Origin of the sequence: Nonomuraea sp. NPDC050536 (assembly GCF_044457685.1) — a bacterium.
In the GTDB taxonomy this organism is placed as follows: domain Bacteria; phylum Actinomycetota; class Actinomycetes; order Streptosporangiales; family Streptosporangiaceae; genus Nonomuraea.
The window spans coordinates 1-108742 of sequence record NZ_JBITHD010000029.1 but is presented as its reverse complement, the minus strand read 5'-3'; the positions used below and the strand labels follow the sequence as shown (position 1 = coordinate 108742).

General features: G+C 69.5%; 128 protein-coding genes. 75 read left to right on the top strand and 53 right to left on the bottom strand.

Features of this window, described 5'->3' with window-relative positions; all coding sequences use genetic code 11:
• Window positions 1-937 precede the first annotated feature (937 nt).
• Complete coding sequence (locus tag ACIBHX_RS47105) at window positions 938-1312, bottom strand: hypothetical protein (RefSeq protein ID WP_397074906.1); 375 nt, start codon at window positions 1310-1312, stop codon at window positions 938-940.
• Window positions 1313-1569: 257 nt separating this feature from the next.
• Between ACIBHX_RS47105 and ACIBHX_RS47100 the strand changes: the two genes are divergently transcribed.
• From ACIBHX_RS47100 to ACIBHX_RS47030, 15 genes are all read left to right on the top strand, one after another.
• Complete coding sequence (locus ACIBHX_RS47100) at window positions 1570-1968, top strand: DUF6573 family protein (protein ID WP_397074904.1); 399 nt, start codon at window positions 1570-1572, stop codon at window positions 1966-1968.
• A gap of 44 nt (window positions 1969-2012) precedes the next feature.
• Entirely contained in the window at window positions 2013-2234 is a 222-nt protein-coding gene (locus tag ACIBHX_RS47095; RefSeq protein WP_397074902.1) for a hypothetical protein, read from the top strand.
• A 149-nt stretch (window positions 2235-2383) separates the two neighbouring features.
• Window positions 2384-3040 (top strand): ArdC-like ssDNA-binding domain-containing protein, encoded by a 657-nt coding sequence (locus ACIBHX_RS47090; protein WP_397074900.1) that lies wholly within the window; start codon window positions 2384-2386, stop codon window positions 3038-3040.
• An 86-nt stretch (window positions 3041-3126) separates the two neighbouring features.
• Window positions 3127-3501 carry a hypothetical protein gene (locus ACIBHX_RS47085; RefSeq protein WP_397074898.1) on the top strand — a complete coding sequence of 125 codons (375 nt, stop codon included), beginning with the start codon at window positions 3127-3129 and terminating at the stop codon, window positions 3499-3501.
• A gap of 29 nt (window positions 3502-3530) precedes the next feature.
• Window positions 3531-4127: a hypothetical protein gene (locus ACIBHX_RS47080; protein WP_397074896.1), complete on the top strand. Its 597-nt coding sequence runs from the start codon at window positions 3531-3533 to the stop codon at window positions 4125-4127.
• A gap of 47 nt (window positions 4128-4174) precedes the next feature.
• Window positions 4175-4630: a hypothetical protein gene (locus ACIBHX_RS47075; RefSeq protein WP_397074894.1), complete on the top strand. Its 456-nt coding sequence runs from the start codon at window positions 4175-4177 to the stop codon at window positions 4628-4630.
• A gap of 151 nt (window positions 4631-4781) precedes the next feature.
• The gene (locus ACIBHX_RS47070; RefSeq protein ID WP_397074893.1) at window positions 4782-5270 is read left to right on the top strand and encodes a hypothetical protein; all 489 of its coding nucleotides are present in this window, start codon (window positions 4782-4784) and stop codon (window positions 5268-5270) included.
• Between the two features lie 107 nt (window positions 5271-5377).
• Window positions 5378-5830, top strand: a complete 453-nt coding sequence (locus ACIBHX_RS47065; RefSeq protein ID WP_397074891.1) for a hypothetical protein — start codon at window positions 5378-5380, stop codon at window positions 5828-5830.
• A 408-nt stretch (window positions 5831-6238) separates the two neighbouring features.
• On the top strand, window positions 6239-6466 hold the full coding sequence (locus ACIBHX_RS47060; protein WP_397074889.1) for a hypothetical protein: 228 nt from the start codon (window positions 6239-6241) through the stop codon (window positions 6464-6466).
• Between the two features lie 156 nt (window positions 6467-6622).
• Window positions 6623-7504 (top strand): hypothetical protein, encoded by an 882-nt coding sequence (locus tag ACIBHX_RS47055; RefSeq protein WP_397074887.1) that lies wholly within the window; start codon window positions 6623-6625, stop codon window positions 7502-7504.
• Between the two features lie 71 nt (window positions 7505-7575).
• Window positions 7576-8019 (top strand): hypothetical protein, encoded by a 444-nt coding sequence (locus tag ACIBHX_RS47050; RefSeq protein ID WP_397074885.1) that lies wholly within the window; start codon window positions 7576-7578, stop codon window positions 8017-8019.
• Between the two features lie 201 nt (window positions 8020-8220).
• Window positions 8221-9006 (top strand): DUF4326 domain-containing protein, encoded by a 786-nt coding sequence (locus tag ACIBHX_RS47045; RefSeq protein ID WP_397074884.1) that lies wholly within the window; start codon window positions 8221-8223, stop codon window positions 9004-9006.
• A 130-nt stretch (window positions 9007-9136) separates the two neighbouring features.
• Complete coding sequence (locus tag ACIBHX_RS47040) at window positions 9137-9577, top strand: hypothetical protein (RefSeq protein WP_397074882.1); 441 nt, start codon at window positions 9137-9139, stop codon at window positions 9575-9577.
• Complete coding sequence (locus ACIBHX_RS47035; protein ID WP_397074880.1) at window positions 9567-9785, top strand: hypothetical protein; 219 nt, start codon at window positions 9567-9569, stop codon at window positions 9783-9785. Before ACIBHX_RS47040 ends, ACIBHX_RS47035 begins: the two co-directional genes overlap by 11 nt.
• Window positions 9786-9939: 154 nt before the next feature.
• Window positions 9940-10077 (top strand): hypothetical protein, encoded by a 138-nt coding sequence (locus tag ACIBHX_RS47030; protein ID WP_397074878.1) that lies wholly within the window; start codon window positions 9940-9942, stop codon window positions 10075-10077.
• Between the two features lie 153 nt (window positions 10078-10230).
• Here the strand turns inward: ACIBHX_RS47030 and ACIBHX_RS47025 are convergent, their stop codons facing one another.
• Window positions 10231-10458, bottom strand: a complete 228-nt coding sequence (locus tag ACIBHX_RS47025) for a helix-turn-helix transcriptional regulator (RefSeq protein WP_397074876.1) — start codon at window positions 10456-10458, stop codon at window positions 10231-10233.
• Between the two features lie 104 nt (window positions 10459-10562).
• On the opposite strand from ACIBHX_RS47025, the gene ACIBHX_RS47020 reads away from it, so the two are divergent.
• From ACIBHX_RS47020 to ACIBHX_RS46980, 9 genes are all read left to right on the top strand, one after another.
• Entirely contained in the window at window positions 10563-11783 is a 1221-nt protein-coding gene (locus ACIBHX_RS47020; protein WP_397074874.1) for an AAA family ATPase, read from the top strand.
• A 55-nt stretch (window positions 11784-11838) separates the two neighbouring features.
• On the top strand, window positions 11839-13458 hold the full coding sequence (locus ACIBHX_RS47015) for a VWA domain-containing protein (protein WP_397074872.1): 1620 nt from the start codon (window positions 11839-11841) through the stop codon (window positions 13456-13458).
• Between the two features lie 100 nt (window positions 13459-13558).
• On the top strand, window positions 13559-14599 hold the full coding sequence (locus tag ACIBHX_RS47010) for a DUF6744 family protein (protein WP_397074870.1): 1041 nt from the start codon (window positions 13559-13561) through the stop codon (window positions 14597-14599).
• A gap of 62 nt (window positions 14600-14661) precedes the next feature.
• On the top strand, window positions 14662-14898 hold the full coding sequence (locus tag ACIBHX_RS47005; RefSeq protein WP_397074869.1) for a hypothetical protein: 237 nt from the start codon (window positions 14662-14664) through the stop codon (window positions 14896-14898).
• Between the two features lie 8 nt (window positions 14899-14906).
• Entirely contained in the window at window positions 14907-15563 is a 657-nt protein-coding gene (locus ACIBHX_RS47000) for an NUDIX domain-containing protein (protein WP_397074867.1), read from the top strand.
• A gap of 53 nt (window positions 15564-15616) precedes the next feature.
• Window positions 15617-16072 (top strand): hypothetical protein, encoded by a 456-nt coding sequence (locus ACIBHX_RS46995; RefSeq protein ID WP_397074865.1) that lies wholly within the window; start codon window positions 15617-15619, stop codon window positions 16070-16072.
• Window positions 16073-16161: 89 nt separating this feature from the next.
• Complete coding sequence (locus ACIBHX_RS46990) at window positions 16162-16794, top strand: hypothetical protein (RefSeq protein WP_397074864.1); 633 nt, start codon at window positions 16162-16164, stop codon at window positions 16792-16794.
• A 44-nt stretch (window positions 16795-16838) separates the two neighbouring features.
• On the top strand, window positions 16839-17072 hold the full coding sequence (locus ACIBHX_RS46985) for a hypothetical protein (protein WP_397074862.1): 234 nt from the start codon (window positions 16839-16841) through the stop codon (window positions 17070-17072).
• Entirely contained in the window at window positions 17072-17302 is a 231-nt protein-coding gene (locus ACIBHX_RS46980; protein WP_397074861.1) for a hypothetical protein, read from the top strand. The genes ACIBHX_RS46985 and ACIBHX_RS46980 overlap by 1 nt, the downstream gene beginning before the upstream one ends.
• Window positions 17303-17421: 119 nt before the next feature.
• On the opposite strand, the gene ligD is transcribed toward ACIBHX_RS46980, so the two are convergent.
• Both ligD and ACIBHX_RS46970 read right to left on the bottom strand, forming a co-directional pair.
• Window positions 17422-18429, bottom strand: a complete 1008-nt coding sequence (ligD, locus tag ACIBHX_RS46975; RefSeq protein ID WP_397074859.1) for a non-homologous end-joining DNA ligase — start codon at window positions 18427-18429, stop codon at window positions 17422-17424.
• Window positions 18430-18475: 46 nt separating this feature from the next.
• Window positions 18476-18691 (bottom strand): hypothetical protein, encoded by a 216-nt coding sequence (locus ACIBHX_RS46970; protein ID WP_397074857.1) that lies wholly within the window; start codon window positions 18689-18691, stop codon window positions 18476-18478.
• A gap of 272 nt (window positions 18692-18963) precedes the next feature.
• Here ACIBHX_RS46970 and ACIBHX_RS46965 point away from each other — a divergent pair, with 272 nt between their 5' ends.
• The 5 genes from ACIBHX_RS46965 (at window position 18964) to ACIBHX_RS46945 (ending at window position 23199) form a co-directional block, all read left to right on the top strand.
• Entirely contained in the window at window positions 18964-19851 is an 888-nt protein-coding gene (locus ACIBHX_RS46965) for a hypothetical protein (protein ID WP_397074856.1), read from the top strand.
• A 343-nt stretch (window positions 19852-20194) separates the two neighbouring features.
• Window positions 20195-22099, top strand: coding sequence for a hypothetical protein (locus tag ACIBHX_RS46960; RefSeq protein WP_397074854.1), 1905 nt, complete (start codon window positions 20195-20197; stop codon window positions 22097-22099).
• A gap of 101 nt (window positions 22100-22200) precedes the next feature.
• Window positions 22201-22407 carry a hypothetical protein gene (locus ACIBHX_RS46955; RefSeq protein ID WP_397074852.1) on the top strand — a complete coding sequence of 69 codons (207 nt, stop codon included), beginning with the start codon at window positions 22201-22203 and terminating at the stop codon, window positions 22405-22407.
• A gap of 70 nt (window positions 22408-22477) precedes the next feature.
• A complete protein-coding gene (locus ACIBHX_RS46950; protein ID WP_397074850.1) occupies window positions 22478-22828 on the top strand; it encodes a hypothetical protein in 351 nt (116 codons plus the stop codon).
• A complete protein-coding gene (locus ACIBHX_RS46945; RefSeq protein WP_397074849.1) occupies window positions 22825-23199 on the top strand; it encodes a hypothetical protein in 375 nt (124 codons plus the stop codon). Before ACIBHX_RS46950 ends, ACIBHX_RS46945 begins: the two co-directional genes overlap by 4 nt.
• A 48-nt stretch (window positions 23200-23247) precedes the next feature.
• On the opposite strand, the gene ACIBHX_RS46940 is transcribed toward ACIBHX_RS46945, so the two are convergent.
• On the bottom strand, window positions 23248-24414 hold the full coding sequence (locus tag ACIBHX_RS46940) for a hypothetical protein (RefSeq protein WP_397074847.1): 1167 nt from the start codon (window positions 24412-24414) through the stop codon (window positions 23248-23250).
• Window positions 24415-24537: 123 nt separating this feature from the next.
• Between ACIBHX_RS46940 and ACIBHX_RS46935 the strand changes: the two genes are divergently transcribed.
• Window positions 24538-25848 carry a tyrosine-type recombinase/integrase gene (locus tag ACIBHX_RS46935; RefSeq protein WP_397074845.1) on the top strand — a complete coding sequence of 437 codons (1311 nt, stop codon included), beginning with the start codon at window positions 24538-24540 and terminating at the stop codon, window positions 25846-25848.
• A 16-nt stretch (window positions 25849-25864) separates the two neighbouring features.
• Here the strand turns inward: ACIBHX_RS46935 and ACIBHX_RS46930 are convergent, their stop codons facing one another.
• The 4 genes from ACIBHX_RS46930 to ACIBHX_RS46915 all read right to left on the bottom strand — a co-directional run bounded on the left by ACIBHX_RS46930 (window position 25865) and on the right by ACIBHX_RS46915 (window position 28383).
• Window positions 25865-26716, bottom strand: coding sequence for a hypothetical protein (locus tag ACIBHX_RS46930; protein WP_397074843.1), 852 nt, complete (start codon window positions 26714-26716; stop codon window positions 25865-25867).
• Between the two features lie 94 nt (window positions 26717-26810).
• Entirely contained in the window at window positions 26811-27020 is a 210-nt protein-coding gene (locus ACIBHX_RS46925; protein WP_397074841.1) for a hypothetical protein, read from the bottom strand.
• Between the two features lie 50 nt (window positions 27021-27070).
• Window positions 27071-27700, bottom strand: coding sequence for a hypothetical protein (locus tag ACIBHX_RS46920; protein ID WP_397074839.1), 630 nt, complete (start codon window positions 27698-27700; stop codon window positions 27071-27073).
• Window positions 27697-28383, bottom strand: a complete 687-nt coding sequence (locus ACIBHX_RS46915; RefSeq protein WP_397074838.1) for a hypothetical protein — start codon at window positions 28381-28383, stop codon at window positions 27697-27699. Before ACIBHX_RS46915 ends, ACIBHX_RS46920 begins: the two co-directional genes overlap by 4 nt.
• 30 nt (window positions 28384-28413) lie before the next feature.
• On the opposite strand from ACIBHX_RS46915, the gene ACIBHX_RS46910 reads away from it, so the two are divergent.
• Window positions 28414-29595 (top strand): cytochrome P450, encoded by a 1182-nt coding sequence (locus ACIBHX_RS46910; RefSeq protein WP_397074836.1) that lies wholly within the window; start codon window positions 28414-28416, stop codon window positions 29593-29595.
• A gap of 58 nt (window positions 29596-29653) precedes the next feature.
• On the opposite strand, the gene ACIBHX_RS46905 is transcribed toward ACIBHX_RS46910, so the two are convergent.
• Together ACIBHX_RS46905 and ACIBHX_RS46900 are read right to left on the bottom strand one after the other, a co-directional pair.
• Window positions 29654-30280 (bottom strand): hypothetical protein, encoded by a 627-nt coding sequence (locus ACIBHX_RS46905; protein ID WP_397074834.1) that lies wholly within the window; start codon window positions 30278-30280, stop codon window positions 29654-29656.
• A 20-nt stretch (window positions 30281-30300) separates the two neighbouring features.
• The gene (locus ACIBHX_RS46900) at window positions 30301-30900 is read right to left on the bottom strand and encodes a hypothetical protein (protein ID WP_397074832.1); all 600 of its coding nucleotides are present in this window, start codon (window positions 30898-30900) and stop codon (window positions 30301-30303) included.
• A 242-nt stretch (window positions 30901-31142) separates the two neighbouring features.
• Between ACIBHX_RS46900 and ACIBHX_RS46895 the strand changes: the two genes are divergently transcribed.
• Window positions 31143-31568 carry a GntR family transcriptional regulator gene (locus tag ACIBHX_RS46895; protein WP_397074830.1) on the top strand — a complete coding sequence of 142 codons (426 nt, stop codon included), beginning with the start codon at window positions 31143-31145 and terminating at the stop codon, window positions 31566-31568.
• Between the two features lie 286 nt (window positions 31569-31854).
• Window positions 31855-32232 (top strand): hypothetical protein, encoded by a 378-nt coding sequence (locus tag ACIBHX_RS46890; protein ID WP_397074829.1) that lies wholly within the window; start codon window positions 31855-31857, stop codon window positions 32230-32232.
• 173 nt (window positions 32233-32405) lie between these two features.
• Here the strand turns inward: ACIBHX_RS46890 and ACIBHX_RS46885 are convergent, their stop codons facing one another.
• The 9 genes from ACIBHX_RS46885 to ACIBHX_RS46845 all read right to left on the bottom strand — a co-directional run bounded on the left by ACIBHX_RS46885 (window position 32406) and on the right by ACIBHX_RS46845 (window position 40660).
• Complete coding sequence (locus tag ACIBHX_RS46885) at window positions 32406-33053, bottom strand: histidine phosphatase family protein (RefSeq protein ID WP_397074827.1); 648 nt, start codon at window positions 33051-33053, stop codon at window positions 32406-32408.
• 7 nt (window positions 33054-33060) lie between these two features.
• Entirely contained in the window at window positions 33061-33732 is a 672-nt protein-coding gene (locus tag ACIBHX_RS46880) for an HAD family hydrolase (RefSeq protein WP_397074825.1), read from the bottom strand.
• Entirely contained in the window at window positions 33729-34202 is a 474-nt protein-coding gene (locus ACIBHX_RS46875) for an NUDIX hydrolase (RefSeq protein WP_397074824.1), read from the bottom strand. Before ACIBHX_RS46875 ends, ACIBHX_RS46880 begins: the two co-directional genes overlap by 4 nt.
• Window positions 34199-35476 (bottom strand): FAD-dependent oxidoreductase, encoded by a 1278-nt coding sequence (locus tag ACIBHX_RS46870; RefSeq protein WP_397074822.1) that lies wholly within the window; start codon window positions 35474-35476, stop codon window positions 34199-34201. The genes ACIBHX_RS46875 and ACIBHX_RS46870 overlap by 4 nt, the downstream gene beginning before the upstream one ends.
• A 94-nt stretch (window positions 35477-35570) precedes the next feature.
• Window positions 35571-36647: a glycosyltransferase gene (locus ACIBHX_RS46865; RefSeq protein ID WP_397074820.1), complete on the bottom strand. Its 1077-nt coding sequence runs from the start codon at window positions 36645-36647 to the stop codon at window positions 35571-35573.
• Window positions 36648-36652: 5 nt separating this feature from the next.
• On the bottom strand, window positions 36653-37810 hold the full coding sequence (locus ACIBHX_RS46860) for a glycosyltransferase family 4 protein (RefSeq protein WP_397074818.1): 1158 nt from the start codon (window positions 37808-37810) through the stop codon (window positions 36653-36655).
• On the bottom strand, window positions 37810-38712 hold the full coding sequence (locus ACIBHX_RS46855) for a phosphotransferase (protein ID WP_397074816.1): 903 nt from the start codon (window positions 38710-38712) through the stop codon (window positions 37810-37812). Before ACIBHX_RS46855 ends, ACIBHX_RS46860 begins: the two co-directional genes overlap by 1 nt.
• Window positions 38709-39638, bottom strand: a complete 930-nt coding sequence (locus tag ACIBHX_RS46850) for a glycosyltransferase family 2 protein (protein WP_397074814.1) — start codon at window positions 39636-39638, stop codon at window positions 38709-38711. The genes ACIBHX_RS46855 and ACIBHX_RS46850 overlap by 4 nt, the downstream gene beginning before the upstream one ends.
• The gene (locus ACIBHX_RS46845) at window positions 39635-40660 is read right to left on the bottom strand and encodes a hypothetical protein (RefSeq protein WP_397074812.1); all 1026 of its coding nucleotides are present in this window, start codon (window positions 40658-40660) and stop codon (window positions 39635-39637) included. The genes ACIBHX_RS46850 and ACIBHX_RS46845 overlap by 4 nt, the downstream gene beginning before the upstream one ends.
• Window positions 40661-40856: 196 nt before the next feature.
• Here ACIBHX_RS46845 and ACIBHX_RS46840 point away from each other — a divergent pair, with 196 nt between their 5' ends.
• Window positions 40857-42209, top strand: coding sequence for a multiprotein-bridging factor 1 family protein (locus ACIBHX_RS46840; protein ID WP_397074810.1), 1353 nt, complete (start codon window positions 40857-40859; stop codon window positions 42207-42209).
• 377 nt (window positions 42210-42586) lie between these two features.
• On the opposite strand, the gene ACIBHX_RS46835 is transcribed toward ACIBHX_RS46840, so the two are convergent.
• The 9 genes from ACIBHX_RS46835 to ACIBHX_RS46795 all read right to left on the bottom strand — a co-directional run bounded on the left by ACIBHX_RS46835 (window position 42587) and on the right by ACIBHX_RS46795 (window position 50672).
• Complete coding sequence (locus tag ACIBHX_RS46835; protein WP_397074809.1) at window positions 42587-42955, bottom strand: hypothetical protein; 369 nt, start codon at window positions 42953-42955, stop codon at window positions 42587-42589.
• A gap of 19 nt (window positions 42956-42974) precedes the next feature.
• Entirely contained in the window at window positions 42975-43172 is a 198-nt protein-coding gene (locus tag ACIBHX_RS46830; RefSeq protein WP_397074807.1) for a hypothetical protein, read from the bottom strand.
• A gap of 23 nt (window positions 43173-43195) precedes the next feature.
• Entirely contained in the window at window positions 43196-43681 is a 486-nt protein-coding gene (locus tag ACIBHX_RS46825) for a J domain-containing protein (RefSeq protein ID WP_397074806.1), read from the bottom strand.
• A gap of 2 nt (window positions 43682-43683) precedes the next feature.
• Window positions 43684-45471, bottom strand: coding sequence for a hypothetical protein (locus ACIBHX_RS46820; RefSeq protein ID WP_397074804.1), 1788 nt, complete (start codon window positions 45469-45471; stop codon window positions 43684-43686).
• Between the two features lie 95 nt (window positions 45472-45566).
• The gene (locus ACIBHX_RS46815; protein WP_397074802.1) at window positions 45567-46304 is read right to left on the bottom strand and encodes a hypothetical protein; all 738 of its coding nucleotides are present in this window, start codon (window positions 46302-46304) and stop codon (window positions 45567-45569) included.
• Window positions 46301-46618, bottom strand: coding sequence for a hypothetical protein (locus ACIBHX_RS46810; protein ID WP_397074800.1), 318 nt, complete (start codon window positions 46616-46618; stop codon window positions 46301-46303). The genes ACIBHX_RS46815 and ACIBHX_RS46810 overlap by 4 nt, the downstream gene beginning before the upstream one ends.
• A gap of 116 nt (window positions 46619-46734) precedes the next feature.
• Window positions 46735-47343: a hypothetical protein gene (locus ACIBHX_RS46805; protein WP_397074798.1), complete on the bottom strand. Its 609-nt coding sequence runs from the start codon at window positions 47341-47343 to the stop codon at window positions 46735-46737.
• A gap of 99 nt (window positions 47344-47442) precedes the next feature.
• On the bottom strand, window positions 47443-48927 hold the full coding sequence (locus tag ACIBHX_RS46800) for a hypothetical protein (protein ID WP_397074796.1): 1485 nt from the start codon (window positions 48925-48927) through the stop codon (window positions 47443-47445).
• 50 nt (window positions 48928-48977) lie between these two features.
• Window positions 48978-50672 (bottom strand): hypothetical protein, encoded by a 1695-nt coding sequence (locus tag ACIBHX_RS46795; RefSeq protein WP_397074794.1) that lies wholly within the window; start codon window positions 50670-50672, stop codon window positions 48978-48980.
• A gap of 30 nt (window positions 50673-50702) precedes the next feature.
• Here ACIBHX_RS46795 and ACIBHX_RS46790 point away from each other — a divergent pair, with 30 nt between their 5' ends.
• A complete protein-coding gene (locus ACIBHX_RS46790; protein ID WP_397074792.1) occupies window positions 50703-50933 on the top strand; it encodes a hypothetical protein in 231 nt (76 codons plus the stop codon).
• Between the two features lie 15 nt (window positions 50934-50948).
• On the opposite strand, the gene ACIBHX_RS46785 is transcribed toward ACIBHX_RS46790, so the two are convergent.
• The 14 genes from ACIBHX_RS46785 to ACIBHX_RS46720 form a co-directional block, all read right to left on the bottom strand.
• A complete protein-coding gene (locus ACIBHX_RS46785) occupies window positions 50949-51632 on the bottom strand; it encodes a class I SAM-dependent methyltransferase (protein ID WP_397074790.1) in 684 nt (227 codons plus the stop codon).
• Complete coding sequence (locus ACIBHX_RS46780; protein ID WP_397074788.1) at window positions 51622-52473, bottom strand: MFS transporter; 852 nt, start codon at window positions 52471-52473, stop codon at window positions 51622-51624. Before ACIBHX_RS46780 ends, ACIBHX_RS46785 begins: the two co-directional genes overlap by 11 nt.
• Complete coding sequence (locus ACIBHX_RS46775) at window positions 52470-52985, bottom strand: DMT family transporter (RefSeq protein ID WP_397074786.1); 516 nt, start codon at window positions 52983-52985, stop codon at window positions 52470-52472. The genes ACIBHX_RS46780 and ACIBHX_RS46775 overlap by 4 nt, the downstream gene beginning before the upstream one ends.
• Before the next feature lie 5 nt (window positions 52986-52990).
• Window positions 52991-54061 (bottom strand): hypothetical protein, encoded by a 1071-nt coding sequence (locus ACIBHX_RS46770; protein WP_397074784.1) that lies wholly within the window; start codon window positions 54059-54061, stop codon window positions 52991-52993.
• A gap of 98 nt (window positions 54062-54159) precedes the next feature.
• Window positions 54160-54402: a hypothetical protein gene (locus ACIBHX_RS46765; RefSeq protein ID WP_397074782.1), complete on the bottom strand. Its 243-nt coding sequence runs from the start codon at window positions 54400-54402 to the stop codon at window positions 54160-54162.
• A gap of 24 nt (window positions 54403-54426) precedes the next feature.
• Window positions 54427-56040, bottom strand: a complete 1614-nt coding sequence (locus tag ACIBHX_RS46760) for an MFS transporter (protein WP_397074780.1) — start codon at window positions 56038-56040, stop codon at window positions 54427-54429.
• 78 nt (window positions 56041-56118) lie between these two features.
• Complete coding sequence (locus ACIBHX_RS46755) at window positions 56119-56787, bottom strand: isochorismatase family protein (RefSeq protein WP_397074778.1); 669 nt, start codon at window positions 56785-56787, stop codon at window positions 56119-56121.
• 29 nt (window positions 56788-56816) lie between these two features.
• A complete protein-coding gene (locus ACIBHX_RS46750) occupies window positions 56817-58043 on the bottom strand; it encodes an isochorismate synthase MenF (RefSeq protein ID WP_397074776.1) in 1227 nt (408 codons plus the stop codon).
• A 39-nt stretch (window positions 58044-58082) separates the two neighbouring features.
• A complete protein-coding gene (locus tag ACIBHX_RS46745; protein ID WP_397074774.1) occupies window positions 58083-58865 on the bottom strand; it encodes an SDR family NAD(P)-dependent oxidoreductase in 783 nt (260 codons plus the stop codon).
• Window positions 58862-59494: a hypothetical protein gene (locus tag ACIBHX_RS46740; protein WP_397074772.1), complete on the bottom strand. Its 633-nt coding sequence runs from the start codon at window positions 59492-59494 to the stop codon at window positions 58862-58864. The genes ACIBHX_RS46745 and ACIBHX_RS46740 overlap by 4 nt, the downstream gene beginning before the upstream one ends.
• A complete protein-coding gene (locus tag ACIBHX_RS46735; RefSeq protein WP_397074770.1) occupies window positions 59484-60566 on the bottom strand; it encodes a DMT family transporter in 1083 nt (360 codons plus the stop codon). Before ACIBHX_RS46735 ends, ACIBHX_RS46740 begins: the two co-directional genes overlap by 11 nt.
• Complete coding sequence (locus tag ACIBHX_RS46730) at window positions 60563-61747, bottom strand: hypothetical protein (protein WP_397074768.1); 1185 nt, start codon at window positions 61745-61747, stop codon at window positions 60563-60565. Before ACIBHX_RS46730 ends, ACIBHX_RS46735 begins: the two co-directional genes overlap by 4 nt.
• 104 nt (window positions 61748-61851) lie before the next feature.
• Window positions 61852-62058 (bottom strand): hypothetical protein, encoded by a 207-nt coding sequence (locus ACIBHX_RS46725; RefSeq protein WP_397074766.1) that lies wholly within the window; start codon window positions 62056-62058, stop codon window positions 61852-61854.
• A gap of 2 nt (window positions 62059-62060) precedes the next feature.
• Window positions 62061-63098: an MBL fold metallo-hydrolase gene (locus ACIBHX_RS46720; RefSeq protein ID WP_397074765.1), complete on the bottom strand. Its 1038-nt coding sequence runs from the start codon at window positions 63096-63098 to the stop codon at window positions 62061-62063.
• Window positions 63099-63421: 323 nt separating this feature from the next.
• Here ACIBHX_RS46720 and ACIBHX_RS46715 point away from each other — a divergent pair, with 323 nt between their 5' ends.
• From ACIBHX_RS46715 to ACIBHX_RS46700, 4 genes are all read left to right on the top strand, one after another.
• Entirely contained in the window at window positions 63422-64357 is a 936-nt protein-coding gene (locus ACIBHX_RS46715; protein ID WP_397074763.1) for a helix-turn-helix domain-containing protein, read from the top strand.
• A gap of 430 nt (window positions 64358-64787) precedes the next feature.
• On the top strand, window positions 64788-65117 hold the full coding sequence (locus ACIBHX_RS46710; protein WP_397074761.1) for a hypothetical protein: 330 nt from the start codon (window positions 64788-64790) through the stop codon (window positions 65115-65117).
• A 13-nt stretch (window positions 65118-65130) separates the two neighbouring features.
• Window positions 65131-65757 carry a hypothetical protein gene (locus ACIBHX_RS46705; protein WP_397074759.1) on the top strand — a complete coding sequence of 209 codons (627 nt, stop codon included), beginning with the start codon at window positions 65131-65133 and terminating at the stop codon, window positions 65755-65757.
• Window positions 65758-65762: 5 nt separating this feature from the next.
• Complete coding sequence (locus ACIBHX_RS46700) at window positions 65763-67025, top strand: hypothetical protein (protein ID WP_397074757.1); 1263 nt, start codon at window positions 65763-65765, stop codon at window positions 67023-67025.
• Window positions 67026-67049: 24 nt separating this feature from the next.
• Here ACIBHX_RS46700 and ACIBHX_RS46695 read toward each other — a convergent pair whose 3' ends face one another.
• Window positions 67050-68153, bottom strand: a complete 1104-nt coding sequence (locus ACIBHX_RS46695) for a cytochrome P450 (RefSeq protein ID WP_397074756.1) — start codon at window positions 68151-68153, stop codon at window positions 67050-67052.
• Between the two features lie 148 nt (window positions 68154-68301).
• A complete protein-coding gene (locus ACIBHX_RS46690) occupies window positions 68302-68955 on the bottom strand; it encodes a hypothetical protein (RefSeq protein WP_397074754.1) in 654 nt (217 codons plus the stop codon).
• 400 nt (window positions 68956-69355) lie between these two features.
• Here ACIBHX_RS46690 and ACIBHX_RS46685 point away from each other — a divergent pair, with 400 nt between their 5' ends.
• From ACIBHX_RS46685 to ACIBHX_RS46675, 3 genes are read left to right on the top strand one after another with little or no spacing between them, the layout of a single operon-like run.
• Window positions 69356-70129: an SDR family NAD(P)-dependent oxidoreductase gene (locus tag ACIBHX_RS46685; RefSeq protein WP_397074752.1), complete on the top strand. Its 774-nt coding sequence runs from the start codon at window positions 69356-69358 to the stop codon at window positions 70127-70129.
• 48 nt (window positions 70130-70177) lie between these two features.
• Window positions 70178-70972 (top strand): hypothetical protein, encoded by a 795-nt coding sequence (locus ACIBHX_RS46680; RefSeq protein WP_397074750.1) that lies wholly within the window; start codon window positions 70178-70180, stop codon window positions 70970-70972.
• Window positions 70973-70989: 17 nt separating this feature from the next.
• Window positions 70990-71793 (top strand): SAM-dependent methyltransferase, encoded by an 804-nt coding sequence (locus tag ACIBHX_RS46675; protein ID WP_397074749.1) that lies wholly within the window; start codon window positions 70990-70992, stop codon window positions 71791-71793.
• Between the two features lie 629 nt (window positions 71794-72422).
• On the opposite strand, the gene ACIBHX_RS46670 is transcribed toward ACIBHX_RS46675, so the two are convergent.
• From ACIBHX_RS46670 to ACIBHX_RS46655, 4 genes are all read right to left on the bottom strand, one after another.
• Complete coding sequence (locus ACIBHX_RS46670) at window positions 72423-72941, bottom strand: hypothetical protein (RefSeq protein ID WP_397074747.1); 519 nt, start codon at window positions 72939-72941, stop codon at window positions 72423-72425.
• Window positions 72942-72946: 5 nt separating this feature from the next.
• A complete protein-coding gene (locus tag ACIBHX_RS46665) occupies window positions 72947-73657 on the bottom strand; it encodes a ParA family protein (RefSeq protein ID WP_397074745.1) in 711 nt (236 codons plus the stop codon).
• 233 nt (window positions 73658-73890) lie between these two features.
• Entirely contained in the window at window positions 73891-75108 is a 1218-nt protein-coding gene (locus ACIBHX_RS46660) for a helix-turn-helix domain-containing protein (RefSeq protein WP_397074743.1), read from the bottom strand.
• A 1-nt stretch (window position 75109) separates the two neighbouring features.
• The gene (locus tag ACIBHX_RS46655; protein WP_397074742.1) at window positions 75110-75421 is read right to left on the bottom strand and encodes a putative quinol monooxygenase; all 312 of its coding nucleotides are present in this window, start codon (window positions 75419-75421) and stop codon (window positions 75110-75112) included.
• Between the two features lie 278 nt (window positions 75422-75699).
• On the opposite strand from ACIBHX_RS46655, the gene ACIBHX_RS46650 reads away from it, so the two are divergent.
• The 28 genes from ACIBHX_RS46650 (at window position 75700) to ACIBHX_RS46515 (ending at window position 100378) form a co-directional block, all read left to right on the top strand.
• Window positions 75700-75939, top strand: a complete 240-nt coding sequence (locus ACIBHX_RS46650; RefSeq protein WP_397074740.1) for a helix-turn-helix domain-containing protein — start codon at window positions 75700-75702, stop codon at window positions 75937-75939.
• The gene (locus ACIBHX_RS46645; RefSeq protein ID WP_397074738.1) at window positions 75936-76358 is read left to right on the top strand and encodes an SsgA family sporulation/cell division regulator; all 423 of its coding nucleotides are present in this window, start codon (window positions 75936-75938) and stop codon (window positions 76356-76358) included. Before ACIBHX_RS46650 ends, ACIBHX_RS46645 begins: the two co-directional genes overlap by 4 nt.
• Window positions 76355-76651 (top strand): hypothetical protein, encoded by a 297-nt coding sequence (locus ACIBHX_RS46640; RefSeq protein ID WP_397074736.1) that lies wholly within the window; start codon window positions 76355-76357, stop codon window positions 76649-76651. The genes ACIBHX_RS46645 and ACIBHX_RS46640 overlap by 4 nt, the downstream gene beginning before the upstream one ends.
• Window positions 76648-77061, top strand: coding sequence for an ATP-binding protein (locus ACIBHX_RS46635; protein WP_397074734.1), 414 nt, complete (start codon window positions 76648-76650; stop codon window positions 77059-77061). Before ACIBHX_RS46640 ends, ACIBHX_RS46635 begins: the two co-directional genes overlap by 4 nt.
• Complete coding sequence (locus ACIBHX_RS46630; RefSeq protein WP_397074732.1) at window positions 77058-78728, top strand: DUF2637 domain-containing protein; 1671 nt, start codon at window positions 77058-77060, stop codon at window positions 78726-78728. The genes ACIBHX_RS46635 and ACIBHX_RS46630 overlap by 4 nt, the downstream gene beginning before the upstream one ends.
• 217 nt (window positions 78729-78945) lie before the next feature.
• The gene (locus tag ACIBHX_RS46625; RefSeq protein WP_397074730.1) at window positions 78946-79206 is read left to right on the top strand and encodes a hypothetical protein; all 261 of its coding nucleotides are present in this window, start codon (window positions 78946-78948) and stop codon (window positions 79204-79206) included.
• Window positions 79206-79562 (top strand): hypothetical protein, encoded by a 357-nt coding sequence (locus tag ACIBHX_RS46620; RefSeq protein ID WP_397074728.1) that lies wholly within the window; start codon window positions 79206-79208, stop codon window positions 79560-79562. The genes ACIBHX_RS46625 and ACIBHX_RS46620 overlap by 1 nt, the downstream gene beginning before the upstream one ends.
• A gap of 5 nt (window positions 79563-79567) precedes the next feature.
• Window positions 79568-79948 (top strand): hypothetical protein, encoded by a 381-nt coding sequence (locus tag ACIBHX_RS46615; RefSeq protein ID WP_397074726.1) that lies wholly within the window; start codon window positions 79568-79570, stop codon window positions 79946-79948.
• A 6-nt stretch (window positions 79949-79954) separates the two neighbouring features.
• Window positions 79955-82171 (top strand): hypothetical protein, encoded by a 2217-nt coding sequence (locus ACIBHX_RS46610; protein WP_397074724.1) that lies wholly within the window; start codon window positions 79955-79957, stop codon window positions 82169-82171.
• 232 nt (window positions 82172-82403) lie between these two features.
• Window positions 82404-83177 (top strand): hypothetical protein, encoded by a 774-nt coding sequence (locus tag ACIBHX_RS46605; protein WP_397074722.1) that lies wholly within the window; start codon window positions 82404-82406, stop codon window positions 83175-83177.
• Window positions 83178-83396: 219 nt separating this feature from the next.
• Window positions 83397-85625, top strand: a complete 2229-nt coding sequence (locus ACIBHX_RS46600) for a DNA translocase FtsK (protein WP_397074720.1) — start codon at window positions 83397-83399, stop codon at window positions 85623-85625.
• A gap of 39 nt (window positions 85626-85664) precedes the next feature.
• The gene (locus ACIBHX_RS46595; RefSeq protein ID WP_397074718.1) at window positions 85665-86762 is read left to right on the top strand and encodes a hypothetical protein; all 1098 of its coding nucleotides are present in this window, start codon (window positions 85665-85667) and stop codon (window positions 86760-86762) included.
• Window positions 86763-86858: 96 nt separating this feature from the next.
• The gene (locus ACIBHX_RS46590) at window positions 86859-87515 is read left to right on the top strand and encodes a hypothetical protein (protein WP_397074716.1); all 657 of its coding nucleotides are present in this window, start codon (window positions 86859-86861) and stop codon (window positions 87513-87515) included.
• Window positions 87516-87531: 16 nt separating this feature from the next.
• Window positions 87532-88650: a ParB/RepB/Spo0J family partition protein gene (locus ACIBHX_RS46585; RefSeq protein WP_397074714.1), complete on the top strand. Its 1119-nt coding sequence runs from the start codon at window positions 87532-87534 to the stop codon at window positions 88648-88650.
• Window positions 88647-89312, top strand: a complete 666-nt coding sequence (locus ACIBHX_RS46580) for an RNA polymerase sigma factor (RefSeq protein WP_397074712.1) — start codon at window positions 88647-88649, stop codon at window positions 89310-89312. The genes ACIBHX_RS46585 and ACIBHX_RS46580 overlap by 4 nt, the downstream gene beginning before the upstream one ends.
• On the top strand, window positions 89309-89800 hold the full coding sequence (locus tag ACIBHX_RS46575; RefSeq protein WP_397074711.1) for a hypothetical protein: 492 nt from the start codon (window positions 89309-89311) through the stop codon (window positions 89798-89800). The genes ACIBHX_RS46580 and ACIBHX_RS46575 overlap by 4 nt, the downstream gene beginning before the upstream one ends.
• On the top strand, window positions 89793-90296 hold the full coding sequence (locus ACIBHX_RS46570) for a hypothetical protein (RefSeq protein WP_397074710.1): 504 nt from the start codon (window positions 89793-89795) through the stop codon (window positions 90294-90296). Before ACIBHX_RS46575 ends, ACIBHX_RS46570 begins: the two co-directional genes overlap by 8 nt.
• Window positions 90296-90721, top strand: a complete 426-nt coding sequence (locus ACIBHX_RS46565) for an RRQRL motif-containing zinc-binding protein (protein ID WP_397074708.1) — start codon at window positions 90296-90298, stop codon at window positions 90719-90721. Before ACIBHX_RS46570 ends, ACIBHX_RS46565 begins: the two co-directional genes overlap by 1 nt.
• Complete coding sequence (locus ACIBHX_RS46560) at window positions 90721-91158, top strand: hypothetical protein (protein ID WP_397074707.1); 438 nt, start codon at window positions 90721-90723, stop codon at window positions 91156-91158. Before ACIBHX_RS46565 ends, ACIBHX_RS46560 begins: the two co-directional genes overlap by 1 nt.
• A gap of 14 nt (window positions 91159-91172) precedes the next feature.
• Window positions 91173-92102, top strand: coding sequence for an NUDIX domain-containing protein (locus tag ACIBHX_RS46555; protein WP_397074705.1), 930 nt, complete (start codon window positions 91173-91175; stop codon window positions 92100-92102).
• A gap of 26 nt (window positions 92103-92128) precedes the next feature.
• Window positions 92129-92959 (top strand): NUDIX domain-containing protein, encoded by an 831-nt coding sequence (locus ACIBHX_RS46550; RefSeq protein ID WP_397074704.1) that lies wholly within the window; start codon window positions 92129-92131, stop codon window positions 92957-92959.
• Window positions 92960-92969: 10 nt separating this feature from the next.
• Entirely contained in the window at window positions 92970-93122 is a 153-nt protein-coding gene (locus ACIBHX_RS46545; RefSeq protein WP_397074702.1) for a hypothetical protein, read from the top strand.
• A gap of 101 nt (window positions 93123-93223) precedes the next feature.
• Window positions 93224-93637, top strand: coding sequence for a hypothetical protein (locus tag ACIBHX_RS46540; RefSeq protein ID WP_397074701.1), 414 nt, complete (start codon window positions 93224-93226; stop codon window positions 93635-93637).
• Window positions 93638-94611: 974 nt separating this feature from the next.
• Complete coding sequence (locus tag ACIBHX_RS46535; protein ID WP_397074700.1) at window positions 94612-95817, top strand: hypothetical protein; 1206 nt, start codon at window positions 94612-94614, stop codon at window positions 95815-95817.
• Between the two features lie 295 nt (window positions 95818-96112).
• Window positions 96113-96982, top strand: coding sequence for a hypothetical protein (locus ACIBHX_RS46530; RefSeq protein WP_397074698.1), 870 nt, complete (start codon window positions 96113-96115; stop codon window positions 96980-96982).
• 213 nt (window positions 96983-97195) lie between these two features.
• Window positions 97196-97453 carry a hypothetical protein gene (locus ACIBHX_RS46525; RefSeq protein WP_397074696.1) on the top strand — a complete coding sequence of 86 codons (258 nt, stop codon included), beginning with the start codon at window positions 97196-97198 and terminating at the stop codon, window positions 97451-97453.
• A 221-nt stretch (window positions 97454-97674) separates the two neighbouring features.
• Window positions 97675-98964, top strand: coding sequence for a helix-turn-helix domain-containing protein (locus ACIBHX_RS46520; RefSeq protein WP_397074695.1), 1290 nt, complete (start codon window positions 97675-97677; stop codon window positions 98962-98964).
• A gap of 352 nt (window positions 98965-99316) precedes the next feature.
• Entirely contained in the window at window positions 99317-100378 is a 1062-nt protein-coding gene (locus tag ACIBHX_RS46515) for a hypothetical protein (protein ID WP_397074693.1), read from the top strand.
• Window positions 100379-100443: 65 nt separating this feature from the next.
• Here the strand turns inward: ACIBHX_RS46515 and ACIBHX_RS46510 are convergent, their stop codons facing one another.
• Both ACIBHX_RS46510 and ACIBHX_RS46505 read right to left on the bottom strand, forming a co-directional pair.
• Complete coding sequence (locus ACIBHX_RS46510; protein WP_397074692.1) at window positions 100444-100656, bottom strand: hypothetical protein; 213 nt, start codon at window positions 100654-100656, stop codon at window positions 100444-100446.
• 75 nt (window positions 100657-100731) lie between these two features.
• Complete coding sequence (locus tag ACIBHX_RS46505; RefSeq protein WP_397074690.1) at window positions 100732-101334, bottom strand: hypothetical protein; 603 nt, start codon at window positions 101332-101334, stop codon at window positions 100732-100734.
• 296 nt (window positions 101335-101630) lie between these two features.
• Here ACIBHX_RS46505 and ACIBHX_RS46500 point away from each other — a divergent pair, with 296 nt between their 5' ends.
• The 4 genes from ACIBHX_RS46500 (at window position 101631) to ACIBHX_RS46485 (ending at window position 103647) form a co-directional block, all read left to right on the top strand.
• Complete coding sequence (locus tag ACIBHX_RS46500) at window positions 101631-101846, top strand: hypothetical protein (RefSeq protein ID WP_397074688.1); 216 nt, start codon at window positions 101631-101633, stop codon at window positions 101844-101846.
• Between the two features lie 299 nt (window positions 101847-102145).
• Complete coding sequence (locus ACIBHX_RS46495; RefSeq protein WP_397074687.1) at window positions 102146-102325, top strand: hypothetical protein; 180 nt, start codon at window positions 102146-102148, stop codon at window positions 102323-102325.
• Window positions 102326-102392: 67 nt separating this feature from the next.
• Window positions 102393-102794: a hypothetical protein gene (locus tag ACIBHX_RS46490; RefSeq protein ID WP_397074686.1), complete on the top strand. Its 402-nt coding sequence runs from the start codon at window positions 102393-102395 to the stop codon at window positions 102792-102794.
• Between the two features lie 7 nt (window positions 102795-102801).
• Window positions 102802-103647, top strand: a complete 846-nt coding sequence (locus tag ACIBHX_RS46485; RefSeq protein WP_397074684.1) for a hypothetical protein — start codon at window positions 102802-102804, stop codon at window positions 103645-103647.
• Window positions 103648-103878: 231 nt separating this feature from the next.
• Here ACIBHX_RS46485 and ACIBHX_RS46480 read toward each other — a convergent pair whose 3' ends face one another.
• Together ACIBHX_RS46480 and ACIBHX_RS46475 are read right to left on the bottom strand one after the other, a co-directional pair.
• Window positions 103879-105249 (bottom strand): hypothetical protein, encoded by a 1371-nt coding sequence (locus tag ACIBHX_RS46480; RefSeq protein WP_397074683.1) that lies wholly within the window; start codon window positions 105247-105249, stop codon window positions 103879-103881.
• Between the two features lie 401 nt (window positions 105250-105650).
• Window positions 105651-105893: a hypothetical protein gene (locus ACIBHX_RS46475; RefSeq protein ID WP_397074681.1), complete on the bottom strand. Its 243-nt coding sequence runs from the start codon at window positions 105891-105893 to the stop codon at window positions 105651-105653.
• 118 nt (window positions 105894-106011) lie between these two features.
• Here ACIBHX_RS46475 and ACIBHX_RS46470 point away from each other — a divergent pair, with 118 nt between their 5' ends.
• On the top strand, window positions 106012-108330 hold the full coding sequence (locus tag ACIBHX_RS46470) for a helicase-associated domain-containing protein (protein ID WP_397074680.1): 2319 nt from the start codon (window positions 106012-106014) through the stop codon (window positions 108328-108330).
• Window positions 108331-108742: the final 412 nt, after the last annotated feature.

Sequence of the window (108742 nt, the reverse complement as noted above, 5' to 3'; positions counted from 1 at the left end):
CACCCCCAACCCCCCCCCCCCCCCCCGGCGCCAACCCCCCTGTTTGGGGTCCCCCCCCCGCCCAACCACCCACCGGGAAGGAAGCGGAAGCGATCTCTTTCTTCTTTTCTCTGGTCGAGAGAGAGGAGGAGGGGGCCCTCAGTGACTTCGGGCCGGGCCCCTTCCCCCTCTCTCACACTCTCTCCCCCATCCCCGGGCCCTGGGCCGTACGGGGTTGCTGGCCGCACACAGCGTGACCGCCGTACCTGATCCAGGCGGCGCGCCGTAGGCAGCTGGCCGCCGCCGGCCACGGAGCCGAAGGCGGGGCGGTGTTGGTGGTTGCCCATCGCTCGGGTGATTCCCGCCCTTCGGGGGCTTCCGGCACGTTCGGGTCGGGCGCCGGCGCGGGGATGTTCCCGGGGTTTTCGCGAAGGGCTGTCGGCCCAACGGGCCGAGGCCGGGGGCGCTGCCCCCTGCACCCCCGCTCCTCGCCGGAGAGGCAGGCTCCGGGATGGCCGCAGGCTTCGGGCCGTGTCAAGCTGCTCCGCCGTACGGGGTGCCGTCCGGGCTTGGAGTGGTCATCCCGTCGCCTGCCCCAAGGGGTAGTGCGGTGGGGGTGGGCATCAAGCCTCGCCCTTCGGGCGACCGCAAGCGGCAAGGGCTTGACACCCACCCCCACCGCACTAATCGAGGATCAGGCGACGGGATGACCACTCCAAGGCCCGAACTCTGTGGAAAGGGGGGCGGAGCCCCCATCCACCACGATCAACGGGCTACAATCGGGAAACTCCTTCAGGGAGTTTTCAACCTGCTGGGACCGGCGAGGCTTGCCATCAAGAACCCGTTGGGGTTCCGCCTCACCGGTCCCATTGCTGTGTACGGGGCGACGGCCTAGATCTCAAGATCGAAGAACGTGGACGGGCGGCCGCCCCGGGAGACTCCGGGGCGGCCGCTGACCTCAGTTGTCGAACTGAAGTCTTGGTTCCACGACGGCCGCCAGGCTCGAGAGCCGTCCCAGGGTGTAGGCCAGAGCGTCCACCTGGTACGGGAGCGGCCCCGTCTCGCTCGCGACTGTGATGAGTTCGAAGCCGGTAAGCCACTCCAAGAGCAGCCTGTCCAGCATCGACGCGGTGGGGGCGTCCAGGGGAAGATCCCTGATCGCTATCCGTGCCCGCTCGATCGCGACGACGGCGACCACGGCGTCGAATTCGTCGACATCGACGGGCGGAAGGGCGATCGGAATCGGCAGCCACGAAAGCAGCTTGCCGATCAGGACGTAACCCCCCAGCAGAATCTCACCCAGCTCCTCGAGCGGGTCGTGGTTGTTGTCCACGTGTTCGTTCTCCTCTCTTGAGTTTTCAACCTGCCTGTCGGTTCGGGGTTGCCACCCCCTTGCCGACATCTCCATTATGCCATTAATCCTTGCGATCTATCAAGAGTTTTTGGATGTTAGAACGACCAATACTCCCAGCTCAGGGCCGCTTTTTAGGTAGACGATCAACCTAAGATCAGGTATTCTGTTGCATAGAAAGAGGGCGGGCCGGACACCCGCCCCCGGACCACCCGCGAAGATCGAAAGGACACAGCCACATGTCGCGATTCAGCTCCGGCCCCCGCTCTCGCGCAGACCTGGTTGCTTCCGGCGAGCTCATCGAGGCCCCCGCGAGCCTGGTTGCCGAAGCCGGTATCCGGTACCCCGTCGCCCTCACCCGTGCGGCCTGGGAAGACGCAGTGGCCTGGACGGACGCCGACAACGACCGCAAAGGCACCATCCAGGATGAGACGGGCCGCCTTTGGGATGTGCTGTGGATGTCCCGCATCCCGTTGACGTGGACCAACCCCTACGACCGCGACGGCGTCACGGTCGCCCTGTATCGCACCCCGCGCCCTGGTCGCGCCCGCAAGCCTCGCCGCGTGAGCCTGCATGCCGTCATCGGCTGGGATTACGGGCGGCCTGTCGTCACCGTCGGTCTCCCCGGCGAACTCTGACCCCCACGAATCCGGCCGCCATCCCCCACGCCGAGGAGATCGACATGTCAGAATCCCGTCACCACCGTGCCGAAAGCCTGCTAGGCCGCCTGGTCGGTATCACTGTCCTGTCCTTCCTTGTCTGGTGGGGCCTGAGCAGTACCACCACGTTGTCGGAGGCTGCTTGCTACTGGCTGTCCGGCTCGGTCGCAGGTGCGTTCATCGGCCCTGTGATCACTACCGCCCGCCGCAAGCTGGCCGCGCTGATCGCCCCCGGGAACCCGTGAGGTCCCGCCGCTAAAGAGCAAAACCCCTGGTCGCAGCAGCAATGTAGGTTTACATACAATCCAAAATCGGGTATTCTGTTGAACAGAAAGGGGGGCGGGCCGGACACCCGCCTCCGCACCACCCGCGAAGATCGAAAGGACACGGCCACATGCCGCGTTACACCCCCGCCAGCCTGACCGCCGTAGGCGAGAGCGCCGCCCAGGAGATGACCCCCGAACTGCTGGCCAGCCTGGCTCGAGCGATGCGAAGCCTCGACGATCGGCACTCGCTGCGAAACCGGTTCCTGATGTGGGCCCAGAACCACGACGTGCGCCAGGTCGGCACGTTCAAGTTTTGGCGCGAGCGCGGCCGGCGCGTTCGGCGGGGGGAGCAGGGGCTGGCCATCCTCGCTCCGATCACCCGCACCAAGGACGACCAGGACGTGAGCAGAGAGGCCGGCCAGCCGACGCACGGTGCGGATGTTGCCACCTCGGAGGCCGCCCGCCGGCTGCGCGCCTGCAAGGTCATGTACGTGTGGGACGTCTCCCAGACGGAGCCGATCGAGGCCTGCACGGAGTGCGGAGCGGCGGCGGGAGAGGAGTGCTGCTCCTGCACCAGCAACCAGGACGAGGGCGGCCCCGTCTCGGCCGGGCTGTCGCCCGAGGAACTGGCCGAACTGGTGAACGACTTCATGCCCGCCCCCGCCCCCGCCCCCGCCCCCGCCGAGGCCGGGCACGCGGGCCCGCGCCGAGCCGCCGGACAGGACGAGGCCGATGAGGCCGACGAGGCCGAAGATGCCGAGCTGATCGCCGAGCTCCTGGCATGAGTCCACGCCCGGGCCCCGCCCCCACGGGCGGAGCCCGGGCAACCCTGCCAGCCCTCGACCGGCATCAAACCCCCGAAGGATGACCCATGCAGCAGCCCGACGCCTTGATCTCGACCCAGGACGGTCACGCCATCGCCCGGTGCAAGGCCTGCGGCCGTACCGGCCGCCTTGAGTTCACCATCACCACCACGACGCGGGCATATCTCGGCAGGCCCAGCAGCACGCAAACCGTCGAGCTCAACGGGCGCACCGCCTACATCAGCGCCCAACAGCCTCTTGACCGGCTGCTGTACCGCGAGGCCGCCCACGACTGCCCGCCCCGCCAGCTCACCGTCAACCGGGTGCGCGGGCTCTACGTGGCCGACAAGCCATGTAGCCCCCGCTGTATGGGAGCCGCCGGCCCGAACTGTGAGTGCTCCTGCAGCGGCAAGAACCACGGCGGCAGCTACTCCGCCTGGTAGGCACGGCCCGCCCGAGAACGGAATCCGCGATGTACGACCGCACCAAGCTTGATGCCGCCAGCCGATACGCCGAAAGGATCGCGCAGCACCTCGGGCAGGGATACACCGTCGAAGACTTCACGCACGGCACATATCGGATTCAGCGAGGTCACGAAGACCTCTTCGTGCAGTTCGGCGGATGGCGCAATGACCACCGCATCCGCATCACGGGCAGTTACCCCGACGGCTACCAAAAAGTGCTGTGGTCGCTGCCACAGGTGACGATCACATGCGCGATCAGCCGGGGACCCCGCGCCGTGGCCGACGACATCCGCCGCCGCCTGCTGCCGGACTACCGTCAGCGCCTGGACCAGGCCCTACAGGCCATCGCCGACCACGTGGCCGACCTCGACCGCCAGCGCCAGACAGTGGAGATGGTGGCGAACGCACTCCCCGCCGATGCCCGCTCCTACCCGTCGGGTGATGACTGGACGGTCACCACGTCCTACACCCGCGACGGCGTGAACGCACATTTCCGCATCACCAACAGCCGGTTGAGCGTGATCGAGATCAAGGTACATACGCCCGAGCACGCCCGCCGTATCGCGGAACTCATCACCCAACTTGCCACGCCCGCGCAGCCCTGACCCCAGGCGCGCCGAGCACGCGAGCACCTCTGAGAAAGGACCTCACCATGCGCGAACTGACCTATGTCTCCGTTGGAAGCTGGTGTTCCTCCACCATCACCCACTACGACGCCAAGGGACGTATTGACGGCGTCGCCATCCGCGCCCACCGGCCCGACCCGTCCGAGCCGCATGCCAGCATCTACCACGCGATTCACGGCCTGGTCGTCGACGACGAGGCGACCGCGCGAGCCGTGGCGGCCGAGTGCGGCATCTTGGCAATCTGGGTAGACCCGCGCGGCACGGAAGTAGACGTAGAGATCACCCCGCGATGGGTCGTGCGCGTGACCCTCACCCGCGCCGATCCCCGCCCCTGCAAGTTCCGCACCACCATCGCCATACACCTGCGTTACCAGGTCGTGCGCCGCGCCATCGCCACGCTGCCCACCCACAACGACATCCGACGGGCGGTAGCGGCCGCAACCGGGTTCGACACCTCTCCCGCGCCGATCCGTCCCGCGTAGCTGACCCCGCAAAGCCTTAAAGCCCCTGGTCACAGCAATCACACGGTTTACATCCGTCCCAAAATCGGGTATTCTGTTGGACAGAAAGAGAGGGCGGGCCGGACACCCGCCCCTCAACCCGCCACCCGCGAAGATCGGAAAGGCCCGGCACATGTCGCCGTTTCAGCCGTATCGAGTCGAAGCTTCCACCACGACAGGTCCCCGCGAAGTCCTCATCAGCGAGGAGGCCCAGAATGCGGCTGACACCGCAATATGGGCCCTCATCCTGGATCGGGAAGGGGTCGAGGGCATGAAGCGGCTCATGATCCGCAATCTGACCGAGTTGTCACGCCTGGTTGGTGGACTCGGATCGCGTCATCGCGCCGCTGACCTCGCCAAGCGAGTCAGCCGCTGGAATCTCGACACAGGGACGCACAAGCGCTTCGCCAACATCCGTCCATGTCGCAGCATCATGGACATTCCCCAAGCGGGCTCTTGCGAATGGTGTGGCCGTCAAGCAGGCCCCGGCCACTACGCCCACGCCTGTTACACCCAGGCGCGTGATCACCTTCTGGCCGCCTCTCGCAGGAGCGGCGAACGCATGAGTCAGGAAGCAGTGGAGATGCTCTACCGCCTCCGCGAGGCGGCTTCTATCACCTGACCGAACCAGCTCATCGCCCTGGTCGCCAGCGACCACGAGGGCGACACAAAGAGGGGGCGGGCCGGACACCCGCCCCCAACCACCCGCGAAGATCAAAAGAGGAAGCCGTGAAAGACGACATCAACCGCCGCCGCGTCGAAGACGCCATCGAGAACCTGGGGCAGTACGCCCGCTCTCGCGGCTTCGACAGCCACACCAGCGACGAGGTAGACCGACGCTCCGGCCTGCTAAAGATCGCGATCGAGATGATTCGCGACACAGCACACGCCCTGGCCGCGCTCGGTATCGACCCCACCGACGCGCTGGTCACCGCCTATGAGGCGTATACCCAAGACGAAACGGTGCAGCTGGAGCGGCATCTCCGTAACCATCAGGGCGGAGACAGCACCACAACCCGCGTCATGCTGACCTTCCTCGCCGACGACCTCGAGATCTGGGCCGAGGCCGCCGAGGCGGCGAACCGCCTGAGCGACCCCGTGCTGAAGGAGCGCGCCAACAGGGCCGCCCGAAGCGTCGTGAAGAGCTCCAGTCGACTGGCTGATCATCTCGCCACACGATGAACCGGAGGTGAGAAGACCGCGCAGGCTGGGAACGCCGTCAGCTCCAACGTCCCACAGTGGATCGGGCGCGTGGTGGCCGAAGCCATCTGCCGCTGATCGGGAGGGAACTTCGAGCGTGAGACCTCGGGTCAGCCTCTGCTGGGCGCCGAGGTCTCACCGAGGCCCTAGACACAATGCGGCGGCCGATGAACCGTCGTATGGCCGAGCCAGACGACGGTCGGACACACCGGCCGCCAAGATGACCCACCCGCGAAGGTAGGGGCACGCGGTCAGGGTAACAGCTATCAACAGCCCCGAAGAAAATCCCAGCTCAAAGTCGTATTTCGTGGCCCAATCAACAGAATCGGGTATTTTGTTGAATAGAACAAGGTGGAACGAACAACCAGACCCCGCGCCGAGGAGGCCGAGATGACCGCCACGATCGAGACCAACGCCACCACCTCCCGCTACATCGAGGGCGAGTACTTCGTCGTGGTCGACGTCTTCACGACCTCCAAGCCGTTCAAGTGGCTGCGGGAAGAGGTCCTGTGGCACGGCCAGGGCGTCACCTACGCCGAGGCGCAGCAGAAGGCCGACGAATACCGCGCCCACGAGACCCCGAGCCGTCGCGTCTGCATGTACCAGGCGCGCACCTGACCGCGCCCTGCCCCCGCCGGCGCGGCGCGCAGGCGGGGTGCCGGGGCAAACGAGCCCCGGCACCCCGTATTGACGCGGCACTGCCCCGCGGTACGGCGGCCTCGAAACCCCTCTCGGCCCGGACAGCCGAACCACCCGCGAAATCTGGAGCACACGATGCACCAACTACCGCTCGACCTGCCTGAGCTGTTCCCCGCGTCGCCGTGGTGTCAGCGACGGAGCCCCGGCAGGCGCCACTCCTGGCGCCACCGCAACGAAGGAGGGTTCGACCCGCGTCACTACGGCGTGAGCGGCATCCCAGAGCTCGAGGCCAGAAGGTTCATCGAAGAGCGCCACTACTCGGGCACCTATCCCGCCGCGCGCCTGCGCTATGGGCTGTTCGACCTGCAGCGCCAGGCCCCGGAGCTGGTCGGTGCCGCAGTGTTGTCCATCCCCGCCAGCAAGAGCGTCCTGACCAACGTCTTTCCCCAGCTCGAACCCTACGACGAATCCCTCGAGCTTGGCCGGTTCGTCCTCGACGATGCGGTCCCAGGCAACGGAGAGACATGGTTTCTGGCGGAGGTCCTGCGGTTGGCCGGCGCCGTCGGCGTGCGCGGCCTGGTGAGCTTCGCGGACCCTCTGCCGCGAACCACGCTGGACGGCCGCATCATCTTCCCGGGCCACCGCGGTGCCATCTACCAGGCGGCCAGCGCCGAGTATCTCGGCCGCGGGACGCCCCGCACTCTGACTCTCCTCCCGAACGGGATGGTCCTGCACCCGCGGGCCATGTCAAAGATCCGGAACCAGGAGCAAGGCCGGGCATACGCCGAGCGTCTTCTGGTCGCCCACGGCGCGAGTCTCATGAACAGCGGGGATGATCCCCGCCGGTGGCTGGAGGAGGCGTTGACGGCGGCCAACACTCGCCGCCTGTGGCACCCGGGAAATCACCGGTACGCGTTGCGTGCTGGCACCCGCGCCCAGCGTCGGCGAGTGCGCATCCCGATCGTGCGTCAGCCCTACCCCAAGGACGTGGCCATCCGTACCCGAGGCAAGAGATGACGCCGCCTTCCCCGCCATCCGGAGGCTTCGGAACCCCCTGGCTACCCAGCGAAACAGCGATAGGAGCTCACATGGCAAGGTCCAGAGTCGAGACGCGGGACACCCCACAGGCACCCGCCCGGATCGAAGACTGTCGTCCCGATCCGCTGGAAAGCATCGCCGATCTTCGGTGCAGCATGGTCGATGGCTACACCAGCGAAACGGTCAACTCCGCCCTTGGGCGCATAACCGCCGCGTCCGGTCGCTTCCTGGTATGCGTTTGGGACTACGTCGACGCGTTCGGTACCGGCGGAAACTCGCAGTTCTACGTCCAAGAGGCCGAAGGATTGTTGCGCGAGCTCGTCGGCGACCTGTGGCCGTGGCTCAACGGCGACCCGGACGCCCCCGAGACCACGTCCCCCGGAACCCCTGACAGCTGGATCGGAGAAATCGCGGAGGTCACCACGGAGGATCTTCGCTTTACCGACGGCTTCCACAACTACGCCCGCCGGAACGACCCAGACGATCCCGCATAAGCCGGGTTTCAACCAGATGCGCTGTCTGCCTGCCCCTCCCAGACCGGGGGCAGGCAGAGGGGCCGCGCCAATCAGAACTCTTCGAGGAGAACAGATGATGAGCTTCCGCACAGGCCAGAACAGGCTCGCGAGGTTCGTTACCTCCGACCAGCTTGATTGCTTGATCAAGACTGCGAACGCCGAGGCCGAGGAGTAGCCGCCATGAGTCGACGCGTACGTGTTGAGGGAGACCTCTTTCACGGCCACATTCCGGCCGGAGCGATCTACATCGGGCGAGCCTGCCCCGGACTGCCCCGCAGTCGCTATCACAATCCCTTCCCCGTGAAGAAGTACGGGCGATCTGGGGCGCTGGAGCGATTCCGGAGATACGTGGACGAGCACCCTGAGCTGGTCGAGATGGCACGGCGCGAACTGGCCGGCTACGACCTTGCGTGCTGGTGCGGCCTCAAGGACGCCTGTCACGGCGACACCTGGCTCGACGTACTGGCCGTCACCCCGAACGCTGTAGCCGGAGAGTCGACGACAATGAGGCAGGTGACCCGCGTGACACTGGCCCAGTGGGCTAAGAAGGTTGGCCGTGCCGAAACCGCGGTCCGCAATCACCTGCGGACGCAACCCGGCTTCCCGATGCCGAAGGGGACGAAGCCGCGCACGGGAAAAGGGAAGCCCTTCGAGGAGTACGACGAGGCCGAGCTCGATGCCTTTCTCAGCCAATGGGAGAGCGAGCACGCGCCCCCTCGCTACGAGGTGCCTGGCGACCCGGACGCCTACCGCACGCTAGGAGCAATCGCGCGCCTCATCGGTCTCGACGGCAAGAGCCTCACCCAACAGCGCGACACATTCGACGAACGCGCCGACCACCAGGATCGCGGCCAGCGTCGGACGTACCGCGTGGGTGACGTGATCGCCCTCCTCAACGAGCGTCGCGGCCGCGGGATGGCCATGAATCCGGCCGTCGACCGGCGCCGCCGCGAGGCCGGGGCATGAGCAGATTCCCGGCAAAGCAGGAGCAAGCGGCGCGCCGGTAGGCATGGGCGGCCGTCGGCGTAGCCGGATCCGGCCGAGACCGAGATCTGCAATCATTGCTACTTGTCAAGGTTTTTGGCATGCTGGAGACGTGAAAACCGTGGACGACCAGCACACAAGTATCGTCGCTGCAGCGCAACAGGTTGCCGCTGCACTCGGCATGACTCCTGCCGAATTGGACGATGTGGTTCGCGAGCTGGCCCCACCCGGCCGCCGTGCGGAGCCCACTCCAGCGCTACTGCTGGCCGCGCTCGGCGAGATCGTCAACCGCGCGCCCGACCAACGCGACCTCGTCGGCGCCGTCGAGGTGGCCAAGATCCTGGATGTGTCACGCCAGCGCGTGCACCAGCTGGCAGAGCGGCCCGACTTCCCGAGGCCGCGCTATGAACTGGCGGCAGGCAAGCTGTGGGCACGGGCCGACATTATCGCCTACAAGGCGAAATGGCCCCGACGTGTCGGCCGCCCCCGCAAGACGAGCGAACCGACAGAACCCAAGCAGAACACGAGAAAGGCGGAGACACGTGACCACTGAAGTGCGAGTAGTCCTGACCATCGGGGATCAGGCCGAGTTGATCACACCCCTTCATTCCGCCGCTGCCCCGCTGCGCATCTCCGCAGTGAAGGTCGCCAACGAAGCCGGCCTACCGGTCAACGAACTGCCGGGTCGGCGTTTCGCTGTCCGAAGCCTGACCGCCGATTCAGCGGACGGCTTCACCTTGCTCAACGACCCACGGCTCTGAACCCGAAGGGTCCTGTCATCCGGGAAATGGTCTTTCCTGAGGTGGCATGGGGCAGAGAGGCCGGCCCATCCATGGAGCAGGTGGACTCCCCCGGTTTCGGCGGCCCGTTGGCGATCAACGGGGGGCACCGCTGGATGCGCTGCAATGCAAGCCGATGCCGCCCAATGCCGCGGGCCGCGGTGTCCGCTACTTCCGCACCGGTGACGTGATCGACGTGTTCAACGCTCGTCGCGGCTCCGGCATCGCCCTCGCCCCCACCACCGACGCCCGCCGGCGCCACCCCGCCACCTGACGCCCGGCCAGCCCAGCAGGCCCGGATCCAGGCCAGCGCTCCAACGCAACGCCCCCGCCTCTGACGAAAGCGCACGTTTTCGTCAGAGGCGGGGGCGTCAGTCGTTTCGTAGCTCTCGTGCGACAGGCACCGCCGGACCCATGTATGCCGACGCTAGACCGAAGGGGGCGCCTCGGGTGTTGAGGCTCGCTGCCCAGCGCGCCACCCATGTCCACGGCGCGAGGCCAGCCACTTATTGATCGTCTCCTCGCGCCACAGCGGCGTACGGCCGACGTGCTCGTCAGGCTCCGGCAGGTCACCGCGGACCTTGTACTTATGCACGGTCTCGCGCTCGATGCCCAAGAGTTCGGCCAGTTTCAACGGGTCGTAGTACCCCTTCATGCAGCTCAAAATACGTTGTCCTGCTGATATTGACAAGGGGTGTCGCCGCGTACTACGTTGTCCATATCAGCAGGACAACGTGTGAGGGACGCGAAGGAGCGCAGATGATCGACACGATGAGCACCAGCACCAAGGCCAGCGACCCGGCTGCCACGGCGACGGCCCTGCGGACGATCACCGAGGAGCTGTCCGACCGCTTCTACGAGCGCACCACCGTGGTGACCGCCCTCATGTGCGCGGTGCTCGCCGGGCAGCACAGCCTGCTGCTGGGCCCGCCCGGAACCGCCAAGTCCGAGCTTGCGCGCGACCTGACCGGCCGCTTCACCGGAGCCCGCTACTGGGAGATCCTGCTCAGCAAGTTCACCGACCCCAAGCGCATGTTCGGCCCCATCGACGTGGCCGCCCTGACCCAGGGCACCTACACGCAGATCTTCGACGGCCGCGCCACCCAGGCCGACATCGCCTTCATCGACGAGATCTTCAAGTGCTCGGCCGGCGCCCTGAACGAGACCCTGGCACTGCTGAACGAACGGCTCTACCACCCCGAGAACGGCGGCGCGCCGATCGGCTGCCCGCTGCTCAGCGCCATCACCGCCAGCAACGAACTGGGCGAGTCGGAGGAGACCTCCGCCATCTATGACCGGCTGCTGGTGCGCCTGGAGGTCGGCTACCTGACCGACCCCAGCAACTTCGCCGCCCTGATCCGCTCGGCCGTCGCCGCGCCCGCCCCGGCCGCCGTCACCACGGTCGACCTGGCCGACCTGCGGCACGCGGTCACCGCCGCGGTGCCCGCGATCGGTGTGCCCGACGCGATCGTGGACGCGATCTGCCAGCTGCGCGCCCAGCTGCGCCGCAGCGAGCTCATCGCCAGCGACCGCCGTTGGAAGGCCGCCGTCCGCCTGCTGCAGGCCCACGCCTTCCTGTCCGGCCGCAACGAGATCGACGAGCAGGACCTCCAGGTGCTCACCCACGTGCTGTGGGACTCCCCCACCGAGCGGCCCGCCATCGAGCGCGCCGTCCTGCAGCTGGTCAACCCCGACGACCTCAAGGCCCTCGACCTGTCCGACGCCATCGACGAGCTGGCGGCAACGCTCGACTCCATGGCAGGCCAGTCCAAGGAGAGCCTGGCGGACTGGGCGATCAAGGAGGCCAACGGCAAGCTCGGCAAGGCGGGCAAGGAGCTGGAGGAGCTGCGCCGCGACGCCGTGGCCGCCGGCCGCTCCACCGCCACCATCGACCGGATCATCGGCCTTCAGCGCGCCGTCTACGGCCGGATCATGGTCGAGGCCCTGGGGTTGAACCCCAGCATGGTCAACCAGCCCTGACCCTCCAACCCCGACACCCCACCTCCAAACCAAACAGCCGAGACGGAGGGACATCATGGGCACGCTGGCCACACTGAAGGACCTGGCCACCAAGGCCGGCCGCTGGCTGGGACTGGCCACCAAGCCCGCCCTGCACACCCAGGCCATCGACTTCGACAAGTTCGACGAGATGGAATGGCGCCACGTGGAGGAGTCCGCGGCCGCCCTGCGCGAGCTGACCGACGACCTGTCCGCCCAGCACGACTACGCCACCGACCTGGTGCGGGATGTGTGGACCGGCGCCTACAAGAGCAACCCGCAGGTGCGGCCGCGTGAGCAGATGGACCCCTCCCGCGCCGTCAACCACCAGGTCATCTCCACCCTGCTGGCCACCCCCGAATGGGGTGAGCTACGCCGCGAGACCGTCGGCGACGCCTACGCCGCGGCGATGGCCGTGCTCGCCCAGTCCGCGCCGCTGCGCCGGATGCTCGAGCAGACCCGCGAGGCCCAGCAGGCCGCCCAGGAGCTGGCCGAGCTGCGCCAGCAGCAGGCCGCAGCCGCCCAGCAGATCGCGGCTTCGCTGGCGGCCGCCGAAGCCGCCGCCCAGCAGAACCCGGACTCCGACGAGCCCGGCGCGGTCCCCGCGCCCGAGGCCGACGACGTCGAGCAGGCCATCGCCGCGGCGGCCGCCCTCGACGACGCCGTCGACCAGGCCGACGCGGCCGCCCGCGCCACGCTGGCCAAGGCCGGCCCCGCCGTCCGGTCGGCCATGCGCCAGGCCGCCCGGCAGGCCGCCGAGCAGGCTCGCGAGGAAAGCGCCCTGATGGCCGCCTGGGGCGTCGAGCCCGGCCAGCTCCAGCGGATGGACTTCGAGACCCGCCGCCAGCTGGCCGAGAAGCTGCGCGGCTCCTGCCTCGGCAACTTCGCCGACCTGATCGGCCGCTTCCGACAGATGGCCCGCGGCGAGCGCGCCCACAAGACCGAGCACGCCACGGGCGAACTGGTCGGGATCACTCTCGGCGACGACCTGGGCAAGCTCATCCCCTCCGAGCTGGCCAGCCTCGGCGTCCCCGCCCTGCGCGCCGTGTTCGCCGCTCGGCTGGCCGAAGGCCGCCTGATGACCTACCAGACCCGCGGCGAGGAGCACACCGGCAAAGGCGCCATCATCGCCCTGATCGACACCTCCTATTCCATGACCAACAAGCACGACGGCATCACCCGCGAGGCCTGGGCCAAGGCCGCCGCCCTGGCGCTGCTGGACCAGGCCCGCCAGGCCCGCCGCCCCTTCGCGGGCATCCTGTTCTCCGACGAGGACATTGAGCCGAAGGTGTTCGAGTTCCCCGGCGACCGGCCCCCCGCCCTGGCACAGGTGCTGGAGTTCGCCGAGACCTTCCTCGGAGGTGGCACCGACTTCGCCACCCCGCTGGACGTGGCCGCCGAGCTGCTGCAGCACCAGTACAACGCCGCCGGCGCCCAGCGCGGCGACATCGTGATCATCACCGACGGCGAAAGCGGCATCACCGAGGAGTGGATGCGCAGCTGGCTCGAGCGCAAGGCCCGGCTCGACTTCCGGGTCTTCGGCATCGCCGTCGCCCACGAGCCCGGCGACGTCCTGGACGCCCTGACCGACAACCTGCGGACCGTCACCGACCTGACCGACGTCGACGGCACCCGCGACATATTCCGCGCCATCTGACCCCGGCTCCCTCGAGGGGATCGCCGCTCGAGGGAGCCACCATCACCCCCGTCTGGCAAAAACGCACGTTTTCGCAACCAGGATGGAAGAGGCTGATCATATGAGTTCGCAGGCCCGCGCCGGATTCGATGGCTACACCGAGTCTCTGGAGCAGAGCGGCACCCCGCTGCTGGGCCACCTGGTGCTCTACAGCGTCTACGACGGCAAGGTCACCCTGGACAATCTGACCACCTGGTTTCGCGAGCTCGACCTTGACCTGTCGTTCCTGCCGCAGCCGATCCGCCCCATGGACGTGTTCGAGCGCCTCACCGGCGCCCGGGGGCTGAAGGCGAAGTACTACCTTGACGACCCCGCCGCAGGCACCGACGGGCGCCGCCGGCGCCGGCGGAGCAACGGCAACGCCCGCGAGGCCCTGCTCATGATCCGGAATGTGCGCCGCGACGACACCGGCATCGTGCGCCATCTGGTGCGCGAGGTCCGCGACGAGGGCAGCAAGCGCCTGGACTACGACACCCGGCTGGCCGTCATCGCTTTCGAGCGCGACAAGGCGCCCACGTCCGCGGTCGGCGCCGGCGCGCTGAAGGTTACCCCCGACTACGCCGCCATCGCCGAACTGCCCGAGCTCGAGCAGGCCCGCGTCCACCAGCTCCTGGACGAGCTGACCGACACCTATCGCCAAAACTGCGCGTTCCTGACCGCCGACCAGATGCGCCGCGTGGTGCGCGACTACCTCGATGCCTTGAACGCCATCCGCGTCCGCGCCAGCGGAGGCGTCTACTTCGTCGCCCAGCCGCACGTCACCACCGTGCGCGCCCTGCGCACCCTGGTCGGCCGCATGGGCGAGGACAGCGGCATGGACTGCATTCCGCTGCCCAATCAGGAAGAGATGCGCGAGATGGTCATCAAGGCCTTCACCACCCGCGCCAAGGACGAGCTGGAGGAGCTCGCCCAGGACCTCGCCGCCGCCCGGCGCGAGAGCCAGACGACGGCCGACATTCAGAAGCTCTACAAGCGCTTCCAGAGCCTGCAGGAATCCGCCGCCGCCCACTCCGAGCTGCTGTCCTCCAGCCTCGATGACACCGCCAACGCCATGAATCTGGTCCAGGCCCAGCTTCTCAGCCTGCTCGCCCAGGCCGAATAGGGACTTTGATCGGGCCCGGCGACCCCGGGCCCCTCCACCGTGCAAGAGGAATGATCCTCACCATGAATCTGCTGGGCCGCTTGCGCCGCCGTGCCATCACCCCGGACTCGTCGGCCTTACGCCAGATCCCGATCACCGCGGCCGCGATCCGCACGCACACCCAGCAGAGCGGCTCGTACGGCGGGCTGTCAGCGGCCATGCACGCCAGCAGAGCCACCACGCAGCGGTGCTGCGACGCGGTCACCCGCATCGCGCCGAAGATCGACGAACGGGCCACCACCCTCCCCAACGCGGACTAGGAGCAGTTATGAACAGGACATACACGCACCCCGACGTGTTCGATCGTGGCGTCAGGGAGGGATGGGCGGAGCCAGAGACCGATCCCGCCAGGATCGACTGGGATGCGCGCCAGGCGGCCGCGGCGATCCCGTTCCAGGTGGTCGACGGGCGTCCCGTCAACCCGTGCCACGACACGGGGATCACCCATGGTCGCAACGAGCTGGGCCACTGGGGTGAACAGCTGTGCGCCGACGCGGTCGTGATCGGTATCGCGCACGACGGGACCAGGCGGCTGGTCATGGTTGAGCGCGCGGACGGCCACGGGTGGGCGCTGCCCGGCGGGTATGTCGACGCCGGCGAAGAGCCCGTCCGCGCCGCGGTCCGTGAGCTGGCGGAAGAGACCGGCCTGGAGCTGGACGGTGCGGTCTGGCAGGCGCTTCAGCCGCGTTATGTTTCCGACCCGCGCGCGAGCAACGAGTCCTGGATGGTCACCGTGCCCGTCGTGACCACCATCCGCGCCGCCCCAGGCGCCGACCTACCCAGGCCTGTGGGCGCCGACGATGCCCGACGTGCCGCCTGGGTGCAGGTGGACACATACGCCAAGCTCGTCTCCGCCCTGCAGACCACCTACCGCGGGCACGTCTTCGCTGCCCACCAGCACCTGTTGCAAGACCTGCTTGGGTGAGCAGGTCAGCCCACCCAAGGCCCCTCAACCGTGCAGAAGGGACTGATCCTCACATGAATCCGATGCGCCGTTTGCGCCGCCGCTCAGTCACCCCGGACTCACCCGCGATACGCCAGATCCCGATCACCGAGAACGCCGAACTCGAGATCATCCGCATCTGCAGCATCGCCCTCAGCGACTACACCCTGGCCACAGAAGGAATCACGAGTCAGGCGACCCGCGGAGGCGTCGTCATCCACGCCCCGAGGAGCCTGACCTCCGTGCGCCCAACTGGCCAAGCCATGGCGGCCGCCCTGCGCTCGGTGGGCTATGTGGTTCGTGAGGACTTCAACCACGTCGGGAATCTTGACTCCGACACTGTCGTCGTGACCGGCTGGGACCCCCAGCACTACATCGGTACGGATCTGACCGTAGACCGGATCGATGACCAGATCGACCACCTGCTTGCCCTTCGCCGTGAGCTCCTGGACGCGCAGTCCGCCAGGACAAACCTGAGCCCTGAGGACTGAACCCCAGATCGCCCAGGAGCGGGTCTGCCTGGCCAAGGACCATCTCGGGAGACTCGAAGATGCATTCGATTCGCCGCTATGGTGGGGATGTGCAGGACCCACCGTCCGTCGGCCTGCCGGCGCTGAACAGCGCGGGCTTCCTGCTGGCGTACCTGGTTGACGAGCAGGGAAACGAGGTCAAGGCACTGGTCTCCTGGCAGGAGGAGGTCATGACGTGGTCGAAGGACGGCGGGTTCAAGTCCCGCAGAGCCTGGTTCGACATCGCCGACGTGCGCTGTATCCCCAGCCAGGACTACAGCCCCAGCCGCGTCCGACGGGTCACGAGCGAGGAAGAGGCCAGCGCCCCCACGCCAGCGGAGGCGATCGCGCCGGAGGGCTGGCCGCTGGAAGTCAAGCCGCCCCAAGCTGAGGATTGGCCGGCCTCGGCCGCAGCGTGGCTGTTGGACGCCATCCCCTCCGGCTATCGGGCGTATCCAGCGCTCAGGGAGTACCCGCTGCTGCTGGCGTGGATGGCCACCCGGCACGTCGCGCACGAGCTGGAGGCAGTGCGGCAGAGCTACCGCGGCGCGGCCGTCGACCTCAAGGGACACCTCCAGCCACACGCCGTCGAGGCCGTCCTCAACGTCCACAGCGACCGAGGCGGCCGGCTGAAGCAGCTGCAGCAGCAGGTCACTGTGGTGACGCAGGCGCTGCTCCGGGGAGACTCTCGCCCCATAGATTAGATATGCGTCCGGGAAGGCATCTGGGGGTTCGGTAGACTGCCCTGGTGACCGAGCAGGCCCTCCCCCCAGGCGATGAACACGAGATCATCCGGCATCACGGTGATCTCGCCGTGGTGGTGCCCCTGGGTGAGTACCGGAAGCTCAAGTTCACGTACGACTGGCACAACAGCTCCGGCCGGGTGAGCACGAACCCGGAGGAGTTCTTGCTGGTGTCAGGGCTGACGGCTGAGGAGCAGCAGGTGCTGCGCGAGCGCTACGGTCTGCCCGGCTCTGCTTGATGTCCTACCACGTGGAGTGGGAACGGCTCGCCCGGCAGGCCTACGACCAGATCCCCGCTGACCAGCGCCTGTCTGTGGCCGACGCGATCATCCGGCTGATGATCCACGGCATCCCCGATGACGCCGAACCCGGTGAGGACGGGCGCTGGACCCTGGCTGCAGGCGGCTACATCCTGGTGTTCATCGAGTCCGAGTTCGACATCTACCTCGTCGCGATCGAGCGCGCCTGACGGCCCTTGCGGGGCCTGGAGCTCGGCCGCCAACTCACCCGCAAGCCCGGAATCCCCGGGTAGGCCTCGACGAAAACGCACGTTTTTGCGCTGCCCCGCCTCGGCCCGCTGGCAGCGCCTCAGCTTGCTGTGGCTGCGCCGGAACCGCCGCCGTCAGCCCATTGCGCCGTCGACACCTCGTACGGGGCTTGGTCGCTGCGTACCCCGCGCCATGCCGGATGGCGGAGCCGGCCGCCGGCGGTGACATCCGCATAGGCCACCTCACCCACCAGCACGGGCTCCACCCAGTGCGCGTGGCGGGCGTGCTCACGCGGAACGTGCGCGAACGGGCAGGCCTGGCGCTCCAGCGGGGCGAGTTCGGCGCGCAGGTCGGCGAGCATCCGCTCGGTGAAGCCGGAGCCGACGTGGCCCGCGTACACCAGGCGCAACTCCGCATCGTAGGCGCCGACGAGTAGAGAACCGATGGCATCGCGCCGGCGGCCGCCGCCGGGTGTCCAACCGCCGACGACGACCGCCACGGTGCTGATGTTCTTGACCTTGGTCCAGTCGGCGGAGCGGCGGCCCGGCCGGTAGGGCGAGGTCCGTCGCTTGCACACCACACCCTCGAGCCCGAGCTGCATGCTGGCCTGGAGCGCGCGCTCGGGCTGGCCGGGAAACTCGACCGGTACCTGCCACCGGTAGCCGGGCCGGACGATGTCCTTGAGCAAGGCACGTCGGTCGTCGTACGGCATGCGGACCGCCGGGGCCGCGTTGACGTGGAGCACGTCGAAGGCCATGTAGGTGACCGGCACCTGGCTCACCAGCTCGGCGATGCGCGCCTGCCGTCGCAGATGCATCCGCGGCTGCAGTGAGGAAAACGACGGCTGTCCGTCGGCATCGAAGGCGATGATTTCTCCGTCCAGCACGACATCGTGTCCACCGACCGCCCCGGCCAGCGCATACAACTCCGGATAGGCCAGCGTGATGTCCCGCCTGTTGCGGGAGACGAGCCGCAGCGCCTGGTCCTCGACGTAGGCCAGGGCGCGGACCCCGTCCCACTTCATCTCCACCGCCCAGTCGTCCTCATGGTCACCGGAGGGCAGAGGGCCGGCCTGGGCGAGCATGGGCGCGTAGTACGGCAGCGCCATGCCGCTGGCCTACCCGCCCGGGTTCCCGCTACGGCCAAGAACGGGTCTACGGCTGGTCAGAGACCAGCGTCAGCCGCCGCCGCTCGACGTACTCCAGCTCGGCAAGGTCCACCTTGAAACGGGCGACGAACTCCTCGACCGAGGAGCAGTAGCCCAGGTGGTAGCGGCGATGACAGCTGCGGCGGGACACGCTCAGCAGCGGGCGATGGTCCAGGACGATCGCCTTGACCTCCATGCCGTCCGGCCCGCGCATCACACCCACAACACGAAACGTACACAACGCCCATCGCTGCTCATATCTCACCCGTGCGGGTGGTGGTCGTCAGCGGTCTGCCGCTCCCAGGCTGGCGAACGGCCCGCTCGCGGTGCCGCCGCGATCTCGGAATCTCTCCGGAATGTCTGCCGCCTCCAGCACACTGGATCCCCAGATCCACGATGTCCAGCCCGGAGTACCCAGGAGACCTGATGCCGGTTAGTCTCGAGGACCTCCTTGCCCGGCATTCAGCGGCGCGGGCACGAGTCATCGACGACCACATGTTCACCGTCGACGTCGGCGGGCCCCGTCCGGCAACGTTCCGCCTGCAGTTGTTCACCGCGCCGGACACTCGACCAGTCGCCGTGGCCACCCAGACCGACAGCGAGGGACCGTCCCTGGTCAACAGGGCAGAAACGTACGTAACCGCGGTCTGGGAGCGGCACCTGACGCACGAGGCCGAACCACCTCTCTGGGTCCAGCGGCAACTGCTTACCCTCAAGGACTTCGACCAGCGCTTCGAGCTGGTCACTTTCGCCTGTGTCGGCCCCTTCCAACTGGAGGGGCCGACATGGGACCGTCTCACAGACCACCAGCTGACCCGGCTCGTCGGCGCCCGCGTCGATTCCGAGCGCGGAGACGGCTACATCCCCCGCGCACCTGAGCCGGAGGATGAACCGCGTTACCGCACCATGTGGACGGTACGGCTGCCGCGCCCTCACCCATTCCGGGAACCGGAGTGCATGCCTCAGGGCATTAGCTGGCCTCGCCGCCTGCTGCGCCAGCTCGCCCCGCGCCGGCAGGCGCGCACGTGCTGCTGGTATCACGGCGGTGATTGGCACAGGGTCAGCGCCACTGCGATCCGGCTGGTTCGCGTGGCCAAGCGAGCAGGCGTGCCCGCCGCCGAGATCCCTGCCCACGTACTCGATAACGCCGAGACCGAAGGGATGCTGGGCTGGGAACTCCAGGCTCTGCAGGCGCTCATCCTGTCTGGTGATGGCATCCAACTCAGCGGCCGCTTCGGCACCGGCTACGTCAATGGACAGCACAAGAGCCAGGCCATGCTCGATGCAGGTGTCCGCCGAACTGTCGTGATCGACTGGGTCGAAGTCCACTCTCCACCCCGAACCAACATCGGGGATGATCGCGGTGCGGAGGCACGCAGCTAATGCTCTGCCTCGCGGCCGGGTCGCGGGTTCCATGAACGGTGACAGGCCCTGTTCAGCCGCTTCCAAACGCACGGTCCTGGAGGGGTAGAACGGGGCGGTGTCCATCATGTATAGATCCCTGCGCGGACCCGCAACGCTCAACCTCCACGAGGTCGGCCCTCTACCTCGTTGCGATCGAGCGTGCCTGAGCCTCTGTCCGGGCTTCCCCTCGCAGCGCCATGTCTGACCGTCAGCCTGGCGGGGAGGTGACAAGAACGTGCGTTTTTAGCCGCATCAGCCTTGAACGGGACGACAGCTTCAGGTTCTGCCCTTCCGGCATTAGGCAAAGCCGCACACTAGATCAATGCGTGATCCAAACTCCCCCCGGTTTGCCTCCCACACTGCAGCAGACGAACTGCGCGAAGCGCTGGGATGGCATGAAGCCCGGCCGTGGTGGAGCGATCGCGATGTCGTGGACGCCGTAGCAGCCAGCGAGGAAGTCGCCGGCTGGCTCAACGATCGGCGGCCGTACAGCAAGAAGTACCACCAAGGCCCGTGGACGGAAGCGATCGAGGACTTCACCAGCGCAGTGACCCGGCTCGGCCCTGCCGTCCAAGCCATGCTGCAACCACAGCTACGCAAGGCTCAAACCGCCCTGACCGGATTCCCCGGGACAGCGCCAGCCCCGGACCGTGAGCCGGCGAAGGCGGCCATGACCGCGCTGCGCCAACGGTGGTCCGAACCGTTGGTTCTTGAAGCGGCCTGGCATGATCTGCTCGCCGCCTGCCGCGACGATGAGTCCCGGTTCGACATCATCGCTGCCCGCCGCGATCTGTTCTGGCGGCTGGCTGGCTTCACAGACTGGCACCCACGGGAGCTAAGCGGCGAACTGTGCTCGGTGCTGGACGGCTCCACTTTCGATGTGACCTTGGCCCAGGTGAAGCTGGGCGACATCGAAGAGCCCCCAGGCGATCAATGGGGACAGCGGGAGGAGTTGTCCGAGCTCACGGATGAGGAGATCTTGGAGCTGTGCCGTCGCCTGCTGTTCCTGGAGCCCACGCCCTCGCACCACGTGATCTGGCTGACCTTCACCAATGCCGCCTCGCCGTTGACCAGCAAGGAGATCGGCCCCGTCACCCTGTTTGACGGGCCATGGCTGCGCGCACGCCTGAATGACGGATCCCCGCGGCTGCTACAGGGACTTCCCGCTGAGCTGAGCCACCCCGACAGCGACGTGAGTGCCCAGGACGTGCTGGAGGGGAAGGACGTCGTCTTGGCCCGAGTCGATCTGGGCAAAGGAGTATTCGCAGACCCCGCCCAGACCGCCCGGGAGCGCCTTCACGCCCTGGTGGGCCTGGCTCGGTTCCGGACCGGTAGCACCGAATGGACTCCGGTCGACGGATATCGGCACGCGATCGACGGAGTGATGGTGGGATTTCAGGTGTTTCGCCTGCCCGGCTCCCGGCGCCGCCGGCCATACGACGACCCCGTGGGGCGCATGCTGGCTGAGCTCACCCCCAAGCTGTGGGACAAGCTGGCCCAGGCCGACAAGGAACTGCGCGAGACGGTCGGGGCGGTGCAATGGTGGCAGGAGGCCCAGCAACAGCAGTCGCTGGCGGCTCTCGTCCTGAACGTGCGCGTCATCGAGCTGACCGCCACCCGCGTCTGCACCCTGCCCTGGACCAGCTATCTGGACACCTACCTGGCCTCAGCCTGGATTCGCGCCACCATCATCAACCAGCTGTTCGACGTGGTGAGCGAAGCCGTGGCCGATCCCGAGGGCAAGGCGGCCGGCTCTCAGGCCGAGCTGCGCTCTATCCGCAAGGAGATCGAAACCCCAGACGCACCCGGGGTCGTAGGCTTCGGCGGCCTGGCCGCCGTCCAGGCGCTCCCCCGGCTTATTGGGTTGTACCCCGTGCACAGCCTGTGTGGTCGCAGACTGCGCCAGCTTGCGGAGCGCCTGGCCTCGCCGGCCACCCTCGCCGACTGGGCCAAGGAGATCGGCAATCGGTGGAAAACGGCACGCGCGCGTCTACGCCGTTCCCGTAACGCCATCGCTCACGGCGGGCCCGTGATCGGCGACGTCACCATCACCCTTGACCACCTCAGCCGGTATCTGTCCGCCTGGTCACTGTCGCTGTTCCTGGACAGCTCGAGCACAGCAGGCGAGCTGGACGACCCTCACGAGACATTTCGTAAGGAGTCGGACGCGTGGCTGCAAGGCCTCCGAACTGCACCTGGCGTGCTCCAAGCCCTGTTTCCGGAATGATCTTGTGTGCTAACGGACCTTGACACCATACGATTAACGATCATGAACGGCCGCCCGGCAAACACCATCCCGGCGCACCAGCGCGGTGAAACAATCGCCGCATGAGCCTCGAAGTCGCCCACTTCAGGTACGCCGGAGTCCGCTACAGCGGCTGGCGTCTGCGCGCCGACCAGTACGCCATCTTCGACGGCGGCACCGAGATCACCGGATTCAGGTATGCACCGTACGAGGCCAGCGCCGGGTTCGTGATGTCGCCCTCGCGGAAACCATCGAGTCCGTCATCCCCTGCTGACCGCGACGACCGCTAGCGCGCTCGACACCGAGAGGACCAGTCCAATGGATTCGCGTCGCGACGAGATCGAACGTAACAGGGCAGCCATGCTCATGCCAGCGACCAAGCGGCTCATGGACGCGCACGACGAGCTGTTCATCCTGGCGAGCGCCTGCCTCCAGGAAGCGGCCGGCGTCACCACGATCAGACTGCCCGTCACCGGCGACTACTTTGGCGCGCTCCACCAGCTCGAAACTGCCATCGCCAATCGCATCGTCTTCGCCGTCCGCGACGCAGTCCGGCAGTACCAGAGCCTGTTCGACCTCACCGGCGACATGGCCCCAGGCGCTACAGACCGCGAAATCGCGCTCGTGAACGGTGTCGCAGCCCTCCGCGAACAACTGGCCGAGGTGGACGAGGCCCGCGCCCAGGTCGACGCCGAGAGGACCAGCCCGTGACCACCCTCGCCGAACGGCTGCGAGCCGGAGCACACGACCACGAACCCCACAGGCAAGCCGCCATCGAACTCCTCATCGGCGACACCCACAGCGCCTGGCTCGACAACGAGACGTTCACAGACATGTGCGTCTACGACAACGATGACGCCGCGTACATCAACTGGCGGGCCGCACGCGACGCCTTCGACAACGGCGCGTTCGACATGTGCAGCTCGAGCGAGCGCGCCATCCTCGACTTCGCCATCGCGCTCGGCGAGGACCGTTACAGGTTCAACTACATGAACGACCGGCAGGCCGAGCTACTCGCCGTCGCCGCCATCCGGGCCATCGATCCAAAGGTGCCCGCAGGCCTCGGCATCGAGACGACCTGACCACGGCCAGCTCGAGGCGCGCTTTCCCATCCCCGAGAACAACCGCTCCTAGTCATCGTGATCTGCGGGGGCGGCTCGAAGCGCGGAAAGTTCGTCGTCAGCGGTCTGGGCGCGTTGTTCGGCGGCTGCGGCGCGTTCGCGTTGGGCGGCGAGGTCGAGGCGGACACTCTCCAGCTCGGCCTCCATACGGCTGAGCAGGTGCGCTGAGGCCTTGGCGTCGCCCTGCGCGGCCACCAGGTCGAGCCGGGCGCGCTCAGCGGTGGCGAGGGCGTCGGCTTCCCGGCGCTCGGCGCTCTCGGCCCGGATCTGCGCCTGCGTGCTCTCGTGCTGGGCGGTCTCCAGCGCATGCTGCAGTGCTTGCAGGCGCTGCTCGGCTGCGGCGGCCGCGGCCTGCGCCGCCGTACGCGCAGTCTCCAGCTGCCCGCGGACATCGGTGAGCTCGGCCTGCGTCTGCTCCAGCCTGGTGGTGCGCTCGGCCAGGGCGGCGCGCAGCGCGATCAGCTCATCGTGGGCCTCGGCCAGTTTCTGAGTCGTCTCGGCGTGCGCGGCCTGGAGGTGGTCGCGGGCGCGCACCGCGGCATCGCGCTCGGCCTCGGCGGCGCCGCGGTCGCGATCGTGCCGGGCGGTCTGCTTCCACGCCTCTTCGACGTCGCGCTTGGCCTCGGCGATCTGGCGGCGGGCGTCGCGTTCGGTGCGCCGGGCGGCCTCCTTGACGGTGGCTGCCTCGGCGTCGGCCTGGTCGGCGCGGCGCTCGGCGAGCTCGGCGCGGGTGTCGGCCTCGGCCTTCTCGTCGAGCGCGACCGCCTCCCGCTCGCGGGCGGCGGCCGCCTCCTGCCGCGCCTCGGCCACCTCGCCGGCCAGGGCGGCGCGCAGCCCCCCGGCCACGGTCTCCAGCTGTTCGACCAGCGGGCCGAGCACGGCATCGGCCTGCTCCAGGCGCACCTCGCCGGAGTCGCGGGCGGCCTGGGCGGCGGCGTTCTTCCGCTCGCGGTTGAAGCGCACCCGGTGGTCGTCGGAGCAGTCGCGGGCGTCGGACCGTTTGCCGGGCGGGATCGCGCCGCCGCAGTACCGGCAGGGCCGTCCGCCGGCGGCGCGGGTGCGCTGCGCGCGCTGCGCGGCCTCCTCCGCCGTCACGAGCCCTGCAACCGGCGCCGGGCCGTACGGCGTCATCGCCTCCGCGCTGCCCGCTCCGGAGTGGTCCACACGCTCACTCATGCAAGCGACCCTAACATAGTCGTATCCGATCCGTATCCGATCCGTTCAAACAGATCGGATACGGATCTATGAAATCAAGAGATGCATCACACAATTCCAGTTATGTGAGATACCCTGGTGATCATGGCTCAGGGACGCTCCGCCGCGCAGGACGACGACCGCGAGAGACCCGGCGACGGCGTGCTGACGCCCACCGCGCTACTGCGTCCCGGCGCGCTCGCCCGTGGCGTGGCGACCGGACCGTCCGGCTCCGCGCCCGCGCCCGGGGCGCCGCCACTGCCCGCGCCGCTGCTGGTATCGGTGGGCGACATCCCGGGGCTGCGGCCGCGCCGTCGCCGCGGCGACGGCGGGGAGGTGCCCGGCGCCGACGTCGACCTGGTCGACGCCCTCCCCCGCGACAGCACGACCGGCAGCTGGCCGACGGTGGCCGCCTGGCTGCGGGCCGGCAAGACCGCCGCCACCCGCCGCGCCCGGCTGACCGACCTGGCGGCCTTCCTGCGCTGGCTGCAGCACGCCCGGCCAGGCCGCGGGCTGTGGCAGGTGACCGAGGACGACCTGGTCGCCTACGCCGACGAGGTAGGCACCGGCTCCGGCGCGGCCGCGCTCCTGCACCGCGGGCCGCTCGGCGCCGCCACGGTGGCCCGGCACCTGTCCAGCCTGTCGTCGCTGTACACCTACGCGGTGCGCCGCCACCCCGCCGTGGCCATCAACCCCGCCACCCACGTGACCCGACCCGAGGTGCCCAAGATCGGCACCACGCCCGCGCTCCCCCTGACCGAGGCCGCCGCGCTGCTGCGCGGCGCCCAGGCGATCGCCGCGCGCTACCCGGCCGACGCCGCCGCCGTCGCGCTGCTGGTCAACCTCGGGCTCCGCGCCGCCGAACTGGAGGGCCTGACCGTCGGCCGCCTGGGCCGCGACGCCGGGCACCCGGTGATTCGGTTCCGGCTCAAGGGCGGCCGGCACCTCCGCCTCCCCCTGGCCGAGCCGGTGGTCGCCCTGGTACAGCCGCTGACCCGCGGCCGCGCCGCCGCCGACCTGCTCCTCACCCGTGACGACGGCCGCCCGTTCGACCGGTGGCGGCAGCAGACCGCGCTGCGCCGCGCCGCCCGCGCCGCCGGCCTGAGGGCCGATCGGATCACCCCGCACATGCTGCGCGCCACCGCCGCCACCCTGCTGCTGGACGCCGACGTGCCCGTCGATGCGGTCCAGGAGCTCCTCGGCCACACCTCCCCGGTCACCACCCAGCGGTATGACCGCGGCCAGGCGCAGCTGGACGGCCACGCCGCCTACCGGCTGACCGCCCTGCTCACCCAATCCGCCACCGCCGACTCCCCCGCCCCGGCCGACGCCCGCGACACGGCCACACTCGATCTCGCCCGGGCACCGGGACGCGCGGGTCCCGGACCCCACCCGGGCACTCCCCAGCCCGCATGACCCGCCGTGCGCAACATCATGTTGACGGTTCCGAGCGGTGGCCACGCTGAAGCAACCGGCCGTAGAGCTGCGACGCTCCTTGACGTGTCAGCCCGCCCTGCGCCTGGCCCAGCACCTCCCACGGCACGCCCGCGGCGCGCGCCGCGCGCACCGCGTCGGCAAGGTCAGCATCGAGCTCCGCCGAGACCCGACGACGATGCTCAGCAGCCAGGGTGACCAGGGCGAGCGCGACCTCGGCGTCAGGCTCCGGGTCGGCTTGGGCAAGGCGAAGGGCTTCGCCCAGATCAAGGGGGACAAGGCTCCAATGCCAGGCTTGAGCGGCCTCACCGATGGCATACCGGGCGGTGATCAACTCCAGCGCCGCGTTGACATCGGTCGGTGCTTCGATGGGGGTGGGCAACAGCCAGGAGATCCCGCCGTTCTCCAGGACGAGTTCGGCCATGCGGATGTCGCTGACGCTCTTCCACTTGTCATCCCGCGAGGCGTCCATCAGCCGCTGCGCCATCACCTGCGCGCGCTCGTCCACCGGACGGTCTGGATAGTCGGTCTCGTTCACCACCAACCCGACGAGGGACAGCAGTCGCCAGGCGATCCGCTCATCGCTCGGCAACTGACCCTTGCGCGCCATCCGGATGAGCTGGACGGCCACCGCGCGATCCTGCGGGCTTCTCGACAGCTCAAACAGTTCGGGGTCCAAGTCTGCAGGGGCGAGTTCCTTGACCGCTGTCTTCATACGGGATTGGACCGGACCGTCGATCCACTCCAGGCGCCATTGCGTGCTGTCATAGACGGCTTCGACCTGCACCTCGAACCGCGCGGACAGAGCGGCCGCCAAGTGGCGAACAGCGTTGCTTCGGTTGGTCGCCACAGAAGGGCCTCCATGGTCCACTTGGTGCGCAACATTTTGTTGACAGGCTCAGAATACGGCGACCTCGGTGCCACAGCTTCGACTCTCTGAACGATCAGGAAGTGCTTCCGAAGTTCAACACGCAGGACTTGACAGAGAAACCATCGCCCCACTCCAGGGTCCACTGCGCGCTGTCATAGCGCGCCTCCACCAGCACGCCGAACCGCGCGGCGAGGGCGCTCGCCAGACGACGGACGGCACTGCTCCGGCTGGCCGCCACGACAACCTCCAGGTCCTCGCAGAGCAACACTTTGTTGACACCCACACTACGGCGAGAGCGAGGTCAGCGCGGCTGGATCAGGGCGAACGCGTGAGCTACCGCGACTGCGGCGGGGTAAGGCCTGGCGGGGTGGCGCAACGCAGTTGTTCGATCAGCTCTTCGATCTCTCCATGGGTGATGTGCGTGATGCCGGACTTGCTAGCCGTGTTGAAGGCGCGCAGTATGCGCCATCCGGACGAGCGCGCTTGGGGCAGGATGATCAATCCTGTATCAGAGCCAGGGGCAGGCTGTACTGCGTGGCTCCCGATGACGCGGGTGATCTGGTAGCGGCCGCGAACGATGAAGATCTCGAAAGACACGGTGCTGATGTGGGCGCCGGCGTCCAGGTCTGCTCTGGCCTCTACTAGGTCGCCAAGCACGGCACGGTAGATCGTCATCTCGACCCATCTGGCCTTGCTGCTCCACACCATCACGTTGGCGGTGGTGGTGACCGCGTCGACGGAACGGGCCTTGGCCACCGCGCGCAGCTGGCGGATCAAGCGCGGGCAGGCGTAGGTCGCCGATCGGCCGATCAGCCAGAAGGCGAACCAGAGGCACAAGCTGGCAGCCGCAGCTACGGACCACCCGCGGGGTCGCTCCAGCCAGGCCGCCATGGCCGCGAGTGCGAAGAACCCCCCGGTGATCGAGATGCGCCAGGCGATCGCCCGGGTGCGGAACGAGATCATGCCGGGCCCGCGTCCTGGCCGTGTTCATCCTGTCTCGGTGTGGGTCTCGGCGCGGGAGTGGCCGTCCTGGGCATCAGTCCGCGCATGAAGCCATGCCGCTCGAGGAAGTCGGCAAACGTCATGCCCGCGTCCGTGAGCTCGACGCCTTGGCCTCGGCAGTGCCAGCATTCCTGCATGTCCGGACCGGTCGGCTTGGCCTGCTCCCAGTCCCGCAGAGCTTGCTCAGCCTCCACGACAGTCGGCGAAACAGGCGCGGGTTCCGACCGCTGCGCGATGCGACGATGCAGGCCCACCACGTCGGCCAGCCCCGTCACCCAGGCATCTGGCGGAAGGCCAGCGGCCACGCGTGCGTCCCGCGCCGCCTGCTGCAGCTCCTGCTCGCGCTGTCGCCAGGACTGCCACGCGGCGGGGACTTCTCCTCCCCGGCCGTCGCAGACTGAGCATGTGGCTTCTAGCGCGCTCACCAACTGGTAGATGAGGCCTGCCCAATCGGGACGAGTGTACGGATTCGCCACCCACACGAGGTTACGGACGTGGTGCTCGATTTGCCGCAGTTCAATGCGAATTGCAACCAAAGTGCGACACAGGGTCACCAAGGCATTCAGGGGCGCCGCGCCTCCGGAGTCCAGCAAGAGAGGTTCGAAAGGGGCGACATTTAGGGCATAGCGGGGCATGACGATCATCGGGACGAGAGTCCCAAGGAAAGGAATCTGATGGACATCGACTACAACCCGTTCGCCTTCCGCCTGCAGGCCGACCCGTATCCGATCTACGCGCAGCTGCTCGAGCATGCGCCGCTCTACCGCAGCGTCGAGCACGACTTCTACGCTCTGACTCGGCATGGGGACGTGGCCGCCGCGTTCCGCGATAGCACTACGTTCTCGTCCGCCTATGGAGTCCAGTTAGACGGCTGGCGCCCGAACGCGGCCGCGCGGAGCTCGTTCCTGGCTATGGACCCGCCCGATCACACCCGGATGCGGGGCCTGGTCGCCGCCGCGTTCACCTCGGCCCGGGTCGCGGGCATGGAGCCGGCCATCCGCGCCTTCGTGCGCAGGCATCTGGATGATGTGCTGCAGGGCGGGGCGTTGACCTGGGACTTCGCCAAGTGGGTCGCGGTGATTCCGGTGCACGTGGTCTCCGAGCTGCTGGGCATTCCAGAAGCAGATCGCGGGCTGATGCTGCAGTTGACCGAGGTCCTGGTCGCCCGCCAGGACGGCGTGTCGACCGAGCGGCCGCCTGGATACTACGAGGCGATCATGGCCGCCCTCCAGTACTACACGGAGTTGATCGTCGAGCGGCGGGCCCGACCGGCCGACGATCTGACCTCCGCACTCATCCAGGCGCGCACCGCCGATGGCGAGCAGCTGACCACTGATGAGATCGCGTCGGCCATGCTGCTGCTGGGAGTAGCCGGCAACGAGACCACCGCCAGGCTGCTAGGCCTGTGCTGGTACCAGGCCTGGCGCCACCCCAATCAGCGCGCCATCGCCTGGTCTGGCGCCATCACCGGATGGCTGGGCGAGACACTACGCCACAGCGGGCCAGTCCAGACGGTGGCACGGCGCGCCACCCGGGACATAGAGATGCACGGCCAGCACGTGCCCGCCGGATCCCGGATGCTGCTCGTGGTGGCCGCGGCCAACCGGGACCCGCACGTCTTTCCCAACCCGGACCGATACGACGTCGCGCGTGACACCACGGCGACGCTGGCATTCGGCCAGGGCCGTCACTTCTGCCTGGGCGCGGCACTGGCCAGATTGCAGGCACAGATCGTGCTGGAAGAGCTCGTGGCGTCGATCGCGTCCTACGAGATCGAGGTCGACAGCGCGAAACGGCTCGGCTCGCCCACCCTGCGTGGCTACATCGAGCTGCCGACGACCGTCAAAGTCAGGTGAGCCGGTCGATGACGAACGACGGCCCTGACGGCGATCGCCGGCGCGGCACGGCTCCGGCTTAGCAAGGGACGAGGTTGTCGGCCAGCGAGGTCAGGTCGGATAGCTGCACGACGAGCTGGGTGGCCAGGCAGGACTCCAACAGAGGGAACGCCTCCAATGGGACGATGGCGTTCTTCTCCACCAGAATGGCGGCCTTCGGGTCGCTGTCGTGTTGGCGGTACACGTCGGCGAGCACGCCGTACGGCTCAGCGTGTCGAACGGCGTACACGTGGCAGCCTCGGCGAAGTCGCGTGCAGAACCTGGGGCCCATGATGGCCTCGTCTATGCATCGGGCGCAGGTGGGGGCGATGTCGGTGATCCCGGACCAGTTCTGTTCCGGGTTCTCCTCGGCTGGGATAACCCACGTGACGCCCCCATTGGGGAGACGCGCCGACTGGCCGCACGCCTGGCAGAGACGGAAGATCATGCAGCACCGCTGACAATGGGCGCCGTTGTACCGCTTCTGGGCCTGCGGGGCGTTGGCCGTGCTCGTGTGCTGGCGGGACCAGAGCACGCGGAATTGCCAATCTTCTTCCACTGCGTCGACATAGGCGAGGCGGATCTTGTTTGTGGCGGTCGGGTGGTCCTGGAAGACCAGCGGCGGGGAGCACGCCTCATCCCCTGCTGAGCTGTGTAGGTGTGTCAAGAGTGCTCCCTACAGGAGAGTTACAAGGATGAGGTGGGTTGCCGCTGCGGTCTCGGGGCGGCTCGCATGTCCAGCAGCTCGACCCACAGGTGCTTGGCCAGGGCTCCGCGCAGGACGTTGCCGGCATCAAGGGGGATGTTGACCTCGTGTGCGATCTTCATGGGCGTGCCATCGATGGCGGACGGCTTGAATAGGTCGGCGGCAAAGGCGATCGGCTTGGCTCCAGCGACTGTGATCACCCGTGAGTGTTCGCCCAGCTTGGGGCACGCTTCTAGCGCTTCGGGAATACAGCTTGTGCACGTAGGCGGGACGTTGGTGACGGGCTGGCCGTCCGGCGAGATCTCTGGATCATCGACCAGCAGCCACGAGACACGTGCGGTCTCCCGGTCGCTGCACGGGCCGGTGCACACCATGCACAAGTAGTCGCGCATCATGAGGCGGGTGCGCGGTGTGTTGATCGCCTTCCATTTGTGGGTGCCAGACCGATCCTGGCCGTGCCGGACCCATAGGACGCCATGTTCCCAGTCGTCGCGTTGTGAGTCCTGGTAGGACAGGCGTAGCAGCCCTTCCGCGTCCAGCGTGAATGCAAGCCGGTCGCGGAGGAGCTCGCCTGTCCACAAGTTCTGATCAGGGATGCGGAGACCACCCCTGGTGCGACGTGGTGCCTGCCGTTCCGGTGGAGCGCTGGCCTGCGGGATCGCGCTGCTCAATGCAGGTCTCCCGTCCAGAAGCGAAGACCGCTGAGACCTACCAGGCCCATAAATGATCTTCCAATCACGGAATAGCAATGTTTGTGCAGCATAACCCTTCATGGCTGTAGCCCTGAAGGGGTGTCGGGCTGTAGCCCTGATGCGATGTGGGCATGGCTGCCCTTGATCGGAGCGACGACCGGCCGCTGTATCAGCAGCTGGCCGACGTGCTGCGCGCGGAGATCAAGCGGGGTCGGCTACGGCCTGGCCAGAAGTTGCGTTCGGCCAAGGACCTGGCTGACGAGTACGGCGTCGGAGTGAACACCGTCGAAGGCGCGCTCGGCGTCTTGTCCGGGGAGGGCCGCATCCGCCGTGAACAGCGTGTGGGAGCCTTCGTCGCCGAGCCGCCCGAGCGCGCCGTCGTGCCCGTCCCCGGACCAGCTGTCATCACCGCGCGCATGCCGGACGCCGCAGAAGCTCGCCGGCTGGGCATCGCGCGGACAGGGGTGCCTGTGCTTATCGTCGATCGCGCTGGTCAGGTGAGCGTGCTGGCGGCCGATAGTTGTGAGGTCCACGTACCCGGTCCGCATGGTGCCTGATCATCTAGCCGGGGCCGTCGAGGCAAGATTGCCCAGGCCGAGTGCTAAAACGCGCGTTTCACGCCTCTCGTAAACAGACCGACGCCGTCATCCAGTGCCTGCTCGCTGCTGCACGCCCCCGGCGTGCAGGCCACACACCCCACGATCTCCCCCAGCAGTCGCGGCGCGGCCGACGGGCGACCGGAACAACGAGCCTGGATGCTGCGCTGACCTGCGCTCTAGCGGTTAGAGGGGGTGTGCCGCTCAGCGGCCTTTCCTGGCCGCGGGGCAGGCGTACGGTGGGAATATGGCGACCTCGCGCCGATGCTGGCAGTGCGATCGGCCGTTGCGCGTCACGGCCAGAACTGATATGCGCTACTGCGGCACGGCCTGCCGTGCGAAAGCCCGGCGACGCCGCCTGCGCTGGAAGAAAGAGTTCGCCGCCGAGATGATCGCCACCAGCATGGCGCACCTGCAGGACAGGGTGGGGCGGCGCTGCCCGTCTTGCGGCGTCTGGTTCGCGCCCGGCGTCGGAATTCGCCGGGACGCGCGCTACTGCTCGCCGCGCTGCCGTACGGCGGCCTGGCGGGCCCGCCAGCATGCCTCCTCGGCCGCACAGCCGCTACGCCAAGCCGTCACGTCCTCCCGCACGGGTGACGGATCGGGCGCGCCTACAAGCGGCTGACCTGGGGTGAGGCCGCACCAAGACGGCCAGGATCGTCTTGACCCCGGTTGGACAGGCCAGGTCTGGGCTACCGGTAATCCTGGCCGAAAACCAACGGATATCGCTGACCTGCAGTGATGCTGGGGTCAGTGTTGGGCGTTCTGATCGCTACCGCTACGGTTCGTACCGTTTGTTCAGCCCAGGTGGCGGACGTCGTTGTGCCCCGCCAACGCCCACCGCCAGCCGAGTCCGGGCATCGTCCAGGACAGCGGCTGCTGCTGCCACGTCGTGACAGCGGTCGGGTGGCAGGCGAAGCTCACCGGCAGGACCTCGCCAGAGGGGACGCCGGCGAAGTGGTGGTGGGCGGCCGCGATCGTCTCCCCGTGCGCGACGATCAGGATCTTCTCGCCGCCGTGCCGGTCGAGGATGGCGGCGATAGCGGCTCGCGCCCGGGCAAGGAACGCCAGCCACGACTCCGCGCCGGCAGCGATCGGCCGGTCCGGATACAGCGACGGGGCGTCGCCGAAATCGGCTACCGCCTTGTCCCACGGCAGCCCCTCGGCGGCGCCGTAGTCCGGTTCACGCAGGCCCGGCTCGACGATCGGCTCGACTCCGAGGACGTCGCCGAGGAGGCCAGCCGTCTCCGACGCGCGCCGAAGGGGCGTGGTGTAGATGACGTCGACGGGCCGGGCGGCATTGGCGAGGCGTGCGGCGAGTCGCTCGGCCTGCTGCCTCCCTTCTGGGGTCAGGCCGCGGCAGGTGCGCATCCCGCCGATGGTCTGTTCGCGGTTGCACCAGGCTTCGCCGTGGCGGGCGGCGAGAAGCTCGGTCGGTTCGGCCATGGGGCCGTCACCTCCTGGAGGGGTCGAGGGTGCGCGGGTTGGGCCGGTCGAGGTGGTCGCGGGCCAGCATGTAGGCGTCGATCAGGCTGGCGCCGGTGTAGGCGCAGGTCGCGGATGCGGCCAGTGCTGGGATGGCGTTGACGGCGACACTGATGGGCGCCTGGGCGAACAGCTGCTGGTCGGACAGGGAGTCGCCGTAGGCGACCCACCGGCCGGAAGGGACGCGGTACTGGGCGAGCAGCCGGCGGGTGATGGGCACCTTGTCGTGCGGGGCGAGGATGCCTGCCAGGTCGAGCGGCTGCCGCATCGGTAGCGGCGGGAAGCGCGAGCCGGCCACGTAGTCGAAGCCGAGCTCGCAAAGGTGGTCAGCGTAGAAGCCGGGCGACATGGTGATGACGGCGGCGTGCTCTCCGCGGGAGTGGATGTCGGCGACGACGTCGGCGATGCCGTCCAGCCACGGTCCGGCGGCGAACGTCTCGGCCACGATCTGCTCGGTGAGCTCGGCCCACAGCTGGTGGAGGCGGGCGGCGAACTCGCGGGTGGTGACGCGGCCGGCCGCGAATGCCTCCTCCAGAGCGAGCACCTCGTGCTCGCAGGCGAGCGCCCGGGATAGGCGGATGCTGGCGGTGGTGCCGTGCAGGAGGGTGCCGTCCATGTCCATCACGTGCAGAGCCGTCATCGGCGCCGTCCGTCGTGGGTGTACATGTACAGGGTGACGGGCCCGTCATGGGCGCAGGTGTGGCCGAGCAGGTGACGGGTCGCCGCGTACAACGGGGACGGCAGCGCGTCGGGCGGAAACCACCCCCAGGACGCGAAAACGTCCGTTTCGGTGACGATGGGTGGTGTGGCGCCGGCGGTCATGGCGACGCCCGCCGTCACCCGCACCGTGCCCGCGTCCGGGTGGTCGAGCACGATCGCGAAGGTGCGCGGCTGGCCGGCGTCGGCGATGCCGGTCTCCTCGGCGAGCTCCCGTACGGCGGCCGCCTCGAATGTCTCACCCGGTTCGACGGACCCGCCCGGCAGGCACCACGAGCGCGTCTCGCCGTCCTTGATGCGCTCGCCGAGCAGGATCCGCCCGTAGGCGTCGGTGAGGATGACGCCGACGCCGATCACCCGCTGCGTCCCGGCCCCCGCGCTCGTGCCGGTCATGACCGCTCCCAAGCCGCGGCGAGCGTGGCGGCCGCATAGTGTCCACTGATCATGGCGGCGATGATGCCGCGGAACAGGCCGCACGCGTCGCCGGCGACCCAGGCGGGGGCGTCCAGCAGCCGAAGGTCGCCGTCGAGGCGCGGGTAGCGGCCGACGCCCTCCAGCGTGGGCCCGATCAGCATCGTGCCGTCGGCGGCGATGGCCGGGTACTGGACGATCAGCTTGTTCACCCCGCTGAGGAGGAGGTCGCGCAGCCCTGCCCCGTACACCTCTTCGAGGCGGGCCAGCGCGCCGCACTCGCCCGCCAAGACGCCGGCCAAGGGGATGGTGAAATGGCAGGCGGGGTCGCCGAGCGCGTTCAGCAGCGGCGGCAGCAGCTTGCCGGCGAGCGTCTCGTCCAGGACGCGGACGTTGAACCCGGTGTTGGAGCGGCCGGTTGGCGGGCAGTCGGAGCGGCCCGACACGGTCCACAGGCCGCTGGTTTCGGTGGCGACGGTCTCCCCTGCCCGGCAGACGCAGAACGTCCGCCATTCGGCGTTCTCGCCGGGGTCGCGGAAGCGGAGCTTCGGGTCCAGCTGCGGCATGTCGGCGAAGAACGCCAGCCCGGCCCGCTGTTCGATCCGCAGCCCGGCTTCGAGGCGGCGGAACCGCCACGCGCCGGTGAGGCCGTCGAGGGCGAGCGGCCCGAACCGGCCGGTGGCGACCAGCAGGCGGCGCGCCTGCAGCTGGGCGTGGCGGCCGTCGTGGTCGAGGGCGAGGTGGAAGGCGTCCCGGCTGGCGTCGTAGCCGGCCGCGGTCATGTGGTGGCTGGTGAGGATGTGCGCGTCGAGCCCGTCGACGAGGCGGGCGGTCAGGTCGAGCCGCGCCTGCAGGCTCAGGTAGTCGCTGGGGTAGTCCTTCAGCGCCCAGGCGCCGTCGCTGATGCTGTATGCCTGCGGGTGGTCGGGGAACGGCGGGCACGACAGGCCCGCCTCGGCGAGGACGCCGGTCGTCCACGTGTAGGCGGCGTGCAGTCCGGTGGCGCGCGGCAGCGACCACAGGGCGGTCGCCGACGGGTAGAAGGAGAACTTGCCGTCGGAGAACAGGCCTGCGCCGCCGTGGCCGCGAGTGGTCTGGTGAGGGTTGTGCCGGTCGCGGTCGGCCACGGGCAGGCCGGCGTCGATGAGGGCGACGTTCAGGCCGCTGCCGGTCAGGCGGGTGGCGGCGGCCAGACCGGCTGGGCCGGCGCCGAGTATCGCCACGTCGACGGTGCCGAGGTTGCGGGAGGTGGACACGGCTGCTCCTTCACGCGGGGTTGGGTTGCGGGCATGCTGAGTTCGCCCGGCGGCGCACTGCGGGTGCCGCCGGGCACCGATGGGGCGGGATGTGTCAGGTGCGGCGGTGCAGGAGTTGCTCGTACACGCCGAGGCAGGCGGCAGCGTGCGCGTCGCCGGTGAACAGGCGGGCGCGGTCGGCCGCCGCCGACGTGAGGGCGGCCCGATGGTCGGGGTCGCCGGCGAACCGGTCGAGCGCGGCCGCCAGGGCGGCGGGGTCGCCGGGCGGCACGATCACTCCGGCGGGTCCGGCGAGCTCGGCCATGTTGGCGACGTCGGTCGCGATGACGGGCACGCCGTGGGCGAGATAGTCGGCGACGGCGCCGGACCCTTGGAAGGTGGCGACGGGCTGGTAGGGGAAGACGCCGACGCTGCTGGCGGCCACCAGCGCGGCGCGGGCGACCGCGTCCATGTAGGTGGGTGCGACGGTCAGGTGGGCGCGGCCGTGCCTGCTGGCGCCCGGCTGGAGTGCTGCGCCCGCCTGGCTCGGGTCGTCCCAGAACGGGCCCGCCAGGTGGAACCTCACCGGCTGCCGGAGCTGGGCGAGCGCGGCGATCAGCCCGGCGGCGTCCTTCCACGGCGCCGGGTAGCCGTACAGGCTGGCCAGCAGCCGCCCCTCCTCCTCGACCGCAGGCACGGGGGTGCCGGCGGGGATGGTGGTGGGCAGGAACGCCACACCGTACGGTCCGGGGGTGGGCAGGGTGCGGGCGGCGTACTGGCCGAAGTACACGTAGCCGTCCATGCGGTGCATGCTGTCGGCCACCGCCGCGCTCAATCCCGGGTCGGGCACATGCTTGCGGAACAGGGTGGGGGCGAGGCTGTGCACGTGGTAGACGATCGGCGGCCGTTCCCGGTCGCGCCACAGCAGCGGCAGCAACTGCTCGATCTCCAGGTTCCCGAAGTGCAGCGACACCACGTCGAAGCCGCGCAGGTCGGCGTCGGCGAGCGTGGAGGCGGCCGCGATGATCTGCTCCGACGTCCAGAACCGGCCCAGCTGCTCGTCGTAGGGTGGGCCGGCCGAGCCGAGCCGAGCCACCGTCGCGCCGGCCGCCGCCAGGCCGTGCTGCAGGACGTCGAGGTAGGGCGGGATGCTGTCGCCGTCGTTGCGGGGGCCGACCAGCAGGATCCGCATCCGGCTCACCGCCCGGCGGAGAGCCGGGCGGCCAGCAGCTGCTCATACATGGCGAGCGTGTCGGCGGCGTTGCGGTCCCAGTCGTAGCCGTCCGGGAGGGCGCCGTGCAGCGGCGGCCTGCGCTCCAGCAAGGCGGCCAGGTCGGCCGGGTCTCGCCAGGTGGCGCCGGTGATGCCGTCGACGATCAGCTCGGCGGCGGTGCCCAGCTCGGCGGGCAGCAGCGCCGGCACGCCGCAGGCGAGCGCTTCGGCGATGGCGAGGCCGAAGCCTTCCCAGCGTGACGTCGACAGCAGGTAGTCGCTGCTGCGGTAGACGGCGGGCAGGTCGTCGTCGTCGACGTCCTGCACGACCTGCACGTGCGGGTGGCCGGCCAGCGTGAGCGGGTATTCGACCCAGCCGTGGCCGAGCACGACGGTGACGGCGGCTTTGCCGGCCAGGGCGGGCAGCAACTGCTGCAGCCGGTCGGCGCCTTTCATCGTGGTCAGCTTCCCCACCCACAGCAGGCGCGGAGTCTCCCAGCGCGGCCCGGTCACGCGCTGCCACAGCGCGTCGGTGTCGGGGCAGTCGTCGGCGAGCGGGCTGCCGCCGAGCGTGGAGCCGTCCTGGTCGAGCCGCAGGCGGCGGCCGCTGGAGATCGGCGAGGTGCGCGGGCCGGGCCGGAACCTGAGCCGGTCGACGCCGTTGGCCAGGACCGGCAGCTGGTGGGCGTAGGCGGCGACGATGTCGCGGGCGGCCCACTGGCTGACGGCCACGCCGGCGTCGGCCACGTCCAGCAGCGCCTGCTCGGCGGCCGCGAACGCCTCCGGCGCGGCCATCGTGGCGGCCGACAGGTCGGCGCGCACCAGCACTGGCACCCGGTCGCCGGCCGGGCGGCTGGCGTAGTGCAGCAGCTCGGCCTCCCACGTGGAGCATTCGGCGATGTCGACGGTCAGATGGTCGAGGGCGGCGGCGACAGCGGCGCGGTGCGCCTCCAGGTCCTCGGTGCGGGGCAGGGTGACGAGGTCGACGCCCGGCCGGGACGGCAGCGGGTGCGGCGTCTCCTGCGTGATGAGGGTGAGGTGGTGGCCGGCGTCGGCGAGCCGGTCGGCCAGCTGCCGGTAGACGGTGCAGATGCCGCCGCGGGTGACAGCGTGCAGGTCGCGGTGCACGATCGCGATTCGCATCAGGGGGCCTTCCGGGGGTGGAGGACGGTGGAGCGGAAGCCGTCCCAGTCGGCTTCCAGGGCGGCCAGGCGGGCCTCGCGCCACGCGCTGGGCTCGGCTTCGCGGTGGGTGCGTAGTTCGCGGGTGAGTACCATCGCCTGGTTGAGCGTGAACGCCGCCCGCCAGGCGGGGTCGGCGGGGATGCGGGCGGCGATGAGGTCGCGGGCTGACGGGGCGTCCCGCAGCAGTACCCACAGCAGCGCCAGGTCGAGGCCAGGTAGGAAGAAGCCGGCGAACTCCCAGTCGAGGAACGCCACCGGGCTGGCGGGGTCGTCGGTGAGCCAGATGTTGCCGGGCAGGGCGTCGCCGTGCGCGAAACACCGTCCGGGCTCGGCCTTCGCGAGCAGCCCGGTGAGCGCCTGGTGGTCGGCGTCGTCGAGCAGCCCGTTGCTGCGGTAGCGGTCGATCCGGCTGGCGTAGTCCCAGCCGTCGGCGTTGATCGGGGCGGCGGGCCGCCAGCGGGCGAGCGCGTCGACAGCGTCCAGCACCGCGGTGAGGGCGGAGGTGCGCAGCGGCCGCTGGGGGTAGCGGTCGGCGTCGAGCGGCTCGCCGGTCAGCCGCTCGACGATGAGGACGCCCGCCGCAGGGTCGACGGCGACCAGGTGGGGCGCTCGCACGGGCGGCGGCGTCTTGGCGAACGCCTGATAGATGCGGATCTCGCGGGCGAACTTGTCTCGCCAGAACGGCGCCTGGTCCAGCAGCAGCTTCGCCACGACCGGCTGCCCGTCGCACGTTCCGGCCACCAGCACGGATTTGCCGGTCACGTGCAACAGCTCCCCGGGCGTGAAGGTGGGCTGCAGGCGGCGGGCGGCGTGCACGGCGGCGTCGCGGGCGGTGGCGCCGCGGGCGGCGTCCGATGTCATGGCTGCTCCTCGGTGACGGCTTCGGAAAGGCGGCCCGGCAGGTCCGCCTCCTCAAGCGTCCCGGTCACCAGCCCGTATAGCAGCCGGATGACACGCTCGTAGTAGAAGTGGGCCAGCGGACGCCCGGCGGCGATCTCCCGTTCGGCGAGGTCGTAGGCCGCCATCAGGTGGCGGCGGCCCGCCGCCGCGGCGCTGTCGCGCCGGACGGGCCAGCGGCTCATCAGCCGCTGGTGGGTGGAGCGGAAGGTGTGCAGCCGGCCGCCCGTGCCGGCCGTCGGGCAGCTGGTCATGCTGGCCGGTTCCCGCAGCCGGTGGTAGACGACGGTCGGCTGCGCCAGGTGCGTGAACTTCAGGCCGTGGCGGCGGTGCAGTTGCAACCACATGTCCCAGTCCTCCTCCACCGGCAGCGTCTCGTCGAACACGGCGCCGGTGCCGTCCAGGTTGCGGGCGACGACCGAGGTGACCGGGATGTAGTTGCCAACGTCCAGCACGCCGGCGTCGAACGGGAAGTCGAAGACGTGCTCGGCGTGCACGGCGCCGCCGGGGACGATGCGGCGGCTACTGACCGGGCACGCGCTGTACACCAGGTCGCCGCCCGACTGCTGGAGGGTGGCGACGGACGCGGCCAGGTGGCCGGGCAGGAATATGTCGTCGTCGTCGAGGAACGCCCAGAACTCTCCCGTCGCCGCCAGCATGCCGGCGTTGCGGGCGGCGGGCAGCCCGCGGTTGCGTCCGAAGGTGACCAGCCGAGCGTTGAGCCTGGCCGGCAGAGCGTCGATGAGCTGGGTGACGTCGCGGCCGCCGTCGTTGACGACCACCACTTCGACGTCGACGCCGTCCTGGGCGGCGACGCTGCCGAGCGCCTCGGCCAGCAGGTGAAGCCGATCCTTCGTCGGGATGATCACACTGACGGTCGGGGTGGTCATGCCGCCTCTCCCGCGTCGAGCGTCTCCAGCAGCGGCCGCATGTCGCCGTCGTGCCGCCACGTCAGCAGGTGGGCGCTACGGCACAGCTCGCCGATCAGGGCTTGCCCGTCAGTGACAAACGCTTCCACCGTCCGCCGCTCGTACGGCAGGTGCCGCGGGTTGTAGGCCGGGTCGAACACCCAGTCCAGCCGCAGGTGCTTCTCCAGTTCGCTGCTGCCGCCACCCGGCCGGGGCCGCTCGCTGGCGGCGGGCGCGAACTCGGGGAACACGACGACGACGCGGGCCTTGCCGGGCCCAGCGCAGTGCACGGCGACCGGGTTGGGCTGGCCGAAGCCGGCGAAGGTGTAGTCCAGACGCACCTCGAGTCCGCGCCGCTGCTCAGCGGGCATGACCCGGTAGCGGTCGACGTCGACGCCGCACCCGTCCCACGGCTCGGGCAGCAGCTCCTCCATCGCCAGGTAGGTGCCGATCTTCACCGGGATGGGGGTGGGCAGCGACGTCACCACCAGCCCGATCTCGCCGTCCGGGTCCGGGTAGACGATCAGATGGTCGTTGGAGACGTAGTCGAAGCCGTGCCGCAGCACCGCGTCCAGGGCGAGCGTCGTCTTGCCCGCCCCCTTGTCGCCGGCGATCACCATGAGCAGGCCGTCCTTGTGGACGGCGGAGGCGTGCAGCATCGCGTACCGCTGCCGTTCGCAGTAGGCGACCATCACCTCCCGGACCGCCTTACGGACGCCGATCTGCAGCGCGGTCGCATCCGCCGACCACACCTGCAGACGCCGGCGTCGCGGGTCGGCGCGGTAGCCGACTCCGTACCCGTCGACGTCCATGACGGGGCGCGGTGTGGCGAGGCGGGCCTGCACCCGCCAGTATGGGCGGCGCTGCCCGGTGTCGGGGGCGTAGAAGTCGTCGAGGTAGGTCAGCACCCGTGGGTGGTCGGTGGCTACGGCTACGCTCACCTCGCCCAGGGCGTACACCTGCTCGCTGGTCATGGTCACCGGCTGCTCTACGGTCGTGTCCACTCGGCTCTCCCGCTGGCTCGACAAAGGGGGGATGTGGCGGGACGGTGACGTTCACGCTGAACCAGGTGCACAACCCGGGTTCGCGATCTACGCTCCGATCGTCCGCCTGTACGGATCGTCACCTAGGCATTGCCGGGCCGCCCAGAGGACCGGTGTTGCCGCAACATCGCAGCAACAGGCGAGGGAGCTGGTCGCGATGGACGAGCACGACGGCACCACGGCGCAAATGTTCGGCCTGGTCCTGCGTCACCTGCGCCTTCAGACCGGCCTGTCGCAGCGTGAGCTGGGCAAACTGTCGCTCTACGACCACACCCGCATCTCCAGGACCGAGAATGGCGACATCCTGCCCCCCGCCGACAAGGTGCGCCTTTTGGACGGTGCGCTGAAAGCAGGCGGCCTGCTGCTCGCGCTCAGCGACACGGCCCGGCTCGCGCAGGCCCGCCCGTACAGCGGAAGCGTTGCTGGCCTACATGACGGCGAACCGGTCATGCTGGACATGCAGACGCCGGATGGAAGGAACGTCAGGGTGACGATCTCGCGCCGCCAGTTCGCCCAGCTGCTCGCAAGCGGAACGCTGTCCGCTGTCCTACCCGGCCTGTCCGAAAGCGACCAAGCACAGCGGGTCGCCCGCGCCCTGCAGGAGCCGGCCCGCGTCGACGCCGGGGTGATCGACTACTTCCGGCGTGTTTTGGCCGAGCACTACACCGCCGACAAGATGCTCGGGCCCCGCTCGCTGCTGCGGCCGGTGCTGGCGCAGATAGAGGTCCTGGACGAGTTGCGCCGCGGTGCCGGCGCCCGCCACGCCGAACCGCTGCTGCAGGTCCTCGCCCAGTACGGCGAGATGGCCGGATGGCTGCACCAGGACCTGGGCGAGCTCGACACGGCGATGGAGTGGACGCGCCAAGCGGCCGAGTGGGCGATGTGCGCCGGCGACACCCAGATGACCGCCTACCTGCTGGTCCGCCAGTCGAACATCGCCTGCCTCACCGACGACTACGCCGCCGTCGTCCACCTCGCGGCGGCCGCCCGCCGCCGGCCGGACGAGCTGGAGCCGAAGCTGGACGCGCTGGCCGCACAGCAGCAGGCGCGCGGCCTGGTGATGCTCGGCGAGCATGATGACTGCTTCGCCCTCCTCGACCACGCAGGCGAGACGCTGCGCGACCATCCGCAGGTCACCCACCCGCACGTGCCCGTCTACCTGCACCACTACGACTCGGACACGCTGCAGGAGCAGTCTGCGGTCTGCTACCGGGCGGCTGGCCGCGCCGACACCGCCGTCACCATACTCGAGGACCAGATCGGCAAGCTGCCCGAGACGCTCGCCCGCGACCGCGGCCACCTGACGGCCAAGCTCGCCGTCGCGGTCGCCCAGTCGCAGCCAGACCCAGCACGCGCCGCCCACCTCGGACATGAAGCGCTCGGCGTCGCCCGCAGGACCGGCTCAGTGCGCATCCGCCGGGAGCTGCGCACGCTCGACCGCGAGCTGTCGCAGCGCTGGCCGGCCGACACCCAGGCGCGCACCTTCCACGAGGCGCTCGCCAGCGCGTGACCCGGGCATGCCCGTGCCTCGGATCTGACGACGGCCTAGCGCGATGACGATCGATCGCCCGGGATTGCGGCGGTCGTCAGAGCCTGCCTCCGAGGGGCGTGCCTGGGACGGAGCCGGTCGACCCCACATGTGGGGCATGGGCGTCTGGGGACCGAGAACTGGCGATTCCCGGACGTCCATGTCGCCATGGTTGCCTCGCGCGGGCGCAGCCTGCTGGCCCTCCAGGGTCTTGTCGCGGATGTAGTCGCGATCCAGCTGGGCGGACACGGCCAGCACCGCGAACAGCATCGCGCCCAGGGCTCCTGATCACCTGCAGCGCAGTGCTAAAACGACCGTTTAGCACCGCACCGCGCATTTCCTCCTTGGCTCTGGCCTGCCTAGACGTTGAAGTACATGCGCAGTCGCTGCGGTGCGTCGTCCGGGGCTCCGGCGTCGTCGGGGCCGGTGATGATGACGGTGCCGTACAGCCAGTACGACGGATGGCCGACATCAAGGCCTCGCCGGGCGGCGCTGTCAGAGTGACCAAAGACGTAGCGGGTGGCGCGCGGATTGGGCGGGCGCCGACCGGCGCCGTCGCCGTCGACCCACAGCAGAGCGTCGCGGTCGTAGACGGCTCGCTCGACGGTGGCCGCGGGGGTTGTCGCATCGCCCAGCAGCTGGGCGAGCTGGCGGTGCCAGCTGGCAGGGTCCAGCGTGCGCAGGGTGCAGGGCTGGCCCGGGTTGGCGGGAACGACAATCGCCTTCACGAAACGGACTCCTCGAAGGTCAGCGGTGGTGGGTGGCCATGCCGTACAGGGTCAGGGCGAGCAGGAGCAGGGCGCCGATGGCGGCCCAGCGCAGGGCGCGGCTGTTGCGGCGCGCCGCACGGGCGAGGCGGGCCTCGAGGGAGCGGTCTTGGAAGACGAAGACCAGCAGGGCGGGGATGCCGATGATCACGCTCGCGAGGATCACCGTTGCCTCCATGAGATGTCCTTTCTCGGTGAGGGCTATCGGTTGAAGCGGCGGCCGGTGGCGAACCAGGCGGCAGCGGCGATCCAGGTCAGGCCGAAGGCCCCGTAGGAGAGCACGACGGTCGAGTGCGCGGTGGCCGCGAGCATGGTGAAGGCGGTGGCCAGGCAGACCGCGGCGAGGACCAGGGGCCAGGCGACCGGGCCGGAGTCCAGCCCTGGCCTGGCCGTGGTGAGCGGCGGTCGCGGCTGGGCCTCGGGTGGAGGTGTGCCTGCCGTGCCGGCCTGTTGGACGGGGGTGGTCAGAGCGGTCTTGAGCCGCTCGTAGGCGATGGTGATCAGGGCGAAGTCCCAGTCGGCGTGCGGGTCGCTCTGACCGGCGCGCAGGTCGGGATGGGTGTGGCGGGCGGCGCGTCGGTAGGCGCGTTGCACGTGGCGGGCGTCGGTGGCCTGGTCGGGGCTGAGCTGCAGGATGTGGGCGGCTTCGGCAACGGTTAGCTCGTCGGGGCTGGGCAGGGCGGGCATGGTTAGGACCACCCCCGCAGGGCCTGGTCGAGGGCGTCGTCGATGCCGGGGGCGAGTTCGCCGAATGGGATCCGGTTACCGGTGAGGGCCGGGTGTTGGGTGGTGGTCAGGGCGGCGGCGAGTTTGGCCGAGGGAGCCAGGCGGGGTGGTGCGGGTACGGGGACCACGCGCCCCCACCAGGCGCGGCCGTCTTTGGAGTAGACGACTTCGCCCGGCTGGAAGCGGCGAACCTTTTGCGGGTCGACCACGAAGGTGTCCTGGATGCGCTGGCTGCCTTCCAGTTCGCCGAGCGGGTCGAAGGCGTCGGCCCGGCGTCCTCGGGACGTGCCGATGTGGCGGCTGGATTCGACACGGCGCATGGTGCCGGCGCGCAGGGCGATCTGCTCGGGGTCGGGCGAGCGCATCAGTAGCCGCCCGCCGGAGGAGGTATTGACCAGGCGGCGGATGGCAGGCTCGTTCGGGCCGAGCCCGTCCCAGGACTGGGCGGAGGGGATCACGCTGCACCCCAGGCTGCGGAAGCGCTCCGACAGCAGGTAGAGCGGGATGTCGGAGACGGCGGAGAACTCCTCGAAGATCAGGGTGACCTCACGGCGGAAGGTACGTTGCTGGGTGGCGATGGCGTCGGTCAGGATCTGGATCAGCGCCGCCGCTCGGGCGTGGGCCTCTTCGGGGCGGCGCGTGCCCTGGACGACGCAGTACAGGGCGTCGAAGTCCATGAGGGGCCGACCGGCGTCGAAGGCGACGCCGAGGTCGCGAAACAGGCTGGCGTAGAGCATGAGGTTGGTGGGCAGCGTGGGCTCTTTGCCGCGCATCACGTTGTTGATCATGTCCTGTTCGATGGAGTGACCGGCCCAGTCCATGCGCAGCCAGGAGGCCTTGAGCCGGGTGAGGAACTCCAGACTGGAGCGCGGCGGCCCGGAGGGGGCGTCGATCACCAGGTGCAGCAGCACTTTCTGCAGCTGGGCGTAGTAGCGCTGGTCGGTCTTGGCCATCAGGTGCAGCGTCTCGGTCAGATCGCGGGGCTCCATCTGCCACATGTCCAGGCGGACCTCCAGCGGCCACAGCCCGATGCGCTCGATGGGGATGCCGAGCGAGGCGATCGTGTCGCACCAGGTGGCGCCGTCGACTTCGGCGTCCTGGCCGCCCTTGGCGTCGACGAAGATGATCAGCGGGCGGCCGCGTTCGCCGCGGGCGTGCCGCTCCCAGCCGGCTTCGGCGATGGCTGCCGACATGCGGCGCAGTAGCTCGGTTTTGCCCGCGCCGGAGTCGCCGACCACCACCATGGGGTGGCGGGGGGCGAGGGCGGGCACGATGAGGTGGGAGCGGTGCGGGCGCATCAGTTGGTGCAGGTAGCCGCGCGGCACCGATGAGCTTTCTTCGGCCAGCGGGCCCAGGACCAGGTCGCCGTCGGCGGTGGTGAGCGGCGTGCGGTAGCCCGACAATCTGGCCAGCGCCTTGAGCCGGTGCTCCCAGCGGCGGTCCAAGTGCCGCTCGGAGGCCGCAAGCGTGCGGGCTTGGCCGTTCTCATACAGCCATTGCTGCCGCGCCCAGAAGGCGGTAGCGGCCCACAGCCCTGCCGGGATGGTGAGGACCCCGGCGTCGATGAGGCCGCCCAGCCAGTCGCCGATCTGGGCACGCTCGATCGCGCCCGCGAAGGCGCGCAGGGGCGCGGCCGGGGACCAGGAGGCGGCCATCGCGGTGATGGGCATCAGGGTGGCGGGCAGGGCGAGGTTGCGCAGGCGGGACCAGATCCAGCCCACCTGCCAGGCCCACCAGCATGCGCCCGCCATGATCACGAGTATGGGGATCGGGCCGATGAGTAACACGACGACGATTGGTGGCATAGCGGGGAGCTCCCGAACGAAGGGTCGAACCAGGGAGGGGGTTACAGGCCGAGCGTCTGGGCTGCGGCGGGCGTGCCGAGCTCGGCCAGCGGCAGGACGCGCACCGTGCTCTGGTGGCGGGCGGGCAGCGTGGTGATCGCGGCGTGCAGCACGGGCACCGCGGTCGGCGAGGCCAGGTACAGCAGTGCCTCGGCCTGCCACCGCTGGTGCATGTCGCCCATGATCTGGGTGAGGATCTGCTCGGTGCGCGGCCGTGATTTTGGGGTGAGTTCGACCTCGATGACGACCCAGCGTCCCAGCGTCTGGTGCCACCACAGCCCGTCGGGCAGGTGCGGCAGCTTGTCGCCCGCCTGGCGACGACGGCCGTGGCCGTTCAGCTGGCGCTCGCTGCGCCAGCCGCTGAGCGTCAGGCCGCCCTGCAGGTGGGCGCGCACGTCGGCCACGGCCCGCACGTGCGCGGTGCGGCTGGCCGACGGCGCCCAGTATCCGAGCGAGGGCAGGTCCAGCAGCTGGCGGGCGGTGGCGTGGGTGGGCCAGACCCACAGCGGGCCGGCGTCCATCTTGGCGAGGTTGGCCCAGCCGGCGCGCCGCCAGCGGTTGGCCACCGCCCAGGCGGCCTTGTCGCCGACGCCGAACAGGCGGCCGAGCACGTCCAGCGGCGCGCCGTACATGTGCGCGAGCCACTCCAGCGCGACGGCGTCGCGCGGCGTCTGCCGCACGTTTCCGGCGTCGCTGCGGCGGCGGCGCGTGCCGTAGGAGGCGTCCAGGGGTGCCGTCACTGCCCCACTCCGATCCCCAGCGCCCCGGCGATCGCTTTGGCGGCCACTTCGATGATGTTGGGCACGTAGAAGAGCACGGCAACCGCGAGCGTGACGATCAAGAATTGTATGAAGCGGGTGATCTCCCGGGCGAACAGGAAGAACAGTGCCACCACGCCCACTGCCACCAGGAACAGCGGGCCGAAGAAGGAGCGCAGGAAGTCGGCCAGGCCTTCAGTGTTCAAGGCGGCGCCCGGACCGGGAATGGTCGGTTCGTCCAGCGCGGTCACGGCGCGCACCAGCACGTCAATGTGCCAGGGGAGGTTCGTCGGCATCCGTTACCTCTCAGGATCCGCCGCGACGGGGACTAAAACATGCGTTTGAGCATTCGCCGTGTGGCTGGGGGCGGCATGCGAGCTGCTCGGCCGGCTGCTGCAGCAAGGGGTTCGTGTCATCGGGTTGGGGGGTCGTCATGGCAGTCAGTCCAGGTCTGGCAGGGGTCGGTGGACGTCGGCGCGGTCCAGGGCGGAGTTGGCGCCGGTTGGCGGCCGGGCGGGTCGTCGAGGCCGTTGCCGCCGGGTGAGGTGGCGCGGCCGCGGGGAGAAGGGGTCGAGCGGACCGGCGGTGCGGCAGTGACGCGGACCCGGGTGGTGACGGTCACCGTCGCCTGCGGCCGCGCCGAGGAGGGCGCCGCGGTGGGCACGAAAGTGGGCGCCGGGCTCGCCGAAGGGGTCGAGGGCAGCCTGCTGGGCGACGGAGTCGGCCGGGGGCTCGCAGTCAGCGTGGCGAAACTCGGGCGACCGGTGGGGTGGTCGAGGGTGTGGTAGATCAGCCGCGCTGGGGTGTCGGACGGCGAGGGGATGGCGGCCGGCGGGTGCTGGCCGCGCAGAGCCAGCATCAGCACGGCCAGCAGGACGACGACGGCGCCGCCGGCGGCCAGCCACCACCGCATCGCCCAGCGTGGGCCGCCCGCGTCGTCATCGGCATCAGGTTCGGGGGTGTCAACGTGCCCGGGCAGCGGGTTGTACAAGGTGCGGCGGGGTTCAGACGGCGATGTCACGGCGTGGACCTCGCTCTTCCATCTCGGCAAAAGGGGGCGAGTGGTGCCGTGGCCGTACCCGCGCCCGTGGGGCGCCGCGCCTGGGTACGGCCGCGGCGGTCAGGTGAGGATGAACACCTCGCTGGCGACCTTGCCGAGCTCGGCGAGGTCGGCGGCGAGGCTGCGCTCGGTGGAGACGGGGTCGACGACGACGGCCAGGCGGTCGCGCAGGCCCTTGCTGCCCAGCGCTGTCCACAGCGGGTTGGGGGCCAGCCCGGCGTTCAGCAACCGATAGACGCCATCGCCCAGGGCGCTCTTGTGTCCCCACAGGGTGATGGTGGGCACCTGGTAGCGGTTGAGCAGGTCGATGACGCGCGTGTTGACCTGCGCGGTGGCGTTGGCCTGGTCCCAGGTAGAGGCCTCACCCTTGTGGGCCAGGCCGTACTGGCGGGAGGTGACCTGCCGCTGGCTGGACCAGCGCAGGGCGCGGATGGCCTGCCACTGGGAGCGGGTGGCCGCCGCTGGGGTGATCTTGAACTGTGTGTAGGACGGGCCCCAGAGCCCGTCGGCGATCTCGACGCGGTCCACCGGGGCGGCCGCGAGGTAGTCGCCGATCGCCTGTTTGGCGGCCAACGGGGCGCGGGACTGCATGGCCTGCACGCAGGACGTGTTGGCGCCGCAGCCGAGCTCGGGCACCGCGACGCCGATGGCCAGGCGTTTGCCGGGCAGCGCCGTGCGCAGCGCGCTGCTGGCCGCCCGCACGAACTGGCGGACCTGCTCCTGGTCGCGCCAGCCGTTCTGGCCGGCGACGTAGCCGAGGTTGTCGGCGAACTTGACCCCGACGACGTCGGGCTGCTGGGCGGTGGCGATCAGCGCCTGCAGCCCGACCTGGAAGGCGGCGTCGCCGCGTTGGTAGTCGCCGCTCAGGTCATGCTCGACCCAGATGCGGACAGGCGGCTGCACGGCGCGGGCGGCCTGGAGGGCGGCTAGCGTGCTCGAGCTCGCCGCGGCGGTGGGTGACGGGCCGGCACTGGCGGCTGGAGCCGTGGGTGGGGCGCTGGCCGCGGGCGGCGCAGAGGCACCGGGGCTGGGGTTGGGATTGGTGAGGGCTGGCACCGTGCTGAAGGACTGTGCCGGGGCGGGCGGTGGGCTGGTGGCGGCGTTGTCGGGTTGCATCGTGGCCACGTGGACCGAGCCGGGGTCGCCGTCGCACGCGTAGAAGGGCCGGATGCCAGGGTTGAGGCACGCGCTCTGGGGCGGCCTGACCGCCGCGCCGGCGCTGTTTTGGCAGCGGTACTTACGGGTCGACGGGTCGATCATGCAGTCGATCTGCCGCTTGCAGCCCTTGCCGAGCTTGTACCGCTCCTCCACGAACATGCCAAGCTCCTCGCACCAGCGCACCGGCGCGAGCGAGGGGCGGCTGGGGAGCTTGCCGGTGGGCGCAGGCGGTGCCTGGTCGGCGGCAGGAGGGCCGGGCGGGACCATGTCGTCGGCGAAGGCCAGGAAGCCGCCGCTGACCAGGACGGCGACGATCGCCATGACGACGCTGAGTTTCTGGCCGCGTGAGAGATCGAGGTGGACAATCCGCTTGAAGATCGTTTTCACATGTGCCTCATTTCGGCAGATAGGCGGGTGCGAACACATCCGGGTGGCGGTCAGCAGGTGCCGGTGCCGGAGTTGTTGATGGACGAGCCGTCATAGACCCGGTAACCGCCGGTGGCCGGGTCGACGGCCTTATAGCTGACCGTGAGCGTGAGCGTCCCCGAACCGCTGGTGGTCCCTTGCGTGGTCTTGCCGTCACCGGTCGCGGTGCCCGCCCAGCTGACCGTCACCGTCCCCTGCTGGACGACGTAATGGCAGTCGGGCGCGGGAGCCTTGGCCGACACCGAGACGCTCGTGCCTGACACCGAGATCCCGTCGGCGCCGGAGGCGGAGGTCACCTGGCAGCTGGCGCCCGGGCAGTCCAGCGAGAACGAGCCCGAGCGGCTGGAGCCGAGATCCAGGCGGGAAGGCGACAGGCTCGCCTCGGGCGTGGCCGGCTTGGGCAGCGCCTTGGGGGCGGGCTTGGCGCTCGGGCCGCTGGTCGGCCTGCGGGAGGGCTGGGGTGGATCGTCGAGGCTGCCCTGGCGCACCGGCTGCACGGGGCTGACGGTCGGCCTGCTCGTGGGTGCCGCGCTTGGGTGCGTGCGGTGCCCGGAGGGGGGCGAGCTCGGGCTCGCCTTACCGGACGCGTGCGGCGGCGTCGGCGGCGTCGTCGTCACCGGGCTGCTGGGGGGATCGTCCAGGCCGTTGGGCGCGGTCGTGGTGAGCAGGGTGATGGTCGCCGGCGGTGCCGGGTCCAGGCCCTGCTGGGGTGCCGCGAGCGAGGCGACCCGGGTCGGGGCGGGCTGTTGCATGTTGGTCCAGACCGCGCCGGCGAGCAGGACCGCGGCCACCGCCGCCACGGCGGTGGCCGCCACCTTCAGCGGCTTGCCCAGCAGGTGCAGCGGTTTGGTGAACAGGCTGGCGATGCTGGCTTCCGGATCGGATTCATCCGGCCGGACCGCCCACAGGTCTTCCTCCACGCGCTGGCTGCGTTCCTCCCAGTCGCGGAAGCGGCCGGTGCGGGTGCGGGCCTGCACCGGGAATCCGTTGTCGTGCCACAGCTGGTCGTCCTCGCCCAGCGGCTCCACCTGGCCGACTTGGTCGGCCAGCGTGCCGGGTTCGGCCGCGATCGGCAGCTGGCGCAGCAGATCGGCGGCCTGCAGCTCGCGCGGTACGGCGCGGCAGGTGACGCACTCAGGGATGTGGCGGCTGAGCTGGGTGCGGCTGAGCCGGGTGGGCGCCGCCCGCCACTCGGTGAGCAGGTCGGCCAGGTAGTCGCACCCGGATTCGGCCTGGGCGGCGGTGACGGCGCAGAACCAGAGCGTCACCTGGTCGGCGGCCGCCGTCACCATGTGCTCGATCGCCGCGGCGTTGCGGTCGACGATGAGGGCGATCTGGTCCGGGCTGAGGTTGTGGCGGGCGGCCAGGTCCAGAGCTTCGCGCTCGTCCGGGTCGAGCGCGGCCAGCACCAGGTCCAGCAGTTGCGGCCCGCCTGTGGGGTGCCAGCCACCGCTCGTGCCGGGGTCCTGGTCGGCCAGCTGGCCGCGGTGTGCCCGCACGAGCGCATACAGCCAGACCCTTACCTGGGTCTCGTCGGTCAGGCGCGCGGAGTGGACGTGCACCGACAGCAGCGCGCCGGCGACGGCGCGCTCGGCCTGCGGCCCGCTCAGCTCGGTGCGGGCGTAGTCGTACAGAGGTGCACCGTGCTGCGCGCGGAGCTGGTCGAGGACCTGGCGCACGTCATCTTGTAAGGGCGATTCCCACATGGGGCCTCCGTGTGGTGACAGGATGATCCGATGGATCGAGATCCGGACGGGGCGGGCTATCGGGCCCGGCACGGGCGGCGTGCCGAGCCGGGCACGGACCAGCCGCCGAGGCTGCGGCCGGCCGACGTCGCGGCGGAGCCTGCGGTGGTGGCGCGGTTGCGCGGGCAGGCGGTGGCGCTGCGGCACCTGGCCGTGAGCGTCCGGCAGGTGGCCGGTCCGCTGGGCGAGTTGCTCGAGGCGCGCCCCGATCGCCGTGGGTGAGCTTCGGCCGGGGTGTCATGTCGGCAGCGGGCGGCGGCAGGTGTAGACGAGCGCGGGCGGCAGGTTGCGCCACACCAGCCGGGATCGGGTGACCTGGCCGAACCCGGCGGCCAGGCGGGCGCGCATGGCCCGGGCGCTCGGCCAGGGCAGCGCGGTCAGCGTGGTGATGACCGACAGCGTGCCGTCGACGGCCAGCAGCTGCCGGATCTGGCGCAGGATCTGGTCCTGGACATCGCCGGGCAGCAGCGTCCAGGGCAGCGCGCTGACGACCGCGTCGACCTGGTCGACGTCGCGGGCGGCCAGCAGGCTGACCAGGTCGGCCGCGTCGCCGGCGATGACGTCCAGCCACGGCCGGTTGCTGCGCTGCAGGTGGCCGACCAGGGTGGGGTTGAGCTCGACGGCCAGGTGCCGGGCGCGCAGGCCGTCGAGGCGGTGGTGGATGGCATCCGACACGACCCCGGTGCCGGGCCCGAGCTCGGCCACGGTCACGCCGTGGCGGGAGGGGACCGCGGCCGCCGCCAGGCGGGCCAGCCGCCGGGAGCTGGGCCAGATCGCGCCGACCTGCAGCGGAGCGCCCAGCACGGCGCTGACGAAGGTCGAGGTGTCGCCGCGCGGCTGCCGCACCGGGCCGGGGGTGAGCACGGGGGCGCCGGCGGTGAGTGTCGGCGGGTCGGGCAGCGGCACGATGTCACTGCTCATGACCGTCACTGCTCATGATCGTTTCCTTTGGGGGCAGGGCCGCACCGGGGGTGCGGCCGTTGAGCGAGCGCAGCGCGACGCCGGAATCGCCGGCGTAGGGCTGACGGCGGTGGGGTTGCCGCGCCCGGTCGCGGCCAGAGGCGGGCGCGGGTGCGGGGCCGGTCAGGGTGGTGATGGCCTGCTCGGTGCTGTCGGCGGCCGCGTCCAGGCCGTCGGCCAGCTGCTGCAACTGCCGGTAGATGGCCAGCGCGAGCGGTCGCGGCAGCCGTACCTCCTCGGCGCCGCTAGGGGCGGGGTGGCCGAGCAGGGCGAGCGCCAGCGGCATGCTGCAGGCGGCCAAGATGAGACCGGGCGCCAGCAGCAGCCGCCAGCCCAGCGTGGGCGCGAGGGCGGCGGCCAGGGTGTGGGCGAGCAGGGAGCCGGCCAGCGCGCCGCTGGAGGCGGCCAGCAGGGCGCCGCCGTGGCGGGGCGCGTGGCGCAGCAGCACCCCCAGCCCGAAGGTGGTCATGACGGCGCAGCCGATGCCCTGGACGGCGCGAGCGGCCAGCAGCAGCGGCCACGACCCGGTGAGCATCGTGGCAGCGGCGGCCGCGGCGAACAGCAACTGACCGCAGGCCAGCAGGAGCGGCCAGCGCGCCAGCCGGGCCAGGCGCCGGGCTAGCAGGAGCGCCGACGCCCAGCCGGTGATGTAGGCCAGGCACGCCCACGACGTGAACGTGATCACGCCGCCGGGGTGCTGCATGGTCAGGGCGGGCAGGGCCGAGGTGGTCCCGATCAGGTCGGCCAGGACCGCGGCCTGGCTGGCCAGGCTCACGCTGAGCGCCAGCCCGCGGCCGCTCATGCCGCTCGCCGCGCCCTTGCCGCCGTCGGGGCCGCCGTCGGGTCGCCGGGGAGCAGATGGCTGGCGCGCCTCAGGCTGCCGATCGCGGTGTCGAGGTCGGCCAGGGCCTCGGCCAGCCGCAGGTGCGCCAGGACGACCACGGCGGGCGGCGTGTACGGCCGGGCCGGCAGTTCGGCTGTCGCGGTGGTGGCGGGGGCGAGGTTGAGCATCACGACACCGGCCACGATCAGCACCAGGGCGCCGATCTTGACAGGGTTCAGGCTTTCGCCGAACCAGCTGGCGCCGATCAGGGCGATGGCGGCGGTGCCCACGCCGGACCACAGCGCATAGGCGATCGAGGCCTGCATGCCCAGGCGTAGTGCCAGATTCATCAGCAGGTAGGACACGACCACGGCGGCCAGGGCGGCCAGCGTCCAGGCCGGGTGCGAGGTGCTCGCCGAGGCAGCTTTGAGTGCGGTGGTGGCGCCGACCTCGACGGTGATCGCGGCCAGCATCAGTAGCCATGCACTCATCGCCATCACTCTCCCCAGAGGGCCTCGGCGAGCACGTTTTGGAGGCGGCGCAGCCATTGCTCGCATTGCTCGGCGTCGCCGCCGGTGACGATCGCCTCGGCCCCTTGGCGGTGCGCGGGGTCGGCCGCCGACGGCGGGATCAGTTCGTGCAGCCAGGACATGCCGAGCATGCGGTCGACGATCTGCCCGACCGCGGGCGTGGGCGGCGGGGATGGCAGCCAGGCGCGGCGCGCCACGGCGCACTCGGTGTAGGGCAGATCCCGGGCATCGGGCAGGCCGCAGGCGATCGTGGCCAGCTCACGGACCAGGTTGATGCCGGTGGCCAGGCCCACGGTGCGGCCCAGGTCACGGCCCAGCCCCGGGGTGAGGCCGGTGATGACGTAGCGGCGGCCGTCGTGGCGCAGGTGCAGCCGGGTCAGGCCGTTCTGGACGCCCAGCACCTGCAGGGCGTGGGTGATGAGCTGGTGCAGGCGAGCGTCCTTCAGCGCCTCGTCGTCGACGTCGACGACCTCGTCCAGTACGGCACGGCCGGGCTGGAGGGTGCGGGTGAGCGCGGCCACGAAGGGGTGGTAGCGGGAGATCAGGCAGTCGGCGATCAGTTCGGCCGGCAGGCTTGGCGCGATCGGCAGGCCCGCCGCGGCGAGCGCGCCGAGCGCGCGTGCCGGGAAGGCGGCCAGCTCAGCGGCCGCCCCGCCGTACCCGGGCAGGCCCAGCTCGTGGGCAACGCGGGCGCTGAGCGCGGTCATGGACGGGTCCAGGGCGATGACCGCGCAGATCGGGCGCGGGTCCTCACGGACCCGCAGCATGGCCTCCATCGCGCGCAGGGTCATCTGGGCGGGCCGGATGTGCTCGCTGATGTAGTTCTCCAGGCCCGGGGAGATCGGTGCGGGATCGGCCAGCGCCAGGCGCCATGTCCGGGTCAGCTCAGCCAGAGCCGTCCGGACGTAGGCCGGGTGCTGGCCGCCCGTCCCCACCAGGAGGAGCACACCGCCGGCCGCAGGGGCGCGGCGGCCGCGTCGCCCCCACGCGGCCGGCGATGTGTGGAGACGTCCGGAGCCGCCATGTGCCTCACTCATGTGCCGCTCCTCCGCCGGACGCCTCGACAAGCCGCCTCAATGTGGAAATTCACACTTGTTGAACGAGCATAGATAGTGCTCAACCGTATCTAAGATTGTCAACTGTCACTTGTCATCCGTTGTGTGGGGTAGCGCATCAGTCCGGTCACGGTGCGCTGGATCGCCTGTAGCCGCTGGTCGGTGTCCTGCAGGCTGGCAAGCGCGCGGGCGGCGCTGGCGCGGATGTCGGCCAGGCGGACGGTGTCAGCGGTGAGCGCGGGCAGGCGGTCGGTGGCGGCCTGGGGATCATCCAGCGGCCAGGACGCGCCGCGCCGTACATCGTGGGCGGTGCCGTGGCGCATAGGGGTCTCCTTTCAGCTGCAGCGTCAGGGTGCGGGTGGCCATGCCGTCGGCGCCGGTCGGGGCGTGGCAGGGTGAGTGAGCTGGCGCAGGGCGATCTGGTCGACGTGCTGCCACAGCCGTTGCTGGACGGCGATGAGCGTGCGCAGCTCGCCGACCTCGGCCAGGACTGCGGCCAGGGCGAGCTCGTGCACCTCGTAGGCGGCGTAGGTGGCCTGGATGAGGGCGAGTCCGGCGATCAGCGCGGCCAGCAGCAGGCCGCCGGCCAGCACGGTGGCGTAGCCCGGCTGGGGCGGGCCGAGAACGGGCCGGTCCAGGGCGAGCGCGGAGGCGGCGATGCCGAGGCTGCCGCCCATCATGCGGGCGGTGCTCAGCGCGCCGATCACGGTGCCGTGCCGGTGGGCGGGCGCGGCCAGGCTGCCGTGGGCGATGCCTGCCGTGGCCAGCGCGCCCAGGCCGATCCCGATCAGCGCGAGGGCGATCGCGCTGGCCGGGTGCGGCGCCACTTGGGCGAGGCCGATCAGGCACCCGATCGCCAGCACCATTGCGGCCGCGTAGGTCACGCCGTTGACGCCCAGCAGCCGCAGCAGCGGCCCGGCCGCTCGGCTGGCCACCAGCATCCCCAGCGAGGCGATCAGCAGCCAGTGCAGCGGCATGCCGATCTCGCCCAGCAGGCGCGGGAGCATGGCCAGCAGGCCGAAGGTGGCCGTGCCGTGCACGAGCGTGACGCTCCAACCGGCGGCGAAACCGGGCAGCCGCCACAGGCTCAGGTCCAGGGCGGGATCGGGGTGGTGGCGGGCGTGGGCGACGGCTGCCGCGAGCAGGGCAAGCGCGGCCCCGGCGCAGCCGAGCGTGAGCGGGGAGGCCCATCCCCACACCGGGGCGCGCAACACCGCGAGCACGAGCGTGGCTAGCCCGCCCGCCAGCAGCACGGTGCCGAGCAGATCGAGCCGGGCGCGCCGCTGCGCTGGGCGGCTGGCGGGTAGCAGCGGGCTGGCGGCCAGCAGGCCTAGGGCGAGGGCGGCCAGCGCGCCGAACAGAGCGCGCCAGCCCGCGACGGCCAGCAGGTGCTCGCCGCCGGCGTGCAGGGCGACGGCGCCGAGACTGGCGGCGGCGTGCCACAAGGCCACCGCGGCGGCGCGTCGCTCAGCCTTCCGGCTGGCCAGCAGCAGGGCCAGTGCCGCGGGGAAGACGGCGGCCGCGCCGATGCCCTGCAGGATCCGCCCGGCCAGCAGCAGCGGCCAGGCGGTTGCCAGCGTCGAGGCGATGGCGCCTGCCGCGTAGGTGCTCAGGCCCGCGATCAGTAGGCGGCGGTGCCCGACGCGATCGGCCAGGCGCCCGGCCAGCGGCAGCAGCGCTGCCAGCGGGACGAGCCCGGCCGCGGGCAGCCACGCCAACGTCGTGGCGCTGGCCCCGCTGGCGATCCGGTCGGCGGCCAGGGCGGGCATGGCCATGGTGGCGGCGATGATGTCGGCCATCACCAGCAGCGCCACCAGCCCGCAGATCAGCGCCAGCCCGCGGCCAGAGCTCCCGCTGGTACGGCGGCGCCGCCGATGCCGGTTCGACCGCGCGGAACTCGTCGCCGACGGCGTCGCAGCAGCGGCGGATGGTGTCGTGGCGGGCGACGTGGTGGAGGACATGGGCACTTCCCTTGACACACAGGTCGGGCCGGGCGCGCCATCGGCCCGCCCGGCCCGGAAGAAGGAGGACATCCAGGGTCAAGCAGGAACCGATGCGCTGCTGGGCGCCGGGGCCGATCGTCCGCTCAGCTGAGAGATCGCCTGCTGGGTGGTCAGCACGCGGCCGCACCGCTGGGCGATGTAGGTCATCGCCTGCACGTGGTGGCCGAGGGAGAAGTCGGCGCACCCATCGACCACCACGAACGGCTCGATGTCGCGCATGAACGCGTCTGCGGCCGTGGCCTGGATCCCGATGTGGGCGTAGACGCCGACGATGATCAGCTGGTCGCGGCCCTCCTGGGCGAGCCGCTCGGCCAGGTCCGTGCGGACGAAAGCGCTGTAGCGCCACTTGGTCATCTGCTGGCCGGGTGGGACCGGGTCCAGCGCGTCGATCAGCGCGGCGCCGGACTCGTTGGTGATGCCCGGCCCCCACAGGTCATACAGCAGACCTCGCTGGGCGGGCGTCTGGCTGTGGGGCTGCCTTGAGTAGACGACTGGGACGCCGCGCGCCTCGCACATCGCGCGCAACGACAACACGTTGGCGGTCAGCGGGGCGCGTGGGCTGTCATCGACGTCGAAGGGCCGCATGAAGTGCTCTTGCAGGTCGTGCACCAGCAGGGCGGCCCGGCTGGGGTCCAGCCGCCAGGAGGTTTCACTCAGCGGCGCCTTGGGGGGCAGGGGGTAGGACACGTGCGTGGGGATGCCCACGGTGGAACTCCCTTCAGAAGGGGTGGGTTTCAGACGACCGGCACGGCCGGGTCGGGGTAGGTGGTGGCGCGCAGCGGCCCGAGCAGGGTCGCGAACTTGGCGTCGGTCTCGGCCAGCTCGGCGGCGGGGTCGGAGTCGGCGACGATGCCCGCCCCGGCCCACACCCGCAGGGTGGTACCGCCGTCCAGGACAGCGCAGCGCAAGGTGAGCGCCCACTCCCCGTCGCCGCCGGGCGCCTGCCAGCCGACCAGGCCCGCATACCAGCCGCGCCCGAACGGCTCCAGCTCGGCGATCAGGTCCCGCGCGCGATCGGTCGGAGTGCCGCACACGGCGGGTGTGGGGTGCAGCGCGGCCGCCAGGTGCAGGGAGGAGACGCCGGCGGCCAGGCGGCCGCGGATGCTGGTGCCCAGATGCCACAGCGTGGGCGTGCGCACCAGGTCGGGGGTGTCGGGGACGTCCAGCTCGGCGCAGTACGGTGCGAGCGCCGCGGCGACAGCGTCCACCACCAGGCGGTGCTCGGCCAGATCCTTGCGCGAGCGGCGCAGCCCGTCGGCGCGCTTCTGGTCGGCGGACGCGTCCCCGATGACGCGCGGCACCGATCCGGCCAGCGGCTGAGCGGTGACCTCGTCGCCGTGCCGGGCCATCACCAGCTCCGGGCTGGCCCCGACCAGCAGCCGGTCGGTGGCCAGCGGCACGCAGTAGGTGTGCCGGCCGCGGCCGATGGTGTGGGCCAGCAGTTCGTGCACGCCCACCGGCCAGGGCGCGCGAAGCGTCATCGAGCGGGCCAGCACCACCTTGTCCAGATCCCCGGCGCGGATGAGGTCACGAGCTCGGCGGACCATCTTCTGGTAGTGCTCTGGGCTCGGATCGGCGGTGATGCTGTCCCAGCGGTGGCCGCACCGGTAGCAGCCCATCGGCTCCAGCAGCGGCCCCTGCCAGCGGGGCTGCTCGCACGCCAGCAGCGCGCTGGAGCCGCTGTCGTAGCTGATCGCCCCGGCCACCAGCACCTGGCCGTCGGCTTGGGCGGCCGCGACCTGCTCGGGCAGGTCGGCCAGCCGTGCCGAGGCCAGCCGGTGGCCGGTGGCCAGCAGGGTGTAGGTGTCGCCGCTGAACAACACCGTGGAGGTCGCGTCGAAGCCGGCCAGCAGCTGCGGGTACTGCTCGCGCGCGGCCTGCGCCCCGGCCAGGAACCGGGCAGAGGGGTGCGCCGCCGCGGCGCCCGTCTCGAGGGCGGCGTCGGGGAGGGTGAGGGCCATGATCGGCTCCTTCGGATTCGGGCAGAGGGTGCAGAGGGGCTAGGCGGACAGGCTGGCGCCGCCGTCGATCGTCAGCGTGACCTGGGCGATCTGCGGACAGCGGGCCACGAACAGCACGGCCTGGGCGATCTCGTCCGGGCGGGTGATGCGGCCGGTCGGGATGCCGAGCCGGTAGCGGTCGGGGTCGCCGGCGACCGGGTCGCCGCCGAGGGCGGCCAGCATCGGGGTGTCCGTGCTGCCGGGGGCGATCACGTTGCAGCGGATGCCGTACGGGGCCAGCTCCAGCCCGGCCGACAGCGTCAGCTGCATCGCGGCGGCCTTGGACGCGGCGTAGCCGGCCATGCCCGCGCGCGGCACCCGGGCCGCGTTGGAGGCGATCGTGATGATCGCGCCGCCGCCCCGCGCCATCATGGCGGGCGCCACGGCCTTGATCACGTTGAAGACGCCATACGCGTTGACCTCCTGCATCTGCCACCAGTCATCGGCGGTGGTGTCGGCCAGGGCGCCCGGGTGCAGCACGCCGGCCGCCGACACCACCAGGCCGATCGGGCCGACCTCCCGCTCGATCGCCGCCACCGCGGCCGCCATGCCCGCCACGTCGATGACGTCGACCGGATACGGCTGGGCTCCCGGGATCTGCCCGGCCACCGCGCGCAGCGCATCCTCACGCACGTCTAAAACGCACGTTTTCGCACCGGCGTCGGCCAGGGCGGCGGCCACCGCGGCACCGATCCCGCCGGCCGCGCCGGTGACCATCGCCACCCGTCCGGCCAGGCCGTCATCGGCCGCCACCGCGTCGGCTGTGGCGGCGGTCGCGCTCATCGGGCTCCTCCCGAGCGGTGCGCGGGGCTGGCCAGGGGAGCCAGCCAGTCGGCCAGTGTCGTCATGTACGCCAGCGCGGCGGTACCCGCCTGCGCTCGACTCTGCTTGGGCAGCGCCTCCAACTGCTGCGCCATCTGCTGCCAGGTCAGCAGGCCCCGATCGCGCAGAAATCGCGTCGGCAGCGCCGCGTGCGGGCTGGCCCAAGGCACCAGGTGGGCGATACCCAGCGCGGCCCCAGCCAGGGTGACAACGAGCCCGACAGCCTGGCCACGCGTCTGCGGCGGCGCGAGCCGGCAGCGCGGCAGCTGCTCACGTGCGGCCGACGGGACGTCGAGCTCGTCCAGGTCGGCCTCCAGCGCGTCGATCCGAGCCAGCGCCCGCGGCGGCAGCGGCTGCTCGAGCAGGCGCGTGGTCTGCTGCAGACAGACGGTCGCGGGGGCATGCCAGCCGTACAGCCGGACCAGGACCTCTGTGTACAGGTCCTGGTCCAGGCCTTCGGCCAGGGCCCGCAGGTGCCGGTTGATCAGCACGTGGGGTGGGCGAACCAGCCGGGTGATGGCAGCCAGGGCGCCGCGGCGCTGCAGGCCGTGATCATCGGCGTGTGGATGAGGCGAATCTTTAGTGATCATCGCTGTGGTCCTTCCGAGCGGACAAGACGAATGGGAGCGGGGCGCGGTCGGCCCAGCCGCGCGTGCGGCGCTGGAGGCGAATCAGCGCCGGCCCGGCCTGGTACAGGACGATCCCGGCGAAGGTGATCGCGCCCCCGGCGATGGCGGCCAGGGTCAGCGTGTTGCCCAGCCAGAGCACGCCGATGACGGCGCCGCCGACCGGGATCAGGTTGAGCACGATCCCGGCCTCGGTGATCGAGATCGACCGGACGGCGATGTTGTACAGGAGCGTGGCCGTGCCCAGCAGCAGACCGCCCAGCACGGTCAGCGCCGCCGCCCCCGGGTCCAGTTGGCCGAGGGCGGCGATCGTGGCCTGCTCGCGCAGCGGCGCGATCACGGCGACGGCGAGCAGGAGCCAGAGCAGGCCGAAGGTGTATTGCCAGGCCGTGAAGGTGGTCATGAGGGTGTTGGTGGTGCGGCTCATCCAGGCGACGGCCGTGCAGTAGAGCGCCGAGGCGGTGGTGGAGGCCAGCGACAGGGCCACACCGGCCGACAGCGCCAGGCTGACGGGCATCCCGGCCAGCAGCCACAGCCCCGGCAGGCACACCAGCAGCCCGGCCCAGCTCGCGACGGCGGGCCGCTCGTGCAAGATGAGCACGCCCAGCACCGCCACCAGTACGCACTCGGAGGTGGCCAGCAAGGAGCCCTCGGCTGCCTGCACCGAGGTCAGCGCGACCGCCCAGAGCGTCGTGTTGCCCGCCGGGTCCAGCGCGCTGATCAGCACAACGCGGCGCAGATGCGGCACGCGGCGGTGGCCGCGCAGCGCGACGACCAGCCACATCACGATGGCGGCCACCGCCACCTGCCCCACCAGCAGCAGCGGCATCGGCGTGTGCCGAGTCAGGGCCGCCGACGTGATCGGCGTGTACAGCGCCCAGCACCCGGCCGCCAGGCACAACAGCGCCACCGCGCGAGGCCGCCGCCCCCGGAGCGCCGGGGGCCGGGCCCGCCCGGGGGCGGGCGCCGCCGCGAACGCGGCGGGCCAGTGGTGCGCCGGAACCGGGCAGGCCAGCTGAGCGGGCCGGCTGCTCACGCTGCCCCCTCGACAACGTGAGCAGCCGGCGCGCCGTACTGGGCGAGCGCGAGCTCGGCCAGGTCCAGGATTCGGCCGTCGGTGGTGCGGGCTCGTCGGCCCGGATCGTCCCAGAACTTGTCGGTGACCAGCCCGTCGCTGGTGCGGACCCACATGCCGCTCGTCGGGTAGAGGCCTGCCATGCGGCCCGTCAATGCCGGATACAGGGCGCGGGCCTGCTGGCGAGCCTCGCGCAGGACCTGCTGCTCGCGAGGATCCTCCACCGCCAGCAGCAGCCCGTCATGCTGGGCGGCGGCGCGCAGGTAGGGCGCCGACCAGGCCAGCTGCGCCAGCTGACGTCCCGACCGAGGCGGCCGGTGCGCGATCAGCCGTCCCAGCACCTCGTCCTCGGCAGCCGTCGCCACGATCGTTTCCCAGCGCGGCAGGCCGCCTCGGGCGAGGGCCTGGTGAATCAGCTCGCCGACGCGCTCCAGTCGTTCCGCATCCGCGTGCGAGGGCCGGTCCAGCATGCCGCGGGCCAGGGCCTGTAGCCGCATGTGGGAGGCGTCGACACGCGCACAGCCGAGACGCACCAGCTCGATGTCGGCCAGGCCACGCCAGGCCACATCCAGCAGGGGCAGGTAGTAGGTGACGCGGGGAATCACCCACATGATCGGCGCGTCGGCGGGTGCGGCGCGCAGCAGCAGCGCCAGCCGGGCACAGCTGTCGTACTCGGCGAGCGTCAGCCCCTCATCGTCGGTCAATCCGGTGACCGGGTCGGTGACGGTGTAGGCCTTGCTGCCCGGGACACGGCCCGTGGCGGTGATCAGCTGAGTGGCGCGGGCGGAACCCAGGCACACCCCGGAGATCAGCGCGGCCGGAGCGGGCCGCGGCAGCGGATCCGGCAGGCTGCTGCACGCTGCATAGATCGTCTGCCCGTCGATGGCCAGGCCCGCCTGGCAGTGCAGCTGGTCGGGTGTGGGGTTGTAGGCCAGCATCTGCCCTGTCGGGTGGACGCCGGCTAGCATCGCGGCGATCTGCCGCGCCCGTTGCTGGGTACGCTCCCGTGCGTCCTGCCATGCCGCAGGGACGGGCGAGGTGGCCTCCAGATGGAGCCAGGCCCCTGCCGGAGCCAACTCGCGCGCCGCGTCCTCTACGGGCTGTGGGTGCACAACGGGTACCTCGGCCGTGGGCTGTTCCACCACGTGCACCTGCGCTCCGACTGTCCCGGTGCGCGCCAGAGCGATGTCCCCTGGACCCGCCAAGCGCGATGTGACGACGGCGTGTGCCTGCACGGTGGGGGCGCTCATCGGCATGCCACGGTGTTCAGCGCGGTGTCGATGTCGGCAAGGCTCCGCGGCGTGATCGCTCCCGCGCGACACCGCTGCTCGGACAGCCACGGCCCATGTCCGAGGCTGGCGTCGACCTGCCGTAACCCCGACCAGCGCGACAGCATCCGGGTCTGTGGTCCGGGTGTGGTGTGGATGTCGCCGAGGCAAAGGTGAGCGGTCATCATCAATCCAAGATCGTTTCTGTGATGGGGGCAGCCGCTGGTCGCCGCGATCCCGGCTTGAGCCCGGCGTGGTCACGGGCGGGCAGGAGGCGGCTCTCGCCGATGCCGAGCGTCCAGAGCCGCTCGGCCGCCAGGCCGTGCCGCTGCCACCAGTGGCGGGTCAGCCGGGGCGGTTCCGTGATCGGCTCGCGAGACAGGACGAAGGTGCCCCAGTGCACGGGCAGCATCCGCGCCGCGCCGAGCTGGAGGCAGGCCTGGACCGCCTGACGCGGGTCCATGTGCGCCGAGGCCTGAAACCAGCGCGGGGCGTAGGCGCCGACCGAAAGAAGAGCCAGATCGATACCGGGGAAGCAGGCACCGATCTGGAGAAAATGGGAGCCGCGGGCGCTATCGCCGCCGTGGTAGACCCGGCGGCCGGACGGATCCGTGATCATCCAGGACGCCCACAGACTCCGGTACAGCCCCCACGGGGTGCGGCCGGACCAGTGCGCCGCGGGCAGGCAGGTCAGGGTGAGCTCGCCGGCGCGAGTGTGCTGCCACCAGTCCAGCTCCACCACTCGCACGGGCAGGCGGCGCAGCCAGCGGCGGCCCAGCCCACGCGGCACCATCACCTTCAGACGGGGGTTGCGCGCAGCCAGCAGGGTGAGGGTGGGCTTGTCGAAGTGGTCGACATGGTCGTGCGTCAGCAGCACGACGTCGACGAGCGGCAGGTCCTCGATGGCCAGGCCGGGCGGGGTGAGTCGCCGCAGGGGACGGATCAGGCCAGGGATCGACTCCGACAGGACCGGGTCGACCAGGACCGTCCGGCTGCCGGCTTGCAGGAGGACCGAGGAGTGCCCCAGCCACGTGACCGCGCTCTGCCCCTCCCCCAGTGTGGGCAACGGGCCATGCTGGACGGGGATGTCGGCCGCGGGGCGGCGGTCGCGCTGCGTCCAACCGCCCTCGAGCCCGATGCGGATCAGATCCCACAGGTCGGGCAGCGGGTGTACCCGCCGCTGGTGGTAGCCGCTGGTGAGCCGGTACGGCGGCAGGCCGCTCATCGCGGCTCTGCCTGCCGTACCGGGCAGCGTGCGGCCCTGGGACGAGACGGGTGGGGCGGATCCCAGGGCCTGCCGCTCCGGTCACGGCCAGGGGCCGATCCACGCCCGGCTACGCGCATGACGCTGACCGCAATCGGCGCACGAGATGTCCGCGACCGGAGAGTCCTCCTCATCCCTTTACTCCCACCCGATGGCTAGTGACACTTGTCACGCAAGTGACGATAGTGCTGAACAAGGTGATTGTGTGTCAACTGCCACTTGTCGCTGGCGGGATTGGGGAACCGCGTACGCTGTGGGGCTATCTGAGCTGGAGGTGGCGGTCGGTGGCGAATCTGGGCGAGCGGTTGCACAACGCGGTGCAAGAGCGCGGCATCAGCTACCGGCAACTGGCCGCTGACCTCACCGACGCTGGTGGCCTGGACGTCACCAGCCAGTACCTGACGATGCTCAAGCGAGACCCCACCGCCAACCCGACGCTGAAGGTGTTGCGTGCTCTGGCCGACTACCTGGGCAAGAGCGTGGGGTGGCTCATCGGTGAAGATCCCGGCCCTCTCAGCGAGATCGCCGTGGCTGCCGCGGGACTCAGCGAGGAATCGCAGGCCGTGGTCATGCGCGTGATCGAGTTGGCGCGGCGAGCGGATGCGCTGGGGACGTTCATCAGCGAGCCCGACTCACCGGCATGGGTACGGCAGGCAGCGCTGCTGGGGCTCGAGCGGCAGGCCGAAGTGGTGTCCATGTACGGCGGGCATGTGCTGCCGGCGCCGCTGCAGACCGACGACTACGCTCGGGCGATCGCCGAACGCATGCTCAGACCTTCGCAAGCGCCGCTGACACCGGACGAAGTCGTTGGCGTCACCGCGATGCGCCGAGAAGGGGTGCTCGGCTCTGGGCGCCAGCTGTGGGTACTGGTGGATGAGAGCGTGCTACGCCGCATGGTGGGCGGTCCGCGCGTGCATCTCGCGCAGTTGGACAGGCTCATCGAGCAGGCCAAGGATCCGGCAGGCGTGACGGTGCAGATCTTGCCGCTGGCCGAGCCGGCCGCCGTCGTAGACGTCACCGCTTTCTCCATCCTGCGCTTCACGGAGCCGCATCGCAGTGACGTGCTGGTGACCGACGGCGATACGGTGGTCACCGATCTGCCCACTGTCGAGGGCTGGCGGCAGATGTTCGCCATGCTCTCCCACGCGGCGATGCAGCCTGACTCATCGATTGAGCTTCTGAATCGGGTCCGGCACGAATACGCCACCCACTTGGACTGACCTCGGAGGAAGAGCGGGTGTCCAGGCGAGGTCGTTACCGACCTATCACCGCCATGTCATCGCCATGAATGGCGAGAAGCGCTTCGGGGGTTGCGTCCTCAATCGTTACGGCTTTTCGTCGGCGAAAATGACGAGTAGTGTCGGCGGGTGATCGTTGATCCCGACGCCCGTGCCACCCGTGGCGGGCAGTGGAGGAGAAGCTCCGGTGTCAGCTCACAATGCTGGATGGTCCGTCCCCCTTGGGGAGCGCCTCCAGTGGCTGCTTACCCACATGCCGGACCCGGCGACCGGTGCGCCTTTCCCAACTCAGAATGCCCTCGCTCAGGCAAGCCACGTCAGTGACGCGACGCTTACCCGTCTACGCGGACAAGAGGCGAAGCGCAGGCGTACCGGAGAGGGGAAGCGTAAGCGCATGGGGGAGGCGAACCCTATGGTCGAGACGCTGCGGAAGATCACCATGGCCTACGGCCTTCCGGAGACGATCTTGACCTCTGGCGAGCAGGCTGTCGAGAACCTGTTCATCGAGGGGCGGAACGACCCGGCGAAAGCCGTGCGCATGCTGATCGGCGCCCGGGAGATGAAGAGGGCCGAAGCCGTGATGAAGCAGCCTGAGAATGATCGCATCAGGCTGCTTGCTGGTCGACTGGATGACGAAGCAGGGGGCGACGTCGAGATGGTCGAGATGGCGGTCGGCGTGGCGATCAGCGCGCTGAAAGCCTTCAAAGCCCAGCGGTCCAACCCCAGCGATGACGGAGCTTGACGGGAGACTTTCGGTGACGTCCCACCAGGCACTACGCGCCGAGCACGCCGACATTCTGCGCTTGGCGCGATCACCTTTCGACATTGACGACTTCTGCGCGAGGCTGAGCGAGTTCCGTGGTCAGCGCGTGATCGCGGTGCCCTTCCAACCCAGCGGGTCAAGGCGCAGCGGCCCCAGCGGGTCGGTGCGCGGCGGCGCCGTCACCGCTGCCGGCTGCAAGTCCGGGAGTGGTTTCTGGTTTCAAGGGCCGGACCCGCTCGACCCGGACAAGATCTGCGACATGCTCCTGTACGCCAAGGCTCCGTCGATCCCTCCGGACCTGCAGGTGACCTACTTCGCGCACGAGCTCGGCCACATGCTCGACCAACCCGTCGGTGGGGAAGCCCTCGACCGGGAGCAGCGGGAGGCGCTGGCGGAGATGATCGCTGATGTGGGCCCGCTGCTGGAGTTCGGGGGGATGGAGTCCGTCCACACGATCATGGGAGGGCGCACCTATTTCCGGGGCCCGCGTGAGGAAAGGGCGGAGATCTTCGCCTACATCTTCCGTGAGCAGCTTCGCCAGGGCCTGGCCGATGAGGACGGGAGCATGGCAGCTCGTATGGCCATTGGGTTGCGGAACCCCTTCGGCAGAAAGGACTGACCGACATGTCAGTGCCGCCGCTGGTGGTGGCCGGGCTGGTGCTGATAGGGGTAGTGGTCATCGCGCGGGTCACGGGCATCGCCCGCTCTCCGCACTACTTCTTGCTCTCGATAGCCCTGTTCGCCGGGAGCATTAGCGTCACCCTCGAAGAAACCCGGCTGTCGGCGACGCTCGCGAGCCTGTCCGGTAGCGCTCCGTTCGAGCTGTCCTTGCAGGCCGTCCTGGCCGTGTTCGCGATGACCAGCGTGATGTGCTGGGCCAATCTCTCCTGGCAGGGCCTGTCCTCATGGGCCAGCTTCCGACAATGGCGCTGGTTGATGCGGCTGCTGTATCCCTGGTTCGTCACCGTTCCGGTGTGTGTGGCTCTCGTGGTGATCGCGTTCGGCTCTGACTTGTCCCTGGCCCAGACCTACCGCGCGGTGGGCGAGTTTCGCGCCGACGACGCGCAGATGTTGTTCCTAGGCCTGTATGAGGGGCTGCTCACCGTCTACTTCGTGACGATCATCACGACGTTTGCCCTCCTGGGGCGGCGTTCGGCAAGGAAGTGGCTCAGCATCGGGTACTGGACCCTGGCGATCACCACCATCGTGTGCATGGCGCGTTCTGTGTACACGCTGGCCTACGTGGTCCCTCAGGTTGTCGGGATGGACGTTACCTGGCCCTGGTCGGAGACCTTCACCGTGTACGCCAACTTCCCCGGGTACGTCGTGGGATTCGTGGGGACGTTGCTTCCTGCACTGGATGATCTTGGCCCGCAGCGGGAGTTGCGCGTCGTCACTCCCCTGTGGCGGGATCTGAAGACCGCCAACGGGGAGCATCTGGTCCGGGTCGACGTGCCTGCCGACACCATCGGCAATGAAGTGATCGCCCGGGACACCGTGATTCTCGAGGGCCTGCGATGGCTCAAGGAGATCAGCACACCGAACGCCCTGGCGCTCATACGCGAGCAGCTGATCCAGGCGCACGTACCCGAAGAGCGCCTGGATGCGGCAACCTACGCAGCGTGGATCGGCAGCGTCCTGGCCCAGCATGACCCTAGCCAGTCGCACCCGATCACGCCGGACGACGCCTGGCCGCTCAACCCCGGAGAGGGGCAGCTGGCCTGGCGGCTGGACATGTGCCGCCTCTACAGCCGCGCCTTCGCCGCGCGACGCTGGCCGTGGCGTGGACGGGTGGCTCGCGCCATCCGCAACGCCAGCCAAGTACCTCTCCCCTCGCACCAGCCCGCGCAGCCTCGCCTGGATCGGGTGAGCCTGGAGGATGCCTGAACCAGCAGCGCTGAGGACCTGCTGTCAGGAGGCTTCCACAGGCAGTTCCTGAGGCCGGTGGTTGATATCCCCGCTCCAGACGACCTCTTCGGGCGCCACCGCCATGCGCAGACGGGGGAAATGCCGGGTCACGGCGCTGAAGGCCTCCTGCATCTCCACCCGCGCCAGATGAGCGCCCAGGCAGAAGTGCGGGCCAAACCCGAAGGCGACGTGCGGCGCGGTGCCTGGCCGGCGGAAGCGCTCGATGTCGAAGGTGTCGGGGTCGGGGAAGGCGTCTGGATCGTGGTTGGCGCCCATCAGGTTCGGCAGCACGACGGTCCCGGCCGCAAGCTGCCCGCCCGAAAGGGTGACGTCGCCGGTCAGGACGCGGAGCATCCCATACGCCCCCGGGCCGTCATAGCGCAGTACCTCCTCCACCGCAGGCTCGACCAGCGTTGGGTCCTCGACGAGGAGCCGGTAGGAGTCGGTGAGCAGCAGCCTGAACACCCCGCGGGTGATCATCGTGACCAGAGTCTCGTGGCCCGCGACAATCAGCGCGAAGATCATGGTGACGAGCTCATCCGATGTCAGACGGTCATCGGCATCCCGCGCCTGGATGAGCTGATCGATCAGATCATCACGAGGCTGAACACGGTGGTCGGCGACCAGTTGGGCGGTGTAGCTGGTGAAGTCCTGGACGGCCTGGAAGCGGGCATCAGCGCCGTCGGGGGACGCGGAGAACAAGGTGCTGATCCAGCTGACGAACTGATCCCGGTCGCGGGTGGGAACGCCGAGAACGTGACAGATGACCTGGGAGGATAACGGCCCAGCGAACTGCGAGGAGACGTCCCAGCGGCTCGGCAGGTTCGATGCGAGCTCGGTGGCGAGCCGGCCAGCCAAGGGGCGCCAACGCTCGGCCTGGCGAACGGAGAAGCCGCTCTGCGCGATGGAGCGCAGCCGGCGATGCTGATTCCCATCTGTGTTGATCACCACGTCGGGGATGGCGTCGATGCCGCCACCTTCCACCAGGGGCGGGTCGTCCTTGCCCAGCTTGCGGCTGGCGTGGGGGCAGACCAGCAGGGCCTGTACGTCAGCGTGCCGCGTCGGCATGGGCACCCTGTAGCCGCTGGGCAGGGTGACCTCGTCCATGGGAGCCTCCCGGAGCCTGCGCGGCAGGTCGGCGTTCGGCATGCCGAGAGGGGCGGGGCTGTAGTCCGGCCAAGCGCTGTTGATCGGGCTGGTCAATGCGGTGCCTCCTCGTTGGCGTGGGCCTGCTGCCATCGGCCGGGCCCGAGATTCAGGTGATAAGGGCGAAGAGGCCACCGCATGCCACAGCCCCTACGGCCAGGCCTGCCAGGACCTCGCTCAGGTCGTGCTCGCCGAGCACGATGCGGGAGATCGCTACCAACGCCGCCCCCGCCGCGATAGCGACTCCTGCGGCGAGGGGGAGCCGAAAGTCGATGATGAGCACCGCGGCGGCGCCCGAAGCTGTCGCCGAATGCGTGGAGATGTTCCAGCCCCGGGTGGTCAACGGTGCGAAGATCACCAGGATCGCCAGCAGGCCAACAGCCAGGCCAAGCACCGGGCGAGGCGCACCGCCCACCATCACCGCCACGAGCCCGATCAGCAAAGAGACCGCCGCTGCCAGCACCTGGCGACGGCCTTTCCCCCCACCAGGTTGCTGCTTTGCACGGGGCGCTTGCCACGCCGGCACCACTCCGTAGAAGAGGGCGACGATCGCTCCCCAGGCGGCTCCCGTCCAGCCTGCGGCATGCCAGCCGACGGCGACCGGCAGGGCTATGGCGACCCGCTCGGGCCTGATCTCCGAGGACTGCCGAGCGAGCCAAAGCACACCAGTGCGGGCGTGTGCCCACTGCACGGGACGGTCGATGGGCCCGTGAGAATCACTGACCGGCTTCGAGACAGACGAAGCGGAGTCGTCAGTTGGCACCGGAACGTCTCCTGCACTGCCCACCAGGTGCGAGGGCGTCGGGATCAACGATCACCTGCCGACAGTACCTGCGTTTTTCGGCGGCGAAAAGACGTTTCATGGATGCAAAATCGCTCTTGACAGCACCGATCAACAAGGCCAGGGTTTTTCACGTACGAAAAGCTGCACCCAGGGGTATTTCGTCGATGGAAAGAGCCTTCCTTCCCCAGAGGCGGGGTCGGGTCTTCTCCGGGACCCACCAGGTGGCCCATGCGTGGCGGGCTCAGTCCCCTCACGCGGACCGGTCGCGCTGGCGCTGCCGTCGATGCCTACCGGCACGGCGCCTCTGCCTTGGGGGTGCCGGCGTCTCCGCTGGCCGCCGAGTTACGCCGGCACCCCCGCTATCGGACAAGGATCGCGCATGAAGATGAAGCTGGATGGCAAATCCGCCATCGTCGCTGGTGCGAGCCGCGGCATCGGCCTAGCCATCGCCAGACTGCTCATCTCCGAGGGGGTCAAGGTCCTCGGGGCGGCCCGTGGCATTAGCGCACCCCTGGCCGAACTCAAGGACGCCGGAGCCATCCCTCTCGAGGTCGATCTGACCGCCCCGGACGGTCCCACCTACCTGATCGAGCAGGCCCGCCTGCGCCTGCCTGACATCGACTTCCTGGTCAACAACATCGGCGGCATCGAGGCCCATCATGGCGATCTTGTCTTTGGCACCATCGGCGACAAGGAGTGGCAGGTCGGCCTGGAACGCAACCTGATGTCCGCCATCACCCTCACCCGCCTGGCATTGCCCTGCCTGCTGGAGCGGCGGGGGGCCACCGTGCACATCTCCTCGGTCGGCGGACGCCAGGCCGGACTCGGCCCACTCCACTACACGGTGCCAAAGGCGGCCTTACGTGCCCTGTCCAAGGGGATCGCCGTTGAGTACGGGCATCTCGGGCTGCGGAGCAACCTGATCTCGCTGGGCCCGGTCGCCACCTCGCGATGGGAGTCGGCGGCCGCGGCCGCCGGCGTCAGCCTGGATGAGTTGATGCGCCGGATGCCCCGAGACCTACGCATGGTCACAGGCCACATGATCACTCCAGACGAGGTGGCAGGCCTGACGGCGTATCTGCTGTCCCCGTGGGCGGCAAGCATCACCGGCGCGGACTACACGATCGACGGCGGCATGATCACCACCATCTGAGCCACCTCTCGGTTCCCTTCTTCCGAGCAGAAGCGGAGCACCCCCGGCATGACCCGATCACAGCAACGTCTCCCGCAGCAGCGGCCTGGCCGCCTGATCGCCGCGCTCGAACTCCCCGGCGGATGGAGACTCGTCCCCGACTCGCGCACCCCGCCGATCCCTGAGGCCACACGCGAGGGCGCGCCGGCGCGCCCCGTAGCGCACGGCATCTACCACCGGGCCATGAACGGGCATGTCGAGGCCCAAGCCGCCCTGTACGGCGCGCAGCTCACCACCTGGCGCGAGCTGGTCCTCGACGCGATGCCCCTATGCTCGGCCTGGAACCGGATCTACACTCTGCGGCCGCCGCTGGACCACCTGCCCGTCCCGGCGACCAACTCAGCCGCAGGCGAGCAGGAACTGGTGCCTGCTCGCCTGTGGCCCCTCTACGCCGTCTGCGCGGGCCTGGCCGCGGTGGCCACCATTCGAGCCGAGCCAGACGACGTTCTCCGCATGTCCCAGGCCATCGGCACCAGTCCGCTCGTACTGTCCCAGCACAGCCGGCGAATCCCTGGGCTGCAGCCAGTCTGGGACATCGGCCGCCGAGAGCGCCTCTGCGATCTGTGGGACATCCCCAGCCTGATCGCCGGCTGGGCCCATGCGCCGCTTCCGCCTGCGGTACGGCGGGAACAGTGTGACGCGCTGGAACGTGCGGCCGAGCACCACATCGAGGACTACGTCCGGAACTCCTCGATGTGGCACAGCGCGTCCTTGTCAGTCGCCGGCCTGCTCTACGGCGACACACCAGGTCACCTAGCCTGGCGCACCCGCCGGCACCACCAGGCCCTCGCGGCCGCAAGCTGATCACGAACGGATCCCGCATGCTCCCCCTGCTCAGCGTCCACCCCACCGACTCTCCGGAGTCCCAGGCCCCCGGCGATACCCCGCCCCGCCTTTCGCGACTGCTGGACGCGGTCTCGGGCGGCAAGAACCACACCTTGGCGGACATGGCGCTGCTGCACCGCCTCGACTACTTCGCGCGCGGCAGTATCAGCCGGGCGCTCCGAGCGATCCCCGGTTGGCTAGCGGACATGGTCGGAAACGTCGTGCGCGAGGGCATCGACCAGCTCGTGGTGATCGGCAGCGGTGTCCCCGGCGGTCTGCCTCCCGGCGGCCAGCTGCACGATATCGCCCACCGCGTCGACCCGCGCGCTCACGTGATCTACGTAGAAGACGACCCCGTGATCTCCGCCTACGCCCCCGTCACCGTCGCTGCCGGCAACGACCGCGTGAGAACCATCCCCGGCCTCCTGGAAGCCCCACAGACCCTGCTGATCAATCTGCGCATGAACACGTTGATCGACTGGGACCGCCCTCTCGGACTGCTGGTGTGCTGGCCACCCGAGCTCAACGACCCCAGCCACTGCCGCTACATCCTGACCAGCCTGCGCCGGCGCCTGCCTTCGGGCAGTCGTCTCGCCATCGCACGCCTCGGCGTCGACGACGAGTTCTGCGCCCTGCCCTACAGCTCGGCAGGCCGATGGCTCGGCCCCCACCACCTCCCCGCCCGCCACGCCCTGGTCCAGGCCCTGCAGAACCTCGACCTGCTCGACGTGGAAGTGGTCCGGCTGATCCCGGCCCACCACCCTGTCACCCTGTACGGCTCTACTGCCATGGCTGGATGAGACCAGAGTTCCCTCACCACGGGAACGGTGCCCTCCCCCAGCGGATAGGACATGCCCGGGGGGCTTCGCCCGGCGCGGCCTCCACGATCTGACCGCTTTCGTCTACGACTGGAGGGGGGTGTCCCGCACTGATTGCCGATCCGATGCCGGTGGGCGGCGTCGGCCAGGTCGCGGAGCCCGGGGGGTGGTTAGGCGCGGACGAGGGTGAAGGCGCGACTACCTCGGAGCGCGTTCGGTGCTGAGGCGGAGTACGCCCGGTTGCATGCGCCTACCAGGCCAAAGCGGTGGTTACGCTCAAACGCTCAGGGTTGGCCGACAGGATGCCTGCCGCGGTATCTGACCGATGGCCACCGTGGCATGCTCAGTGATGGGTTACCACAGTCCCTCACCGAGCGATTACCAGATCGGCCAGTAAGCCAGTACGGAGATCGGGTACGCGAGCGCGTACGCGCGTACCCGCGCGCGAGTGTACTGTCCTAGCCCTCCAATATGTGGGATGGACACGCTGCAAATAGACCGGTTAGCGCATCTGCTGGGCAGTGGGTGAGGAGGCATGTAGGGGGAGTGGGGAAATGAGGAGGCCCCCGGCTCCTTTCGAAGCTGCGGGGGCCCTCGGTCGGCTTATCGCGTCACATGTAGCTGTCGGGCTCTTCCACGCCAGCGTCCATCAGCGCAACCAGCAGCATGGTGTCGGGGACGCCAGCCGTACGGGCCTGCGTGACTAGGGTCTCCCATCGCTGCTCGGTCTCCTGGAGAGCCTTCTCGTCGGCGGCGAGCTTGCCCGCCAGGGAACGCAGCCGCCACCGCCAGTCGTCCCTCTCGCTCTTAGGTAGTTCGGCGGACGCTGTCCGGCGGGACCGGCCTCGAGCCGTGCCGCGCGCTACGCGAGAACTGCCCGTTTTGCCCCGATTTTGCGGCCGGGACGTCTCTGGCCCGTCGTCCTCGAACGGCCACTCGCTGTCTGTGCGGCCCTCAGGCTCGCGCTCCCGGCCGTTCCCGCCCTTCTGTGTCCCCCTGTAGGCCTCACCCGTCTCAGGCGCCTCAGCGGGCCTTCTTGCGGTTTCCGAATCCGGAGTCTGGTCTTGCTCCGGGGTCTCCTCGTCTTCGTCTCCGAGGAGATCGGAGAAGCTCTTCTTCTCTCCGGCCATTGCGGTCACCTTCCAACCCTCTCTGTGATCGGCAGACGGCTCAGCTTGAGCTCAACTGCGCCGTGCACGCGGTGTAGTTCCTCCACCGCAGTCTTGGCGCTCCCCTCGCGCCACTCGGTGATGATGGTGTTGTTCTTCACGCAGTCGGAGTAGCACGTGTAGTTGCGCGTGAAGACGTTGAAGTACGGCAGACCGAGCTCCTTGAACGCGTCGCGCGCTTCCACGACGAGCTTCGGACCGCGCGTCGGATGCGAGTCCACCTTCGTCATCAGGATCGCGAACGGCACACCAACCTCGCGAGCGACGTCCGCAGTGCGGATGGTGGGCTTCAACGATCCCGTGTCGAGGTCGAACGGGATGATGACGAAGTCGCTGTTGCTGAGCACCGCTTGGACACGCCCCTCGTTCTCGAGGCTGCCCGGCGTATCGACGTACTTGCGGTCGTAGTTGCGGATGCGGTGCAGGTTCCTGAGCGCCTGGTGGTCGGACTCGGTGGTGAAGTCGCACGGCAATCCGTGCTTGCCCTTCTTCAGGAGCGCGGCCGCGTCGGTCGCTGACCTCTGCGGGTCGGCGTCGATGACGAGTGCCGTACCCCCGGCCGCGACGGTGACGATGCCAAGGTTAATGGTGGTGGTGGTCTTCCCCACGCCGCCCTTCTGGTTGACGACGGCGATGGTTTTGGGGTTGGGCGCGTGCTCCTGTATTGCTTCGGCCATAGCGGGTAGCCTTCCGATCGGACGATGTTCCGCCCGCTCCTGGCCGTCAATCCAAGGGGCGGGCGTCCGAAACGGTAGTCGTCTACCGCGCAGAAGGTAATCCCGACACCCCATTACTCCGCGAAGATCCTCCGCGTTGTAATGAATCGCCCTGGGTGTGGATCACCGTCAAAGCATGCGGAGGCCAGGGATAGCCCTCACCTCACGCCCCGTGGTCTCTCCCGTGACGATGCCTAGGGGAGCAGTCCCACCCTCTGGGCCATCTCCTTCAGCGTGCGGGACGATCGGCGTCCGGACCGTTGAAGGAGTTCCTGGACTGCAAGGCGGGGGAGTGGGTGATTCTCGAATGACTCTGGAGCGATCATTTCCGCCTGAGCCAGCCACTGGATGGCACTGTTCAGATTGCCTCGCTGGATCTCCGCTCGTGCCGTATCGATCGCAAGCCTGAACTGCCGTTCTGGAGACAACGAGGAGCTGTCGATGCCGCTGGCCAGTTCGATGGCCTGGCCGGCGTCGCCAAGGTCGACGGCTACCGAGACACGATGGATGGCGAGATTGGTAGGCCCGAACTCGGTCCCGTACTCGTTGCGGTCGGCCCCGAGTTGAGTTGCTGCGTCAGCCGCGGCGTCTAGAAATGCGTGGGCCTGGGAGCGTTGCCCCTCACGTCCGGATATCACTGCCATGGCCAGGTTGAGTGCTCCAAAGAGCGAGAGTTCCGGCGGAGTGGCGGTCCGCCGGTCGACCCGTGCTTGCAGGCTGCTGATAGCCGTTTCTGCGACGTGTTGCGCAGCCGCGATGTCCTGCAAGCCCAGCAAGGCGTGGACCATCCGGTAAAGGCTCGCGACGATCGCGAGAGGGTCCCCCTGACGCTCCGCGGCGTGGAAGGCCCGGTCGGCCGCGACCCAGGCTGCCTCGCTCTCATGAAGACGCGCGAGCATAGCTGCAGCTGCCTGGTAAACGCGGCTGAGCAAGGCGTAACAGGCCGGACGAGCGGCATCATTCAGCAGGCGGACGATCGCCTCAGCTCGATGAATCAGATCCGCCAGAAGCGGCTCCAGGTCCTCGTACTGCGCAGTGTGCAGGAGCGGCCATACCCGCTCTGCGTCTACTTCCAGCGTGGCGAGATCAGATTCGGCTTCGCCGTTGAATACGCCGAGGGCGACGCTTAGTGCGGGATGTCCGGTCAGCGCGGTGCGCAGTAGGTACGCCTGGCGCGGACGCACGGCTTCGACGTCCTCTCCACGCAGGTACGCCACGTCGACGTCGAACAGTTCAGCCAGCTTCTGAAGGACTGGCGGGCGCTCGACCGCTCGAACACCGCGCTCGACTTGCGAAACCCAGCTGACCGAGCGGTCCATGAGCGCGGCGAGTTCCTCCTGATTCAGGCCCCGACCGAGGCGGAGTCGCCTGATGCGATCGCCGACGAGGGCCATCTTCTCGGATTCGGTCACCTCAGGTCGTCGCCTTGATCGCGAAGGGAGCCGCCAGAACATCCACCACAGCGCCGGTGATGAACTCCTCACGAGCCTTCAGAAAGTGCATGACATGAGGCTGCTTCTCATGCTCCTCGAAAGCCGCACGATCCCGGTAGAGCTCGTAGAAGATCCGCTGGTCAGGAGTGTCTACCACGTGATGGCAGGCGTAGATCAGTGTGCCGGGTTCGCTCTTTCGAACCCGCTCGACGGTGGCCTTGACCAGAGCGTCGAAGGCTGCTGCGGTGCCGGACTTGAGCGTAAAGCGGACTACTAGTCCGAACTCATTCACAGGCCACTCCTGACGTGATCGCCATCCCAAGATTTGATCGTCTCATCTTGCCTAACCTGCACTCAGCGTACTACTCGCACTTTTTGTACTAGACAACACTGACAGTGCGAGTTACATTCGCGGTGCAACGCAAGCAAGCCCTGCCAGCCCCGAAAGCCCTGCACCACAGACATGCGTGGGGGCAACAGGCAGGCAACACGAGGACGGCCCCCGGCGTGGTCAGACGCCGAGGGCCGCGAGGGGTCGCACTTCCATCTCTGCAGAAAGGGACACGACCCGTGGACATCATCCCCAACTCCTCATCCGACCCGCTACTGAACAGGAAGCCTGCGGCAGAAGTCCTGGAGGTAAGCGCACACACGGTCTGGCGCTGGGCCAAGGCGGGGCTCCTGCCCTATGAGCCCACAGCTGGCGGGATCTGGCGGTACCGACTTTCACACCTCAAGGAGCTGAAGAACGATCTGCAGCAGCGCGGGCAAAAGCCGATGGCCGATTCTGACCAGGCGGTGGCCGTATGAAGGCCAAAACGTGCGTTCTAGACGTGTGGACTGAGGCCCATCAGCGCGTTACAGGCGTTCTCCGCTACAAGCCCCAGGACCCATACGCGGTGCACTTCTCCTTCCGCGGTGCCGGTCCGGAGGGGGAGACGGTGCTGTATCGCTTCGCGCGCCACCTGCTCGTCGAGGGTCTGGACCAGGTCGCGGGTGAGTGCGACGTCCTCGTGGCGCCTCACCCGGAGGACCCGGACTGGCTGACGATCACGCTCCGCCCAGGGCCGGGAAAGCGCACGGTCGTCTACGTTCCCTCGAGGCGGGTGGAGAAGTTCATCACCTCGACGTATGACATGGTCCCGATGGGGCGCGAGCACGAGCTGGTCGACGTCGACAAAGCAGTGGATGAGGCACTCGCGCAGATCTTCCGGCAGGTGGCGACATGACCGCCCCCACGATCGCCTCCGATGCCACCCGCCTGTTCCTGGATCGGCAGGGCGTTGCCCTGCTGGTTGCCGAGCACGCTGAGCTCCTGGCCGCCGCGCGAGCTACCGTGGCCGCCGCCGCGTGCGGCGAGCAGGACCCTCTGCTGCACCTGCGGCACGCGTTGGACTGTCATGGCCAGCTGCCGCCGGCCGGCGTCGCGCCGCACACGTTGCTAGCTCATTCCTCCGCGCCGACCCTGGCGACCTGCCTCTGCGCCTCGGCGTGCATCTGCTGCGGGAGGTCGGCGCGATGAAATGCACGGCTGCCGCCCCCTCGGGCAGCATCGAGCGTCCGTTCGCTGGCTTGCCGACCATGATGGGCGAGGTCCGCGCGTGGGTGCTGGGCCTTCTCCCACAGGACTATCCCCGGCGCCTTGACGTGGCGCTGGTGGCCACCGAGCTGGCTACCAACACGCTCATCCACAGCAGGTCCGGTCGGCCTGACGGCGAGTTCACGGTGCGCCTCGTGCTCACCTCAACGACCGTGGAACTGGCTGTCGTCGACCAGGGCCCACTGACCGTTCCGGCACCGCGTGCGGCCGACGAGTCCGGCCGTGGGCTGCGCATCGTGCGTGAGCTGGCCGATGACGTCCGGTGGGAGATCACCGCCGAGGGGCGCACCACGTGGGCGCGGTTCGTGGTCGCCAGCGGAGGCGCGTCGTGAGCACTTACTACGACCGTCAGGCCCAGCGCACGGCTGCGTCGGGCGAGGCCGAGCGCCAGCTGGCGCAGGCCGACGAACTGCGGGCGGCCACCGAGCTGTCGCGCGAACAGGGCCGTGAAGACCTGGCTGATCGGCGGGCCAAGCGCCGGGCGCAAGCGCGCACTGAGGCTGATCGGCGCCGAGCGGCTCGCCGCCGCGAGCGGGATGAGCGCCGTCAGAAGAAGATCGCCCGGCGGAAGACCGAGCGGGAGACCAAGGCCGTCGAGCGTCAGGGGTGGCGCAAGCGCGCGATGGATCGTGTGCGTCGCAACATTCCCTTCCTGGTCGCAGGGACGGCGATGGGCTCGCCGATCGTGATCGCGTGGAATGGCCAGCTAGCCTTCGCTCGCGATGTCATGCATCTGGGCGCACTAGCGCCGGCATTGCCGATCGCGCTTGAAGGAGCCGTCTGGTACCTGGCCTGGCTGACGCACACCGCTATCAAGGCGAAGCTTCCCACCGGTCGCTACCGGCTGTTCACCTGGGGCTTTGCCTGCATGGCGGCAGGAATGAACTTCTGGCACGGCCGCCAGGCGTACGGCAGCGACGGCATCCAGGCGGGCGTGACGCTCGCGATCAGCAGCCTCCTGGGCATCGCGTTGTGGGAGCTGACGGCCACGCTCGTCACGCAGGCCGGGACAGGCCGTACCGCCGCTGAGCTCCGCACAGCTCTGTGGCGGAAGATCCGCTACCCGCGCTTGTCGTGGGCGGCGATGAGCATCCGGGCCGCCCACAGCTGTGGTGCGGAGCAGGCGTGGCGGAGCGCGTGGCGGGATCGGTTCGGAGTCGAGCCCGAAGCCGGGCGGCGTGAGCGCAGGCTGGCGAAGGCGATCATGAAGGCAAGCGCCAAGGCCGATCTCGAAGCCGCTAAGGACGGCCGCCTCAAGTTCGTCGATGGCGTCATTCTCGGGCGGCCGATCCCCTCCGTGCCGATCACCCGATCGGATCGATTCAGCGCTGGCGAGCCTCGATCGATCGATGTGCATGTTGCGGTGAACCCAGTCGATCGATCGACGGTAACTGCACCTGGGGCCGATCGATCGATCGAGGGCGAGGTGCTCCAGAATCGTCGATCGATCGAGCCGCCTCGTGGCGCGTCGATCGACCTGACGCAGAATCGGGATCGATCGATGGGTGGGGGCGGGAGTACGTCCGCGCTCGATTCTCACGGTCGTGGGGGATCAATCGATCGAGGCGTGCAGGCGTCGATCGAGGCTGGCCGTACTGGTGGCGAGGGTCTGGGACGCCTGGCCGATCTGCTACGGCCGGTTCCTTCCACTTCCGATGCCGGAGATGAGTCGATCGATCCTCAGCCGCGGGAGGCCGGCGAGACGAGTGATGAGTTGGCGCCGCGCCGCCGACCCAAGACCGGCGCAAAGGCCGATCGATCGACAGGTGCATCGAAAGAGGGCACGACGGGCTCCGTTCCCCGCAGGAGCGATCGTCGAGGTCGTCGCAAGTCGTTCGAGGAGCACCGCGAGGTGCTCAAGTCGATGATCGGTAGTGGCCACATCGATCCGGACGCTGCCACGACGGAGCTGGTACGCACCACGCTGCAGTGTGCGCCCTGGGTGGCTCGGGAGTTGTTCAAGGAGCTGCCGCAGCTTTCGCAGGAGGCGTCGGCATGATCTTCATCTGCCTCGTGCGTGCTGACCGGCCCCGAACCCCCGCGTATCGACGTCTTGTCACCACACATGAGCAAATCGTGAGCACACACTCCTCACACACCTCCACACATGTACAAACCGTCAGAGCACAACTGCCGAGCGTGATGGTTGGCGGGTGCGGCACACGCCCCTCTTCAACCTCTGCTTGTGCGGTTGGCGCCGGAGAGGGGTGGGTGTGATGAACCCCAGCGTATGGGTGCGCATGTTGGAGGTCTTCACCACGGCAATGCTCGTCGCGGTCGCCGTCATGATCGCTTTCAGCGTCGATATCGGCAGCACCTGGCGCCTTCGCTGCGCGTCGGTTCGCGCTCGATGGCGCTATGCCGCGCGGCAGGCCGCCATTCCTCTGCAGGTCGGCCGCGACAACGTGATCGTTTACACCTCCACCAAACAGATCGCGTTGGCGCTGTTGCGCGACGTGATCGGAGAGGAGTTGTGATGGACCTCGCCCGGATGGTGCACGAGTTCGAGACGTCCTATCCCACCGAGAGCTTCGAAGCCCAGCTGGCCTACCTTGACCTGCTCGAAGCCCTCTTCCAGCGGGCCTCACTGACAATCCAGATCGACGCCGAGCTGGCCGCCACCTGGCTGTGGAAGCGCAAGCCCCGCAAGGGCAAGCGCGTGCCTCGCCAGGACCGGCGCAGGCTGTGCCGCCGTACCAGGGCTCATGGTCGCCACAGCGGCAACGCCTGGGCTGAGGCGATCAGATTCGTGCGACGGCAGCGCGACGTCATCGAGGAGTTCATCAAGATCGAGAAGGCCGCAGCCAAGCGGGCGCAGAAGGAAGGCCAGTAACCGCCATGGACCAGAACACGTCGCTGGCCACCACCGCGGGGCAGATCGAACGGGCCCATTTCACAGTCGGGCACGTGGCCTATCGCCAGCACCAGGAGCACTGGAAGTCGCTGGGGTGCGGGCTGGCCATCTTGATCGCGGAGGACGCACAGCACACCGGCAGGTGGCTGCGTTCGCGCGAGCGGGGTGTGGGCTGGTGGAAGCGGCTGTTCCTCGGCTTCCGGGCGGCCAGCCACGGCCGCAACATCTCCAAGGCCGTGACGGAGGCCGTCAAGGACATCGTCCTGATGGCCAATGATCACGACGAGTACATGACCTTGGAACGCATGGCTGGGCAGAAGTCCAGCCCCTTGGGTCGTCCCGACCGCTACCGGACAGGAGGGTGATCTTCCATGATGGCTCGACGTGAGCTTGCCGTGCGTGACCGTGAGGAGATGCGCCTGTCGGGCGGTCTGTTCGTGGTGCACGTTCTACCGCTGCTGCTGCCGGCAGCGGCGTGGCTGATACTCGGCGCCGCGATGATGGGCGCCAACAAGGCCTGGGGACCAGAGGCCAATCCGCACGTCACACCGATAATTTCGGTGATCTTCCTCATCTTGATGGCAGGGCTGACCGCGTTCGGCTGGTCGATCAACGGCAAGGCCCGCACCCACCTTCGCGTAGCGGTGGTCATCAGCGGCGTGGCCGGCACGGTGAACCTGATTCTGGGCCTGACTTTCTGGCTGTTTCAGGGCTGGATGATCACTGTGTTCATCCTGTCTGGCCTGCCTGTTTGGGGTGTGTGGGTGGTGTGGCGGCTGATGCGCTACGCCGGAGCCACCGAGACTGGCGACGGCAGCGGCGGCAACGACCTGCTGCACGCCATCAAGAGTGCCAAGGTCCGCTTCTCCAAGCCCACGGTCGACGAACGTGGCGTCGTGCGGGCCAAGGTCCACACGACGCCAGGCGGCACCCTGGAGGACGCCCGCACCCTGATCCCGCTGCTTGCGGCCGAAGGCAAGGCGGTGCGCGGCAGCGCCCAGCTGATCCGTGATCCGGATGTCGACGGCATCGCCGAGTTCGAGATGGCCACGGTCGACAATCTGAAAGACGGCGTGCCCTGGCGGGGAGTGGAGCAGGTCGGGGTGGGCAGCCTGCCCACCGACTGGTTCTCGGTGGGCCAGTACCAGACCGAGGAATGCCTGGTCAGGATCGTGGGCGAGGAGGACGACCCAGCCGGCGACATCAAGCACCTGAAGATCGGTGGCGTCACCGGCAGCGGCAAGTCCAACGCCGCCCTGGTCTTCCTGACCTCCCTGCTGCTCAAGCGCCGTCTGAACATCATCGGCATCGACCTCACCAAGGGTATGCAGACCCTCGGCCTGCTGGCGCACGGCCTGACCTGGGTGCTGAACGATCCTCAGGATGTCGAGCAGTTCCTGGCGCGGCTGCCGCACGTCATCAAGGGCCGCGGCGACCAGCTGGCACGCGAGGGGCTGCGCCGCTGGAGCCTGCGCAGCAAGCTCGACCTGATGGTGGTGTGGATCGAGGAGTCCAAGGCGATGCGCCGCTACCAGTCTCGATATGAGGCTCTGGCAGCCGACGCCAGATCCGCCGGCATCTGGCTGGTCTCCTCCACTCAGGACTGGCTGTGGCGAAATGTCTCCACCAGCGCCCGCAAGAGCCACACCGCCGGCATCTGCTTCGGCATGACCGAGGCCGACGACGTGCAGACCATCCTGCCGCCTGAGGCCGTCCAGGCCCTCGGCAAGGACGGGCTGCCGCTCTGGGGATCGGACAAGCCCGGCTACTGCTACATCTCCGGCCTGGGTATCCCGCCGACCAAGTGGGCGAGGTTTGTACGCTTCGCCATCGCCACCGATGAGCAGATTCTGCAGGCCGTGGAGGTGGGCGCCCCCTACCGCAGCCCCATGGATCCGATCACCGCCGACCTGTTCGGCGAGCTGTTTGCCCGCCGCACCATCTACACCGGCCCCCAGTGGGGCGGCTCGATTACCTCCAAGGCCGTGGAAACAGTTCCCGCTCGGCTGGTCTCGGCGCCACAGCCCGCCACGCGGCCGACGATGCCAGCTGCGCCCCTATTTCGCGGGCCGCAGGCCCCCTGGGAGGACCCAGACGACGACCTCGAGGAGGATCTCGTGGACGCAAGCCCGGAGGAGGCGGCGCGCCGCGCCGCCGAATACGAACGCCGGGAGCACGCCGAGATGCTCGCCCGCCTGGAGGAGTCCAGACGGCGCAACCTCGGCGAAGACCTCAAGCCCGGCGACTTCGCCGACATCGACCCCACCATTCCCCTGTCCATGGACATCGACGACGACGGCCAGGAGGAAGAGGACAACGGGCCTGAGATCGAGCCCGAGGAGGCACGGCGGATCTTCGATACCAAGCTGGATGAGCTCTACCGTGCGGGTGCCCGCCGGGTTGAGACCTCTCACCTGGTCGCTTGGACGGAGGAGGTGCGCCGCCACCGCACCTATCTCTACGGCCAGGTCAAGCGCTGGCGTCAGGCCGGGTTGGTGGAGGAGGACGCTGACAACGGCGGATGGCTGATCGTCGGCTCGCCATTGGAGACCATCGCGCGGGCGCCCGGCTCACCTCACGGAACGTAACCGCACCGGCAGCGCGGCCACACACCGCCGGGCGCCGCCCTGAGTCTTATAGGGAAATCCTCGTGTGCGTAAGGAGCACAAGGGGCAAACACCCCTGACAAACATGTCCTCGCACACCATCCGCACACCCCCACACGACTACGCAGAGTCACCAAACGCGGAGAGTTGGGCTCTCACACACATGACCACACAACCCCTGAACACCCGGCACACGCCCCCGAGGAGGAGCACCGTGAGCCAGAGCAAGGTCATCCCCGCCATCGATCCCGCCCTGCACACCTGCCTTGACCCGGCCGAGCGTGCCGAGCTGCTCGACGCGCTGGCCGCCGACCTGGACAGGGCCGGGCACACGATCCCGGCCCGGTTGGTCGGCATCGTCGCCGAAAGCGAGCGGCTGCTCGTCGATCCGGACGCCGAACTGGAGGACGAGGCGTGGATGGAAAGCGAGGCGGTCTGGCAGCTGCAGGAGCAAAGCACCCGCCCTGATCGCGCCGAGACCCTGGAGGCCATCTACCACCAGTGGGCGCGCCCCACGTTCGGCGTCGAGGCTGCGGCCATCCTGATGGAACTGGCCGACGCCGAATACAGCCTGGCCCAAGCGCAGGACACCGCGGCCGCCGCCAATGATCAACCCGCGAAGGGTCAGCTCCCCCTGGCGCGGCCGCCTGCCGACGCCGCCATCAGCGAGCCTGCCTCAACGGTGCCGAGCGCCCCTCAGGCGCAGTCCAGCATCGCCGCAACGCAGACCCCGGTGGCCGACGTCGACGTCGAGGCCGGGGGGCAGGACACGGGCATGGCCGCGCAGCGAACCACGCGTCCGTCGTTCACCTCGCGCCATCCCTTCATCTGGCGGATCCCCCTGCCGGTGGCGGGCGTGGCTCTGGCCGCGGTCGTGGTGGGTCCGACCGTGCTGATGGCCAAGATGATCGCCGCGCTGACCCTGATTCTCCTGGTGATCGCGGTGGTCATCGTGCTTGCCGTCACCGGCGGCGGGATCCGGAGGTAACAGCAGATGGCTCGCCGACGTACCACCACACGCCGTACGACGGCCGCGCGCAAACCGGCCCCCGCGGTCGCACGGCCACAGCGATCCTCAAGCCGCACACACCTGCGCAAGCTGGCACGCGGGATCGGCGCCCTCGTACGGAATTGCACTGGGGGAGCTCGCGAGTTCCCTGAAGCGCAGCGCCGCGACGAGCTCGCCCTAGGCCTCCTGGTGGCCGCTGTGGCCATTCCCGCGGTGGGAACCGGCTACCAGGTCCCGCCCCTGCAGGCAGCCGCGTTTGCTGTGCGGATCGTGTCGGGCACGCTGACCTGGCCCTGGTTGTCCTTGTTGCTGGCGTATGTGGGTCTGCGGGTGTTCCGGCACCCGGATGCGCCGCACGCAACCGTGCGGCGCAGTGCCGGGCTGTGCGCGCTCTACCTCGTCATCTCCGGGTTCATCCACCTGGCCCACGGCATCCCTGTCCCGGGCTCGACGTCCTCGTCCTGGGCTCGTCTGGGCGAGGCCGGAGGCCTGCTAGGGCTGGCCTCCACCTGGCCCGCGTTGAACATCCCCGTCTGGTCCGTCGCCGCCTGCCTGATTGGGCTCGCCGGATACGGCATCTGGCTGACGTGGACGGATCCGATCCAGAGCATGCTCGGACGGTTGCTGCACGCCAACGTTGACGACGATGACGGCCGCCGCTCCGAGCGCTACCGCCGAACCCCTGTCACGGAATCGGAGGATGCGGAGACCGGACAGACTCCCGTCAACGGCCAGCCTCCAGCCGAGACCCAGTCGACGGGAGCATCACGGCTGCCCAACCAGGCCGCACCCACCCATCCGGGGCCGGACGAGCAGGTACCTGCCATGCCCGACCCGGAGATGTTCACCCCCCGGACCCCGTTCGACGCCACGCTCGTCATCACCGACGCCGCTCCACCCGACGCCTCGCCCGCTGCAGCCGCGCCGGCCGATAAGACCGTCACCAACGGGCTGGTGAGCCAGAGCCTGCTGGCCAGCGGCACCTCATCCCGCATCAACACAGCCGCGATGCAGGCGATGCAACAACGCCTGAACGGAGTCCTCACCGAGTTCAAGATCAACGCCGAGGTGAGGTCCTTCACTAGAGGGCCGACCGTCACCCGCTACGAGATCTTCCTCGGATCCGGGGTGAAGGTGGAGAAGGTCACCGGCCTGCAGAAGAACTTCGCGCTTGCCGCGCAGACAGGCGATGTCCGGATGGTGGCCCCCATCCCAGGCAAATCCGCCATCGGCGTGGAGATCCCCAACCCTGATAAGGACGTCGTCGCGCTTGGTGACGTGCTGCGTTCGCCGGTGGCTTCCAGCGACTCGCACCCGCTCGTGGTGGGTTTGGGCAAGGACGTCGAGGGGCGCAACACAGCGGCCAACCTGGCCAAGATGCCGCACCTGCTCATCGCTGGCGCCACCGGCGCGGGCAAGTCCGTCTGCGTCAACGGCTTGATCGTCAGCATCCTCACTCGCGCCACCCCTGATCAGGTCGGTCTGCTCTTGATCGACCCCAAGCGAGTGGAACTGTCGGTCTACCAGGGTGTCCCGCATCTGATCGCGCCCATCGTCACCGAGCCCCGCAAGGCCGCCGAAGCCTTGGACTGGGTGGTGGGGGAAATGACCCGCCGCTACGACGACCTGGCCGCCACCGGCTTCCGGCACGTCGATGAGTTCAACAAGGCCGTTCACGCGGGCAAGCTGGGCAACCGGCCCGGCACCCAGACGCCCTACCAGCCACACCGCTACCTGCTCGTCATCATCGACGAGCTGGCCGACCTCATGATGGTCGCCCCGCGCGACGTGGAGGACTCCATCGTCCGCATCACCCAGCTCGCCCGTGCCGCCGGGATCCACCTCGTGATCGCCACGCAGCGGCCATCGGTGGACGTCGTGACCGGTCTGATCAAGGCCAATGTGCCGTCCCGGCTGGCGTTTGCGGTGTCCTCGCTCACCGACTCGCGGGTCATCCTGGACCAGCCCGGCGCCGAGAAGCTCATCGGCCAGGGCGACGCGCTGTTTCTGCCCGCCGGCGCGGGCGCCCCCATCCGCCTGCAGAACGCCTTCGTCTCAGAGAAGGAGATCGCGGACGTGGTCACGCAGTTGCGGAACGGACCCGCCCGCCCCCTCCCGACTCCCCATCCAGCACCCACCGCCACAGCCTCCACCAGCCAGCACGAGCCGCCTCTGGACCACGACGACTATGCGCTGCTGGAGCAGGCTGCTGAGCTCGTGGTCACCACACAGTTCGGATCCACCTCCATGCTGCAGCGCAAGCTCCGCATCGGCTTCGCCCAGGCCGGCACGCTCATGGACTTGCTCCACTCCCGCAACGTGGTGGGCCCCTCCGAAGGCTCCAAAGCCCGCGAAGTCCTCGTCAAACCCGACGATCTTCCCAAGCTGCTCGCCGACCTGCGCGCCCATGCAGCCCCTGCCAAGTAAGTGCTCGCCCCTACCCGCTCACTGAACGGAGATCATCACATGCGCGTTCTACACCGCACCCACCGCGGTAATCGCGCCGGGTTGTCCCTAACAGGCAGCTCTGACCCTGGACACCCGACCTGGCCGTGGCTGGTATTCGCCACCCTGATCGGCTGCTGGCTCGTCTCCAGCCTGTCCTGGCTGACCCAGGCCCCGCCCTGGATGATGGACGCCGGGTTGTCGCTGCAGCTGCTCATCACGACTCTCGTCCCGGCCATCGCGATAGCGCGGCGCCGCCACCTCAGGCCCGAGCTGCCGACGAGCCAGCAGCCGATCAGCCTCGTCACCTCCCAAGACGTCGTCCGCCACGATGTCGTCGACTCCGCACAGGTGCGCGACCTATACCGGGAGCGGGCGCACCTGCTCGCGGCCCTGACCGCCGCCGCCTCCTGCCCGGCTGTGATCTGCGACAACGACCCCATGGCGGACAGGCCCGTCGTCTACGTGGACAGCCCTTGCGGGCAACTGTCCTGGCACGTGGACGCCAGTGACCTGGACCTGCTCGGGCACATGCGGGTCATCGCCCCCGACTCCGTCCACGCCCCCGTCTGGGATGGCCACAGCACGGCGGAAAAGTATGAGCGGCTGGACGCCTTCACCAAGCTGCTGGCCACCTGCGGCACCCTGGCAGCCGGCGCGGCCGACATGAACCAAAACGTGCGCTTCAACCAGCGCACCGCAGGGCGCTGGAGCGGGCAGCTGCTCAGCTTCGGCACGATCACGGCCGAAGGTCACCGGCTGGTCGAACCGGCCTGCCAAGACAGCGATCCCTGGCAGGCCGACGCCGAGCTGCGCGACGAGCACGGGACGGTCATCGGCACCGTCGAGCAGGCGTGGATCTTCCACGGCGCCCTGTACGGCTCGGGCCGCATCTACCCGACACCGGCTGGTATCGCGGCCGTGACGCGTTTCGGCGGGCCGGTCGAGGTCGAGCTGTCGGAGACCGCCGTCGCCCCGGTGCTGGAAAGCGACGACAGGCTCGTCATGGAGCACCGGCTGCTCGAGCCGTGGCATCTGAAGTCGGTGAGCCTGCGCCGCGACCGGAGCCAGCACGACGCCCGCATCGCCATCGTGGCCTGGCCGCGGCCCCTCCACTAGCAGGAAGGGCGCATTCCAGGCGGGCCAGTCGCCAAACCATCCCGCCGCAGAATGCGCCCCTCAATCCCCGCTTCCAGAAACGGAGTACCTCCCATCATGACCGACGATCTCGGCATCCCGCGCCCTCGCCGGCGCACTGCTGCCCGATCTTCCTACCTGGCCTCCGTCCCCGACGCCGGCGCTGCGCCGGAGCTGGACGAACCCAGTCAGGGCCCTCGCCACGGCATCGCCGGGACCTCTGCCGGCATCCCCGACCCGCAGGTCCAGGAGGGACTGCTGCTGATGGACCTGGACAGCGCGACGCTGCTGACCAACGAGATCACCGCCGTACGCGGTGAACTCGCCCGGACCGACGCCAAGGCCGGCCTGCTGCTGCAGCTGGCCAGCGGCGGAGCCGCCCTGATCATCGCGCTCGGCGCGGCCGCCGCCCGCCAGCTGCCGCTGGCGGCCCAGCTCGGCTTGGGCCTGGAGATCGCGCTGCTGGCCAGTGCGGTGTTCATCCTGCTCGGGGTGGTCCAACCCGCGCTGCCGCGGCGCGGCCAGAGCGGCTACGGGTTCTGCGCCTACGCCGGCGCGGCCGACGTCGACGAGCTGATGGACCTGGTAGCCGCGGGCCCGACCCGGCTGAGCGTGGCGCTGATGGAGCTGTCGACGCTCACCCAGGCCAAGTACCGGCGGGTGCACACGGCGGTGTGGCTGCTGCGGGCCGCCATCGTCGTCCTGGTCATCTCCGGCGCGCTGGTCGCGCGGTAGCGGGTGGGGGTAGGCCATGACAACTGCGACATCCCCACGCACGGCCGCGGCCGCGCCCGCCGCCGCTGTCCATCCGGAGCTGGCCAAGGCGCTGGCGCTGCTGGCCACCGGGCACACCCTTGCCGAGACCGGGCAGCTGCTGGATTGGCCCGCCGGCGCGGTGCGTGCCCTGGTCGCGCACCAAAAGGGCTGGCTGATCAATGAGAACGGCCACGTGTACGACCCCGGGCAGCCCGATCATCGCGTACGTCTGCCTGCCGGGGTGCCTGCCGAGGTCGTGCGATGGGCCCGCCAGACGGACCTGTCCGAAGGCGATAGCCCCGCCCCCGAGCAGGTCGCTGCGAAGGGCCGCTCGGGGCTACGCGTGGCGTGTCTGCCGGTGGATCGCATCCATACCGACCCCCACAACATCCGTGGGGAGCTCGGCGATATCGCCGAGCTGAGCGACAGCATCCGCGAGCATGGGGTGCTGCAGCCGGTGACCGTGCAGGCCCTGTCCGGCCAGCCCGGCCACTACAAGCTGATCATGGGCGAGCGGCGCTACACCGGGGCGCTGGAGGCCGGTGAGCGGGAGCTGCTGGCGATCATCTCGCCCACGCTCAGCGAGGCCGCCACGCTGGAGCGCATGCTGGTGGAGAACTGCCAGCGAGCCGAACTCAATCCGATGGACAAGGCCGAGGCCTTCGGCAAGCTGCGCGACGTCCACCACTACTCGCCGGCGTTGATTGCCCAGCGCACCGGACTGAGCGCGTCCACCATCTCCTACTTCCTGTGCCTGCTGGATCTGGACGCCAAAACGCGCGAACGCGTCCGCTCCGGCAACCTGCCCGTCAAGGAAGCGATCGCACTGGTGCGGCGCTTCCGCGCCAGCCAGCGCCCCAGCAGCGGCGGCAGGCCGCGGCAAGCGTCCTGGGAACCCGACCACTTCACCAGCCGGCACCCGCTGGCCAAGCAGGCGCAGCAGCTGTGCCAGGGCCAGGAGCACGGCTCCCGCCGGCAGGTGGGGCAGATGGCCTGTGGCCAGTGCTGGGAGCAGGCCATCCGGGCCGACGAGCGGCACGCCATCGCCGCGTCCGCCGAGACCGCGACGGCACCCGACACCGGCCCCGGCCATAGCGCTGGGCAGGCGGCATGAGCGCCCCCCAGGCTCGGCCGAGGCCGGTCGCCGCCGCGGCGGCGACCACGTACTGCCCTGACACACCAGCGGCCGCCGCTGAGGAGATCGCTGCCTGCTTCGCACAGCACCGGACGGTCCTGCTCGCCATCGCGGTGAAGATCCTGGCCGTTCCCCCTGCGGCCGAAGACGTCGTCGCCGACGTGATGACGCACCTGCTGGCCTCCGGGCGGCGGCCGCAACATCCCGGCAGCTGGCGCGGCTACCTGAGCAAGGCCGTGGCCAACCGGGCGCTCAGCATGCTGCGCGCCCGGGTCGTGGAAGACCGCGCCACCAACGTCCTGAGCGGCCGCGCCGAGGTGTATTGCCTGCCCAGCGCCGAACAGCTCGTGCTGCGCGATGCCGACAACGGACGCATCCACCAGGCGCTGCGCCATCTGCCCAAGCGCCAGCGGCAGGTGATGATCCTGCGCTACTGGGGCGACCTGCCCGAATCCCAGATCGCCGCGCGGCTGGGCATCAGCCTGGGCGCGGTGAAGTCCCACAGCTCGCGGGCCCGCGCCGAGCTGCTGCGCCTGCTGTCCGGTGAAGACGAGCAGCACGACCGCCGCCCGGCACCGCCCCAGCAGCAGGAGGCGCGTCCCGGCGGCGGCCGCCGTCCTGAGATGCGGTGGGGCGCATGATGGGCGCATCACGCCAGCTGTGGGCGCTGACCGTCCGCCAACCCTGGGCCTGGGCGCTGGCCTGGGGCGGTAAGAACATCGAAAACCGCAGCTGGACGACGTCCTACCGGGGCTGGATCGCCATCCACGCCGGCAAGACGCTGGTTGACGACGTCGGCCGCGCCCAGCAGTTCATCCAGGAGCGGATGGGCTGGCGCTGGCGGCCGCACCACGCCCGCCAATCGGTGCGGGCCCGCGGCCAGGTGCTCGCGCTGGCCCGCCTGGACGCGGTGTGCGCGGGCCCGGTCGAGGGCTGCGCCTGCCCGATGGACTCGGCGTGGGCGACGGTCGGCGCCTTCCACTGGCGGTTCGGCGCCTGGCAGCACCTGCGCCGACCGGTGGCCACCGCTGGCGGGCTCGGCCTGTGGAACCTGCCTCAGGCTGCCGCCGATGCGGTCCTGGCCCAGTTGGACGAGCACGCCGTTCACGCGGTGATCGCCCATGGCTGACCGACAGTGCGGCGCACCGCCCGCCGAGCTCAGCGTGCAGGACCTGGACGCGATGGCCGAGCGGATGGTGCCGCTGGCCGATGCGGTGACCTGGTTCGTCCACGGCTACCAGCCCGACGCCGTCAAAGGCCTGCTCGGCGACCTGACCGGCATCGAGCTGCGCGTCCTGGTGGTGGTGCTGGCCACGCTGCGCCGCCCCCGCTGGACGCTGCCCGAGGACGGCATCATCGACGACATCGCGGTGGAGCTGGCCGCCCGGGGTAAACCGGCCGCCCTGACCAAGACCGAGCGGCGCCTGGCCGCCGAACGCATCATCGCGGCCGGACACGGCCCGGTCGAACTCGCCGAGCGGCTCCACCTCAGCGGCGCGACCGCCAACGCCCTGTACGCCGACCTCTGCGCAACCGACCCAGCGCACAGCCCGCACTGCCCGGATGCCGGCGAACCTGCCGAGGACACCAGCCATGCCGATCAGCGCTCCGGCAGGGCCGCCTGATGGGCCGCCGCTCCACGTTGACGTTCTACGACCCGCAAGGGGCCCACTTCGGCATCCCGACCTGGCCCTACGGCATGGCCCCGAAAGGCTTAGCCACCCGCCGCCAGCTACGCCGCGACCAGCTCCGCCCGGGCGGGCAGCAACCAGCCGCCCAGCTCATGTGGCGATCTCGACTCACCTCCTCGGCCAAGGGCGTGCCGCGCGGCATCCAAGTGGCCTACCTGTATGAGGTCGACAAGGCGCTACCGTACCGGCCGCCCTCGCCCAAGCAGCTGGAGGCGATCGCCAAGGCCACGCGCGCCCGCCGCGTCTGCCCCCAGTGCGGCATCGAATACCCCTACTGCCTGCCACGCCGGTTCGACCGTCTGTGCCTGGAGTGCCACGGCTGGGACCTGCCCTCATCCGCGCAGGCAGGTGAGCTCTGATGCCGATCCGCCCCGACCAGAAAGCCCGTTACCCGAAGAACTGGCCGACGATCAGCAACGAGATCCGCTTTGACCGTGCCGGCGGATGGTGCGAGTGCGCGGGGGAATGCGGACGGCACACCGGCCGATGCCAGGCCATCCACGGCGAGGCGCACCCGGTCACCGGATCCATCGTGGTCCTGACCGTCGCGCATTTGGATCACACCCCAGAAAACTGCGACCCCGCCAACCTCAAGGCCATGTGCCAGCGCTGCCACCTGGCCTACGACGCCTCGCTGCACGCCTCCAACGCCGCGCGCACGCGCTTTGCCCGGCTGGTCGACGGCCAGCCCGCCCTGTTCGACCTGCCGACCCCAGACGCCCCGACCCCACGCGCGCCGCCGACCGCGCCCGCCGCTCCTGCCGGGCGCCCTTCCTCGTCCCCATCCATCACATGAAAGGACCACAGCGCATGACCGTGCACCACCCGGCCGAATGCGGCCACCATCACGACCTGGTCCGCAACTTTCAGGGGCCCCGTCCCGAGATTGTGGTCTTGTGCGGCTCAACCCGATTCGCGCAAGCCTTCGCCGAAGCCACCCTGGCCGAGACTCTCGCGGGTCACATCGTGCTCAGCATCGGCTGCGACACCCGGGACGACCTGTTCGCGGACGTCAGCTCCAGCGAGCTGGCCGCGATCAAGACGGAACTAGACGATCTGCACCTGCGCAAGATCGACCTGGCCGACCAGGTGCTCATCCTCAACCAGGACGGCTACCTCGGCGCCTCCACCCGCTCCGAGCTGGCCTACGCCCGCGCCCTACGCAAACCGATCCGCTGGCTGGAGCCCGTCTGCGACCGCACCAGCGTCGGCATCCTCATCACCGACCAGCAGGGCCGGCACCTGCTGTTCGACCGCTCCACCACGCATGGGGGCGTGGCCCCGGCCACCGGCCACGCGGCCGAGCACGGCACGTTCACCGACGCGGCCCGCGCCAAGGTGACCGATGAGGTGGGCCTGGCCATGACCAGCCTGACCGCCGTGGCCAGCGGCTGGCGCGACAACGCCTGCCACCGCCACCCGGCGCCGGAGGCCGACGGCCGCCGCGGCGGCCACCACTGGGAGGTCTTCCAGGCCGAGGCCGCCGGAACCCTCGCGCTCCGCCCGCGCACGAACGGCACGGCGCGCTGGAGCACCGTCGACGAACTGCAGGAGCTGACGCGCCGTACGGCCGAGCATGCGCGCGGCCGCACCGACGACGCCGCCTTCGCCGCCCGTCCCGGCATCGAACCGGTCTGGGTGCACTGGCTGGTTACGGCTGGCCTGGTCGACGTCACCCCGGAGGACCTGGCCGCGATCGACCGCCTGGTCTCCTGCACGCCGGTCTCGCCGGCAGCCTGAACCCCAAGTCGAAGGATCATCCGCTGATGCACACCACACCCACCGCCAGGTGCGACAACGCCAGCGTCGGCATCCTGATCGCCGACCAGCAGGAACGCTGGCTGATGTTCACCCGCGCCACCCCGCCGTGGGGCATCGCCCCCGCCGCCGGCCACGTCTTCGACGACCACTGCGTCCGCGACCCGCACACCGGCGAGGTGGCCATCGAGGCGTCCTACCGCCGCGCTGCCGAGGCCGAGGTGGCCGAGGAACTCGGCCTCCAGGTGACCGCCCTGCAGCCGATCGCCGACGGATGGCGCCTCAACGCCTGCCGTCGCCTCCCTGGACCTGCCGTGACCGGTCACCAATGGCGCATCTTCCGCGCCCAGGTCACCGGCGACCTGGTGCCCTCTGCGCGCGAAACCAGCAACGTCCGCTGGTTCACCCGCGCCGAGCTGCAGGACCTGGCAGCCCGGACCGTCCTGTACGCCTGGGGCCGCATCACCGACGCCGCCTTCTACGCCGACCCCGGCATCGAACCCGTCTGGTGCTACTGGCTGGTCCAGGCGGGCCTGATCACGATGGCCGAGGACGACCTGGAGGCCATCGAAGAGTTCCTGGCCGAGCAGGCGATGCGAACCCGCGACCCCCACATCACCATCGAGATCACCTACCGCTCGGACAACGAGCAGACGCAGACCTTGTACGGCGAGGTCGACGACCAGGATCACCTGGCCCGGCTCCAAGCACTGACACGAGCCGACAACGCCGCCGGCATCGTGATCCCGCTGTCTGCCCGGCTCACTGTCGAGGGCACCGACTTCCCCCGCGTCTTCTACGCCGACCGCGTCACCTTCCGCGAACTCCAGAACCGATAGCGAGGAAGCCATGATCGAGGAACTCATCATCTGCGACTGCTGCGGCGGCACCGCCGTCATCGACGCCGGCAGCGAAGCCGCCCAGCGCGCGACCGGCCCCGATCGGGACGCGCAGCGCCAGCGACACCAGCTCGTGCTCGCCGCCCGCGCCCGGCAGCGGTAGCAGGAGGGCGCATTCCACAGTGGTCAACCCGACCAAGACCGGCCGCTGGGAACGCGCCCTCACCCCATCCGATCCCTCCAGAGATCCCGAGAGGCCTTTCCATGATGCCAACCCCCACCGCCGACCCGTCCGGCCTTGAGCTGAGCGCCATGGTGCCGCCCGCCGAGAGCAACCCGCTGTTCGCGGTGTGGTACGAGGCCGGGATTCGCGGCGTGGCGGCGTGCCTGATCACGCCGACGCCGCGGATCGCTGTCCAGGACTGGCTGTACGCGAAGGTGGCCGACGTGCCCGAGGAGGCGCTGCGCGCCAGGGACCTGACCGATGAGCAGCAGATACGGCTGGCGCAGGCGCTGGCCGAGCACGCCGAGACCCCTCTGTCGATCAGCGAGCCGCACGCCTGGACGAGCGCTCGGCTGGCCGAGCTGGGTGTGCGCCTGGCGGTGGTCGACGGTGAGCCGCTGACGGCGGGCGAGCTGGAGGCCCTGGCCTCAGCCGACATCCAGGTCATCGCATGAGTACGCCGGCGGCCGCCGCGCGTGTCCAGGGCGCGCTCGAGGAGCAACCGACAGGGCTGGCCGGCCCAACCGGTCAGGTCTCCACCGCGGAGCCGGTCCATGTGGGCTGAGCTTCGCCTGGCACTGCCCTCGCCCTCTTCCCCGGGCGAGGGCCTTCAGGGCCGTATGTGCGGCTTCCAGCGCGTCACAGGGGCCGCGCTGAGCCGTACAGCGGCATCTCGCCACATCGGCCGCTCCAGCACCACGCAGAGCCCAACAGCCGCTGTGGCCGCCAGGCCACCGGGTCGACGTACGGGAACGAGCGGGCAGGGCGCGGCGCGGCCCCTGCCCGCCCGCTGTCGTGCGTCGGTGTCCGATGTGTGCCCGTCAGGGCGTGGATGTACCTGCACGGTGCGACACGCCCGAGGGAATCGGCGCGTCTGGCTGTATCCACAGGCTGTGATCGTGGAAGGATGCAGGACTGACTACCCAGGTCTTAAACCCCACCGGGAGACGCCTCAGGCAAAAGAAAAACGCCCCGCAGAGCGGGGCGCCTCTCAACTGAAGAACTCCAGAAGACCTGATCTTCGATTCAGCTCAAAAGGTTTGGCCGCCGATAGCGCTGATCGAGGATCGCAACGAGTCTTCTGCATTCACGCTTGGAGACGACCATAGCAGTCCTCCACGCGGTTAGCCCACCATGCCCTGGAGACGACACGCCGGGGCGGGCGAAATCCGCGTCCAAAAATCCGCCAGAGGGGCAGCGCCAGCAGAGCCTCCCACTCGCCGGTGTGGTAGCTCCAGCTTCTGACCTGGGCACGTCCGTGTCCCGCGGCCGCAGTGCGTCACCTGGTCGCTGGCAGAGTGCGAAGCGGCCGCGGCTGGCGTTCGCTGGCGTGTCGGATTCGCCGGATCTGGCGCGGCCGCCGTCTCGGGCGTTGATCGCCGCGTGCGTGCCACGGGGGATGCGGCGGGCGCCGTCGCAGCAGGCGTTCTTGCGCGCGCTGCGAGAGGACCTGGAGGTTCTCGAGCTGCGCTATGACGGCTACACGAACTTGATGCGGGTCGCGCAGGTCATCACCTACCTGGCCGACTGGAAGACGTTGTGCTCGCGGCCGACGCTGGCCGGTATCGCGGAGCGGACGGGTCTGTCGCGGGACACGGTCAAGCGGCACGTGCGCTGGCTGCGGCATCGCGGCTGGCTGGGCACGGTCGAGGAAGGCACGACCGTGCGCTACCGCAAGGGGACGCAGGCGGGCCTGCTGGACGACGGGTTCGGCAACCGTGCCGCGGTCTGGGTGCTGTGCGTGCGGCGGCGCATCGACGTGCCTCCTCGCCAACCACACCAATCACAAACCGCTCATCAGCCTCAAAAGATAACTGCACCCCCCTCTGTATCTCTCCCATCGGGAGAGATACAGGATCCATCGCACGCGCGCGCGCGACGATCACCCTCTCGTGATCATTCGCGCATCTCGACAGGGTGGGCATTGCACGAGACGCCGGGGACCAAACGTGATCGGCTGGCAGCGTGTGAGCGGTTGCGGCGGGAGTCGGCGGCGCTGCGCCGGATGACGGCCTGGTATCTGCGCTGGGCGCTGCGGGAGTTCTGGGCGGCGGGGGCGACCCCGGCCGACGTGCTGCATGCGCTGGATGTGCGGCCGGATGACAGCCGGTGGACCTACACCTGGTCCAGCGTGGAGGAGCTGCGGCACGTTCCGGGGTGGGTGCGGCATCGGCTGCAGGCCTGGATCGGACCGGACGGCCAGGTGCTGGCGCTGCCCTCGCAGCAGCGCGCTGCGAGGCTGGCGCGCCAGCGCGCCGAGTATGAGACCTGGCGTGTCCTCCAGCAGCAGCTGGAGGACACGAGCGCGGCCGGGCCACGCCCGGCGCCGGCGCCGCGACTGAGCCGGAACGAGGCGCTCGCACCGGCGCCGCCGGTGGCCGCTAACGCGCGTTGTAGTGATCCGGGTCGTCTTGCCGCGGTGCAGGCCTACCGCGCGCTGGCGGCCCGCCGCCTGGTCGACCAGGCGGCGCCGCTTCCCGCCCCCGCAACCGCGGTGCCACGTCTGGTGGAGCGTGAGTGGGTTCCCCCCGTCGATGACGGTGTGGTGGATCCGCGGGAGCTGGCGCTAGCTCGGGCGCGCACGCGGGCCCGCTTGGAGCGACTGCAAAGAGCGGCGGCGACGGGTGCGGGATGAGCGCCGTTACTGCCGAGTGTGGAAATCTACGTTGTAAAGCCGCCGGGGTCGCACACCTTCCTCGGAGAACAAGCGGCGATGCCGCTCCCCCTCCTCGTACTACCGGACATGCGGACACGATTCGGGCGTCGACGCTGACGGCGCGCACGCCGTACGGCGCGGCACGACGCGCCAGCAAGGGTGGCCGTGCTCTACCCCGAGGAGCGTCCCTTACAAAGTAGATTTCGCCAGCCCTTTACGTCGTAGATTCCGCGATCTCGCAACCGCATCAGATGACGATCCATACGGTGATCGCATGACCGGCGAGCCTACATCCGACCAGGCCAACCCACCTGCCAACCCGCCCAATCCAGGTACGACACAGCGGAGCGACTGGGGCCGCGCGGCGGTTTGGACTGTGGGTTTTGTGACCGTTGGCGGGGTCGTGGTTGTGATCCTTAATGCATTGGCGTCGAAGAGGGGAACACCGACAAGTACGACGAGTCCCGGATGGGTCTCCTGGGCGCTCGCCGCCATAAGTGCGGCGTTCGTACTCCTCCTGCTCTTCACGATCATCTTGGACTACCGCCAAGCACAACGGCGAACCGACGAGGCCAGCGCGGCGCTGCGCGCCGCTGAGGAAGCGCTGAAGCAGGAAGAAGCGTTGAAGCTGTCCAGGGTGTGGGATGTCACGGACAAACGGCTCACCTACTACCACGAGATCGCTACGGGCCAGGCGCGCAGGAGCTTCCGCAACGCCCAATACGCGATGGGCGGCGGGTTTCTACTGCTGGCTGTGTTCGCGTACCTCGGCCTCTCGGTCACGACCGCCTCAGCCGGCATCGTCACCGGGGCGCTCGGTGCCGCCGCCGCGGCGCTTGGCGCCTACCTCAGCAAGACGTTCGTCCGCTCCCAGGAAAATGCCGCCATCAACCTGCGCTCCTACTTCACCCAGCCGCTGGAGTTCTTCCGCTACCTGGCCGCGGAACGTTTCTTTGTATCTCTTCAGGACCTGCCAGTTGAGCAGCGGGCGTCGCTCGCTTCCGACGTGCTGCGCGGCATGGTCCAACCCGCGGTGCCCAAGGAGCCGACCGCGCCAAAGGAACCGACCGCAACACCGGCCGCGAGCAAGGAGCCTGCCGCGGCGAAGGAAGAGCTCACCGCAACAGCGAAGGAAGCGTCCTGACGCACCTGAGCAGACTGACGATCTTGTCCGCGCCCTAATGAGTAGGTAGAGCCGCTTGCTGGTCTGCGCCCCCTGACTGCCGTAACGGTCCTGTGCCGTTCGCGGAGGGGTACATCTTCCAGGGTGAGCAGGCGGCGGTGTGCCTGGCGGCCGTGCCGGAACCTGCTGCCGCCCGGAGCCTCGCGGCGGCGCAGGTTCTGTAACCCGGCGTGCGTGGCCAAGGCCTACCGCTGGCGCAAGAAGCACGCCGCCGCGTTGGACTTCGCGATCGCGTCCGGCCGCGCGTTGCGGGGCATCGCCAGCGCCGAGGAGCTCGCCCTGGTGGCCGCGCATCGCCGGTGCGCGCAGTGCGGGATGCTGATGCCGAGCGGCAGACGGGCTGATGCGCTCTACTGCCGCCGGGCGTGCAAGGCGAAAGCGTCCCGCGCCCGCCGCAAGGCGGCACAGTCCGAAGGCGACCATGACGCATAGCGGGCACAACGATGCCTCTCCGCGTCATGGTCACCAACCCTGCCGGGCGCGTCGACGGCCGCCGCGGTGATCGACAAAGCCCGTTAGGGGGCGCCAGGCAGGTCTCACCAACCCCCGCGCCACCAGCCGAGATGCGGTTAACTCCTCGATGGGCTAGGACTTGCCGATGTCTCGCCCGCCAACGGCGAAGACATTCGGCTCCGCCAGATTGTGAGGACGTCGTGACGCCGATCTACCTGTCCCCGATCAACCCGCGGTGGACCCCGAAGACCGAGGCTGACCTGCAGCAGGCCATTGACGACGGTCTACTGCGAGAGTCGCACTACCTCGATCTCAAAGAGGTCCCTGCCACCAAGGGCGATAACCGGGAAGCCGCTCGCGACATGGCCTCCTTCGCCGTCGACGGCGGCACATTGATCATCGGGGTGGCCGAGGACAAGCAGAACCGGACCTTCACTCTGGCTCCCCAGCCGCTGAACGGGCTCGCCGAGAGGATGGACCAGATCGCCCGCAGTATCCCTGACCAGCCTCTGACCATCCTCACCGAACCGATCCACACCGACGCCGATCCAGCGCGGGGCTATCTCATCATTCACATCCCGGCCAGCCCCGCCGCGCCGCACATGGTCGACGGGAGGTATTACGGGCGCGGCGACACGACCAAGATCGTCCTGTCCGATGCCGAGGTCAGCCGCCTCCACGAGCGTCGTCGCGTCAGCCAGCTCGATGCCCTGTCCCTGCTCCGGCAGGAGATCGTCCGGGATCCAATCCTGGACGACCCGCAGCGCAGCGCCCACCTCTTCCTGGTCGCCCAGCCGCTGACAGGCCGCCGCGACATGCTGCTCGACCTCGTCAGCGGCGATCAGTGGAATCGCCGTCTCTTCGCCTTCAGCCAGCAAGCACACACCCCGGCCCTCGACGCGCTGCTCCAGCCCTTCCCGATCGAACCGTCCCTCCGGCAGGCCGATCGCCCCTCCCGACGCGGTCGCGGGGCCGCGCTGACCACCTACAACCTCGCGAAAGGCCGCCAATACACCCCTGCAGCCAACATCCTGACGGACAAGGTTGTCGAACTGAGCGTCCACGAAGACGGCGGGCTCCGCATCTTCTTCAGCCGCTTCTCCGACACCCTGGGCGGGGACCATCGCGAGGACAGCGACGACCAGCGGGTCTTGTTCGATGCTGCCGCCGCCAACTACACCCGGCGCTTCCTAGCGCTGGTCCTGGCAGCGGCCGAACACGCAGGGTACTTCGGCAACTGGGCACTGGCCTTCGGCGCCACCGGCCTGGCGGGCCTGCGCGCATATTCCGGACTACAGAGCTGGGGATATGCCGAATCAACCCGCTACGATGAGACGGAGTACACCGAGACCACCGAGGTCACCTGGGCAGAACTCAACGTGGCCCCCGGCGCCGTGACCCAACGGCTGATCGGCCGACTACTGCGTACGTTCGCCGTGGAAAGCCTCTACGAGCTCGTCCTCAACGACCCAGCCACCCCCGTCTCCTGACCGTCCAGAAGCTCACACGAAGACGAGCGGGACGACAGCCAGGGATGGCTCCCGAGATGCCGGCCGACCACCGACCCGCATCTGCGCCAGGAGCATCGTCACGGCGGACGGGCAAGACCCTGCCCTTCCGTACTCAGCTGGGATAAAGTCAGTCGCGCTGGCGCTTCAGCCCCCACCGTGATGGGTGGGGATCCCGGTCCGTTCCGCCCACGCGGGGACGGCGCACCTCGGGGTAGCGGCGAGACGACGAGCGATCACCTCCGTTCTTGGCAGACTTCGGCGCGAGCGCGATCGACATCTCGACCAGGCGGGGGCCAGCGCGTGGGCAGAGCCGCCGCCGGACGGGACAACCATGTCGAACAACGACCGCGACCTGCAGCGTGCTGCCCGCCGTCGCCAGCGGCACACTGACGAGCCCTACCAGGTCGCCCTGGCCGCGATCCGCGAAGACTGGCGACGCCTGGACAGCGAGCTCCGCTACGTCCTGTCCGACGAGGTGCAGGCGTTCATGCGCGGCCAGGGGTGGCGCGGAGTCTCCCTCGACGACGTCGAAGACATGCGTTCCTGGCTGGCCAACCGCACCCCCACCTACGTCTGCGAGTGGTGCGGGGATGACGGCGACGCCCGCCAGGAGCAGACCACTCTCCAGATCATCGCCACCGGCTACGACCCTGACCTATCCCCGCTCACTCGCATGGTCGGCTCGAAGCGGAATCACGCGCGCTGCGCCCCATCGCAGCTGTCGTGGATCTACCCCATCGACCTGCCGCGCGACCCGGTCGGCATCCGCGTGCCGGCCAGCGCCCGGCCTGAGATGGAAGGCGAGTTCGCCATCACGGCGCACCCGGTCCTGCTTCCCGCCGAACCCGACGCCGAGCGGCCGGCAACACGCGAGCCGGCGCTGCTGATCCGCATCGAGGTCACCCAGGACCACGGCCAGGGCGCGGCGGCCTGGCTGGCGGAGCTGGAGATGCAGCTATGGGAACCGGACGGATTCGACGACCCGATGGAGGCCACCGAGGTCGCGGAAGGCTGGTCGGTGCGGATCGTACGAGGCTGGCCCTCCACCCTGGCGCCGCAGTGGCTGGCCGTACGGACGAGCGAGCCGCAGGATGGGCAGCAGCCAGATCACCTGTATCTGGGCGCCCTCGACGTCCCTGACGCGTGGGTCGAGGCCGTCCGCGGCCGCCAGCAGCTGCTGCTGCTCATCGGGCCGCGCCCGATGTACGGCGCCGCTCCGGTCATCGATGAGCAGGTCTCCGACGACCAGCTCGCCGAGTTCATGGAAGAGGGTGTGCTCCTGGCGGGCTACGTACCGCTCGAGCTGGACGAGCGCGACGGCCAGCCCGGCGCCGGACGCGACGATGGCGGGCCCCAGAGCTTCTGGTCGACGCCGAGCGGCCTGTTCGGCTGACCACCCTCGGAACGCACAGAGGCGGGCGCGCCTTCAGGCGCACCCGCCTCACAATCGCAGGGCGATCAGGCGCTTTCGACGCGCGCCCACCGCCGGAAGAGCTCCTCATCCTCGGCCGTCCCCATGCTGGAACCCTCCGGCGCGGCCAGGGGCAGCCACATCTCGTAGTCCGGATCCTCAGGGGCGACCTCGCGGGCGCCGTCGACGTGCGCGCCGTTGGGCAGCACGGCCGCGGTCGGGACGAGCAGGTGGCCATCCGGGAGCATGGTCACGGTCACAACGGGTCCTTCCTGTCCCAAACGTTACGGCTCTCGGTCGCCAGCATAGCCCCGGGGTGCGCGGCGCGGCCATGCTCAGCCGAGTCCATAGCGGTCCTGTAGCCACAGATAGACCCGGCGGGCGGCGTCCTCGTCACCCAGTAGCCGGACCAGCGCTCGCGCCTGCCTGCTCAGCACGCACGCCACGCACTCGGCCCACAGCTCCTCCCTGCTGGCGTTGTACGGCGGCAGCAGCATCTCCCGGTTCAGTTCGTGCAGCACCAGCCAAAACGACGTCTGCGAGGGCCGATCGTCCATGTGATCGATGGCGTGCCCCAGCTCGTGCGCGCACACCGAGGCCGACGGCGACTTCACACTGCCCACTCCGATCCGCCGCAGCTCCGGATCGTAGATGCCGGCCGACTGCTCCCAGGTCGCCTCAGCCTGCACCGGGAGCCGAACGTTGCGTAAGTGCTCGAACCCCGGCAGGTCCGGCACCGCGCCCACACCGATGACGATCCCGCCGGTCAGATGCGCTGCCAGACGCCGCGCCAGGCCTTGCGGCACCGCAGCCAAAGTCATGATCGCCAGCAGCGCCGGCGCCGGCGGGAAGGCCTGCGGCGGCCACGCCCGGACCACCCGCTCCTCCAGCGGACCGACATGCAGCCAGCCCGGCCGACCTCGGCTATGCGATGACACGGCAGCCTCAAACCCCACTCGACAGCAGCAGCCCGGAACGGCCGCCGATGATCAACGGTAGAGGACGCACGGCCCGCGCCAAGCCACCATGTCAGACCTCGCGGCATGGGCACTGGCGCCCCACGCGACCTCCGATCCGTACGTCGCCCGTGACGGGGCCTGGCCGTCACACCTCGATCGCGAACGTCCCGGAGAACCGAGGTTGTCGTGCTGGCATTGACAACGTCCAAGGACGAACTTACGTTATCCATATCAACAGGACAACGTGAACTGATCTTGGCTAGGAGGCTTCACGAATGGTCTGGTTCCGGAAGACAGCGCCTGCCCCCTCTCCCGAGGAGATCGAACAGGAGCAGTTAAGCGATGCGCAGCGAGCTAGGGACGGCCACTGCGCCGCCGCCGCCAAAGCCGCCGGTAGAGGCGATATGACCAACGCCCGCTGGCACCTCGAACAGCAGAAGGCCGCCGTCGAGGAAGCGCGCCAGCTCGGTGCTTGGTGGATTCACCGGTAGCCACCCCCACCCCTGATCGCCAGGTACGTGTCCAGCTACCACCTATCCCTCGCAAGGCAACGACCTTGAGACACCTGCACACCTGATATCCGGCAAGCGAAGGATGTCCGCGGTGCTCGCCGGACAGCACAGCCTGCTGCTGGGTCCGCCCGGAACTGCCAAGCCCGAACTCGCGCGACGACGAACTCGACCAGGTGCTGCGCTCACCCCAGGCAGCCACGAGGCACGCCCCGCGAGCACGTCGACCACATCCGCGGCTCAGGAGCCATACGAAGGCCAACACCCTGTAGGAGACCTCAGTGAAACAACGAGACCTGGACCATGACCCGGAGATGCGGCGCACGGACATCGAGATCGAGCTTCTCGGCCTGGCCCGTGTGGCCCGGCAATCCCGCGGCAACCCGCCAAAGTACGACGTCATCCACGAGGCGATCGACCGCGAGCTGGACGATCTCGACAAGCTCAACCGCAACTGGTGACCTCCCCGGGGAAACCGACCCCCTCGACATGCCCCACTTGCCCAGCATCGACAGGAGCCTCGAAGCCATGACCCCGCTGCGCCTCATCTCGTTCGGCTACCTGCACCTGCCTACTGACTCCGAAGGACGTCCGATTCCCCCGGCCGCCGACCGGGTCGAAGACGTCCGTGACCGGCTCAGAGATCCCGCCGCCGCCCGCGACATCCTCGACCTGGACGGCCTTCATCCCCGCGTGCAGGAAATCGTCCTCAACACCGCCGGCGCGCGCGAGCTCATCGACAACCTCGTCGACTACGCGCTCCTGCCCGCGGGGCCGAAGGCGATCGCCATCGGCTGTGCTGGTGGCAAACATCGCGCCGCCAGCCTGGTCGAGATCACAGCCCGCCAGGTGCGCGCTCGCGGCCGCGAGGTCGAGGTCAAGCATCTCCATGCCCACCTGCCGCGCGTCATCCGAATTCCAGAGAGGTAGAGATCCAATGCTGGTTCTTCCCCCTGCCGATATCCCCGGAAATACCCATCACCTGTCGGCCACCAGCAAGACCTACGTGCAACGAGCTGACTCCTACCGGCTGAGCTGGGTGGACGTTATCGAACGCGACAGCCCTCAGTTCCGCCCGCTGACCGAGGTCTTCCCGGAGGAATTCCGTCCGGCCGGCACTTTCGGAGTGGCGGGACTCGAGAGCCAGGAGCACTCCGTGCTGTGGATCGGAGCGGCCGACCTGATCTCCCAGATCGAGGCTAATCCGCAGGCACCAATCCCCTTCGCCGCCCTCAACGAGCGCGGCACGTACGCCGATCGGTGGCCCAACACCGACCCGTGGAACGCCCTGATCCCCGTCACCACCTGGAACCCGGACGGGCAGGGCATCGTCACCGAATACCCCTTCAGCGACGGCAACGGCCAGGTCGTCGTCTACGAGCTGGTCGGCCACCCGGCCCTGAGGTCCATGCAGGAGAAGTCCGGCCAGGACCTGGTGCCGATGGTGACCTTTCACTGCACCCGCTGCCATCGCGAGGGCAACTCCCACGACCGGTACACCTCGGTCGGCCCCGCCGACCGCAGGACCGTCTGCCGGAAGGCGCGCGTGCACATGCAGCCCGGCCAGTGTCGCGGAGCCGAGGCGGTCGACTGGGAGGACCGGATGATCGCTACGGTCGAGCACGTGGTCGCCGGCATCCCCAAGCCCTCGGATCTGACCGGTCTGGCCGCGTCCCGATGCCAGACCGCTGAACTCAGGCTCGACGACGTCATGGCACACAGTACGTGTGCTGAGATCCGCGAGGCGCGCAAGCACACCGCCCGGCACCGCCCGACCAGGTAGAGAGGGGCTCGGCTCGGGCGACGCGACCTCCACTGGCTGACAATCACGGCATAGACGACCGCAAGGCATCGACGGGCCCGGACAGCCTGACGCGTCCGGGCCCTTGGCATACCCGGCGCCGTGCAGCTGCCGCCGTGTCGAATCCTGCCTGTCGACCTTCAGATCCTCGCCCACCATCACCCCGCTGACCCGGTTGGGATCGGGAACATGTGCGAGACGAGCTGGGCAACATCATGCGGGAAGGCCCTTGGCCTGCAGCAGGCAGCGGGCCAAAGCGGCACCCCGGTGTGCCTGCTCGCCGCCGTCATCCCGAACCTGGGCAGCTGTGCCGACCACCCTCGGTGGTTGCCACCCCGACGTCCGTGGCGACTCCTCTTCCTCCCGCTCTGCGGCCGCGCCGACCGCAGAGCGGGACGTCAAGGAGGCTGTGCGGCGCTCGCGGTTCACCTCAGCACCGAGCTCGGCGCAGGCCCCGCATGGATGCCCGGAGGGCAGCAGATGATCCTCACAATCGGGGCGTGGGCAGTCGTAACCACGCCGGATAACGATCAACGCAGCGGCTATCGCTCGCCGCGGGCGTTGGCCACACCAGGGCTTCAGCCGACGGCGCACACGCGCCAGCATCTCGGCGACGCTCCGGCCGCTGGACATCTCCTGCTCGATGGCCCCGACCAGGCGATCGCGTTCGTCGGCCGTCATCCTGATCTGCCACTCCAGCGGGATCGCTGTCACGACGCTGGGCGCGCCCGGCACTCGCGGTCGCTGTAGGTCCTGGCGCTCGAGGTCTGTTGGCCTCTCGCGCGACAGCGCGTCGCGGTCCCCGCCCTCACCTACCCCAGCGGCGCCTACGGCGAGAGGAGGATCATCACGCTTCTCACATCCCGCTTCAGGCTCCCGCTTCTGTACCGCGTCAGCTTCCGAGATCGTTTCGCCCGAAGTTCCAAGATCATTTCGGGTCAGGTTCCGAGATCGTTCCGGCTCCTCCTGCGAGTCTGGGCCCTGCTCGTCGGTGCCGGCGCAGGAGGCGACGTACAGAGGCGCGTCATGAGTACGCCAGGCAATCAACCGTCCGGAGCGGCGCGCCGTGATCCACCCATCGCACTCCAGCGTCCTCAGCAGGGACCGCACCGTCCGGTCGGTGACCGCCAAGGCAGCGGCCAGCGCGCTCTGATCACGGACCCGGCCTATCGCCTCGTCGCGGCGCAGCTGGCAATACAGCTCCAGCAGCAGCGAGCGATTGCGCCGAGCGGTCCACCTGCCGTCTACGCTGTGGCAGCCGACGCCGGCCGCGGCGCGATAGGAGATCCGCACCCACGCCCCGCCGGCCGGGATGGCCGCCAGCCAGCGCCGGGTCACCCGCCCCCGGGTCTCGGTGACGACCCACCCCTCGGCCGCCACCAGGGCCTCGTACACCGTGGAGGGATGCAGATCGAGTCGTCCGGCCAGGTAGCCGATGCTGGCCGTACAGCCCGCGGCCCGCTGCGATAGCGCGGCGATCTGCGCCACCACCGGCCAGGCCGCGCCACGCGGCAGACCCAGCGGGATCTTCACGCTGCCGCACGGCAGTTCCGCCAGCCGGGCATGAGCCGCCACGGCCGTCACGACCCAGCTCCGCCGCGACGGCAGCGCGGAAGGCTAAAACGCGCGTTTCTCCCCGCAGCCGCAGCGGGATAACGATAGGAGCGAAGGGGCGGTTCCGGCGAGGATGTCCGACACGCCACGGATTGAGAATCCGGGCATGCTGGCATGACCTCGTGGTGGCCAGGTAGCATGGCCGTGCCTTTCTAGGTATGGGAGGCACAACAAAGGCCGCTCGGTCCACCCACGGACCAGCGGTAAAGATCGCCGGACGAATCTCTTCGTCGTTCAGCCCGAACTTTGGTCGGTGCCGAGCTGAATGATCTGGAGACTCGTAACGTCTGCGAGAAGGGCCCCGCTCCTGGCGGGGCTTTTCTACGTCATGGGGTCATCTCCATAGCGATGTGAGCCAGCCGAACGGAGGGCTAGGCGGCCACCTTGTCGTCGTGGATTGGCTTGGAGCCGAGCGGGAGCTCCTCCTGGGCAATCGCGGCGGACTGAGACTGCGGTTTGAGAGCCTCGGCCAGGATGCGCTCGACCGTCGAGGCGAACGAGCCGCCCCATTGGGCGTGCCGCGCCTTCAGCAAACGCAGCAACTCGGCATCGGTGATCGACTGGGAGTACCGGTGTACCACGGTGGCCGGAGGGCCGGGCTTGCGTCCGCTCATGGTCGCCAATCATGGCGCAACTGTGAACCGTGGTTCCAGGACTGTGAGAGCGTGTCGCGCAACCACTTTCAACGAATTCGATCTTCCCCAAGATCGGCAGGGACAGGAAGATGCGGCCATGAGCGCGCTGAATGATCTCACCGACTGGCTCGCGACCCGCACCCCGCAGCAGATGGCCACACTGCTGGCCGCCCGCCCGGGCGTGAACCCCGGCCGGACGGATGATCTGGAGGCGCTGGCGCAGGCTGTCCGTGACGACCAATACGGCTGCCGGGCCCTGCATGCCCTGACCATGGCCGAGCACGACGTCCTGGGCGCCGCCGTCAGCCTGGCCGAGGGCCCAGACGCCCCGCACCCGGCCAAGGCCTCCCGCTATGCGCCGATGACCGGCTACCGCGGCGGCCACTCCACGATCATCCAGATCGCCCATCTGGTGGCTGCCGTCGCCGGCAGCGCCCGTCCCGACCTGGCCGACCACGCCCACCGAGTGATCGACTCCCTTGTCGATCGGCTGCTGCTGTGGCCCGCCGGGCCGGACCGTATCCGGGTACCGGTCCTGATCCGCAACTGCACCGGCCCCCGGCCGGCCGCGCCGACGCTGGAGCGAGCCCTGACCGGCGGCTACGCCAAGGAGCCGGTCCAGCAGATCGCCGCCCTCCTGCTCCTCGACCGTTACCCTCCGACCGGCCCCGACCCCGCGCCGCGTGGTGGGCCCACCCGCGAACAGATCCAACACGACGTGATCGCCGTCCTGGCCGACCCCGACCGGGTTCGCGCGATCACGGCCAACGCCCCACTGCAGACGAACTCCCTGCTGTCAGACCTGCTCGCCGGCCCTCTGGAGATCCAAATCTCCTCCTCCGGTCTGGCGGACCGGAGCGCACCGCTGGGCCGTCAGCTGCCTGAGGCGGCGCGCTGGCTGGCCGAGCGCGCCTTGCTGGTCCCCTCCGGGCGCGGCCGAGCCCGGCTCCCACGCGAGGTCGCCGCCGCCCTGGGCGGTGCCGCCTACCGCTTCGACCCGCTGCCCGCCATCCCGGCCACCCGGCAGTTGCCGCCCGAGCGCATATCGGGCGAGGCTCACCTGGCCGCCACGCACGCCCTGGCCATGGTCGAACTCCTGGGCGCCACACTGACAGCGCGGCCGGCGACCATCCGCAGGGATAGAGCACTCGCCACCCGTGAGGTCAAACGCCTGGCCACCGCCATGAAGATCCCACTCCCACAAGTGCGGTTCTGGATCGAGCTGGCCCGGGCCGCGCACCTGCTCGCCGTCGACCCCGGCCCACCGCCCGCCTCTCTTGGCCGGGGCGGCTCCGCCCAGCGTGGCCGATCCGGATCGGCCACGCCGTCGTCCGTCGAGGAGGGCACCCTTACCGGTCCCACCCTGGTGCCCTCGGCTCGCTACCACGCCTGGGCCCAGCACAGCCCCGCTGCCCGGCTCACCCCACTGATCATCGCCTGGGCCGCCTTCCCCGGTTCGATCACCTGGTATCCCTCCGACAAGGACGTTCCCGCGGTCCTGGCCGCTGTCGAGGACCGGTGCGCGGCCGGGCTGCGCCGCGCCGTCCTGGCCTGCCTGGCCAATCTTCCTCCCGGCACCGGCCTGGCCGACCCCCCCGACCCCCCCGACTCCGCCGGGACCCGGCCTGCCGGGCGCCCCCTGGCATGGACGGTGCGCTGGCAGCGCCCCGAGTGCATCGGCGACCGCTCCGCCGAAGAGATCGCCGCTACCCTGGCCGAAGCCCAGATGCTCGGCCTGGTCGCCCTCGGCGCGCTCACCCGGCCGGGACGCATCCTGCACGATCACCTGCCAGGCGGCGACTGTGCCGACCAGCTTTCCCCTGCCACAGCCACCGCGCTGACCGAAGAACTCCTCGAGGCCTTCACCCCGCTCCTGCCCGCCCCTCACCAGCAGGCGCACTTCCAAACCGACCTGACCGCGCTCGTCCCCGGCCTGGCCAGCGCCGACCTCACGGCACTGCTGGACGAGGCCGCCGACCGGGAAAACCACCACGGCCAGGCTGGGATCTGGCGCTTCAGTCAGGCCTCGCTCCGCCGCGCCTTGGACGCCGGCGCGGACGCCGACGATCTGCTCCACCGGCTCCGCCAAGCCGCCCACAATCCCCTGCCGCAGGCGCTGGAATACCTGATCGCCGACGCGGCCCGCCGGCACGGCCACCTCGAGGTCGTTCCCGCCGGCTGCGTCCTGCGCTGTGCCGACGTCGGCCTGGCCGCCGAAGTGACCCGCTCGGCGCATCGCGCGCTGAAGCCGCTGGACCTGCAGCTGGTTGCTCCCACGGTCATCGTCTCCGCCCAGCCCCCGGCAGTGACCCTCAGAGCGCTGCGCAGCGCCGGATACGCTCCCGTGCTCACCGACGCCAGCGCCATCGCGATGCTCCCGGCCGCCTCCAGGCCAACAGCATCCGGCCATCCTTGACGATTAGCCCGCCGCCGCGCACGGGGCGCGGCTGCGCCGTACGGCTGGCCGTGCCCACGCCGCGGACGGACACGACCGGCGCCCGGGCTCGATGGCGTGGGGCCGACGGAGGAGGTCCCACGGCGCCGATCGCCCCAGCCGTACGATCACGCCCGCCATCGCCGGCGATCGTCACGGCCTATCCCCTGACACACCTGGTCTTGCCAGGTCAGGCGTAGAAGCGATCAAGAAGCGGCAGGGAACCACCGTCGAATGCACTGGATCGCCGTCTCAACCGCTATCCCAGCAACTAGCGCGAAATGAGGAGCCTGACCTGGGCAAATGGGTCCCGGTGGGTGGTTGCCCTGCTCGGAAACCCATCCCCCACCCCGGAGGGGAACCCCGAGGGATGGGTTTCCGAGCAGGGCAACCC

What these genes read in the sequence shown, in the direction of transcription:
- ACIBHX_RS47100 (WP_397074904.1), top strand. Translation starts at nt 1,570, where the DNA reads ATGTCGCGATTCAGCTCCGGCCCCCGCTCTCGCGCAGACCTGGTTGCT.
- ACIBHX_RS47095 (WP_397074902.1), top strand. Translation starts at nt 2,013, where the DNA reads ATGTCAGAATCCCGTCACCACCGTGCCGAAAGCCTGCTAGGCCGCCTG.
- ACIBHX_RS47090 (WP_397074900.1), top strand. Translation starts at nt 2,384, where the DNA reads ATGCCGCGTTACACCCCCGCCAGCCTGACCGCCGTAGGCGAGAGCGCC.
- ACIBHX_RS47085 (WP_397074898.1), top strand. Translation starts at nt 3,127, where the DNA reads ATGCAGCAGCCCGACGCCTTGATCTCGACCCAGGACGGTCACGCCATC.
- ACIBHX_RS47080 (WP_397074896.1), top strand. Translation starts at nt 3,531, where the DNA reads ATGTACGACCGCACCAAGCTTGATGCCGCCAGCCGATACGCCGAAAGG.
- ACIBHX_RS47075 (WP_397074894.1), top strand. Translation starts at nt 4,175, where the DNA reads ATGCGCGAACTGACCTATGTCTCCGTTGGAAGCTGGTGTTCCTCCACC.
- ACIBHX_RS47070 (WP_397074893.1), top strand. Translation starts at nt 4,782, where the DNA reads ATGTCGCCGTTTCAGCCGTATCGAGTCGAAGCTTCCACCACGACAGGT.
- ACIBHX_RS47060 (WP_397074889.1), top strand. Translation starts at nt 6,239, where the DNA reads ATGACCGCCACGATCGAGACCAACGCCACCACCTCCCGCTACATCGAG.
- ACIBHX_RS47055 (WP_397074887.1), top strand. Translation starts at nt 6,623, where the DNA reads ATGCACCAACTACCGCTCGACCTGCCTGAGCTGTTCCCCGCGTCGCCG.
- ACIBHX_RS47050 (WP_397074885.1), top strand. Translation starts at nt 7,576, where the DNA reads ATGGCAAGGTCCAGAGTCGAGACGCGGGACACCCCACAGGCACCCGCC.
- ACIBHX_RS47045 (WP_397074884.1), top strand. Translation starts at nt 8,221, where the DNA reads ATGAGTCGACGCGTACGTGTTGAGGGAGACCTCTTTCACGGCCACATT.
- ACIBHX_RS47030 (WP_397074878.1), top strand. Translation starts at nt 9,940, where the DNA reads ATGCCGCCCAATGCCGCGGGCCGCGGTGTCCGCTACTTCCGCACCGGT.
- ACIBHX_RS47025 (WP_397074876.1), bottom strand. Translation starts at nt 10,458, where the DNA reads ATGAAGGGGTACTACGACCCGTTGAAACTGGCCGAACTCTTGGGCATC.
- ACIBHX_RS47020 (WP_397074874.1), top strand. Translation starts at nt 10,563, where the DNA reads ATGATCGACACGATGAGCACCAGCACCAAGGCCAGCGACCCGGCTGCC.
- ACIBHX_RS47015 (WP_397074872.1), top strand. Translation starts at nt 11,839, where the DNA reads ATGGGCACGCTGGCCACACTGAAGGACCTGGCCACCAAGGCCGGCCGC.
- ACIBHX_RS47010 (WP_397074870.1), top strand. Translation starts at nt 13,559, where the DNA reads ATGAGTTCGCAGGCCCGCGCCGGATTCGATGGCTACACCGAGTCTCTG.
- ACIBHX_RS47005 (WP_397074869.1), top strand. Translation starts at nt 14,662, where the DNA reads ATGAATCTGCTGGGCCGCTTGCGCCGCCGTGCCATCACCCCGGACTCG.
- ACIBHX_RS47000 (WP_397074867.1), top strand. Translation starts at nt 14,907, where the DNA reads ATGAACAGGACATACACGCACCCCGACGTGTTCGATCGTGGCGTCAGG.
- ACIBHX_RS46995 (WP_397074865.1), top strand. Translation starts at nt 15,617, where the DNA reads ATGAATCCGATGCGCCGTTTGCGCCGCCGCTCAGTCACCCCGGACTCA.
- ACIBHX_RS46980 (WP_397074861.1), top strand. Translation starts at nt 17,072, where the DNA reads ATGTCCTACCACGTGGAGTGGGAACGGCTCGCCCGGCAGGCCTACGAC.
- ligD (WP_397074859.1), bottom strand. Translation starts at nt 18,429, where the DNA reads ATGGCGCTGCCGTACTACGCGCCCATGCTCGCCCAGGCCGGCCCTCTG.
- ACIBHX_RS46965 (WP_397074856.1), top strand. Translation starts at nt 18,964, where the DNA reads ATGTTCACCGTCGACGTCGGCGGGCCCCGTCCGGCAACGTTCCGCCTG.
- ACIBHX_RS46960 (WP_397074854.1), top strand. Translation starts at nt 20,195, where the DNA reads ATGCGTGATCCAAACTCCCCCCGGTTTGCCTCCCACACTGCAGCAGAC.
- ACIBHX_RS46955 (WP_397074852.1), top strand. Translation starts at nt 22,201, where the DNA reads ATGAGCCTCGAAGTCGCCCACTTCAGGTACGCCGGAGTCCGCTACAGC.
- ACIBHX_RS46950 (WP_397074850.1), top strand. Translation starts at nt 22,478, where the DNA reads ATGCTCATGCCAGCGACCAAGCGGCTCATGGACGCGCACGACGAGCTG.
- ACIBHX_RS46940 (WP_397074847.1), bottom strand. Translation starts at nt 24,414, where the DNA reads ATGAGTGAGCGTGTGGACCACTCCGGAGCGGGCAGCGCGGAGGCGATG.
- ACIBHX_RS46935 (WP_397074845.1), top strand. Translation starts at nt 24,538, where the DNA reads ATGGCTCAGGGACGCTCCGCCGCGCAGGACGACGACCGCGAGAGACCC.
- ACIBHX_RS46920 (WP_397074839.1), bottom strand. Translation starts at nt 27,700, where the DNA reads ATGATCTCGTTCCGCACCCGGGCGATCGCCTGGCGCATCTCGATCACC.
- ACIBHX_RS46915 (WP_397074838.1), bottom strand. Translation starts at nt 28,383, where the DNA reads ATGATCGTCATGCCCCGCTATGCCCTAAATGTCGCCCCTTTCGAACCT.
- ACIBHX_RS46910 (WP_397074836.1), top strand. Translation starts at nt 28,414, where the DNA reads ATGGACATCGACTACAACCCGTTCGCCTTCCGCCTGCAGGCCGACCCG.
- ACIBHX_RS46895 (WP_397074830.1), top strand. Translation starts at nt 31,143, where the DNA reads ATGGCTGCCCTTGATCGGAGCGACGACCGGCCGCTGTATCAGCAGCTG.
- ACIBHX_RS46890 (WP_397074829.1), top strand. Translation starts at nt 31,855, where the DNA reads ATGGCGACCTCGCGCCGATGCTGGCAGTGCGATCGGCCGTTGCGCGTC.
- ACIBHX_RS46885 (WP_397074827.1), bottom strand. Translation starts at nt 33,053, where the DNA reads ATGGCCGAACCGACCGAGCTTCTCGCCGCCCGCCACGGCGAAGCCTGG.
- ACIBHX_RS46880 (WP_397074825.1), bottom strand. Translation starts at nt 33,732, where the DNA reads ATGACGGCTCTGCACGTGATGGACATGGACGGCACCCTCCTGCACGGC.
- ACIBHX_RS46875 (WP_397074824.1), bottom strand. Translation starts at nt 34,202, where the DNA reads ATGACCGGCACGAGCGCGGGGGCCGGGACGCAGCGGGTGATCGGCGTC.
- ACIBHX_RS46865 (WP_397074820.1), bottom strand. Translation starts at nt 36,647, where the DNA reads ATGCGGATCCTGCTGGTCGGCCCCCGCAACGACGGCGACAGCATCCCG.
- ACIBHX_RS46860 (WP_397074818.1), bottom strand. Translation starts at nt 37,810, where the DNA reads ATGCGAATCGCGATCGTGCACCGCGACCTGCACGCTGTCACCCGCGGC.
- ACIBHX_RS46855 (WP_397074816.1), bottom strand. Translation starts at nt 38,712, where the DNA reads ATGACATCGGACGCCGCCCGCGGCGCCACCGCCCGCGACGCCGCCGTG.
- ACIBHX_RS46850 (WP_397074814.1), bottom strand. Translation starts at nt 39,638, where the DNA reads ATGACCACCCCGACCGTCAGTGTGATCATCCCGACGAAGGATCGGCTT.
- ACIBHX_RS46840 (WP_397074810.1), top strand. Translation starts at nt 40,857, where the DNA reads ATGGACGAGCACGACGGCACCACGGCGCAAATGTTCGGCCTGGTCCTG.
- ACIBHX_RS46830 (WP_397074807.1), bottom strand. Translation starts at nt 43,172, where the DNA reads ATGGAGGCAACGGTGATCCTCGCGAGCGTGATCATCGGCATCCCCGCC.
- ACIBHX_RS46825 (WP_397074806.1), bottom strand. Translation starts at nt 43,681, where the DNA reads ATGCCCGCCCTGCCCAGCCCCGACGAGCTAACCGTTGCCGAAGCCGCC.
- ACIBHX_RS46820 (WP_397074804.1), bottom strand. Translation starts at nt 45,471, where the DNA reads ATGGCGGGCGCATGCTGGTGGGCCTGGCAGGTGGGCTGGATCTGGTCC.
- ACIBHX_RS46810 (WP_397074800.1), bottom strand. Translation starts at nt 46,618, where the DNA reads ATGCCGACGAACCTCCCCTGGCACATTGACGTGCTGGTGCGCGCCGTG.
- ACIBHX_RS46795 (WP_397074794.1), bottom strand. Translation starts at nt 50,672, where the DNA reads ATGTGGGAATCGCCCTTACAAGATGACGTGCGCCAGGTCCTCGACCAG.
- ACIBHX_RS46790 (WP_397074792.1), top strand. Translation starts at nt 50,703, where the DNA reads ATGGATCGAGATCCGGACGGGGCGGGCTATCGGGCCCGGCACGGGCGG.
- ACIBHX_RS46785 (WP_397074790.1), bottom strand. Translation starts at nt 51,632, where the DNA reads ATGAGCAGTGACATCGTGCCGCTGCCCGACCCGCCGACACTCACCGCC.
- ACIBHX_RS46780 (WP_397074788.1), bottom strand. Translation starts at nt 52,473, where the DNA reads ATGAGCGGCCGCGGGCTGGCGCTCAGCGTGAGCCTGGCCAGCCAGGCC.
- ACIBHX_RS46775 (WP_397074786.1), bottom strand. Translation starts at nt 52,985, where the DNA reads ATGAGTGCATGGCTACTGATGCTGGCCGCGATCACCGTCGAGGTCGGC.
- ACIBHX_RS46770 (WP_397074784.1), bottom strand. Translation starts at nt 54,061, where the DNA reads ATGAGTGAGGCACATGGCGGCTCCGGACGTCTCCACACATCGCCGGCC.
- ACIBHX_RS46765 (WP_397074782.1), bottom strand. Translation starts at nt 54,402, where the DNA reads ATGCGCCACGGCACCGCCCACGATGTACGGCGCGGCGCGTCCTGGCCG.
- ACIBHX_RS46760 (WP_397074780.1), bottom strand. Translation starts at nt 56,040, where the DNA reads ATGTCCTCCACCACGTCGCCCGCCACGACACCATCCGCCGCTGCTGCG.
- ACIBHX_RS46750 (WP_397074776.1), bottom strand. Translation starts at nt 58,043, where the DNA reads ATGGCCCTCACCCTCCCCGACGCCGCCCTCGAGACGGGCGCCGCGGCG.
- ACIBHX_RS46745 (WP_397074774.1), bottom strand. Translation starts at nt 58,865, where the DNA reads ATGAGCGCGACCGCCGCCACAGCCGACGCGGTGGCGGCCGATGACGGC.
- ACIBHX_RS46740 (WP_397074772.1), bottom strand. Translation starts at nt 59,494, where the DNA reads ATGATCACTAAAGATTCGCCTCATCCACACGCCGATGATCACGGCCTG.
- ACIBHX_RS46725 (WP_397074766.1), bottom strand. Translation starts at nt 62,058, where the DNA reads ATGACCGCTCACCTTTGCCTCGGCGACATCCACACCACACCCGGACCA.
- ACIBHX_RS46720 (WP_397074765.1), bottom strand. Translation starts at nt 63,098, where the DNA reads ATGAGCGGCCTGCCGCCGTACCGGCTCACCAGCGGCTACCACCAGCGG.
- ACIBHX_RS46710 (WP_397074761.1), top strand. Translation starts at nt 64,788, where the DNA reads ATGGTCGAGACGCTGCGGAAGATCACCATGGCCTACGGCCTTCCGGAG.
- ACIBHX_RS46700 (WP_397074757.1), top strand. Translation starts at nt 65,763, where the DNA reads ATGTCAGTGCCGCCGCTGGTGGTGGCCGGGCTGGTGCTGATAGGGGTA.
- ACIBHX_RS46695 (WP_397074756.1), bottom strand. Translation starts at nt 68,153, where the DNA reads ATGGACGAGGTCACCCTGCCCAGCGGCTACAGGGTGCCCATGCCGACG.
- ACIBHX_RS46685 (WP_397074752.1), top strand. Translation starts at nt 69,356, where the DNA reads ATGAAGATGAAGCTGGATGGCAAATCCGCCATCGTCGCTGGTGCGAGC.
- ACIBHX_RS46680 (WP_397074750.1), top strand. Translation starts at nt 70,178, where the DNA reads ATGACCCGATCACAGCAACGTCTCCCGCAGCAGCGGCCTGGCCGCCTG.
- ACIBHX_RS46675 (WP_397074749.1), top strand. Translation starts at nt 70,990, where the DNA reads ATGCTCCCCCTGCTCAGCGTCCACCCCACCGACTCTCCGGAGTCCCAG.
- ACIBHX_RS46670 (WP_397074747.1), bottom strand. Translation starts at nt 72,941, where the DNA reads ATGGCCGGAGAGAAGAAGAGCTTCTCCGATCTCCTCGGAGACGAAGAC.
- ACIBHX_RS46665 (WP_397074745.1), bottom strand. Translation starts at nt 73,657, where the DNA reads ATGGCCGAAGCAATACAGGAGCACGCGCCCAACCCCAAAACCATCGCC.
- ACIBHX_RS46645 (WP_397074738.1), top strand. Translation starts at nt 75,936, where the DNA reads ATGAAGGCCAAAACGTGCGTTCTAGACGTGTGGACTGAGGCCCATCAG.
- ACIBHX_RS46640 (WP_397074736.1), top strand. Translation starts at nt 76,355, where the DNA reads ATGACCGCCCCCACGATCGCCTCCGATGCCACCCGCCTGTTCCTGGAT.
- ACIBHX_RS46635 (WP_397074734.1), top strand. Translation starts at nt 76,648, where the DNA reads ATGAAATGCACGGCTGCCGCCCCCTCGGGCAGCATCGAGCGTCCGTTC.
- ACIBHX_RS46625 (WP_397074730.1), top strand. Translation starts at nt 78,946, where the DNA reads ATGAACCCCAGCGTATGGGTGCGCATGTTGGAGGTCTTCACCACGGCA.
- ACIBHX_RS46620 (WP_397074728.1), top strand. Translation starts at nt 79,206, where the DNA reads ATGGACCTCGCCCGGATGGTGCACGAGTTCGAGACGTCCTATCCCACC.
- ACIBHX_RS46615 (WP_397074726.1), top strand. Translation starts at nt 79,568, where the DNA reads ATGGACCAGAACACGTCGCTGGCCACCACCGCGGGGCAGATCGAACGG.
- ACIBHX_RS46610 (WP_397074724.1), top strand. Translation starts at nt 79,955, where the DNA reads ATGATGGCTCGACGTGAGCTTGCCGTGCGTGACCGTGAGGAGATGCGC.
- ACIBHX_RS46595 (WP_397074718.1), top strand. Translation starts at nt 85,665, where the DNA reads ATGCGCGTTCTACACCGCACCCACCGCGGTAATCGCGCCGGGTTGTCC.
- ACIBHX_RS46590 (WP_397074716.1), top strand. Translation starts at nt 86,859, where the DNA reads ATGACCGACGATCTCGGCATCCCGCGCCCTCGCCGGCGCACTGCTGCC.
- ACIBHX_RS46585 (WP_397074714.1), top strand. Translation starts at nt 87,532, where the DNA reads ATGACAACTGCGACATCCCCACGCACGGCCGCGGCCGCGCCCGCCGCC.
- ACIBHX_RS46580 (WP_397074712.1), top strand. Translation starts at nt 88,647, where the DNA reads ATGAGCGCCCCCCAGGCTCGGCCGAGGCCGGTCGCCGCCGCGGCGGCG.
- ACIBHX_RS46575 (WP_397074711.1), top strand. Translation starts at nt 89,309, where the DNA reads ATGATGGGCGCATCACGCCAGCTGTGGGCGCTGACCGTCCGCCAACCC.
- ACIBHX_RS46570 (WP_397074710.1), top strand. Translation starts at nt 89,793, where the DNA reads ATGGCTGACCGACAGTGCGGCGCACCGCCCGCCGAGCTCAGCGTGCAG.
- ACIBHX_RS46565 (WP_397074708.1), top strand. Translation starts at nt 90,296, where the DNA reads ATGGGCCGCCGCTCCACGTTGACGTTCTACGACCCGCAAGGGGCCCAC.
- ACIBHX_RS46560 (WP_397074707.1), top strand. Translation starts at nt 90,721, where the DNA reads ATGCCGATCCGCCCCGACCAGAAAGCCCGTTACCCGAAGAACTGGCCG.
- ACIBHX_RS46555 (WP_397074705.1), top strand. Translation starts at nt 91,173, where the DNA reads ATGACCGTGCACCACCCGGCCGAATGCGGCCACCATCACGACCTGGTC.
- ACIBHX_RS46550 (WP_397074704.1), top strand. Translation starts at nt 92,129, where the DNA reads ATGCACACCACACCCACCGCCAGGTGCGACAACGCCAGCGTCGGCATC.
- ACIBHX_RS46545 (WP_397074702.1), top strand. Translation starts at nt 92,970, where the DNA reads ATGATCGAGGAACTCATCATCTGCGACTGCTGCGGCGGCACCGCCGTC.
- ACIBHX_RS46540 (WP_397074701.1), top strand. Translation starts at nt 93,224, where the DNA reads ATGATGCCAACCCCCACCGCCGACCCGTCCGGCCTTGAGCTGAGCGCC.
- ACIBHX_RS46530 (WP_397074698.1), top strand. Translation starts at nt 96,113, where the DNA reads ATGACCGGCGAGCCTACATCCGACCAGGCCAACCCACCTGCCAACCCG.
- ACIBHX_RS46515 (WP_397074693.1), top strand. Translation starts at nt 99,317, where the DNA reads ATGTCGAACAACGACCGCGACCTGCAGCGTGCTGCCCGCCGTCGCCAG.
- ACIBHX_RS46500 (WP_397074688.1), top strand. Translation starts at nt 101,631, where the DNA reads ATGGTCTGGTTCCGGAAGACAGCGCCTGCCCCCTCTCCCGAGGAGATC.
- ACIBHX_RS46490 (WP_397074686.1), top strand. Translation starts at nt 102,393, where the DNA reads ATGACCCCGCTGCGCCTCATCTCGTTCGGCTACCTGCACCTGCCTACT.
- ACIBHX_RS46485 (WP_397074684.1), top strand. Translation starts at nt 102,802, where the DNA reads ATGCTGGTTCTTCCCCCTGCCGATATCCCCGGAAATACCCATCACCTG.
- ACIBHX_RS46475 (WP_397074681.1), bottom strand. Translation starts at nt 105,893, where the DNA reads ATGAGCGGACGCAAGCCCGGCCCTCCGGCCACCGTGGTACACCGGTAC.
- ACIBHX_RS46470 (WP_397074680.1), top strand. Translation starts at nt 106,012, where the DNA reads ATGAGCGCGCTGAATGATCTCACCGACTGGCTCGCGACCCGCACCCCG.